The organism is Paenibacillus sp. VMFN-D1 (genome assembly GCF_003386155.1).
Classification (GTDB): domain Bacteria; phylum Bacillota; class Bacilli; order Paenibacillales; family Paenibacillaceae; genus Paenibacillus_AQ; species Paenibacillus_AQ favisporus.
Genome location: NZ_QRDU01000003.1, coordinates 345,297 through 460,639 on the forward strand (window position 1 = coordinate 345,297; position 115,343 = coordinate 460,639).

The 115,343-nt window shown below is 56.1% G+C and carries 77 protein-coding genes and 1 riboswitch (2 of these 78 cut by a window edge); of the genes, 23 read left to right on the forward strand and 54 right to left on the reverse strand.

Features of this window, described 5'->3' with window-relative positions; translation table 11 throughout:
* Window positions 1-1,556, forward strand: the 3' portion of a protein-coding gene (locus tag C7820_RS22635; protein ID WP_181909162.1) for a helix-turn-helix transcriptional regulator. It extends 709 nt beyond the left edge of the window; the window shows 1,556 of its 2,265 coding nt (coding positions 710-2,265); its start codon lies off the left edge, out of view; the stop codon is at window positions 1,554-1,556.
* A gap of 1,494 nt (window positions 1,557-3,050) precedes the next feature.
* Here C7820_RS22635 and nagA read toward each other — a convergent pair.
* The 28 genes from nagA to C7820_RS22775 form a co-directional block, all read right to left on the reverse strand.
* Window positions 3,051-4,298 (reverse strand): N-acetylglucosamine-6-phosphate deacetylase, encoded by a 1,248-nt coding sequence (gene nagA, locus C7820_RS22640; RefSeq protein ID WP_116232948.1) that lies wholly within the window; start codon window positions 4,296-4,298, stop codon window positions 3,051-3,053.
* A 10-nt stretch (window positions 4,299-4,308) separates the two neighbouring features.
* Window positions 4,309-5,082, reverse strand: coding sequence for a glucosamine-6-phosphate deaminase (locus C7820_RS22645; RefSeq protein WP_116232949.1), 774 nt, complete (start codon window positions 5,080-5,082; stop codon window positions 4,309-4,311).
* 38 nt (window positions 5,083-5,120) lie between these two features.
* Window positions 5,121-6,011, reverse strand: coding sequence for a sugar phosphate isomerase/epimerase family protein (locus C7820_RS22650; RefSeq protein ID WP_181909163.1), 891 nt, complete (start codon window positions 6,009-6,011; stop codon window positions 5,121-5,123).
* A 216-nt stretch (window positions 6,012-6,227) separates the two neighbouring features.
* Window positions 6,228-7,166 (reverse strand): Gfo/Idh/MocA family protein, encoded by a 939-nt coding sequence (locus C7820_RS22655; protein WP_116232951.1) that lies wholly within the window; start codon window positions 7,164-7,166, stop codon window positions 6,228-6,230.
* 19 nt (window positions 7,167-7,185) lie between these two features.
* Window positions 7,186-8,211 carry a Gfo/Idh/MocA family protein gene (locus C7820_RS22660; RefSeq protein ID WP_116232952.1) on the reverse strand — a complete coding sequence of 342 codons (1,026 nt, stop codon included), beginning with the start codon at window positions 8,209-8,211 and terminating at the stop codon, window positions 7,186-7,188.
* A 222-nt stretch (window positions 8,212-8,433) separates the two neighbouring features.
* Window positions 8,434-9,294, reverse strand: coding sequence for a MurR/RpiR family transcriptional regulator (locus C7820_RS22665; protein WP_076172985.1), 861 nt, complete (start codon window positions 9,292-9,294; stop codon window positions 8,434-8,436).
* 101 nt (window positions 9,295-9,395) lie between these two features.
* The gene (locus C7820_RS22670; RefSeq protein WP_116232953.1) at window positions 9,396-10,187 is read right to left on the reverse strand and encodes a hypothetical protein; all 792 of its coding nucleotides are present in this window, start codon (window positions 10,185-10,187) and stop codon (window positions 9,396-9,398) included.
* Window positions 10,188-10,246: 59 nt separating this feature from the next.
* Entirely contained in the window at window positions 10,247-12,394 is a 2,148-nt protein-coding gene (locus C7820_RS22675; protein WP_116232954.1) for a hydantoinase/oxoprolinase family protein, read from the reverse strand.
* Between the two features lie 90 nt (window positions 12,395-12,484).
* Entirely contained in the window at window positions 12,485-13,798 is a 1,314-nt protein-coding gene (locus C7820_RS22680; protein ID WP_258875354.1) for a citrate transporter, read from the reverse strand.
* A gap of 58 nt (window positions 13,799-13,856) precedes the next feature.
* Window positions 13,857-15,215 carry an FAD-dependent oxidoreductase gene (locus C7820_RS22685; protein ID WP_240913329.1) on the reverse strand — a complete coding sequence of 453 codons (1,359 nt, stop codon included), beginning with the start codon at window positions 15,213-15,215 and terminating at the stop codon, window positions 13,857-13,859.
* A gap of 350 nt (window positions 15,216-15,565) precedes the next feature.
* The gene (locus tag C7820_RS22690; RefSeq protein WP_116232956.1) at window positions 15,566-16,189 is read right to left on the reverse strand and encodes a flavin reductase family protein; all 624 of its coding nucleotides are present in this window, start codon (window positions 16,187-16,189) and stop codon (window positions 15,566-15,568) included.
* A 356-nt stretch (window positions 16,190-16,545) separates the two neighbouring features.
* Window positions 16,546-18,378, reverse strand: a complete 1,833-nt coding sequence (locus tag C7820_RS22695; RefSeq protein ID WP_116232957.1) for a glycoside hydrolase family 127 protein — start codon at window positions 18,376-18,378, stop codon at window positions 16,546-16,548.
* A 37-nt stretch (window positions 18,379-18,415) separates the two neighbouring features.
* Entirely contained in the window at window positions 18,416-19,246 is an 831-nt protein-coding gene (locus C7820_RS22700; RefSeq protein WP_116232958.1) for a carbohydrate ABC transporter permease, read from the reverse strand.
* Window positions 19,243-20,190, reverse strand: a complete 948-nt coding sequence (locus C7820_RS22705; protein ID WP_373309604.1) for a carbohydrate ABC transporter permease — start codon at window positions 20,188-20,190, stop codon at window positions 19,243-19,245. Before C7820_RS22705 ends, C7820_RS22700 begins: the two co-directional genes overlap by 4 nt.
* 16 nt (window positions 20,191-20,206) lie before the next feature.
* Window positions 20,207-21,622 carry an ABC transporter substrate-binding protein gene (locus C7820_RS22710; RefSeq protein ID WP_220376667.1) on the reverse strand — a complete coding sequence of 472 codons (1,416 nt, stop codon included), beginning with the start codon at window positions 21,620-21,622 and terminating at the stop codon, window positions 20,207-20,209.
* Window positions 21,623-21,717: 95 nt separating this feature from the next.
* The gene (locus tag C7820_RS22715; RefSeq protein ID WP_116232959.1) at window positions 21,718-23,514 is read right to left on the reverse strand and encodes a sensor histidine kinase; all 1,797 of its coding nucleotides are present in this window, start codon (window positions 23,512-23,514) and stop codon (window positions 21,718-21,720) included.
* Complete coding sequence (locus tag C7820_RS22720) at window positions 23,511-25,196, reverse strand: response regulator (RefSeq protein WP_258875374.1); 1,686 nt, start codon at window positions 25,194-25,196, stop codon at window positions 23,511-23,513. The genes C7820_RS22715 and C7820_RS22720 overlap by 4 nt, the downstream gene beginning before the upstream one ends.
* Before the next feature lie 261 nt (window positions 25,197-25,457).
* Entirely contained in the window at window positions 25,458-27,827 is a 2,370-nt protein-coding gene (locus C7820_RS22725) for a FecR domain-containing protein (protein WP_147306299.1), read from the reverse strand.
* Window positions 27,828-27,848: 21 nt separating this feature from the next.
* Window positions 27,849-29,372, reverse strand: a complete 1,524-nt coding sequence (locus C7820_RS22730) for a stalk domain-containing protein (protein WP_116232962.1) — start codon at window positions 29,370-29,372, stop codon at window positions 27,849-27,851.
* A 207-nt stretch (window positions 29,373-29,579) separates the two neighbouring features.
* Window positions 29,580-31,016: an NAD(P)/FAD-dependent oxidoreductase gene (locus C7820_RS22735; RefSeq protein ID WP_116232963.1), complete on the reverse strand. Its 1,437-nt coding sequence runs from the start codon at window positions 31,014-31,016 to the stop codon at window positions 29,580-29,582.
* Window positions 31,017-31,071: 55 nt separating this feature from the next.
* Window positions 31,072-31,171, reverse strand: a riboswitch (purine riboswitch).
* Window positions 31,172-31,369: 198 nt separating this feature from the next.
* Entirely contained in the window at window positions 31,370-31,765 is a 396-nt protein-coding gene (locus tag C7820_RS22740; protein ID WP_116232964.1) for a hypothetical protein, read from the reverse strand.
* A gap of 247 nt (window positions 31,766-32,012) precedes the next feature.
* A complete protein-coding gene (locus C7820_RS22745) occupies window positions 32,013-35,258 on the reverse strand; it encodes a GAP1-N2 domain-containing protein (RefSeq protein WP_116232965.1) in 3,246 nt (1,081 codons plus the stop codon).
* Window positions 35,258-36,517, reverse strand: a complete 1,260-nt coding sequence (locus tag C7820_RS22750; protein ID WP_076172999.1) for a hypothetical protein — start codon at window positions 36,515-36,517, stop codon at window positions 35,258-35,260. The genes C7820_RS22745 and C7820_RS22750 overlap by 1 nt, the downstream gene beginning before the upstream one ends.
* A gap of 1,260 nt (window positions 36,518-37,777) precedes the next feature.
* Entirely contained in the window at window positions 37,778-38,443 is a 666-nt protein-coding gene (locus tag C7820_RS22755) for a beta-mannanase (RefSeq protein ID WP_116232966.1), read from the reverse strand.
* Window positions 38,444-38,462: 19 nt separating this feature from the next.
* Complete coding sequence (locus tag C7820_RS22760) at window positions 38,463-39,743, reverse strand: vWA domain-containing protein (RefSeq protein ID WP_116232967.1); 1,281 nt, start codon at window positions 39,741-39,743, stop codon at window positions 38,463-38,465.
* A gap of 37 nt (window positions 39,744-39,780) precedes the next feature.
* Window positions 39,781-42,267: a transcription initiation factor TFIID gene (locus C7820_RS22765; RefSeq protein WP_116232968.1), complete on the reverse strand. Its 2,487-nt coding sequence runs from the start codon at window positions 42,265-42,267 to the stop codon at window positions 39,781-39,783.
* A 3-nt stretch (window positions 42,268-42,270) separates the two neighbouring features.
* Window positions 42,271-45,660 carry a tubulin-like doman-containing protein gene (locus C7820_RS22770; protein ID WP_116232969.1) on the reverse strand — a complete coding sequence of 1,130 codons (3,390 nt, stop codon included), beginning with the start codon at window positions 45,658-45,660 and terminating at the stop codon, window positions 42,271-42,273.
* A 42-nt stretch (window positions 45,661-45,702) separates the two neighbouring features.
* Window positions 45,703-47,487: a vWA domain-containing protein gene (locus tag C7820_RS22775; RefSeq protein WP_116232970.1), complete on the reverse strand. Its 1,785-nt coding sequence runs from the start codon at window positions 47,485-47,487 to the stop codon at window positions 45,703-45,705.
* A gap of 342 nt (window positions 47,488-47,829) precedes the next feature.
* Between C7820_RS22775 and C7820_RS33540 the strand changes: the two genes are divergently transcribed.
* The 4 genes from C7820_RS33540 to uvrA all read left to right on the forward strand — a co-directional run bounded on the left by C7820_RS33540 (window position 47,830) and on the right by uvrA (window position 53,559).
* A complete protein-coding gene (locus C7820_RS33540; RefSeq protein ID WP_163880163.1) occupies window positions 47,830-47,979 on the forward strand; it encodes a hypothetical protein in 150 nt (49 codons plus the stop codon).
* Window positions 47,972-48,907, forward strand: a complete 936-nt coding sequence (locus C7820_RS22780; protein WP_116232971.1) for a hypothetical protein — start codon at window positions 47,972-47,974, stop codon at window positions 48,905-48,907. Before C7820_RS33540 ends, C7820_RS22780 begins: the two co-directional genes overlap by 8 nt.
* A gap of 15 nt (window positions 48,908-48,922) precedes the next feature.
* A complete protein-coding gene (locus tag C7820_RS22785; RefSeq protein WP_116232972.1) occupies window positions 48,923-50,713 on the forward strand; it encodes a hypothetical protein in 1,791 nt (596 codons plus the stop codon).
* A gap of 302 nt (window positions 50,714-51,015) precedes the next feature.
* Complete coding sequence (gene uvrA, locus C7820_RS22790) at window positions 51,016-53,559, forward strand: excinuclease ABC subunit UvrA (protein ID WP_116232973.1); 2,544 nt, start codon at window positions 51,016-51,018, stop codon at window positions 53,557-53,559.
* A gap of 115 nt (window positions 53,560-53,674) precedes the next feature.
* Here the strand turns inward: uvrA and C7820_RS22795 are convergent, their stop codons facing one another.
* Window positions 53,675-56,059 (reverse strand): Ig-like domain-containing protein, encoded by a 2,385-nt coding sequence (locus C7820_RS22795; protein WP_258875355.1) that lies wholly within the window; start codon window positions 56,057-56,059, stop codon window positions 53,675-53,677.
* A gap of 251 nt (window positions 56,060-56,310) precedes the next feature.
* On the opposite strand from C7820_RS22795, the gene C7820_RS22800 reads away from it, so the two are divergent.
* On the forward strand, window positions 56,311-57,366 hold the full coding sequence (locus C7820_RS22800; RefSeq protein WP_076173009.1) for a serine hydrolase domain-containing protein: 1,056 nt from the start codon (window positions 56,311-56,313) through the stop codon (window positions 57,364-57,366).
* 153 nt (window positions 57,367-57,519) lie between these two features.
* On the opposite strand, the gene C7820_RS22805 is transcribed toward C7820_RS22800, so the two are convergent.
* The 3 genes from C7820_RS22805 to C7820_RS22815 form a co-directional block, all read right to left on the reverse strand.
* A complete protein-coding gene (locus C7820_RS22805; RefSeq protein ID WP_089549267.1) occupies window positions 57,520-58,245 on the reverse strand; it encodes a DsbA family oxidoreductase in 726 nt (241 codons plus the stop codon).
* Window positions 58,246-58,434: 189 nt separating this feature from the next.
* On the reverse strand, window positions 58,435-59,844 hold the full coding sequence (locus C7820_RS22810; protein WP_116232974.1) for an MATE family efflux transporter: 1,410 nt from the start codon (window positions 59,842-59,844) through the stop codon (window positions 58,435-58,437).
* Between the two features lie 149 nt (window positions 59,845-59,993).
* A complete protein-coding gene (locus C7820_RS22815) occupies window positions 59,994-60,941 on the reverse strand; it encodes a helix-turn-helix transcriptional regulator (protein WP_116232975.1) in 948 nt (315 codons plus the stop codon).
* 558 nt (window positions 60,942-61,499) lie between these two features.
* Here C7820_RS22815 and C7820_RS22820 point away from each other — a divergent pair.
* The 6 genes from C7820_RS22820 to C7820_RS22845 all read left to right on the forward strand — a co-directional run bounded on the left by C7820_RS22820 (window position 61,500) and on the right by C7820_RS22845 (window position 68,501).
* A complete protein-coding gene (locus C7820_RS22820) occupies window positions 61,500-62,390 on the forward strand; it encodes a carbohydrate ABC transporter permease (protein ID WP_251677897.1) in 891 nt (296 codons plus the stop codon).
* The gene (locus C7820_RS22825) at window positions 62,391-63,275 is read left to right on the forward strand and encodes a carbohydrate ABC transporter permease (protein ID WP_116232976.1); all 885 of its coding nucleotides are present in this window, start codon (window positions 62,391-62,393) and stop codon (window positions 63,273-63,275) included.
* A gap of 179 nt (window positions 63,276-63,454) precedes the next feature.
* Window positions 63,455-64,840, forward strand: coding sequence for an ABC transporter substrate-binding protein (locus C7820_RS22830; protein WP_116232977.1), 1,386 nt, complete (start codon window positions 63,455-63,457; stop codon window positions 64,838-64,840).
* Window positions 64,841-65,104: 264 nt separating this feature from the next.
* Window positions 65,105-66,103 (forward strand): LacI family DNA-binding transcriptional regulator, encoded by a 999-nt coding sequence (locus tag C7820_RS22835; RefSeq protein ID WP_116232978.1) that lies wholly within the window; start codon window positions 65,105-65,107, stop codon window positions 66,101-66,103.
* Window positions 66,104-66,173: 70 nt separating this feature from the next.
* Window positions 66,174-67,163 carry an N-acetylglucosamine kinase gene (locus C7820_RS22840; protein WP_116232979.1) on the forward strand — a complete coding sequence of 330 codons (990 nt, stop codon included), beginning with the start codon at window positions 66,174-66,176 and terminating at the stop codon, window positions 67,161-67,163.
* A gap of 12 nt (window positions 67,164-67,175) precedes the next feature.
* A complete protein-coding gene (locus tag C7820_RS22845) occupies window positions 67,176-68,501 on the forward strand; it encodes a 6-phospho-beta-glucosidase (protein WP_116232980.1) in 1,326 nt (441 codons plus the stop codon).
* 250 nt (window positions 68,502-68,751) lie between these two features.
* Here C7820_RS22845 and C7820_RS22850 read toward each other — a convergent pair whose 3' ends face one another.
* From C7820_RS22850 to C7820_RS22900, 11 genes are all read right to left on the reverse strand, one after another.
* Window positions 68,752-69,951 carry a multidrug effflux MFS transporter gene (locus tag C7820_RS22850; protein ID WP_258875375.1) on the reverse strand — a complete coding sequence of 400 codons (1,200 nt, stop codon included), beginning with the start codon at window positions 69,949-69,951 and terminating at the stop codon, window positions 68,752-68,754.
* 593 nt (window positions 69,952-70,544) lie between these two features.
* Window positions 70,545-71,378 carry a carbohydrate ABC transporter permease gene (locus tag C7820_RS22855; RefSeq protein WP_076173020.1) on the reverse strand — a complete coding sequence of 278 codons (834 nt, stop codon included), beginning with the start codon at window positions 71,376-71,378 and terminating at the stop codon, window positions 70,545-70,547.
* 26 nt (window positions 71,379-71,404) lie between these two features.
* Entirely contained in the window at window positions 71,405-72,283 is an 879-nt protein-coding gene (locus tag C7820_RS22860) for a carbohydrate ABC transporter permease (RefSeq protein ID WP_076173203.1), read from the reverse strand.
* 194 nt (window positions 72,284-72,477) lie between these two features.
* Window positions 72,478-73,812, reverse strand: a complete 1,335-nt coding sequence (locus C7820_RS22865; protein WP_116232982.1) for an ABC transporter substrate-binding protein — start codon at window positions 73,810-73,812, stop codon at window positions 72,478-72,480.
* A gap of 148 nt (window positions 73,813-73,960) precedes the next feature.
* Window positions 73,961-74,779 carry a response regulator transcription factor gene (locus C7820_RS22870; protein WP_076173022.1) on the reverse strand — a complete coding sequence of 273 codons (819 nt, stop codon included), beginning with the start codon at window positions 74,777-74,779 and terminating at the stop codon, window positions 73,961-73,963.
* Window positions 74,757-76,442, reverse strand: a complete 1,686-nt coding sequence (locus C7820_RS22875; protein WP_309545778.1) for a sensor histidine kinase — start codon at window positions 76,440-76,442, stop codon at window positions 74,757-74,759. The genes C7820_RS22870 and C7820_RS22875 overlap by 23 nt, the downstream gene beginning before the upstream one ends.
* A 343-nt stretch (window positions 76,443-76,785) precedes the next feature.
* A complete protein-coding gene (locus C7820_RS22880; protein ID WP_116233149.1) occupies window positions 76,786-77,247 on the reverse strand; it encodes a pyridoxamine 5'-phosphate oxidase family protein in 462 nt (153 codons plus the stop codon).
* 195 nt (window positions 77,248-77,442) lie between these two features.
* Window positions 77,443-77,856, reverse strand: coding sequence for a YugN-like family protein (locus C7820_RS22885; protein WP_076173024.1), 414 nt, complete (start codon window positions 77,854-77,856; stop codon window positions 77,443-77,445).
* Window positions 77,857-77,947: 91 nt separating this feature from the next.
* Window positions 77,948-78,913 carry a LacI family DNA-binding transcriptional regulator gene (locus C7820_RS22890; protein ID WP_116232984.1) on the reverse strand — a complete coding sequence of 322 codons (966 nt, stop codon included), beginning with the start codon at window positions 78,911-78,913 and terminating at the stop codon, window positions 77,948-77,950.
* A gap of 303 nt (window positions 78,914-79,216) precedes the next feature.
* The gene (locus C7820_RS22895) at window positions 79,217-81,823 is read right to left on the reverse strand and encodes a xyloglucanase (RefSeq protein ID WP_116232985.1); all 2,607 of its coding nucleotides are present in this window, start codon (window positions 81,821-81,823) and stop codon (window positions 79,217-79,219) included.
* 285 nt (window positions 81,824-82,108) lie between these two features.
* Window positions 82,109-85,714, reverse strand: a complete 3,606-nt coding sequence (locus C7820_RS22900) for a copper amine oxidase N-terminal domain-containing protein (protein WP_258875356.1) — start codon at window positions 85,712-85,714, stop codon at window positions 82,109-82,111.
* A gap of 251 nt (window positions 85,715-85,965) precedes the next feature.
* Between C7820_RS22900 and C7820_RS22905 the strand changes: the two genes are divergently transcribed.
* From C7820_RS22905 to C7820_RS22920, 4 genes are all read left to right on the forward strand, one after another.
* Window positions 85,966-86,661 (forward strand): response regulator transcription factor, encoded by a 696-nt coding sequence (locus tag C7820_RS22905; protein ID WP_116232986.1) that lies wholly within the window; start codon window positions 85,966-85,968, stop codon window positions 86,659-86,661.
* Window positions 86,662-86,663: 2 nt separating this feature from the next.
* On the forward strand, window positions 86,664-87,668 hold the full coding sequence (locus C7820_RS22910; RefSeq protein ID WP_181909182.1) for a sensor histidine kinase: 1,005 nt from the start codon (window positions 86,664-86,666) through the stop codon (window positions 87,666-87,668).
* Between the two features lie 265 nt (window positions 87,669-87,933).
* A complete protein-coding gene (locus C7820_RS22915) occupies window positions 87,934-88,707 on the forward strand; it encodes an ABC transporter ATP-binding protein (RefSeq protein WP_116232988.1) in 774 nt (257 codons plus the stop codon).
* Entirely contained in the window at window positions 88,682-90,616 is a 1,935-nt protein-coding gene (locus C7820_RS22920) for an ABC transporter permease (RefSeq protein ID WP_116232989.1), read from the forward strand. Before C7820_RS22915 ends, C7820_RS22920 begins: the two co-directional genes overlap by 26 nt.
* Window positions 90,617-90,702: 86 nt before the next feature.
* Here the strand turns inward: C7820_RS22920 and C7820_RS22925 are convergent, their stop codons facing one another.
* Entirely contained in the window at window positions 90,703-91,752 is a 1,050-nt protein-coding gene (locus tag C7820_RS22925) for a CotH kinase family protein (protein WP_116232990.1), read from the reverse strand.
* Between the two features lie 324 nt (window positions 91,753-92,076).
* Between C7820_RS22925 and C7820_RS22930 the strand changes: the two genes are divergently transcribed.
* The 4 genes from C7820_RS22930 to C7820_RS22945 all read left to right on the forward strand — a co-directional run bounded on the left by C7820_RS22930 (window position 92,077) and on the right by C7820_RS22945 (window position 98,108).
* On the forward strand, window positions 92,077-92,898 hold the full coding sequence (locus tag C7820_RS22930; protein ID WP_147306300.1) for a hypothetical protein: 822 nt from the start codon (window positions 92,077-92,079) through the stop codon (window positions 92,896-92,898).
* Between the two features lie 205 nt (window positions 92,899-93,103).
* Window positions 93,104-94,447, forward strand: a complete 1,344-nt coding sequence (locus C7820_RS22935; RefSeq protein WP_116232992.1) for an arsenic transporter — start codon at window positions 93,104-93,106, stop codon at window positions 94,445-94,447.
* A 13-nt stretch (window positions 94,448-94,460) separates the two neighbouring features.
* Window positions 94,461-95,123, forward strand: a complete 663-nt coding sequence (locus C7820_RS22940; protein WP_116232993.1) for a DUF2642 domain-containing protein — start codon at window positions 94,461-94,463, stop codon at window positions 95,121-95,123.
* 345 nt (window positions 95,124-95,468) lie between these two features.
* Complete coding sequence (locus tag C7820_RS22945; protein ID WP_116232994.1) at window positions 95,469-98,108, forward strand: winged helix-turn-helix domain-containing protein; 2,640 nt, start codon at window positions 95,469-95,471, stop codon at window positions 98,106-98,108.
* Here C7820_RS22945 and C7820_RS22950 read toward each other — a convergent pair.
* The 4 genes from C7820_RS22950 to C7820_RS22965 all read right to left on the reverse strand — a co-directional run bounded on the left by C7820_RS22950 (window position 98,077) and on the right by C7820_RS22965 (window position 101,977).
* Window positions 98,077-99,426: a sensor histidine kinase gene (locus tag C7820_RS22950; protein WP_309545779.1), complete on the reverse strand. Its 1,350-nt coding sequence runs from the start codon at window positions 99,424-99,426 to the stop codon at window positions 98,077-98,079. The two genes, C7820_RS22945 and C7820_RS22950, sit on opposite strands and share 32 nt — an antisense overlap.
* Window positions 99,423-100,097: a response regulator transcription factor gene (locus C7820_RS22955; RefSeq protein WP_076173037.1), complete on the reverse strand. Its 675-nt coding sequence runs from the start codon at window positions 100,095-100,097 to the stop codon at window positions 99,423-99,425. The genes C7820_RS22950 and C7820_RS22955 overlap by 4 nt, the downstream gene beginning before the upstream one ends.
* A 113-nt stretch (window positions 100,098-100,210) precedes the next feature.
* Window positions 100,211-101,008 (reverse strand): ABC transporter permease, encoded by a 798-nt coding sequence (locus tag C7820_RS22960; RefSeq protein WP_116232995.1) that lies wholly within the window; start codon window positions 101,006-101,008, stop codon window positions 100,211-100,213.
* Window positions 101,009-101,977: an ABC transporter ATP-binding protein gene (locus C7820_RS22965; RefSeq protein ID WP_116232996.1), complete on the reverse strand. Its 969-nt coding sequence runs from the start codon at window positions 101,975-101,977 to the stop codon at window positions 101,009-101,011.
* Window positions 101,978-102,422: 445 nt separating this feature from the next.
* Between C7820_RS22965 and C7820_RS22970 the strand changes: the two genes are divergently transcribed.
* Both C7820_RS22970 and C7820_RS22975 read left to right on the forward strand, forming a co-directional pair.
* A complete protein-coding gene (locus C7820_RS22970) occupies window positions 102,423-104,168 on the forward strand; it encodes an ABC transporter ATP-binding protein (RefSeq protein WP_116232997.1) in 1,746 nt (581 codons plus the stop codon).
* Window positions 104,165-105,970 (forward strand): ABC transporter ATP-binding protein, encoded by a 1,806-nt coding sequence (locus tag C7820_RS22975; protein WP_116232998.1) that lies wholly within the window; start codon window positions 104,165-104,167, stop codon window positions 105,968-105,970. Before C7820_RS22970 ends, C7820_RS22975 begins: the two co-directional genes overlap by 4 nt.
* Before the next feature lie 94 nt (window positions 105,971-106,064).
* On the opposite strand, the gene C7820_RS22980 is transcribed toward C7820_RS22975, so the two are convergent.
* The 5 genes from C7820_RS22980 to C7820_RS23000 form a co-directional block, all read right to left on the reverse strand.
* Window positions 106,065-107,294: a family 8 glycosyl hydrolase gene (locus C7820_RS22980; RefSeq protein ID WP_116232999.1), complete on the reverse strand. Its 1,230-nt coding sequence runs from the start codon at window positions 107,292-107,294 to the stop codon at window positions 106,065-106,067.
* Window positions 107,295-107,497: 203 nt separating this feature from the next.
* A complete protein-coding gene (locus tag C7820_RS22985) occupies window positions 107,498-108,406 on the reverse strand; it encodes a phosphotransferase family protein (protein WP_116233000.1) in 909 nt (302 codons plus the stop codon).
* A 101-nt stretch (window positions 108,407-108,507) separates the two neighbouring features.
* Entirely contained in the window at window positions 108,508-109,308 is an 801-nt protein-coding gene (locus C7820_RS22990) for an inositol monophosphatase family protein (protein ID WP_116233001.1), read from the reverse strand.
* A gap of 90 nt (window positions 109,309-109,398) precedes the next feature.
* On the reverse strand, window positions 109,399-110,181 hold the full coding sequence (locus C7820_RS22995) for a TrmB family transcriptional regulator (protein WP_116233002.1): 783 nt from the start codon (window positions 110,179-110,181) through the stop codon (window positions 109,399-109,401).
* A 167-nt stretch (window positions 110,182-110,348) separates the two neighbouring features.
* A complete protein-coding gene (locus C7820_RS23000; RefSeq protein WP_116233003.1) occupies window positions 110,349-111,158 on the reverse strand; it encodes an AraC family transcriptional regulator in 810 nt (269 codons plus the stop codon).
* A gap of 116 nt (window positions 111,159-111,274) precedes the next feature.
* On the opposite strand from C7820_RS23000, the gene C7820_RS23005 reads away from it, so the two are divergent.
* Entirely contained in the window at window positions 111,275-112,525 is a 1,251-nt protein-coding gene (locus C7820_RS23005; protein ID WP_116233004.1) for an MFS transporter, read from the forward strand.
* Between the two features lie 170 nt (window positions 112,526-112,695).
* On the opposite strand, the gene C7820_RS23010 is transcribed toward C7820_RS23005, so the two are convergent.
* Window positions 112,696-115,343, reverse strand: partial view of a discoidin domain-containing protein gene (locus C7820_RS23010; RefSeq protein ID WP_258875357.1) — the 3' portion only. It continues 1,198 nt past the right edge of the window; only the last 2,648 of its 3,846 coding nucleotides appear in the window; the start codon falls outside the window, past its right edge — the gene reads right to left on this strand; it ends in the stop codon at window positions 112,696-112,698.

A 115,343-nucleotide genomic window follows, 5' to 3' on the forward strand; every position in this document is an offset into this window, starting at 1 on the left:
AGACGTCGGCCGACATGAAATCGGGCCTGGTCACCTCGTTTGACCCGGACCGTTCCTTTATGCAAACGAAGGATTACTACTATTTCTACAAAAAGGGAGCCGGTACGGGCTTCACCTACGTCAGCCGGGTTCCGGTCCAGAGCATTTCCGGCCAGCTCCTCAATCTGAACCTGATCCTGCTGTCGCTACTCGCGATCGTCGGCGTCCTGATCGTGCTGACCTTCCTGTTCAGCCGGCGCATGCACCAGCCGATTCGGCTCATCGTCGACGAACTGAAGGGCTACGAAGCCGATGCCGGCAGCGGCACGGATAACGAACCCGTTCGCGAAATCGAGCTGATCACGCGAAAAATGCACCACATGCGCATCTCCCACCAAAGCATTTCCCGCGATCTGGCACGCAAAAATTCCATGCTCCGGCATTACGCCTACACTAACAAGCTGAAGAACATCCATATGAACCTGAAGGAGATCCAGGAGCTGACCGATACGAGCCTGCCTTATGTGGTGGTGGTCTACCAGGTGCTGTTCAAGGATGCCTTCGAGCATTATCAGCAGAAAACGGGTAAAGGCTCTTATTACCTCCGCGTGTACGTCGACAATGTATGGCGTCAGGCTTTTCCCGATGCCGTCACGATTCAGACCGAGCCCCATCAGATCCTGACGCTGCTGTTCCTGCCTGATCCGGAAGCGGATCTCACCCCGTACATGCAGCGGCTGCTGCAGGTGTTCTCCGTGGACCGTGACAGCTATCTCGTCACGATGGCCCATGGAGCCGTTCAGCCGGCGGGGGCGGACTTTACGGCTGCGTATGAGCAGGTTCAGGAGCGGCTGAAGCTGCGCCGCCTGGTGGATGAAACGCAGTGGATTCGGCCGGACGCCCCTGACGGCGGAGTGCGAGGCGAGCGCTACCTCAAAGCAATGTGGGAGCAGGAGTTCCAGACCCGCCTCATGAGCGGCAGCGAGGAAGGCATGCAGGAGTGGGTCCGGCGCAGCCTGGACCAGCTCGAGAAGAAGCAGGCGGTGGCCAGCGACTACCGGCAGTTCGCCAAAGATGTAGCGGGCGAGCTGGATAAAGCGCTGCGCCAGCTTCCCCCGGCCGCATCAGCCGATGCCGGCGGCCGCCCGCCGCTCGAGGAGACCCGGCGCTTCTACTGCCGGGCGCAGTACGAGCGCTGGTTCGCGGACCTGCTGCACCCCGTGCTGCAGGGAATCCGGCGCAAGACGGAGGAGCATGATCCGATCACGTCGTTCGTGACGGAGTATATGTGCACGCATCTGGACGAGGACATCAACCTCGACATGATGGCCGACAAATTGAACATTACGTCCGGCTATCTGTCGACGTATTTTAAGGAGAAGACCGGCGTCAATTTCAGCGACTATCTGAACGACCTCCGCATCCGTACCGCCAAGGAGCTGCTGCAGAACCTGGATCTGCGTATCCAGGACGTGGCGGCCCGGGTCGGCTACCGCAACGTGAACTCGTTCATCCGCATGTTCAAGCGGCATGCGGGGATTACGCCCGGGGAATATCGGCGCAAATATGCGTCGTAGAGGGGAGTGATGGCGGGCAGGCTGGGCGTGAGCAGCGTGGTGCAGGCAGGCGCTAACGCAGGCGTCTTAGTAGGATAAGTAATTTACGGCATAAATTTTAGTCGGAAGACCTCAAGGCGCCTTCGTTGGCATTGATGCTTGTTGGCGGATCGTGGTACTTCGGCGCTCGGGTGGACGCTCCGTTGGCATTGATGATGCATCATGATACTTCGACGCTCGCATGGACGCTCCGTGTACGGATCGTTCTTCCGATCGCTGTTGTCTTTGGATTTCTTGACCGGAAACATACCAAGGGTGAAATCCAAAGACAAAGGCGACCGCTTCGCTTCTCCAGATCGATTCCGCCCACTCCGCTGGGTCGAGGTTGGAGTTACGTTGCATAAAGATTAATGGTATGAACGGCCGCCGAACCTTAGCAGGGCCTGCCGCCATCACATGTGGGTAAAGTAAAAACCCCCACCCGGTCTGCGTATCCGGGTGGGGGTTAATGTTTTGGTTCAGCCCGCGCTAAGCTTGGAGCTGGATAAGACAAAGGCGACCGCTTCGCTTCTCCAGATCGATTCCGCCCACTCCGCTGGGTCGAGGTTGGAGTTACGTTGCATAATGATTAATGGCATGAACGGCCGCCGAACCTTAGCAGGGCCTGCCGCCATCACATGTGGGTAAAGTAAAAACCCCCAACCGGACTGCGTATCCGGGTGGGGGCTATGTTTTGGTCAGCCCGCGCTAAGCTTGGGGCTGGATAAGACAAAGGCGACCGCTTCGCTTCTCCAGATCGATTCCGCCCACTCCGCTGGGTCGAGGTTGGAGTTACGGTGCATAATGATTAATGGCATGAACAGCCGCCGAACCTTAGCAGGGCCTGCCGCCATCACATGTGGGTAAAGTAAAAACCCCCACCCGGTCTGCGTATCCGGGTGGGGGTTCTGTTTTGGTCAGCCCGCGCTAAGCTTGGGGCTGGACAAGACAAAGGCGACCGCTTCGCTTCTCCAGATCGATTCCGCCCACTCCGCTGGGTCGAGGTTGGAGTTACGGTGCATAAAGATTAATGGCATGAACGGCCGCCGAACCTCAGCAGGGCCTGCCGCCATCACATGTGGGTAAAGTAAAAACCCCCACCCGGACTGCGTATCCGGGTGGGGTTATGTTTTGGTCAGCCCGCGCTAAGCTTGGGGCTGAGTATTGGCCTGCGATGCGTGCGTGGTACGTGGACTAGGGGGAGTGTGCGAGGTGAGTACATCATCAGGTGAAGATGGCCATGGTGTGTGGTGCCAATGTCGGTAGAGATGGCCGCAGTGTGTGTGGTGTGGGCATCATCGTGCGGAGCAGTGCATCGCGTATCGCGCGGGTGTCATCAGGTAGAGAGAGCAGCTCGCATCCTGCAGGTGTCATCGGGTTGTGAGAGCAGCGCGCATCCTGCGTTATCGTGTAGAGGCTACGGCGCGTGGTGCTGGTGTGATCGAGTGGCGATGGAGAGCTTGCACCGTGCAGGCGTCATCCCATGGTGCCGGTGTCTTGCTCATCGCGGGCGTCGTACTTCAGCTGCCCGCGCTTGTAGGTGCGAAGGATGCGGATGCCCGCCGCATCCTTCGTGAAGAGCGCCACGTCTGCTGGCGCGCCGGGCACCAGGCCCTGGGCCGCGGGCAGGCCCAGCAGGCCAGCGGGCCGCACCGAGGCCATCGCCCATGCCTCGCCAAGACTGGCGATGCCCCGCTCCGCGAGGTGCGCGATGCCGGCGGTCATGGGCAGCGCCGAGCCCGCAAGCAGCGCGGGCTGCCCGGCCAGGTGCAGCCGCCCTGCCGGCGTCAGCGTGACGCGGCCGCCGATGTGCGTGTCGTACGTGCCGGGCGGCATCCCGCCGAAGCTGACGGCATCGCTGACCAGGATCAGCCGCTCGCCCTTCACCTTGGCGGCAACGCGGAGAAAAGCGTCCGGCAGGTGAAAGCCGTCCGCAATCACGCTCGCCCACAAGGGCTCCTCCGCCAGCTGATCCCATATGTAATTCGGGTGGCGGGGCAGCACCGGGTGGGCGCCGTTGCCCAGATGCGTGGACATGCGCGCCCCGGCTTGAACGGCCGCCTGGATCTGGGCCGAGTTGGCCGCTGTGTGGCCGATCGAGACCAGCACGCCGCTGCCCGTACACCGCTCGATAAAATCCACGGCCTCCGGCCACTCCGGCGATACCGTGACGATTCGGATCCGCCCTCCGGCAGCCTCCTGCCAGGACTGGAACAGTTCCCAGTCCGGCGCCCTGACGTACTGGGCGTCATGGGCGCCTCTCGGCCCGTCCTCCGGGGAGATAAACGGCCCCTCCAGGTGAATTCCCGCCATATTATGATTGGGGTCCGTCTCGCACACTTTGGCAATCGTGCCGAGTCCGCTGCGCAGCGCTTCATCGCTGTTCGTAATCAGCGTAGGCAAATACGAGGTAACGCCCTCCGCCCACAGCCTCTCGTTTAACTGCCGGACGGTGTCCGCCTGCAGCGGATGGGTGTTGAGATCCAGTCCCGCGTACCCGTTAATCTGCAGATCCACCAGTCCCGGTCCGATGAGGGGCAGCTCCTGCCCGCCCGCCTGTGCCCCGGCAGCCTGCCGAATCTCCGCCTCCTCCGGTGTCCCGAGCACTTCGTACCCGGCAATCAGCCCGCCTGCCAGGGTGAGCCGGATATGCTCCCCGGTCAGGGCATGAATGCCCTCCAGCCGGGTCAGGGCGTCATGGCTGCCTGCTGCCGTAGGTTCCATGCCGCGGCGGTCAGCCTCCATACGAATCCCGGTCCAGGTATAACGTACAGTTCGGGTGCTCCCGCAAAATGGAGGCCGGGCAGGCGGTCGTGATCGGTCCCTCCAGCGTCTGCGTCACCGCGTTGCGCTTCGTCGGGCCCGGCACGATGCAGAACAGGCGGCCGCCGGAGAGCAGCGTAGGGATCGTCAGCGTCATCGCCGTTTCGGGCACCTCCCGGAACCGGTCAAAGCAGCCGTCCCGAACCTGCTGTTCCCGGCACATGTCGTCGAGCTCGACGATTTTTACCGTCTTCGGGTCGTTGAAATCGGCCACCGGCGGATCGTTAAAAGCTAAATGGCCGTTCTCCCCGATGCCGAGGCAGACGATATCGATCGGGGCCTCCTGCAGCAGTGCCGCATACCGTTCGCACTCCGCGGCGGGATCGGCGGAGCCGTCGATCAGGTGGACGGTGCCCGGGCGGACCCGGGAGAACAGCCGGTTATTCAGAAAAGTGCTGAACCGCTGGGGAGCATCTTCGTCCAGTCCGATATATTCGTCCATGTGAAACGCGGTCACCTGGCTCCACTCGATATCTTTATCCGCTGCGAGGTAGTCCAGCAGCTCGTTCTGCGACGGAGCCGCGGCAAACACGATCCGCAGGCTGCCCCGGTCCGCCAGGATCGCCTTCATTGCTTGGGAGACATCGGCTGCCGCCGCTCTTCCCATCTCGTCTCTCGACGCGTACTGCCGGACCTGAAGACGGTCCTTCCACCACTTTTTCTCCGCCAAACGGGGACTGGGCATGATCATTCCTCCTCCATTCATTTACGAACCGCTCTTGCTTATTGCTTGCTTATTGAAATGGAGCTTCGCTCCAGCAGCTCAAACAAGGAATTCAGGCAGTCGATCGTCGCCTCTTCCCCTCCCTCGGAGAAAGCATATCCGGCCGGGCGCTTGAGCTGCTCTTCCGTCAGGCTCGATTGAAGCCTGTAGTGGGTTTCGACCACCAAATAGCCGTCATACCCCTCCTGCACCAGGCGGCGCAGCAGGCCGGCGTAATCCACCTGACCTTTTCCGATCGCCACCGCTTCGGTATGATCTCCCTGCTTCACCGCATCCTTCAGGTGGATGTGGCAGATCCGCCCCCGCAAAGCATCGTAGCCGTCAGGGTAAGGGACCTCCTGGTCCGGGTCCCACAGATCGTTACCCGGGTCATACAATCCCTGAACATAAGGAGAATCCACTGCCCGGATCAGAGCTGCGGCTTTGGCTGCATTGGAGGCGTAGACCGCCGGATCCGCTTCTAGCGCATAAATGACGCCATGCTGCTCCAAGATCGAAACCACGCCCTTTAATTCCCGGACAATGTCGTCGAATGCCTCCTCCAGCGGGCCTTCGGCCCAGAAGCTGAAGCCGCGGACATACCTGGTGCCGAGCCGCTGCGCCAACTCCGCATAACGGGTCAAAATCCCCCGGTGTTCGGCTACTTCTTCCGCATTCCGGAGGTTGCATTTAAACACCGGGGCGGATAAGCCGCTGACCTTCAGGCCAGCGGCCCGGATCGCTGCACCGATCTCCTCTATGCGCGAATCGCTCAGCCGGTACAGCTGCTCTCCGTCCACGGAGCGCAGCTCCAGTGCGGCCAGCCCGTATCTGTGGGCAATGCGGATCGCATCGGCGATGTCCTGGGAGATTTCGTCGGTAATGACGCCCAGTTGAAAAGCCGCATTCATGTCGCCCTTTTCCCTCCTTTCATCACCATCATTCATCGTATATGCAAAATCAGATCATTGCACATCTTCTTGCATGTTTCAGATAACCCGTTATAGACTCCCAGGATGCGCTTCGTCCAACCGTCATAGTCGGGATACGGCAGCAGTATCTATGACAACCGAGCCGGGAGCAAACCTGGATGGCTTTTACCGCGCCGCAAGAAGCAAGCGGCAAAATCAGGAGCTGGCAACCGGGCTAATGCCCGTATCCAGTTTCACGGTTCTGCCGGTCTCCCGGCTTTCGTTGGCCGCCTCCAGAAACGCGATGACTTCCAGCGTCTCCGTCATGTCGATCGGAGCGGCGCCCGTTTGGAACATGCGGATCACTTCCTCCAGCATGCTGGCATAATACGGCTTGCCGTCCGCATACACGTCGACATGTTCGGTCCCCTGCTCACGGTGAATCAGCGCTCCGAATCGGCGGTTGCCCTTCCGGTTGCCGCGCAGCGTTCCGACCCTGCCGTCCTCCCATACACCTACGGCTAGATCATGGTCGGTATTCGTGGTGACCGTGACCTCTTTACACCCTTTGCCCATGCTGCGGTACAGCATATCGGCGGCATGAATGCCGTACCAGTAAAAGCCCGGCTGCGTAGACTGCAGCTCCATGGGGCCGTAGGTATCCACCCCGATGATGTTCCCCTGATCGGCTGAGTCCAGCGCCCGGCCCAGGCCTTCCGACCAGCGGACGGAGGAGCAGCTCATAAGCGGAATTCCGTGCTCCTGTGCCAGCCGGTAAATCGCCTTGGCGTCACGGGTCGTGACAGCAAACGGCTTGTCGATAAAAACCGGCTTTCCATAAGGAACGATCTGCCGGAACTGCTCCAGGTGCACGCGCCCGTCCACGGAGAGCAGCAGGATGGCATCGGCGTTTTCGGCTGCCTCCTGGATGCTCTGGACGATGGGGACGCCGCTGTTGTCCCTGACTTCAGCCGTGAATTTGTCCACCCGCCCGATACTCAGCTCAAAATCCGGCGATCCGCCCGGATAGGCGGCCGTCACTTTCCCGCCGCGCACATGGTGCGGGTGATCCGGGTTGTTCAGCAGCTCGGCAAAGAGCGGCGCATGCGACGTATCCAGCCCAATGATTGCGATCTTCAGCTCTTCTGTACTCATTTCCGTTCATCGCCTCTTCCTACAGTTTGATTTCCTTGCCCGTACGCGAGGACTCGTAAATGGCCAGAATCAGGTCCACCGATTTCCTCGCTTCCTCTCCCGAAATGAGCGGCTCACGATCCTCCCGCACCGCCTGAATCAGGTCGTCGATCAGAATGTAGTGCCCGTCGGAAGAAATGGCATTCGGGTCATCCGCGCCTTCGGCGGAGCCTTCCGACACGAGCGGGGCTGTATCACCGTCGACCGTTTTCCATAATTTAAAACCGCTGTCTCCGTAAATGATCGTCCCGTGCTCGCCGTGAATTTCAAAACGCGGCTCCTGGCCGGGATTGACCGACGTCGTTCCCTGGATGACCCCAAACGCCCCATTCTTATATTTCAAAACCGCAACCGCCGTATCCTCCACCTCGATGTCATGAATTAATGGAGCCGTGTAGGCAAAGACGCTGTCTACTTCCCCCATCATCCAGCGGATGATGTCGATGCCGTGCACCCCCTGATTCATGAGGGCGCCGCCTCCATCAATGGCCCATGTTCCGCGCCATCCGGCGCTTTTGTAATATTCCGGGCTGCGGTAGTACTTTAAGTAGGCGTCTCCCAGCACTAACTTGCCCAGCTTGCCTTCGTTAATGGCCTTTTTGGTCAGCAGTGCATGCGGCGTGGTCCGCTTCTGGAATACGGTGGCCAGCTTGACGCCATGGCTCCGGCAGGCTTCGATCATCTCGTCCATGTCCGCCTTGGTAATGCCGAGGGGCTTTTCGCACAGCACATGTTTGCCCGCCTCCGCCGCCGCAACAGTAGCATCCCGGTGGCCTCCGCTGGGCACGCAGATGCAGACGGCGTCCACGTCACACTCCTGAAGCATTTGCCGGGTATCCGTATATACGTGGGCCGCTCCGAATTCCTCTGCTATTTTTGCCGCTTTTTCCGGAACGGCGTCTACGACCGCCGCCAGCTCCGCTTCCGGATGGCTCTCGATGGCTCTCGCGTGCAGAGGGGCGATCACGCCGGCCCCAATAATGGCAAAACGCATTTTTTTGCTCATACCAATCTCCTCCCGGTGGGAACCACCTGTAAGTTTACAACCCCATTCTAGTGGGACCCGTCTCCACGGCCAATCGCCCATTCTGCGGCTTTGCGCACAACTTTGGCGTCATCCGCAGGATCGAAGATGAATCCGTAAAGATGTATATGACAGCGCTCTCCGGGACTTGACCATAAGCCAACAAAAAAAGCGCCCCCTGCCCTCCGGCAGGAAACGCTCTTCTTACAAAAAATAATTCGTGATCGACTGGTCGCTGGCCAGCAGGCCCTCGCTATCCAGCTTCTTTTTCAAATACTTTTTATCCGAGGAAATGAACACGCTCATGATCAGATCGACCACGAACAGGAACGTAATATGATTGGACATAAAGGCGCTGTTATTGACGGATATTTTATCCGGGACAATAATATCGACGGCCGCGTTCTCCGTAATCGGCGAAGCGTCGTAGCAGGTGATCGCGATCACCTTCGCCTGATTGACCCGCGCGATGGATACCGCATCGATAATTTCCCTCGTTGAACCCGAACGGGAGAAAGCGATGACCACATCGTCCGGACCGCACTGGGAAGCGGCGATCTTCATTTCCCTGCTGTCGTTGATGGCTTCTGCCATCATGCCGATAATCGCCAGCCGGTTGCGGAGCGCCATTGCCGCCAAAAACGAATCGAACAATCCGATGACCACGATCCGGCGGGCATTCTTCAGGAGATCCACGACCTGGTTCAGCTGCTCCTCCGTCACGAGCGCGGACGTGTTCACGATCAGCTCATTATAATCCAAAGCGAGCGCATCAATGGGATTGATCTCGCGTCTTTCCTTCTTCTTCGCCTGCATATCCCGGTAGAACGCGTCCTGGGCAAAGGCAATCTTGAAGTCGTTGAAGCCTTTGTAGCCGACCTTTTTGCAGAAGCGGTTAATGCTCGTCTCGGACACGCCGATCTCATTCGCAATCGCCGTGATGGTATTGCGGGTAATAAACTCCGGATTATGAATAACAAAGTTGGCGATTTGATTTTCGCCGTAGGTTAACTTTTGGGTTTGCGATACGATTTTGGCGATGACGGCCGGAACCTGTGAAGACATGTGACCTCCTCCTGACCTACCTGTGGGAAAATAGCTAATCCGGTAACCCCCGCTAGCACACCCCATTATATCATACAAGGGAAGGTATTTAGAAAACGATGTCACAACGCCGCCGCATGGCCGCTCTTCCAAGCCTCGACTTCCCGGTAAAAGTCCTCTTCGCTTAAAGAACCGGTTTGGATCAGGAAGACGTAATCCAGTACATTCGGCAGGAAAGGCAGACCCATCATCTCCTTACAAAAGGCGTGGGCAGCGATTTCGCTGCACTGAACGACGCTCGAGCGCTTCACCAGCCGCCTGCCCAGCCGTAACACCTCGACCGGTTCCAGCAGGTCGTTGGTAAACTGCCCGGCCCGGAATTCCACATAGTGAAAAAATTCATGCGCCAGGTGGATATCGACCAGCCGCTCCAGCTCATCGTCCTGAGGGGCGGGTGGGCGCTCCGAATGTGGATCTGGCGTGCGCCCTGACGGCTGCAGCGCATCGCCTGGGCCTGATTTCGCGTCCGCCGAATGATTTGCCTGTTCTCCCCGGCTCATGACCGCCCGGTATGCATCCGCCATACCACGCAGGGATGCGGCGTAAACGACTACCTCCGGCGGCGTTTGGTTGAAATCGATCTGCGCCCGCAGAGAGAGCTGATGAAACGTACCGGAGCGGTCGGTGATTTCGTAGCGGAGGCCTTCCTTGCGGTACAGCTCGCGGATGGACATGCCCCGGCAGGCCTTGGCCGCTTCCCTGCCCCTTTGAAGCGACCTGGCCACATAATAGGCCAAGCGGTCCTGGGGAATTTTGCGGTACAGCGGGTCCTTGGTGAGCTCCGCATGGGCGAGCACTTCATCGGTCAGTCCAAGATGTTGAACATTCCAACCGAATTCCTGGAACTCCGGCATGCCTGTCACCCCCTCTTCGTGTTCTAACCTTGATCTATCTCTTCATCTCTTTAGCTGTTCTATTGGTACGCAATGACGATCATTTCGTCTTCGGACTTCAGCATCTCCGTTTCAAGCGTGAGAATCGACAGCAGCTGCTCCTTCGTCTGCATGCCGGTCAAATCCAGCATTTTCTCCTTATAAAAGGCAAACACCTTCGGGATCGTCGCGTTGGCGTCGGAGTAAATCGTATTGTCGTCCAGAAATTCGTTAAGCCGGTCATCAGCCGCAGCTTTCGTCACTTTCGTAAATTGGACGCCGCTCTTCTTGAAGCGGACAACCCCTTCGCGGTCCAGTACGGCGACGAAGTTGACCTTCTTCTTCATCAGGCCGAACAGGGATTTCTTTGTCTGCTCCGCTTCGAACAGGCTCCAGCGTCCGCTCTGCGCCGCCAGCCGGGTGTTCTCCGGTGATTGGTCGACCGAGCTGGCCGCGACCGCCGTCATTTCTTCCAGCGGCATCGCCTGCTGGCCGAGGTCTTTGGAGCGCAGCTCGGTCGAGCCGGTCGCAATGGCCCGCAGGATGTTCTTCTGGCTGTCAATTTCAATCGTGACCTCCACCGTCTCTTCGCTGGCTCCCGACTGGACGATCCGCTCCACGATGTCGGCCCGGATCCGCTTGATATCCTCTTCCGTCGGATTGACGACGGTCCGCTCCAGCTGCTCCTTGACCATGGCCAGCGCCACGCCGATCGTGGAGACATAAGGCGCGTTGCTGGCGATCTGACTCTTGAAGCCTTCCCGTTCGGCCATCGCCGGCACCAGCACCGCCCCGCTGCCCCCACCGCCGACGAGCGTAACAAAGGCCCGGTCCAGCTCATAATCCTGAATCATTTCATTTACGGTTTTCATCGTTTTATCGATCGCAATGTCCATCACCTTGCGCGCGGCTTCCTCCACGCTCAGACCAACATGTGCGGCAAGGGCTTCCCACGCTTTTACCGCCGCCTCCTTGTTACCATATGCATAGTCGCCCTCCGGCACGTAGCCGAGGATGTTGGCTGCACCCGCCAGCGTATACGAGAACTCCCGTCCATTTCCGCACTCGCAGATGGCGTATTCGGCCGGATCGCCTTCCCGGGGGCTGACGAATTTCACCTTCGGACTGACGATTTCGTCCGCCTGTGCAAACGCCTCGTACTCCTTGCCGGCGATGTGCGCGCTCCGCGGGCCGACGTCGGTGATTTTGCCGCCGGACACCTTGATCATACTGCCGCCGGCAATGCCGAGCGTGCGGACGTCCAGCGACTGCAGGTACGTGCGGTGACCGCCGACCTGGGCGTTCTGGATCATGACCTTGCCGTTTTTAATGACGGAAATGTCCACGCTCGTTCCGCCGACCTCGAAGAAAATGCCGTCCGAAATTTTCTCATACATCAAAGCGCCCGCCACCCCGGCCGCGAGGCCCGACAGCATCGTCAGGATCGGACGCTTCCTTACCTCGTCAATGCTCATCACGCCGCCGTCGCAGCGCATGATCATCAGCTGGGACTGGATATTGGCGTTTTTGACGGACTTCTCGGTCATGTTGGCCGTTTCCATCATTTTCGGGATGAGGGATGCGTTCACGACCGCCGTCCGCGTCCGCGTCTTCAGCCCGTACAGCTGGGAAATTTCGTGGCCGCCGGTGGCATAGATGCCCTTGCGGTTCGCCAATTCGATGACCCGCAGCTCATTGGTCGGATCGTCGACGCTGTACGCCTCGGAGGCGACGATGACTTCGGCCCCCTGCTGCACCAAGGCGTCGATGGCGGTTTCAATGTCTGCGTCCGTGAGATTTTTGGAGTCGAGGAACGTATGATATGTTTTCAAAAACTTGCCTGGCGCCAGCTCAATATCCCCCGGATTGGACTCGGACCTTGCACTCATGCCGTCGAGCCCCGTGCCCATACCGATGATGCCGACTCTGGCTACATCCCCTTCGAGCAGGGCGTTGGTCGCCTGGGTTGTCCCATGGGCGATAAACGTAACATCCTCCGGGAGAATGCCCTGGCTCTCCAGAATCCGGTTCAATATCTGCACGATCCCTTTTGCCACACCGTCCTCATCGTGGTGGGTCGTCGGGATTTTCATTTTGCCGATGACTTCAAACGTTTCGTTGTCGATGACGGCCGCGTCCGTAAACGTTCCGCCGACGTCGATGCCTACCCTTACTTTTTTTCTCTCCATGTTATCCTCCTGAAGTCAGGACAGGGGAAGGCCCGCATCAAGCCGCGCAGTCCGTTCCCCGTCCGGAATCATCCGTAAAAGCCGTCTTTATCAAAACACCATGAATGCGCCGATGACCATCGAGATCAGGACGGCGACCATCATCCAAGGCAGCGTCTTCTTCAAAATTTCGTTGATATCGGTCTTCGTAAAATCCGAAACCCATACGTTATGCGAGTTCGTCGGGTCGGATACGGCCTGAACGTTGCTGACTACCCGCAGCGCCAGCATGGCGGCGACCGGCGTCATGCCTGCCGTCACGAACAGGGCGGCGATGCCGCTGCCAAGACCCCACACGTTGAGCGGACCGCGGTAAATTGCCAGCGGCGACAGGATGGTGAAGAAGAGAATGTACATGATCGGATTGCCCGGAAGCACTGCCTCAATGAGCGGGGAAATCAGCGCCGAAACCTGCGGTGCCATAACCGAGTTGAGCAGGATGCCGATGCCGATCATGAGCGCCATGGCGCCGGCGACGTCCTGAATGCCCTCGATCAGCGCGCTGGAGAGCACGTGGATCGGGCGCTTCGGCCAGGCCAGCAGGATCGTGACGAGCGCGCCGATGATGACGGCGGGAACGATATCGATTTTAAAAGCGAACACCAGAATAACCGGCACCAGCGGGCTGATCAGCGCATAAGTCGGCACCTTCTTGCCGTCACCGCCGGTAGCTGCGGGCATCGCCCACGCTCTGCGGCCTTTGCCGTCTTTGCGGATATAGAACACGATCATGGCCAGGGACAGCACGATTAACGGCAGCGCGGCCACCATCGTGTAGTCGGCGATTTGGTCGACCGAGAGCCCGAGCACATCAACATACACGGCCCAGTTGGATACGTTGAAAAGCGCGCCCACCCCGACCGCGGACAGCACAACGATCGATGCGACGAACTGCGAAATGCCGGCGGTCAGCATGATCGGAATGACGATCGTACCGACCAGGATCACCATGCCCAGCCCGCCTGCGGCGGAGAAAATAATGGACGCGGTCACGAAAAACAAAATCGCGATCAGCATCGGCTTATCCCCGGCCAGCTCGGCGGCTTTGCGGATAATCGATTTGGTAATGCCGACCTTGTTCAGGATTTGTCCGAACCAGGCGCCGAACACGAGGCCGGCAATCGCCCCGGACAGCCGCATCGAGCCGGACGCCAGGATCGTTTTGGCAATGCTTGTCGTATCGGGATTATTCGAGTTCCACGGTACCCCGGCGATAATCGCAAACAGGATCGCCATCAGCGGAAGCGCCAGAATTGCCGGGATTTTGCGCGTCATCATCAGCCCGACGAACACCAAAAACACAATCAAAATACCGATCGCTTGCACCCACATTACACCAGTCACTTTGGTTACCCCTCTCGTCATGAGATTCCTTCACGTGGTTCATTCCCATGTTTACTTCACATGCTTAATAATTCATGGCCTATATTTCCAAATGGGCTCCTTGCTCCTTAAGCTGTGCCTGCACCGCTTTGATGTCCACATCCTGCACGTTAACGCCATGTTTGGCCGCGTACGCCGCAGCCACGCCCCCCGCATGGCCGATCGCCCCCGTCGTCGGGGTCGTTCGCATGGCCGCCTGCGCTTCAAACGTCGCCGAGATGCAGCGGCCGATGACGATCAGGTTTTTCACGGAATTCGTGATCATGCAGGAGTATGGAATGCTGTACATGCCGCCCCACTCCAGCTTCTGATGCTTCGTCCCTTCCCCGTCCGGGCTGTGAATGTCGATCGGATAACCGGAATGGGCAATGGTATCGTCAAAAAGCTTCTGTTCCAGCAGGTCCTCGGCGGTCAGCGTGTACACCCCTTTGATCTGGCGGGAGCTGCGCACCCCGATGTTCGGACCGGTGGACTCCACGACTGCGTTCTCGAAGCCCGGAATGTATTTGCGGACAAACAGCTCCAGCTCGCGGCACTGCTTCCGTCCTTCCATCTCGGCCAGGCTGAGGCTGAACGCATCGGTCGGATCGTGGCCCAGTATCCGGGTTGTGTTCAGAATGACCTCGCCCGGATTGTTCGTTTCGAAGAACAGCACGTTCTCGCGCTGGATCGAAATTTCGCCGCGCTCCTTCGCCTTCCGGAACAAGCTGTCAAAGCCGCCGACCGACAGGCGCGGCGCCTTCTCGATGATGGAGGTGTCGCCGTTGTATAGCGGAAAATCCTCCGGATGCGCGTGGATGTACTCCTTCACTTTGGGGATGTTCACGTTGTACATTTTCATTTTCAGCGTCATTGGCTGCATTGCCCCGTCGGACTCCCGGCCCTTCGTGAACTCCGCCCCGGCACCTACGGAAAGGTCCCCGTCCCCGGTTCCGTCGATAAACACGGATGCCTCGATGTCGGTCAGGCCCGACTTGTTGCACACCTTGATGCTGACGATGCGTCCGTCTTCCGCCTTCACGCCGGCGAGCATCGTGTGGTACAAAATCTCCCCGCCGCTTTCGGTCACCATCAGCTCCAGTTCATGCTTCATCGCCTCGGCGTCGAACGGGGTTACCGAATACGTAAAGCCGACCGTGTCGAAAATATGCCCCGGCGACTTCCCCTGCCGCTTCAGCCGTTCGATCAGCTGGTCGGTAAAGCCCCGGATCGCCAGCTTATCTCCCGCATGGAAGGTCATCATCGGCCCAACGCCGTTCGCCGTCAGCGTACCGCCGAGAAACCCGTGCGACTCCACGATCAGCGTCTTGGCGCCCGAGCTTGCGGCCGCCACCGCAGCCATCGAGCCGGAAATACCGCCGCCCATAACCACCACATCATACTTCAGCTTGTTCTCCAATTCGTCCTCACTCCTCCGGTAAATGATGTATGATTGCTTCTTGATTCATAGACTATCAAAACCTTCAGTTTATGTAAACGCTTTTAGGAAAATATTTTTCTATATATCCGGATTTTTAGTAAATTATTTTCCGACGGTTCTAATTTACGGTTACACGGCATATAACAATGAGTTTGGAATGGGAATGGGTGGAGGAGTTGCGGACATTGTTGGGACGGGAAAGTGGTCAGAGGAAAGTGATAGGGGAAAGAGTAATAGGGAAGATAGTAAGTGGCAGTGGGTAGAAAAAAGCACCGGAATCCATCCGATGCTCCCTTCAACAGACCTGCTAACGCTGTTTGTTTTCTAGATTACTTCTCATAGTTTTTCGCCATAAACGGCTCCGCCAGTCTCGACGGGTGCAGCTTGCGGCCGAGGCCGAAAAACTCGCAAAAGCTCATGATCAGCGGGTTCCACCGCTCGGGGTTGATGTAGTTTTTCTCCCCCATCAGCAGCTCCTCGTCGATGTGGATCCGCTTGATCTTCATCTCCATCGCCGCGATGGAGCTTGGCTCCTCAAAGGAGTGGATCTGCACCAGCTCCGCCTCCAATTGAACCGGGCACTCCCCGGCCCGCGGCGCTTTTACCAGGTCCGACGGGATTTGTGTAAACCCGGAAAGACCGAATTTATCGGGCTCATACCGGTAGCCCATCTCCGCCTTGTAATCAGGGACGGGGCTCGCCCCTGTCGTCAGCGCCAGACGATCCACTTGACTGACCAGATCGGCCGACGGCAGATTCAGCACGCACTCGCGCTCACGTTTGATGTTCTGGACCGTCTTCGATTTGCCGCTCATGCCGAGCATGCAGGACTGATTCAGCCACCAGGCCGAAGACATCGGGGCTAAATTGGCCGAACCGTCCTCATTCAAAGTGCTGATCAGAACTACAGGCGTACCAAAGTAGAGAATATTAGGTTCAATCGTTGTAAGCATCCTCTTACTTCCCCCTATCCAATTGTAAAAAATCGTTGACCAAGGGATATCCTGCAGGGCTGCAGCCACCTCAAGAAATATCTCGGCTTAAGTATACTGCCGCCGGTGAGAGCTTGGAAGGCTTCCCAAGTATAAGCGCAAGATAACAAAACCGCACAAACAGGCGCAGGTGCTCAGGGTCTATCTGAAGCCGCAAGCCAAAAAGCACCGGGATCTCTCCCGGTGCCTCAATCTATCATATAAAGCTACAGCAAAGCGGATCCTATCTGGCTGCCGGCATATGGTGGCGAACCTTTGACATACGCCACCATAGTGAACCTGCGCTGACCGGACTGCCCTTATACACACGCTTTACCCTACACCGAATACAGCCGTCCGTCTTCCTCTTCCTTCAGCCAGACCTGCATAAATCCCGGCTCCCGGTTGTCCCACAAATGGTACGGAACGAAGCGGTACTGCCGCTGCCCGTCGAACCCGGTGAGCGCAACGATGCCGCCCAGCTCGTCCCGCGGCTCCAGACCAAAGGAAATGCCCGGCCGGACCGCAAACCCGTCATAAGCGAGCGCCGGGTTATCCGCCTGCTCCAGGCAGTACACCAGCGGCCCGCGCTGAACCGCGACACGTCCCCGGTCGGCCTCGACCTCCGGCCGCGCGTGCACCTGCTGAATCGGCATCTCCATCACGTAATCAATCGTGTCGCCCGGCTTCCAGCGGCGGCTGAGCACGAGGAATCCCCGGTCTATGGTCCAATCCGCAGGAGCCACGTTCTCCCCGTTAATGGACAGCTTCGCCCCGCGGCACCATCCCGGCAGGCGCAGCCGCACCGCGAATTCGGCCTCCCGGGCCGGCTCCACCTCGACATGAACATGTCCGTCCCAAGGATAGTGGGTTACGGTCTTCATCACGACCCGGCTGCCGTCCTTCAGCGTCAGGTCAGCCGTACCGGCGACGAACTGCAGCATGACGGGGCCTTCCTCGTTCAGGGCATAATTGTATCCGCCGATCGAAGGCAAAAACCGCACCAAATTCGTCGGGCAGCAGGACGTGTCGAACCATTCGGTCCGGTGATGATCGCCCTGTGACGCCAGCGGATTGACGTAGAAAAAACGGTCGCCGGACAGCGAAATCCCAGCCAAAGCCCCGTTGTACATGGCGCGTTCCACGACGTCGGCGTACTTCGCCTCGCCAAACAGCAGGCTCATCCGGTGGTTCCAGAACACCATCGCGATCGAGGCGCAGGTTTCGCAGTAAGCGCTCTCGTTCGGGAGGTCATAGTCGTGCGTGAACCCTTCGTTATGCTGGGACGGCCCGATGCCTCCGGTAATGTACATGTTCCGCTCGACCGTGTGCGCCCACACTTTGCGCAGGGCGTCTTCATAGGTCCGGTCTCCGGAGGCCAGCACCACATCCGCCATGGCGGTGTACAGATACATCGCACGGACGGCGTGCCCGGTCACCTTCTCGATGTCGCGGACAGGCACGTCGTCCTGGCAGTATGCCGGTCCCCACTCCTCGCGGTCCCATATCGCACCATGGCCATGCCCGTGCCCCCGCTCCTCGAGCAGCCACAGGGAGAGCTTCCAATAACGCTCCTCACCGGTCGCGTGATACAGCTTGATCAGCGCCAGCTCGATCTCCTCATGGCCTTCCACCCAGTGCCGCTTGCCCGGCCCGAACAGGCTGTCGTAATGGTCAGCCAGCTTGCACGCCACGTCCAGCAGCGTGCGCTTGCCGGTAGCCGCGTGGTACGCAACCGCCGCTTCGATCAGGTGGCCGCCGTTATACATTTCGTGCTTTTCCATATCCGTCCACTTCTGGTCCGGGGCTTCGAGCGTGTAATACGTCGTCAGGTATCCGTCCGGCTCCTGCGCCGCTGCGATCAAGCCGATGATCCGGTCGATCTCCGCTTCCAGCTCGGGGTCCCGGTCCGCCATCAGCAGATATGCCGCGCCTTCAAGCACCTTGTACACATCGGAATCGTTAAAATAAATCCCCTCGAATTCCCCTTCCATAAGGCCGGCCGCTTTGGCGAAATTGCTGATCCGCCCGGTCGATTCGCATTTGTCCAGGCAGGTCCGGAGCGTCACCTGCTTGCATACCTCCAGCCTCTGCCTCCACAGTTCATCCTGGATCTTCACTTGAGTAAAAGGCACGCCCTGCCAGCCCTGCTGCGAATGAGTCGTTGTCATCCTGCACCCTCTCCCTTCATGCAATATCTTGCGATGCTTATCCTTTCAACCCCGTCAGGGTAATTCCTTCCAAAAAATAACGCTGTCCCAGCAAAAAAATGACCACGCACGGGAGGATGACCACCGCAGAGGCTGCCATGAGCAAATCCCACTGGGCCGAGTAGCTGCCCTGGAACATCTGCAAGCCAAGCGCCAGCGTGAAGCGGCTGTCGCTCTTCAAGTAAATGAGCGGCCCCATAAAGTCGTTCCAGGTGCCCAGGAAGGTGAACAAAGCGACGACGATCACTGCGGAACGGCTGAGCGGCAGAATGATGCGCCAATAGATTTGAAAGTAACCCGCCCCGTCGGCAAATGCCGCTTCGTCAAAGTCCTTCGGAATCGACATATAGAATTGCCGCAGCAAAAAGATGTTGAAGATCCCGCCTCCAAAAAAGGACGGCACGATGAGCGGATAATACGTATCGTAGAATCCGAGCTCCTTCCAGCCGAGAAAGCTCGGGATGAGCGTCACCGCTCCCGGCAGCATCATGCTCGACAGCAGGACGGCGAACACGGCATCCCGCCCTTTCCAGCGGATCCGTGAAAACCCGAACGCCGAGATCGTGCTCGTCAGCACCGTTCCGATCAGCACGCTCGCCACAATGACCAGCGTATTGACGAAGTACGTGCCAAACGGGAGGGACGTAAGCGCCCTTTTATAATTGTCCCAGTGGAAGGGATGCGGAATCCATTCCGGCGGCATCACGAAGATTTGCGATAAATCCATCAGCGAGCTTCGGATCAGCCAAATAAACGGGATGATAAATAGCAGTGAGATCACTCCAAGCGCCACATAGCCCGCGCCCAGCTTCAGTCTGGACTCCCTCATGACGGACCGCCTCCTTCGTAATGAACCCAGGATTTCGACGATCGGAACACGAGGAACGTAAACGCCAGAATGATGACGAACAGCACCCAGGCCAGCGCCGAGGCATAACCCATTTCCGTATCCCGGAACGCGGTCCGCCACAGGTAGAACACGAAGAACAAACTTTTGTCGTTCGGTCCACCCTGGGTCAAAATATACGCCTCATTAAACACCTGGAAGGAGCTGATGATGGTCATCACCGCATTGAAAAAGATCGTCGGCGTCACCATCGGAATCGTAATATGACGCAGCTTGTGGTACCACCCGCCTCCGTCCACATCAACCGCCTCGTAGTACTGCTTGGGAATGCCGGACAAGCCCGCGAGAAAAATGATGACGGTCCCCCCGATGCCCCACAGCGTCGTCAGCACGATGGAGGGGATAACGCTCTTTTCGGAAAAAATCCAGTCACTCGTCGGCAGATGAAGCCATTTCAGCATCATGTTGATCAGCCCCAGGTCCGGGTTGAGCAGCCACATCCAAATCATCGCCGAGGCCACCGCCGGCACAATGCTCGGCAGATAGATAATCGTCCGGAACAAAGCGCGCGCCTTAATGTTCATGTTCAGCAGCAGGGCGATAATGAAGGAAATGATGATGCAGGCCGGCACCCGCAGCACGACGAAATAAAACGTGACGCCAAGCGAGCGGTAGAAGCTCTCGTCCTGGCCGGAGAAGAGCCGGGCATAATTGCCGAAGCCGATAAAGGACACCGACTCCTTGAATACGTTGTAATCGGTCAAGCTCAGCACAAAGCTCGCGATCATGGGACCGGCGGTAAACAGAATAAACCCGAGTACCGCCGGAGCCGTAAACAGCAGCCCGTAGAACAGAGCTTTGCGTTCCCGTACGCCCGCCTTGCGGCGCACAGGAACCGGAGCGTTCATCGGAATGTTTGTCTGCATGTGTACTTTAAGCCCCCTATTTTACGTCTCGCCGTCCCTGCACCTGTGCCTGAGCTTTGGCCGCAATGCTGTCCATCGCCTCCTTGGCCGTTGTTTTGCCCAGCCATACGTTATCCATGGCAGGATTGACGATATCCATGATCTTGTTGAAGTTCTTAACGTAACCGGTAGGTGTAGCATGGCTATGATTGAGCACGACGTCGATAACCGCATCTTTGTAGCCTGATGGCCGGGAAGGCTGATTCACCGCCCATTTCGACAGCAGGGCATCATCCGTATACCAGTCCTTCAGCGAAGGCATCCATGTGCCGTAAGTCAGCATCTCGATTGACGCATCTGGGTCAATGAGCGCCTTAAGCAGCTCCCAGGACTCTTGGGGATGCTTGGTCGATTTAAAGATGGAAAACATCGCGCAGACTACCGTGGTCGCCGGCTTTTTCATGACAGGAAGCACCCCGACGTTAAAGTGAACCTTCGATTCCGCAAGCGTGCTCGTATTCCACTGTCCGTCAATCACCATCGCCACTTTTCTCGTCTGCAGAGCCACATTGGTTGCTGGAATGTTCTTGGCCTGCAGCGGCGACGGAGCAACGTGGTACTTATTGATCAGATCGGCGATATTTTGCAGCGCCTCGACGGCTTCCGGCTGGTTCAAAGCAAACGTCTTGCCGTCCGGGGAGACAAAGTCGCCGCCGTTTGAAAAAATAAAGCTGCTGTACGCTCCCCACCAGTTGCCGGGGTTCACTCCGTATTGCTTAATGTTTTTCGGATCAAAATTCGGATCGTCCGCATTCCGTCCTTTGTTGTCCAAGGTCAGCTTTTTGGCGGTATCCACGAACTGTTCCCAGGTCCACGCTTCCGATACCTTGGAAGGCGGCGGCGTCAACCCAGCCTCCTTGAAGGCATCTTCGTTATAAAAAAGCGTAAACGATTCCGGGCCGGGGGCTATACCGATAATATTGCCGGGCTCCGAGGAATAGGTGATATTCGGAACCAGCGTATCAGCCTTAATTTCGGAGTCCTTGTCCAGGAATTCCTGAAGATTCAGGAATTTCCCCTGTTCCGCAAGCGGAAAGGCGATCGTCGCCGATTCCATCATCGCCACGTCCGGTTCATCGTTGCCGGCAACCATGGTCGTCAGCTTGGTGTCGTAATCGGTAGGAATCTGCTGCAATTCGACCTTCACGTTGGGATGCTCTGCTTCGAACCGGGCGATGACCTTTTTGTTTACGGCAATTTCATTAGGCGCTCCCCATAAGGTGAGCCGGAGCTTGATCTGTTCGCCGGCCGCCGCCTGGGTTCCCCCCTTGTCCGCGCTTCCGGCTGCAGGCCCGCCGCTTTCCTCCGACCGGGTGCAGGCGCTCAGCAGCAATCCTGCCGTGAGCAGAAATGCAATCGCTGCCGTCAGCGGCTTTCGGTGTTTTTTCATCATGAACTTTAACCCCTCTCCTGCTTTACGAATGATTTCATAGCTGCAGCCTATGTTGCCTTTGATTATAGATTTTAGGCAGCGCTTTCAAAACCGGATTATTTTTGGAATGGTGGACTTTGATTAGAAAAGTGGGGCAGTGTGATGATCACGCGTGTTCCCTGGCCTACAGCGGATTCGATATCGATGCCGTACTCGTCCCCATACGCAAGACAAATGCGGGAAATCGTGTTTTTGATGCCGATCGAGGCGGACTCTGCATACAAAATCCGCTGAATCGTTTCCCGGCTCATGCCGTGCCCGTTATCCGAAACAACCAGCACACGAGTCCCATCCTTGATCTCTCCGGTAACTTCAATGCGTCCCCCTTCTTCCATTTGCTCGAAACCGTGGAGAATGGCATTTTCGACGAACGGCTGGAACAGCAGCCTCGGCACCGGGGTGTCCAGCAGCTCGGGAGCGATGCCAAAATGAACCGTGAACTTCGATTCAAAGCGGGCCTCCATAATGTAAAAATAGTCCTTCATCCACTCGAGCTCCTCGGCAACCGTTACGGCTCCCCAGTCCTTGCGCGAGGTGTAATGCAGCATATTGGACAGGCGGACGAGCATCCGGTTCAGCTCCCTCTGTCCCGATTCGATGGCCATCCAGTTCATGATGTTGAGCGTATTGTAAAGAAAATGCGGGTTCATCTGCATATTGAGCGCCATGATTTCCGCCTCTTTCTCTTTGATCCGGATTTCGTAGTTTTCCTTCACCAGCGTTTCGATGCGCGAATTCATCCGGTTGAACCGCTGCAGCAGCACCCCGAACTCGTCATGGGTTTTGACCTCTACCCGGGTCTGAAAGTCCCCTTCGCCCACCGAGCGCATGGCGGTGAAGAGCTGCCGGATCGGGCCTGTCATTTTGCGGACGATGAAATAAGCGAACAAGTATGCAATCAATGCCAGGAGCGCAGCCAGCAGGATCGTCGATGTGCGGATGGTCGGAATAAAGCCGCGGACGAGCGTGGATTCCGGAATCAAGACCACCGACAGCCAGCCGGTTACGGCGGACCGGTCGAAGCACAGGATTGTCTTTTGGCCGTCCAGGACCAATCGCTGCGTTCCGCTTCCGGCCTTTCGAATGGCGTTCACCCATTGTTCATTGAACACTTGGGTCACCTGAGAGGCGTTCGAGCTGGCCACGACCTTGTTATCCGGATCAATCACCAAATAGCTCGATCCTGTCGGAATGCTCTGCTCGAATTGGGAGTTGAAAAAGTCCGCTTTAAAGCCAATCGTCAGTACCGGCCGCTCCACGTTCGGCCGCAGCCTGGCAATCGTGGAATTATCGACATAGGAAAATTCCATCAGGCGGGTGGCGGAGAACATATACCTGTATTCGATATCGCTGTTTTGCAGCCAGGGCTGATCGAACATTTGGACGAAATCGTAGGTCGGGTACCAGACCATTTTGCCATGTGCCCTCTCCGCCTCCTGATACAGCGCCGTGCGGGTCGGATCCCCCTGCGGAAGATTACGCTGTGAGCCGAAACTGTAGTAGGAGGTCCACAGCTGGTACGTGTACACATCCTCATTTTGCGTAAAATACTTGCTCAGGATGGCCGACACCTGCCTGTCCGCATTCAGCAGTTCCGACGGGACGGAAGGATTCAGCTGGTTGAAGATCCGAAAAAGGTCCCGGTCGACGAACAAGGCCAAGCTGCCCTGGTCTACCTTCCTCAGCTTCGTATCCATGACTTCATTGCTCTTCTTAACGATTTCGAGCACGTTGTTTTGCGCCTGATCCCGCATCGAGCTCAAGCTGTTCCGGTAGTAGATGAAGCTCAGGAGCAGCAGGGGCAGCGCAATGAGAACGACATAGCTGGCCAGAAGCCTGGAGCGGAATTTCATCTGGACCTCCCCTCCCCTGACTTTTGCTGCCCGGCCCAATGACGGTACGCCTCCGGCGTAACGCCAACATGCTTTTTGAAGCTCCGGGAAAAGTATTTCGTATCGCGGAAGCCGCACCTTTCGGCAATCTCATATACCTTTAATCCGCTGCCGTCCCGCAGCAGCTCTTCGGCTTTGCGCATCCGGATCTCAATGAGAACATCCGAGAAAGAACGGCCTGTCGCCTCTTTGAACAAGGTGCTGAAATAAGACGGGTTGAAGCGGAACGATTCCGCCACCGATTCCAGCGATAAATCCTCCATGTACCGTTCGCGCATCAGCTCCAGGCAGCTGTCGATCACGAGCTCGCGTTTGCTTTTTTTCTGCTCCTTCAGCGTGACGCCCATTTGCTCGAGCACCGAATCCAAAATCTCCAGCAGCTCCGCAAACCGCCGACAGGTGCGGATCTGCCGCACGGCTTCTTCCGTCAGCGGGTTCATCCCCCACCCTGATTTGCTGTCCGCCAGCTTCAGCAGGAGCAGGCAGGTTTGGTCCTTGACGGACTGTGGCTCGGCCATGCCGTCAGCCGACATAGCGGTCACGGCTGTACGGCACAATTCCTTTGCACCTTCCGTATCGCCGGCATTCAGGAGATCCAGCAGTTCTGCGGCAGAGCACATTAAAACCGGTTGTACCGGCAGAAGCCCGCCATGAAACAAGATGGCCCCCTGCTGGTCGTAAAACAGATACGGCAGCGCAGCCAGAGCCGTCCGGTAAGACTGAGGGCCCCCCTCCGTTAGATCAACGCATTCTTCTCCGATCGCATGCACCCATCGGCCGGAATACCCTACAGCGGTGAGTTCTGCCTGCAGGCTCATAAGCCCCCTGCGGATGTCTTCCCGCTTTTCACCAAAGCTTGTACCCGTTTGGAGGATCGTGACCCACCTCGGCCGCGTCCAATCCACCGCATCCCAGGCGATCGTCAAGGCCTTGCCGAAGGCAGAGCAGGCGCGCTCCAGCGCTCGGTGCAGCCTATCGGCCGTCAGAGAGGTGGAGCGGGATTCGGTGTAAGTGTCAGGTGATGGGGCGTGGAACCCAGATGACATCCCGCGATCCGAATGTTCCGTGGTAGATCCGCTCCCATCCCCGCTGGCTGGCTCCAGCTCCGAAACGATGACCAGTCCAGGACCATCCACGACTCCGGCCGAAAGCCAGCTCTGTTCCTCCTCCAAGCTCAGGCCGCCGGTCAGCCACTGCTGCATCAAACGCCCTTGATGCGCCAAGGAAGCTGCCGTCATTTGCTGCTCCAGTGCTATCGTTCGAGCCCGTGCCTCACGCTCTTCACGGTAGATGTGTTCCAAACGCTCCAGCACTTCCTCCAGCTTGTCGACATCAACCGGCTTTAACAAATAATCAAAAGCCCCCTGCCGCAATGCCTCCTGGGCGTATTCGAAAAGGTTGTACGCGGACAGCATCACGATCCGCGGCTTGTAAGGCAAGGCTTCGTTTGCCCGCCGCAGGAACGTAAGCCCGTCCATTTGCGGCATCCGGATATCCGTAAATATGACCTCGGGCCGGTCGATGCCGGCCATTTCAAGCGCCTTGGCTCCGTCCCCGGCCGTAAACACTTCGCAGCCGGGCCGGCTCGCCAGCAGCATCCCGGCCATGCCCCGGCGGTGCCGCGGCTCATCGTCTACAATCATGAATTTCAAGCGGTTCACCCCCAGAATATTCATAGCATTAAATTCAACAACATCGTATCAGATGGGAGAAGAGGTAGGTATATAAAAAAACGTCTATCGACGTACCTTCAAAGAAGACAGACCGCGTTTAAAGGAAGTTCTTCTTGCGAGATCCGGAAGCGGAGGCTCCGAATCTTATACTTTCTGATCTCTTAAAAAAACAACCCGGGCAGGAGGGATCCTGTCCGGGTTGGTTGGGTTTATGGTCTCTGTTTGAAATGATCAGAGAGTTGGAGGAACGGTGTAGTGAACCTTGAAAGCCTGCCCAAGCGGGATTAAATGTTCAATGTCACCTGTTTGTCTTACCCACTGCAGTTCTGCAGTGTATTCTCCAGGCAACGGCATTTCAACCTCGTTTAGCGGAAGAATCACTTGTAAGGTAAGTGAAGCCCCCTCTGACGTTGGGTTACCGATTTCGTCAACAAGCCCAAGGGCCCCTGCGGATGGTTCCAATAATAAGTTCATCATACCGGCGTAATTCGTTTCACCCGTAGCAATGTCCTCATCGTTGTGCAATAGTTTGAATTGCGCTCCTGCCACCGGTTCGAATTCCCCATTACTTCCTCTTCTCAAGCTGACCTTCAGTCCTACTGCAGTCTCCGGCAGTAATATTCCCCCGGCCTTTACTTTCAGCGTTCTATCTAAGTCGGTGCCCTCTATCGGGTTAACTTCCGTCGACAGCACATCAAAAACATGGACCTCTTTGGTCACGGTCACGAGTGGATCGCCGGCAACCTCTTCATCCTTCAGCAGCTCAACCTTTACCTTATAGTCGCCGACCTCCGGCAACCTGGTTTCAAAAGTAATCGGCGTGCCGTTCAGTTCGCCCAGGGTATAGGCTTCCCCTTCTTCCCCGTCTGGTCCGGCTTCCTTTGTTAGGACAATGCCATCAGGGCTGAGCTGGCCCTCTTTGATAGCATCTTCCCCATACCAATAGGTGTAATCCGTCTCCGACAAGTTGATGCCCGTTTTAGAGCTGTACGTCACTCGTACCTTTACTTTCGTATCTTGATTCGATTGACCGCTGCTAAATCCAAACGTGAACTTGTGTGAAGAATGAAGCGGCACTTGTTCCGGAAAATCCGGGCTGAAAACAGCTTTAATTTCGACAGGCTTCGGATCGACCGGAGGATCCACTGGCGGTTTCACCGGAGGTGTCATCGACCCACCAGGCAAATTTGGCTGCGTAGGGGCAGTCGGCTGTGTAGGAGCGGCAGGCTGCTGGCCTCCCATTTGAATCCGCTCCTGATTGCGCCGTCGCACTTCTTCTTCAAAACGCTTCATCTCTTCAGTGCTCAGCTGCTGCTGATACTGGATCACGGCCTGCGTAGCTCTTTGCTCTGCTGCCTTTTGGTTGGCCTGCTGCAATTCGGCGATCGTTTTCAGGATATTGTCGATCATAGCCTGTAATTGCTGCTGCATCTGCTGTTGCAGCAATATATCCTGCATCTGTTGCTGCTGCAATACTTCCTGTATCTGCTGCTGCTGTTGCTGAATTTGCTCCTGGATCTTTTTTTGCAGCTCCTGCTGAACCTTCTCCTGCTCTTTGCGTTTAGCCTCCTGTTGCGGGTCCAATCCTACGGTCGGATCAAACGGACGCACATTTCCAAGGTCAATTTTTCCGTTCGGGTCGTCAATCCCACGGTTCACCTGTTCTATCAACGGATCCAATTTACTTTTTTCGATCTTCCCCTGACTACTCGCCTCCTTGGCTACATTGCCGACCAAGGCATTCAAATTTTGCTGGATTTTTTGAAGGTCTTCCAGTTGGCTTACCAAAAAGGGGTCGTTTGACCCGTTTGATGCCGAAGAACCGGAAGGTTTGGACTGACCTTGTTCCAATTGCTTCTTCTGCTGCTCAATCAGCTCCTGGTTCTCCCGGTCGATCTGCGCCTTGTTTTGGATGATGGCTTTAATGATGTCCGGTGAAGCCTGATGAACAAGACCCGAGATATCGACGCCGGTCGGCGTTTGAAGGGAAGGATCCACGCCGGGCGTTAAGCTGATTTGCTGGGCTGGATATAAAGTGACGGGTGACCCGTCCTTCCCGGCAAAGCTTTGAGGGTTCGTACCCGAAACCTTGACCACACCTGCTCCCGCGGCAACATCAGGGATACCTGTCAATGGATTGATAATGACAAAAAACTGCGTTCCTTTGACCTCCAGCTTCTGCCCGGGGACATCCATCTCGAACACGTCCCGGGACTCACGCAGATCATGGACGCTCGTATACGCCTGGCCTGACATCAGCTCCAGCTTGGTCGTCGACTGTACTGCTCCACCCGCCAGCACCTTGATCCGAATTTCGCTGTTCGGAGCCAGCGTGATTTCGTCCCCTTCGTCCTGAATGGACAGCACCGCACCGCCGGATTCGGTAACAAGTGTGTCACCCTCATGCAAAAGCATTCCCGGATACGCCTGAATGCGCAGCGCTCCCCCGCTCTGCTGGATATAAGCCGGTCCATCAATGCGGCTGATGGTCATGCTGCGTGTGCTGTCGGCGGAAGCCTGCGTCGTCCAAGCCGCCGAGCCTGCAAGAAGCAGAATCAGCGTCGAGCTGACCATTTTCCAAGATAGTTTTCCTCGTCTCACGTTGTTTTCAACTCCCTTCCTTTATTTATCACGGATAACCACGGTTTTCTCCGAAGCCAACCATTTCACGTCCTTGTCCAGCAGGTCCGTCAGCGTCCGAATCGGCACATACAGCTTCCCGTCGATGGATTGGGCAGTGCTGCCGGCCTCCAGCTGAATCATGCGGTCTCCCGATTGAACCACGGCAGACTTGGCCGAAGCCGATACCAGCTTCAGTCCAAGCTCGGAAGCGATAGATCGCAGCGGGATGAGCGTCTGGCCGTCCTTGGTCACCCGCGTATCGATCTGCAGCCACTTGGCGTTGTAGGCCACGTAAACGGTACCAGCCGGTTTCATCGGTTTATGATCCGGCTGCCGATACAAGTTCCACTGGCGCAAGCCGTTTCCGGCAATCCAGCCGACACTCCCATCCTGGCTTACAGCAACGCCCTGCGGATATGAAAGCAAGGAGGTGCTCTCGACACCGTCTGCTTTCCCTTCTTCTCCCTCCAAAGAGCCCACAAGCGTATGGACCTGGCCGTCTTTCAACGTTCGCACGACCTGATTGAGCGAATCGGCAATGACCAGCTCATGCTGAGAGGAGGACCAAGCCACATCAACGGGATGATTAAATTTCGCCGAAGCCGCAGCGCCGTCTTGGTAACCTCCGTCCCGGTAGAGTTTCCCTGGTGCCGCCCCTTGGCCATCGCCCGTTACCGACCCGGCCACCGTCGTGACCATGCCGGATTTCAGGTTAATATAGCGAATGACCTGGTTGCCGGAGTCACTGACGTAGAGATTCCCCTCATCGTCCAGCGCCAGCCCCGACGGCTCGTTAAACCGCGCATCCTTCAGCGCCCCGTCCTTGTAGTCGCCAGCGAATGCGGCCACTCCCGAATAGACCTCTACTACACGGTCGGAAGAGCCGGTTAGCGTGTTGACCGTACCGTCTGCGGCGATTTTCCGAATCACATGATTCAGCGTGTCGGCAACGTACACGGATCCGTCCTTCGCCACCGCCACATCCTCTGGCGTATTCAACGCTGCTGCCGAACCGGTGCCATCCTTGAACCCCTGCACTCCGTTTCCTGCCAGCGTGCTGACCTGCCCTGTAGGGGTAACTTTGCGGATCGCATGGTTCCCCGAGTCGGCGACGTACAAATTGCCGGCGGCATCCGTATCCATGCCCATCGGCTGATTAAACAGCGCGGTATTCGCAGCCCCGTCCAGCAATCCGCCCAGCGGCTCGCTGCCCTTGTTATAGCCCGCAAACCGCATTCCCGCAAAAACGGTCCGCTGCGTGCCGCTGACCTTCCATATCACGTGGTTCACCGTGTCGGACACCAGCACGCTGCCGTCCTTTGCGGCCAGCACCCTGCCGTTTCCAACCCATCCCGCGGTGAGCAAATCCCCCTTCGTGCTGGCGGTAGCATCCGGCTGCCAAGTGCTGACGCTAAGCCATGCCGAGTCCTCTCTGACCCCTGCGCCCAAAGCCAGTGAAGGCACACCAAGTGCCATGCACAGCGTCAACGCGGCGGTAACCCACCTTTTACCGTACCCCTGCAAATTTCATTCCTCCTACATATTTATGAATGGATGCAAGCCTCAACGCTGAATTGTTCTGCATCGATCTTATCCTGATTAAAGACATCCGACTAGTAAAATTTTTCTATTTTAGGGCCCGGACAGGCAGGGTATCTTCCTTTTTGAGTGAAAAAAAGATCCCCGCCTAACATTCAGGCAGGAATCTCACCAATTTCTATATGCTATTGTTTACCGGAACAGCGACTCCACGACCCCGCGAGCGATCCACACACCGGCCGCCCCGGCTTGGGCCAGACCGCGTGTGATCCCCGCTCCGTCGCCGCCGCAGTACAGCCCGCGGATTTCCGTCTCCAGCGTCTCCGACAGCTTGGGACGGGCAGAGTAGAACTTGGCTTCGACGCCATAGAAAAGCGTATGCTCCGAAGCGATGCCCGGCGTGACATGGTTCAGCGCCTCGACCATTTCGATCAGGCTTTTCATCGTGTTGTAGGGCAGAACGAGACCCAGGTCCCCCGGTACAGCCTCCTTCAGGGTAGGCTCCAGAAATCCTTCCCGGATCCGCCCTTCGGTCGAGCGCCGTCCGCGCAAAATATCGCCGTACTTCTGGACGATGATCCCGCCATTGGACAAATCGTTGGCCCGTTTGCATATTTCACGCGCATACTCGTTCGGCTTATCAAACGGTTCCGTAAATTTATGTGAGACGAGCAGCGCAAAGTTCGTGTTGGACGAGCCCAGCGCCGGATCCTTGAAAGAATGGCCGTTGGCCGCCATGGCTCCGCTGTGATTCTCGACCACGACATGGCCGGAAGGGTTGCTGCAGAACGTGCGGACCCGAGTGCCTACGGAGGTGTTAAAGACGAATTTCCCCTCGTACAGATGCTGATTGATTTCCGACATCACCACATCGGAGGTTTCGACGCGAACGCCGACGTCGACCTGGTTGTTGTACATTTTGAGCCGGCGCTTCTTCAGGATGCTTGTCAGCCAGGCTGATCCGTCCCGGCCGGGGGCGATGATGACGCGGTCCGCCTCGTAACTGTCCCCGTTCTTCAGGACGATGCCCTGCACCGTGTGGACGCCGTCTTCCTTGACGGTGAGGATGTCTTCCACCTCGGCCTTGCACATCATGTCGATGCGCGTGTTCAGAAACTCGTAGATCGATTTTAAAATTTCCAGGTTCTGTTCGGTGCCAAGATGCCGTACCTGTGCCCGCAGCAGCTTCAGACCCGCCGCATAGCCGCGCTGCTCAATGCCCCGGATGACATCCGTCGTCGGATCGGTAATGTTCGTCGTCGCGCCATGCTGCAGGTTCAGCTCGTCAACATAACGGATGAGCTCAAGCACTTTGGATGGTGGCAGATAGTCCGTCATCCAGCCGCCAAATTCGGTTGTAATATTAAATTTTCCGTCGCTGTAAGCTCCAGCCCCGCCAAAGCCCGCTGTGATCGAGCAGGCGGGCACGCAGCCTGCAAACTCCTTACGGCCGCCGGCGGGCGGACATAACTTGATTTTGTCCTCCAGAATCGGACAGCTGCGGCGGTAAATATCATGCCCTTTATCCACCAGAAGCACCTTCAGATGAGGCGCCTTTAACGCAAATTCATAACAGGCAAAAATACCGGCCGGACCGGCTCCAACGACAATGACATCATATTTACTCATCATGTTCCTCCTGAAATGGGTTAGGTCAACAAAAAAATCCCCGGCATAGAATAGGTATGCGAAGCAGCCTATTCGTAGCCAGGGATTTACGGCCCCTAGTAGAAACCCTCAAACCATATCATTGAGGTTATACGAACATTGTGTCAGTTATTTATCGTTTACAGGAGTTAGTGTAATGGATAAATACGAATGTGTCAACTTTAATATAAAATATAGTTCGTAATTTAACGAATTTCAGGAAATACAATAAGGTTATTGTTAATTATATTCAACAAAAACCGAACATTAACAAACCAATGGTGCCATGCCGCACCGCATTAAGACCAGTTTCCGAAAGGAGTCTGGATTACGGCCTATCTTCTCCCTTTTCTTATCCCTTGGGCGATGGCCCCAACGATCAGTCCCCAGATCGCATTTGTGATGAACACGCTGACGAAAGCAAACGGATTAGTCAGCGGGCCCTGAAGATGCCCGGTAAGGATCGGTGACATCACGCCGCTCACGATAATGGCGAACAATGCGTAGGCCACCCCCGCCAACACCAGCGTGCGAACCGGATCGGTGACCTTTTTCATGATCACGATGATCAGCCAAGCCAAGGATATCAATACGGTCATCAAAATACTGCCAAACTGCTGCCCGATGAGGTCCATCAAACCGGTCATTTTCATGATCGGCCTGATCATCGCGAGCGCTCCCAAGCCAACAATCAAAGGCAGGCTGAGCTTAGCGGCTCCTGCAATGTTCATCTATATTTCATTCCCTTCTGTTCTCATGGTCTGCCTTCCCGGCTTCCCTTACAGCATAACGAACGGATGTTGAGAACTTATGAAGGGACTTTACGCTTTTCGTGATATTTACCGATTCCAAGCAAGAAGAAATCATCACCATGAACAATGGCAAAAAAAGAACCCTCCGCCACCGCTACTGGTGGCAAAGGGCTTGGCTGTAAAACTCCTTATATTTTCGGCTATGGTTAATCCGTATGTCGGCTCTTTATTTCTGAGAAGCCTGATCGGTCGTATCGCCGGTTTCCTGATCCGTGTTTCCTTGCCCAGAATTCGCGGTCAAAACAAACGATCCGCCGGCCGCGTTGACTTTATCAATCAGGCTAACGTCCAGCTTTTTGCCCAGCTTCACGATTACGGTGCTGGTGTATTCGTCCGTCAACGTATTACCGGAACCGGTCGCACCTGTAGTTCCCGTTGTTCCTGAACTGTCCACCGCTCCCCCGGTGTCACCGTTACTGGTGTCTCCGCTGCCTGAAGCTGTACCGTCTTTACCGCCGGCAGTGCCAGTCGATGCATCATCCGATGGATCGGCAGCCTTGTCGGACGACTGACCGGCGTCCGCTCCCTCACCGTTCGAGTCCGTTCCCGCCGTCCCATCCGCAGCGTTCGTCTTCCCGCTGGAAGCCCCGCCGGTATCCGCCTGTCCGTCCTTCGTCGCATCTGTATCGGTCCCGCCAGGCGTTTCGCCGGTCTGGCCGCCTTCCGTCGCATCAGTGCCTGACGTTCCTGCTGAATCGGCGGTCTGCCCGTCGGTTGCCTTGCCGCCTGCCGTATCTCCGGACGTGGAATCCGTTCCCCCGGCCGGATCCGCCGCGCACTGGCTGACCGTCTGCGGATCAATCGCCTCAAACAGGATGTTTCCGTCCTTGTCCAGGACGGTCACTTCACCGGCTTTGAAATTCCGACACGCCTCCGGCTGCTTGAAGTGGAAGGTGAGCTCCGTCAATTCCCCTTGCTCCCCATCCTTGACCTGCTCCGCCGTAAGCAGCGGAATTTCCGTTGCCGTCTCTGTCGCCGGAGGCTGGGAAGCGACCGGCGGTTTCGTAACGTCTACCGGGTCCGCCTTCCGGTCAAAGGCACCATTCGCCTGCAGCGTCAGCATCGTGATGCCTGCCGCGATGACAATGACCAGCAGCACCGAGCTGAGCATGATCGGCTTGCGGTTGTTTCTGAAAAACTTCATCCAGGATGGCGCAAGTTCCGACCGTGCCCGGGCGTAGGCCGGCTGAAGCGCCTGCGGAGCGGAGTCAAAGTATCTTTTCACCCTGTCTTTGTTCCGGAACGCGCCCGGGTCATTTCTTTTCATAAACGACACGATCGCCGCGGCATACGCGGGCACCAGGCCGCGCGGACGCACAAACAGCGGCTGGTCCGCAGACCACTGGATGTACTCATACACCGTCTCCGGGCTGTCTCCGTATTTATACACGAAATCCAGCAGGGATCCGTAATCCACCGCGCCGGTCTCCACGTCCTGACAGAAGGCCAGAGTAATCCACTCGAACACCTCCGGTTTCACTTCCCGCTGCAGCCAGCCACGGCCGATATACTGCACCTGATCCCGCTCGGCAAAGGACAATCCGTCCAGCACGTCCTCCCTTTTCGGGTGGTCGGTACCGAACCATTGATAGAGCGCCAGCATGACATTCGCTTTGGAGCGGATGCGGGCATCGAATCGGGATACCCACGATCTTAATTCCTTCGCCTCCCGGAGAAATCCAATATCCAGCAGCTGCTCTCTCGAAAGACGTTCCAAATCCAGATCCTTCAGCAAAAAGAGATTGGCCGCATACACCAGCCGGTCGACAAACCGCGACCCGCCTTCGATTTGGCCCAGTCCGCGGCCCGGATCCCGCTCGAGATCGTCCAACTGGTCCATCACCGCATTCACGGCGCGGACCGGATCGGACTCCCGGCCCAGCTTGTCCATCAGCTGCGTTTCCGCAAGCTTGGTGAACACGGCGTTCTCCAGCACGATCGGGTGATTCTGCACCCAGGCGCCGGCGAGCTCGACCAGATCGCTGGCTGTCGCTGCCTGTTTCAGCCTGTTTTCTATGTAAGGCTCGAACAGCAGGGCGGGCAGCCCCGGGCTGCTCAGCACACGGGCGAAGAAGGTGCGGCTCAAGGCCGGTGTACTCTCCAGCATGCCGTACGCGGCTTGCGCAATATCTTCACGCTGCTGCGACAGCGCATTGTTGATCGTACGGATGAAATACTCCACGATGCGCAGGCCAAAATTTTTGCCGTCGACGGCATAGTAGTCCTTGATGCTTTCGATGATGTCCGTACCTGGCACCTCGCCCAGCTTCACCCGATCCAGCTCTTTGTCAAAACGCGTCAAGAACAGCTGATTCAGCCGGGCTTTGGCATGAACGGCCCCAGGTGTGGACAGATAATCAAGGATGCAGCGCAGCACCGTGCCAGTTTGAGCCGTATACAGCTCTTCCCGCCCCTGATCGATCTGGTACAGCACGCACAGCTCATGGTAGCCCGCAACCGAAATCCTTCGGATCGGCTCCATGCCCTCCATCATTTGGTCGGCAAAAGCATAAAAATCCTCCAACCGTTCCGGACTCCGCAGATTCGCCCAGGCAAAATCCAGGTACGGCTGCTTGGACCAGTCCAGGTCCACGTTGATGACGCGGCCCGCCGCCAGCTCAAACAAATAATCCTTCTCCACGCTGCGGTCACCGAGGCGCAGGCCTCCTTTTTCCACGAAGGTCAGATGGATGCCTTTTTTGCTCTGCGGCTCTTTGGCATACGTCAGAAAACCAAGCTCGCTACGCAGCGCGTAAGGCAGGCTGCCATACAGCACATGCAGCAGTTCGCGCGCCTTGACGGACAACTGCTCCACCGGAACGTCCAGGACGATGTATACCTTCTTTTTGCCCGATACCGACGACATGGCTGCAAACAGCAGCTGTTTGAACACCTTCTCGTCAATATGCAGTTCCTCCAGGAGCGCCATGACCTCGGCCGCCGCCATATTCTGCCCGTCTTTCGCCACCGGCAAATCCCCCAGTTCGGGGAGGTCCGGGCCCAGCTCAATGTCGTAGTGATCGGTAAACTGGGCGTTCAGGAGCCTGCGGTAATCTGTGCCCGTCTGCTCCATCCAGCCCGGTGGGAGTACATAGTTATGGGTAAAAAAGGCACTGCGCAGCCCCGTAAAATCCGCCGGCTGGTACACGCTGCGTCCCAGAACCGTTTCCCCGGTCTCGGTCCGTAACAGATGCAGGGCGTCCGGATAAGCGGCTGCTTCCTTCTCGCTCCGAGCGGTCAGCTCCGCCGGGGCGTCGTATTGGCAGAACGGATGCAGCACCTTTTTAATAAAACCATGTTCCAGCCCCAGCGATCTGGCGATCGTATCAAACCCTTCGGTAGAGCGGAAAATCCCGCGCCGTTCGCGGGTATACATTTGCTGCTGAACCTTTTTGGGAGTGAAATCCGGCACTAGTCTTCTCTCCCCTCAATGTATTTCAGCTTGTACAGCAGCCAGATAAATGGCTCATCCACCCGGATCGGGCTGACCACGCTCTGCAGCTTCTGCCCCACCGGATTGCTGCCCAGCGCAGACACCGCGAAATAAGCCGTATTGGAAAAGTACACGTCCATCGTCCCCTTAAACGGCCGGTCGACCTTTTCGATGAAGCGGCGGATTTCTCCGTCGATATTTTCGAACTCAGTCAGATTCAAATATTTGCGGTGCACCATGTTGTTAAAAATGTTGCTGTTCGGCTTCACGTACTCGCCGTCCTCGTCCTTCAACGAGTGGAGCATGTCGCTCTTGGTCAGCACCACCGCTGTCGGTATGTCGGTTTTGCCCTTGTCCTCGTAGGCGATAAAGTCGCCGAACAGGGTCAGCACCACGTCCCGCGGCTCATCGTACTGCGACACCCATTCGCCCGGCTGGTCGCCTAAATTCAGGCGGATCTTCTCGCGGATCGAGCGGATCTGCAGCGGATCGATCATGAACAGGATGCCCGCGGAGTTTTTGATGTGCTGCCCGTGCAGGCCGAGATAATCCTCGTCGACCATGCCCTCGCCGGCCACATCGAAGAACACCAGCGTGAGCGGGGGCTTGGTCTCGTCCTTGAATACGAATTGGAAAATAAACGGCTCCTGCATCTTCTCCTTCTGCGTGGAAGCGAGCAGGTCCCCACGTTCAAACAGCGGCTCCTCGTACATCGTGCGGAACTTGCGGCTGATCTCCGCATTCAGCGGCATGCAGGCCGCATTGAAATGGTCCGCCGTCATATGCTGAAGCGTATGGATCAGCGAGGTCATATAGACCGACTTGCCGACCTGCGATGCGCCGATGATCGAGATGATATTGCTCGGCACTTTGCCCGCCGTTACCGGAAGTTCGTTATGGCACTTCGGGCACAGCCGTCTGCGCGTGACCACCCCGTAGCGGTCGTTCAGCCCGATCAGTACGTGATCGGAGTAGATCTGATGCTCCTCGGGAATGTCCCGCGGATAGAGGATCGCCTCCATGTCGTACACCGAATCCAGGCCGAAGCGTTCCCGGTAGCGGTTCAGTTCCTCATCCTCGCGGAGCGCGTAATCCTCGTCGTCTTCCCGATGGTGGGCAGCGCGGAACACGACCTCCTCCGGCGAAAATTTGCTGAAGCAGTACGGACATACGATATCGTAAAACAATGGCCGGGGCTCCGGCTCCGGCTTCCTCTTGAACCTGTCAAAAATGCCCATGATGCTCTCGTTCCCCCTTTCCCGTACTTCTATGTTCAATAGCTGGCTCGAAGAGCCGCTAGTAATCTCATTGTGAGCTGGCTCGAAAGAGCCGCTGATGCCTTATCGTAAGCTGGCTCGAAGAGCCGCTGATACTCTTCCATGAGCTGGCTCGAAGAGGCGCTGATGACTTTTCGTGAGCTGACTCGAAGAGGCGCTGATATCTCTCGTTTTGCGGAAGCAAAACATCGAGAATAGCTTCCTCGAACCGTGGCAGAGAAGCTAAAGCCCGCTCCGATGCCGGATCATTCTTCCGATCGCTGTTGCCTCCAAATTTCCTGATTTGATTAACCCTATTAAAGGTTGAAATTCCGAGGCAAAGGCGACCGCTGCCGCTTCTCCAGAATGATTCCGTCCTCTCCGCTGGGTCATCTCCGGAAGCATTTTATCTCTGGGCCTCGCTCTGCTTTAGCCCTATGGAGTACGCTCAACTCTTAAGCTCTAAGCTCTTTCCCTCTAAGCTGTTATTCTCTAAGCACTTCTCTCAAAGCACTGCTCCCTTAATGTATACGTCCTGCTAATCTATTCGTTCTGGTCATCTTTTTTTCTGCTAATCTATTTGTTCTGCAGATCTAACGTTTATCTCGACCGCGAACCCTCAAACTCCATTCTGCAGCTTTACAGGTCGATTCCGCAAGCTTGCGTACTTTTAGACTGTATTATTTCGCCCCTCAAAGCTAGCATTTCGCCTTTGAATCCAATTCCGTTCACTCTAACCCTTAATTTCACTAGTTTAATAGTTCATATGTTTAATCTCTATATTTTATCGCACATTCCTGCCTAAAGGCAGCCGATACGACCTGCCCGGGATTTCTTCTTCGAGCTAACCAGCTTCCGGCCGCTCCTCTGAGTCTGCTCATAGCTTCCTCCTGCCAAGCGGATTATGGAACATCCCGAGTCTGCTCACAAACACCCCATGCAGAGCGGGATTGAAGCACTTAGAATCTGCCCACAATGCTCCCAGCCAAGCGAACATAGAACATCCTGAGTCATCCCACAAACGCTCCCTGCCATGTCGATATGGAGCATCCTGAGTCTACCCTCAAATTGCCCCCTGCCAAGCGGAATATATGGACCGGAGAGTTTACGTGCTTCCTTTGAAATCGTGTTATTCCCTTCTGACCTCATCAAAATAACACGATTTCAACAGAAGCCGGAGGTGCATATATGGAGCGACCCAACAGAAGCCGGAGGTGCATATATGGAGCGACCGGAGCGACCCTAGCGACCCTGCACCAACTCATACAGCTGCCCATACTTTTTCCCGTCCGTAAAAAACAGGCGCACGTAGTCGTTTTTGCCCACCTCGATGGCGGGCAGCACGTTTTTCCCCGCCGCGAAATCCATGACGAACGGATACACCGTTCCGTCTTCCTTGTGGGCGGGGTAGCTTCCCTGCTTCTTGACATAGCAGAGCGCTTCCTTCGGGATCGGGACCTCGGTCGTCACCCGGATCTCCACGGTCTTGAACTTCTGCAGCCATCCGCCCTTCTCGCGGATGGAGACGGTCACGCGGGCTTTGCCTGTGCTGAAGACGGCACGATTGGCCCCGTCAGGCTGGCGGAACAGGACGGCATCGCCTTGTTCCGTTACCGAAGCATAGACGGTGTAGATGACGCGTCCGACGCCCTCGATCCGGTCGTGATAACCGTTGTTCGCTTTGTATTCGTTTCGGGTATACAGCCTCAGCTTGTCGGAAGGCGAATCGGACGGAGCCAAAGCTCCGCCCTCTCCCGCGTCCTCCGCAAGAATGTCAAAAGCCCTGCCGATGTACACGGCCTGAATCCCCTCCGGCCACTGCCAACGAAGGGTGCAGCGATCCTCGTCCAGCTGGTGGGACAAGCCGCGGATGACCGGGTCGCCCGGCTGTGCATCGATAAACCGCATAAGTCATGCGCCTCCCTGCTTAGAATCCTCTGCTCGTGTTGTCTTTCTGGCGCCGGTCGAAGCCGGACTGCGTCCGTCCAGCCTGGCCCGGGCGCTGAAGACCGGCCGCCAGCTTGCCGTTCTCCTTCACCGGAATGACGCCGGTGAACAAGGCGAGCACGCCGGCCAGGATCAGGCACGACAGCAGGCGGACCATCTCGTCGCCAACGGTGTGGCCCGACAGGCCGAATTCGAGCACGGCTCCGGCGATCAGGCCGGACACCACGCCGCCAATACCAAAGCTGCGGGCCAGATACCGGTTGTCGAAGATCAGGCCGAGGGACAAGCCGATCGTCCCGCCGATGATGGCGATGAAAGCGATGTGCAGCATCCGGTAATAGACGCTGTCCTGCGTCGGACCGGTCCGTTCGGTCAGAAGCGTCCGGTCGCCTACGTCTTCATAGATTTGCTGGAAGACCGGCGACAGGTCGCCCGCATTGGACACGTCGTAATACTGCCCGCCCGTCTCCCGGGCAATGTCCTGCAGCAGCTGAGCCCCATCTGCCTGAACCAGGCTGAGCCCGATCGTGTTGACAGCGATTTGGCGCTGCTTGTACGCCGCGAGGGCGCTGTTCAGGTCGACATCGCTGATGCCATCCGACAGCAGGATAACCATCGTGTTCCGGCTGGCGTCATTCGTTTCCTCGATATGCTTCATCGTATCCGCCAGCGCCAGGCTGATGTTCGTTCCCCCGTCGGTTGCTTCAAGCCCGTCGATTTCGGAGATGACCTTATTTTTCGCATCCTTATTTTTGACCTTCATAAACGGCTGCAGCAGGGTCGTCTGGTCGTTAAAGACCATCACCGCCACCCGGTTGTCACTGTCCATCCGGTTGATCAGGTTTTTGGCTGCCGTGTAGCGGTCATTGTCCGGGTCCGTCTCCCCCATGCTTCCGGAGTTGTCGATGACCAGAGCAATGTCCTTGACCGGCTTCGCATGACCGGGATTGATCTCGTAGACGAACTCCAAAACCAAACCCAGCACGAAGACCAGCACCAGTGTGGCTGGCACGAGCAGTTTCCAGGAAGTCCCCATATACCGCTGCCTCCAGGACGGCCCGTTCAGGCGGGGTGACATCATCTCCGCGATCAGGCACCCGGTGCCGATGCAGAGAGCCAGTATTCCCAAATATAATCCAATAGCCACGATTCGCGGAAGATCGCTGCCCCACACGTGCAACACGACCTCTCCGATGACGTAGCCGGCCGCGCCGCCAATCAGGCTGAGGAGCAGCAGAAGCAGATTGATTTTACGCTGCATGATACCATGCTTCCTTTCTTAAGTGGCGCCCGGGCCCTTACCGCAGCTCCGGCAGCTGCCCGGGGTCCACACCGTGAAATTCGTAGCCGTTCTGGACGTACGTCTCATAATAGGCTTTGCCGTTGCGGTAATACATCAAGTCCTCCAGATGGAATCCGCCCATCAGGTTCAGCTTCTCGACGCCGCTGCTGCGCTTCTCATGCACGACCCCGAGCTTGTAGATGCGCGAGGTCTCGTCTGCCCCTAGGGCATACCGGACGAATTCGCTGCTGGCATCGCCAAAGAAATACTTTTCCTCATAGCGGTGCTCCTGCGTGTAGTCGAACAGCCGCACGTTAATGACCGCATGCTCCTCAAGGGTTCGGTACAGCATCTTGAACAGGTCTTCCTTCGACAGCACCTGCTTGTTGCTGTAATCGATCGTTACGTTGGCCCGGCGCAGCAATTCGTCCTCAAAGGTCTGATCAAACGGCTCCGCCGTCAGCAAATCACGCTCCACGACAGCAATGAGCCTCTCCAGCAGTCTGTCGGTCCCTGAAGCTGACAATGCGGACAGGTTCCCGACATAACGGTCCTCGAAAAAGATATACGCCCCCCGCTTCGCCTCCAGGTCGCGCATGATGTCTTCGGTCACGAGTCCGTAATATTCCATAATGTTCTGCCCGATATAATCGTCGGCAGCCCGAATGCTCTGCTGCGCGGAGGCATGCAGCTCGCCCTCCAGCTGCTCCAGCCGCTGCGCCTGCCGTTTGTAGTGGCCGTGCAGACGCTCCAGCTCCGCCTCGTAGCGGCGGTACAGCTTCAGCTCGGTCTCCAGGAGCAGCAATTCCAGCTTGCGCTGATAGATGGTCTCCAGAAAATAGCGGATAAAGCTCCGCACATTATGCTTGTCCATCAGCGGCCGTTTCGGAAAAGGCAGGTTCCCCACCTGCTCGCTGTAATACCGGTCGAGCTCGGCCCGGTCAGCCTCCAGCTGGCCGGCCATATCGCGGATCCGGGCCCGCAGCGCCTCCAGCACACCGCCTGCCCCGTCTTTCTCGCCGGTCCATGCCGCAATGTGGAACACGCTGATCTCCGGATGTTCCGCCATCTGCTGCCGGATGACGGAATCCAGCTCTTCCGCCCCGTCCAGGCGGCCCAGCGCTTCGCTTGCCTCCTGCTCGTAGTTGGCATGAAAATACCGCCGGCATCCGTCACCGAACAGCGCCTCCTCCGCTTCGCGTACGGACATGCCTTTGAGCGAAGCGAATCCGACCGGCCGGGTCATCATGCCGTTCATTTCCTCAATCCGGCTGCCGTCCGGCACCACATGGTCCGCACGCGACGAAACCGCCGCCGGATCCAGCCCGAAGAACGTCAGGCGTTCCTTGATGCCGAGTTCCCTTCCGGCCTTCATCCGCAGCAGCAGCTGGCTGTAGAAATGGTACAGCACCGTCAGGGCAATCGGCTGGTTCGGCCGCTTGACCCGGGAGAAACCGGCGGAGACATAGCCCTGCCGGCCGGACTCGGTCATGATGTTGTTTTTGAAGGAGGTATTGTTATAGCTTCCTGCCTGACCGTCGACCTGATGTTCCTTCTGCTTGCGGTTCTTCAGCAGGCCGAGGTGGCAGATGATCTCATAGTTGTCCTGCATGCCGCCAGGATCGGCGATGCCGCGCTCGTTTTTGTCCGACAGCACGTACACCAGATCGAACAGCGGCGAAGCCGGATGTCTCACCGGAATGGACAGTCCGTCCTCCGTTACATGCAGCGGCGCGGAGAACGCGTACTCGGGGCGCTGCATCATGTCGAGCTCCCGCAGAAAAGCCATCCCTGCCGAGCTGGCATATCCGAACGACTCCAGCTGCTCCCGTTCGCTGATCAGCGCGTACAGGTCCATCTGAACCGACTTGAAGGACTGGCTGAAGATCGACTGGGCCAGCAGCGAAATTTCCGGTATGAACACATTAAGCGGGTCGTCGACCCGCGTAATGACAGAGAGATGGATCCGGTCGAACGAGGAATACATCCGGCCGTAGCCCGCAATATGAGACTCTAGCCGGCGGATCGCCTTATTGAGCTCGAACAACTGCTTTTCATTCCGGTAGAACGCCCGGTGCAGCTCTTTGCGTATCGATTTGGGATCACCCGGCACAGCGGAGTCGTCCAACAGAAACCGGCTCAGCAAGGAGCCGCCGTCTTCGGAGCGCACTTCGCCGAACCCGTACCCTTTGGCTTCAAACCGTCCATTCGCATAACTTTCCTGGGAGGCCATGGACGCCAACGTGCCGTGGGTCTCGTCTGAAGCGGCAGCCCCCCGGTCGCTGCCGGACGCCGTGCCGACATGGAAATACGTCACGCCGGCGCTGTTATCCCACTTTTGCCGGTGGATCTTCATGATCGGTCCGATGGCGTCCGCCGTCTTGTCGCCGATAAACAGAAGCACCGCCGGGTAATGGATGCTGCTCTGGTCGTCTCCCTTACCCGTCAGGCTCTCCTGGGCCGCGGCATAGCTGGATGCAAACCGCTCTAAAATGCCGTTCATCGCTTACTTCAGCCTTCTGCGGATATCGTTCAGCTTGGAAGAAATCTGTCTGTAGAACTGATAGCGGTCTTCCCCGTCCGCCAGCTCCACCTTCTCGTATTCGAGACGGTCGCGGGCTTCCAGGAAGGTCGCCGACAGCTCCTCCAGCTTGGTGAGCAGCGGGGTGATATCCTCCGAAGCGGTCAGCTCGGCATCCCGGCGGGACGATTTGCGCAGCAGGGTGCTGCGGCTCTTCTCATCCAGCCCGCGGAAATGCTTAAACACTTCGTATTCGACGTAATTGACGCTTTTCAGCAGATTGGCGAACGGCTGCCACGCTTCTTCTTCCGGGTCGCGGTCGTAGACGTACAGGGCGCCCTTCTTGCAGATCGTGCCGGTGTACATCGCTTCGATAAACTGGTCCAGCCATTTCTCCTCATCCTGATGCTGGCTGATGATGTCCTCCAGTTCCGCCACCTTGGCGGCGATGGCGGTATACTTGGCCAATTCGGCCCGCACCCGGGTGATAAGCTCTGGCGAACGGATCAGGTTCTCCTTGGCCAGATCCTCATTGATCGAGCCGAAGATATCCTTCGATCCTTCCCGCTCCAATCCCTCGCTCAAGTAACGCTTCAGCTCGGTCAGTGCCCGCTTCACTTCGCCAAGATTCGGCTTGGCGGCGTTCAGCTGCATGTCGTACGCGTGCAGCGCAGACTCCACGTCAAACGGCTTCGTAAACACCACCGCATAGCGGTTGCTGGTGTTCTGGTCGGCATCCTTCAGCTGCACCACCTTCAGCTGCAGCGCCTGGTCGAATTCGGTGCGGACACGGGTGTTGTAGCTCTGCACCCGCGGGTTTACGTAGGTCTCGCCCCACGATTTTTCCGGAATCGGCGATGGCAGGTACGTCCAGTTCACACGGTCGGTCTGCACCAGGTGGCGACCGATGCCTTCTTTGTCCAGAATCGTGCGTTCGTAGCTTTCTTCGTACACCTTAAGCGGCGTATACACAAACAGCGGCACGCCATTTTTCGTGTTCAGCCAGAAGATCCGGTTCTTCACTTCGCTCTCTTTGACGGTAAAATGCGATTTGCCCACCGAATTGTTCTGATAATTGCGGATCCCCTTCAGGATGCTCGGCGCCTGCACCGGCACGGAGACAAAGCCCCACGACGGGAAGTACAGATTGCCTGCGCTGTTACTCAAGTGGAAGACCGGCACGGCCTCTTCGTCCAGCTTGCTGGCGATGTTCCGCTCCACAAACTTCTCGATCGACTCCTCCTGCCCGAACTTCATGATCAGGAAGTCTTCCATCGAGCGGGTAATGAGGTCGCCGAACTTGTCGGTCAGAAACTCCGAAATGGAGCTGACCACGTCGATCTCCTGCTCGCGAATCCAGCGATTGGAATGGTCCAGCAGCTCCTGCGCAAAGTCGCGGATCAGATCGTCAACATCCTTCTGCTCCATCATGCGGTTAATGACCTTCGAGATGTCGGGCACGCTGACCAGATTCCAATAGTAGGTTTTGTTGCCCTTGTGATCCTGCTGCTCCTCCCCATTCAAGAGAATGTCTCCGTTTTTGGCGAAAATGGAGTTCAGCGCGTTCAAAATTTCGGTGTATACGTTATAAATGCGGTTGTTTTCCTTGTTCAGCAGATCGTACAGATCCTCGTAGAACTCGATCATCTGCTCGGTACGCTCTACATCCGCCATCAGCCAGTATTCGTTGATCTTGGCCTCGATGTAGACGTTTTTCTTCTTTTCTTTGGATACGAAGGCGCTCTTTGCATCGCCCAGACGCTCATCCGCCTGCTCCCGGGCCACCTCGATGTCCCGCGGAATGCGGGTCAGGTTCTCGCGCAGCGTCTCAATATAGGAGAGCAGCATTTTGAGCAAGCTGAATCCCTTCTCCGTGTAGATCAGGCGGGACACATAGAACGGCCCTTGCTGCGGGTGCAGGAACATGCGGCGGATCTGGTCGCTGAACTGCGCCACGATTTCGCCTGGCAGCTGCTTCTTCGCCTTGATATATTCCTCCCGTGCCCGCGCCAGGAAATTTTGCTCCAGCTCGGTGTCCATATTGATGACCTGATTTTTAACAACGTTCGTGTAGCTCAAGCGCTCGCTGTTCTGGTAGCCGGGCAGCGGCTCCGGCACGCGTGATTCAAACGTCTTCACCATCGTGTCGAGATCGACGCCGAGCTTGCGGGCGAACTTCTCCACGTCTTCCTGATTCGGCGCTTTTTCGAACATCGTTTCCATTTTGCCGAACAGGCGGTACGCCAGAAATGTCGTCATTTCCTCAATCGGAAGCACGGCCGACGAGGCACCGATGATGTTGTAATCGTAGTTGGCCGGATACGCCTTGTTCATTTGGGCGATGTTCGTGCGGATGTTGCTGATATAGTCGTGAATGGCGAATTCTTCGCCCGATTGCTTTTCCTCGCTCGCCATGAAGTTCGTAATGTTCTCGGCGGTGACGTTCATGCAGTAATCGTAGGCATTTTCCAGCAGCTTGCCTTCCGTGTTGGTCGCCGAAATCAGATGGCACAGGTTAAACGGCGGCAGCGGCGAGTTGACGGTCAAAATGTTGCCGTACTGCTGCTTGAACCGCTCCCCGCGCGCATCCACGTTCATCCAGTAGTCGAGCTCTTTGAGGGCTGCATAACCGTTCTTCTTGATGTACTCACGCGTATGTTCGCTAAGGCTCTTGTTCGCCAGGTTGATATCCGGCGTGAACAGATAACCGAGCGTGTTGACCCGGTCGATCCCGGCGGAGCCATGGTCGCGCTCGATAATGCCGCGGACGATATAGGCGATGTCCAGGAAGCAGCCGCTTCCGGTACCGCCGGAGAGGCCGGTCAGCAGGAACACCATCAGCTTCTTGTTGGTGCCTACGGACAGCGTCTTGATCTTCTTGTCGATGGCCTGCACGACCTGGTTGATCTTCGTGAAGAGCAGCAAACGTCCCGCCTGGCGGACGCCCGCCGCGCCGTTCATGCCGTCGGTGATGCTGAGCTCGGGCGACAGCCAGTCCGTAATGTACGGCTCCAAAATGCTGCGGTTCTGCAGCAGTCCGCCGATCTCGGCGTTCGACAGAAGCACGAATTCGTTGATCGGATCGAGGCCCACGCCTTTGTAGCGCTTGTTCCGGTCCTGCTCGTTCGTTTCAAAAGCCAGGAACTCGACGTTGTCCGGCTTGTCCATCTTCTTCTTGGACAGCGGATCTTCCGGCAGCTTAAAGCGCCGGTTGATCTGGTATTTCAGGCGGAGCAGCGCATCGATGCCGGTGCCTCCGAGGCCGATGATCAGAATCGGGTTGTCAATCGTGTCCACCCGGATTTTTTCGCTGACGATACCGCCTCCCAGCGACACGTCCAGCTGCTGTATATGTTCTCTAACGACCGGTTTCATAGATTCCCCTCCTGGAAAAGGTGCACGGATATGAATAACCCGTTACACCAAATATTCAAATTGTATCGTTTTGTCAATCTGCTGCAGAGACACGCTCAAGCGGTCTCCGCTCTTCAGCTCCACGCCGGCGGAAGCATCCAGCACGCGGCCGGACCGCTCAATCGTGCAAGGCGAGGCATTTTTCAGCACCAGGCGGTCGTTCTTGCCCGGCGTAAACATGATTTTGTCGGTTTCCTTCAGTTCCGGCGCCAGCTGCAGCAGCTGGTGCAGGTTGAACTTGCCCCGGAATGAGGTCAGCTTCTTATATTGCGGGTACGTCTTCTCCCCGGTGTTCTCGTCGCGAATCTCGATGACCATCTGCCCGACAAAGCCCCGATTCGCTTTCTTCACGGCATTTAAAATGAAATACGCCGCGGCAGCGATGATCAGAAGGGCAATAATCCCGATCACGACGAGCATGGTAGGGAACGGTTTATCTTTGGACGCTCCTACGCCGGCCGCCCCGGCCCCTGTACCCGATGACGCCGGCTTTGCGCTGACGGTCACCGGCTGGGTTTCGCGGTAGAAGCTTTGGTCTTCCGCACGCACCTTCAGTTCGTACTGGTGCTTGGCGGGAATTTGGTAAGAACCCTCGAAATGGTCTCCTTGGTTCGTCAGCTTAACTTCCTCGGTCTTGCCCGTATCGAGGTCCTTCACCAGAAGCTTGGCGGCCATGCTGCCGTACAGCGCCTGATCCTGAAGCTTCTGGCCGCTGCTGACCAGATACGCCTTGATCTCTATCGTGTCACCCGGCTTCACCGATTTGGACGGCAGCGGATCCATCGTCAGGTCCAAATCATAGTTAAAGACGAGATTGATGTCGATTTTGTCCTTCGGAACGCCCTTCACCTGAAGCTTCCAGTCGCCCTGCTTAGGCTTCAGCAGCTTGATCAGGGAGTACGTCTTCGACTTGGAGCTCAGCACGTTGGCCGAAGGAATGGTCTGAGCCGTCCCGGCAGGATCGGTCAATTTCACGTCAACCGGGCTTCCGGACATCATCGAAATGTTCGCTTCCAGCACGTTCGCGTTCGGAACGCTGATGGTCACTTCCTGATAGCTGCCGTTCGCGGTGATCGACTGCACCGGAACGATCTTCAGCTTCTGGTGGCTGGCGAAAATTTCGCTCAAAATTTGCGGCAAATCATCCGCCGAGCTGGTGGAAAACGATTTGGCCCCGGTCTGGCTGGCCAGATCCGCCAGGGCGGCCTTGTTCAGCTTGCCGTCGGCATTCAGCCCGATCGTATAGATCGGGATGCCTGCCTGCTTCGCCTCCTGCACCGCGGTACTCAGCTGCTGGTCGGCCTGTTGCTCCGTCTTGCCCGATTTCGGGTCGAGCTCGTTGTTGCCGTCCGCCAGGACGACGATCATCGGCTCGTGGCTCTTGTCCATGCCCTGTTTCAGCACCTTCACCGCTTCATCCACGCCGACCGAAATGTCGGTATAGGCGCCGCGGTCAAGCTGGTCGATGAACTGCTTCAAATCTTCCTTGTCCGCCGCGGACTGGATTTCAAGCAGCGCCTTCTCCCGCTGGATCTTGTCCGTATAGGAGACGATTCCGACCTTGTCCCCTTGGGCGGACAGCATGTCGATGAACATCTTCATCGCCTCGCCGCTGATCCGGTTCGGATCGCTCGCCTTCATCGAATTACTGGCATCCATCACCAGTACAGCGTCAATCTGGGATGACGGCTGCCCGGCAGCCGATACCGGCGGCAGGAAGCCGCACCATGACACGAGCAGCAGTACCCCGGCCAGCAGGCACAGCGTCCATTTATTTTTTAAAAGCATAGCGTTTCTCCTTCATAACATTAGTCTTCGGTTTCCAATATTCGAGGCCAGCATTCCGCAAAATTCGACCTTTCCTAGCCGTAAGAGTGCCATTATTAACTCTAGGCAAAAAGTCTTAAATATTCCTTAAGAAACGATAAAAAAACGTGAAGCGACGTTTCTAGTTTCATTCCATATTCAGTAGAAACTTCCATGCCGAGCGCTAAAATATCCCAATCTATAACATTATGATATAATTATACCTGCCAAAGTTCAATGTTTACAGGAGCTCCGCGGAGTGTAGGCATTAGGACCTAACTATCAACTTGCATAATTATCCATCCGATAGAAAGGAATATTGATATGATTGCTTACGGATGTCTCGCCGTTTTGTTTCTTTTTGTTTTGATCAAATCCGTCAATTATTTCAGACGCCAGAAGACCGCGCCGCTTCCGGAAGAGCTGGACGAAACGCTGCTCACCATCGCCAACCCGGGAGACCGCCATGGTTAAGAAGAAGCCGGTACGTCTGCGCCCTTATTATAGAACGAGATATGCCTATCAAAAGTTAAGAGTTTGCAAACATTGCCATCATTTTACCGTCCTTTGGGAAGACACTTGCGCCAACTGCGGCCGTCACGCGCTGATCCCAGTCATGGACCAGGCGGCGATTAACGCCAAGCGGTCGATGCAGACGGAAAGGCTTGCCGCCCTTCTGCTGACGCTGGTGGCCGTGCTGCTAAGCCAGACATTCCTGCAGATTGCCGTCTGCCTGGGCGGGGGCATCCTGCTGACGGTGCTGCTGTGGCTGCTTCAGCGGCGCATGCTGCCGTCCGAGACGCGCCGCCAGCTGGACAAGCTGCTCCACGGCAGCCAGCGTCTGATCCTGGAAGGCATCTATTTGAACCTGTCCACCGCCTCAGCCGCCATTAAGGATGACGAGCAGATCGGATACGAGATTCTGCGGGAGATTGCCACCATCGTGCATAATGACCGGATCCGGCTGCAGCAAATCGTGCTGCTCCAGTCGTTCGTGCTGCGCAAAGATATGGATCTCGAGCTGGAGCCGCTGCTGATCGAGGACTTCGATTCCGATCTGGCCGCTTATATCGGCGAAATCGCCAAGGTCAAACGCGAGCTGATCAAGGCCAGCGCCATTCGTTATCTGCTCATTCATGAGCGTTACATCCTGCAAATGAAGCAGGGCGCCAGCATTATGACGGCGGCGGCCGGTGCTGCGGTACGGATGAAGAAGTACGTGGATATGTATCCTGATTTCATCCGGCGCTACGCGCGCGGCCTGCCGCGGGAGCGGTTTTTGCGCCTGTACCAGATCGTGCGGCGTAATCCGGACCAGTCCTGGGACGGTCTCCGCGACGAGGTATCCGCCATTTATAATGAAAAATACCGCTGGGACCCCGATTTTCAAAAATGGGAATAAAGAGGCCATAAAGATATGACGATGAAAAACGCGCTAACCCTGCGTAATTTGTATATTTTGCTCTGCGCCGCGGTTTTGGTCCTGATCGGAGTCAAGGGTTATGACATGAACCGGAAGATCGATTGGGTCGCCACAGCGGGTCAGTACTACGACCGGAAAGATCTGATCCATGCAGAGGAATGGTACCAAAAAGCTGCCGCAAACCGGTCCATACGCTATAAGGAAGATCTGATCGCCTCCCGGCTGAAAGAGCTTGAGCCGATCACCTCCATGAGACAGTCGCTGTCCCGTCTGGATCGGCGCGCGGAAACTGCTGCCCGAAACCGGGATTTTGACGGGCTTATGAACATGTACGCCGACTTGGTTGCCGCCAAGAAGGAGTATATGGCTGCGAGCCAGCCGCTGGCCGCCTACTATCCGAAGATCTCCGCCATGTCCGGCATTTCGGACGATCTGACCAAGGACTTCAAGCAGTTCCAATCCCTCTTTTACCAGCAGGCGAAGGATCAGTTGGCCCAGGGGGACGTTAACGACAACGCCTTTAAATGGAATCTGCTGGCCATTCCGGCGGAATTTTACGGCGGTGCGGAAGCCAAAAGCAAGCAGTTAAGCGGAAAATTTCAATCGTATGACGAGGCCCTGATGGCCCGCATGGCGGGTGCCGGGCAGTATCAGAACATGCTGGACTGGTCGCTGTCCATGATGACCGAATACAAGAGCCGCAGCTTTAAGACGAATTGGGTAAAAGAAAAGGCCGACTCCCTCGCCCGCACCCTGCTCACAAAGGATGTGCAGGAAGACCAGGCGGCAAACTTTGCCGCCCACGCCAAGATGTACACCGCCTACATGGCCGGTGCCGGCATGAAGCAGTCCGCTGTCCAGGATTACATCACCCGGCAAATCGGCACCTGGCTGAAGGGCGCAGACCGCAAAGTGAAGAACCATAAGTATGAAGAGGCGATCGCGATTTATCAGGCCTTATCCGGCTACGAGGATACGGAAGACAAGATCAAGGCGGCCCAGCTGGCCTGGACGGTTCACGATCCGGTCCGCCTGCTGCAAAGCGCCGATCCCTCCCCCTCCTACGACTTCGTCAGCGGAGGAGCGGATCGCTTCGGCGGTAAAGCCTATGCCATCGGGACGGACGGCAGCAACACCGTCTATTTCACCCGGATGAACAGCGATGAGACAGTGCAGGGTTACAGCAGCCATGATTTCCCGCAGGGAGCTGCCATCCGGAAAGTCTCCATCGAACCGTCGCTCAGCACGGGCGGCACACCAGTCATTCTCGTCGAGGCGGACTCAACGACCCGGAAGGCGCTGTATGCCGCTTATGAGGTCCGGGAGAACGGCATAGTCCAGCTGTTCCAATTCAGCGCGGACGGCTACAGCGTTCAATCGGACAAGTCGCTCCTGGTGACGAATCCGGAGATCGGCGGAGGCAGTGTAGCCGGCGGGATGGACGCTGTCGGAGGCACGGCACCGGAGGCGATATATGAGCGGCGCGGCGATGCCTATGAGTTTGCGGGCTTCCAGCAGGACTTTACGGATATCGTAGCGACCGATCTGCCGTCGCATCCGGGAGAAAAGGTTCGCTTTACCATCTATATCGTCCAAGGCGGCCAAGGCGAGGCGCTTGCGGAAATGGAAGGCTCGTATATCAAACTGAGGGGCAATTTCCAATTCACCGAGGGCAGCGTGACCGTCATCGGAACTTATAACGAGTCCGAGGAGATGTACCCGGGCGGTGATCAAAACGTCGAGCCTGTGAACGTACCGATCGTAGACGTGGAGCGGCTGGAGTAGATTCGGGAAGTTCGGCTGCTTCCAACTTCCAACTTCCAACTTCCAACAAGGCATAGCCCTGCAAGGTCTTGTCCGATGGAGACGAAAACAGGCCAAAGACCAATTTCGAAAAAAATATCGTGCATGCATCGTTCCTGGCATAGTTATTAGGATCGTTCATGAACATTAAAAGGCTTCCGCTTCGGCGAGAGGCCTTTTTTACAATGCCATCTTTCCAATTACGTCATCTTTTGTCGTATATATGAATTATTCTAAAACCATCCAAGGTACCGTATCGCAAAATGAAAGAGAGGGATGGATTCGTGGATGAATATATTGAAATCGAAGGGGCCCGGGAGCATAACCTGAAGAATATTTCGCTCCGCATTCCCAAACGCAAGCTGGTCGTACTGACGGGCTTGTCCGGGTCGGGCAAATCGTCGCTCGCAATGGATACGCTGCAAAAGGAATGCCAACGGCAGTACATGGAGTCCATGGGGATGGTGACGGATTTCATCAGCAAACCGCGGGTGGATTCCATCCGCGGCCTGTCCCCTTCCATCAGCGTCAGCCAGCATGTGACCAACAGGAACCCCCGGTCCACCGTCGGGACCGTTACGGAGATCTATACGTACCTGCGTGTGCTGTACGCCAAGCTTGGCGTGCGGGTATGTCCATCTTGCGGTCAAAGCATTCACCCCGTCTTCGAAGACAGTCCAGCGGTATCCGAAGAAGTTCTTGAACCATCGGAAGATGCGATTGAGGAGCCTAAGCATATGCCCTGCCCGCACTGCCATGCCTCGATCCCGAAGCTGACGATGGCCCACTTCTCCTTCAACAAACCTGAAGGAGCCTGCCCGATCTGCACAGGAATCGGCATCGTGACCGATATTGCCGTGGACCGGCTTTTGCAGGAAGACCGCAGTATCTTGGAAGGAGGCGTAACGCTCTGGGACGGCTGGGTTCGCGAATACTATGCGGACGTGATGTTAGCGGCATCTAAACATTACGGCTTTCCGTACGAGCCGCACCTGCCCATCCGCGATTATGGCGCGATCGCACGCGACATGCTGCTCTACGGCGCAGCCAGTGAGCAGTTCCAACGCCATTTCCCCGGCGTTAAGCCTCCCAAAACCGTGGGCAAGGGCAATTTTGAAGGCTTGATCACCCATTTGCTGCGCAAGTACAGGGAACATGACGGGGATCCGGAAGAATCGGGCTCTAAAAAATGGGACCCGTACTTTATGAAGCAGACCTGCCCCGATTGCCAGGGATCGCGATTGGGGAGAGAGGGCCGGCTCGTTACCATTAGGGGTACGACTATCATCGAGGCGGCTTCTTACACCCTTCTCCCGCTCTATGCCTGGCTCAAGCAGTTGAAACAGGAGCTGCCAGGCGAAAGCCTGGCCGTATGGAAGCCCATTTTCAACGGGTTGGCGGACCGTATCCAGCGGCTGATCGACGTCGGGCTCGAATATTTGTCGCTGGACCGGAAGGCGAGCACGTTGTCCGGCGGGGAAGCCCAGCGGCTCCGGCTCGCTTCGCTGCTCGGATCGGGCCTCACCGGCGTATTGTACGTACTGGACGAGCCAACGGCCGGGCTCCATCCGCGGGATACCCACAAGCTGATCCATGTGCTGAAGCGGCTCCGCGATTTAGGAAATACTGTGCTGGTCATCGAACATGATACCGAGGTAATGAAGTCCGCGGACCATTTGATCGAGATTGGCCCCGGCTCCGGAAAAGAAGGCGGGACCGTCGTCGGCACCGGAACGCTCGAACAGTTGAAAGCGATCCCCGAATCCGCCACCGGGCGGTATTTGCGGGAGGTGGACATCGCCGGCCCTCCGGTTACGCGGAGAGCGGGCAGCGGCAGCAAGCTTACGATCGAGCAGGCTTCCGCCCATAACCTGAAGCAGCTGACCGTCAGCTTTCCGCTCGGATGCCTGATTACAGTGACGGGGGTTTCAGGTTCGGGCAAATCCACTCTTCTGTTCGATATCCTCGAGCCTGCGGCAAAATCCCATCTTCGTTTGTCCGGCAATATGCCAGGCCCATACGAACGCATCACCGGCCTGGAGCTTATCGACAAGGTCATCGCCGTCGACCAAGCCCCGGTCGGGAAAATTTCGCGATCCAATATCGCGACCTACACCGACCTGTTTACCCCGATCCGCAGCCTATTCGCGGAGCTGCCCGAGGCCCGAAAACAACGGCTGAGTCCCAAGCACTTCTCCTTTAACACACCGGGCGGCCGATGCGAGAAATGCCGCGGCATGGGCACCCTGCAGCTGGATATGCACTTTCTGCCGAATGTGGAGGTACGCTGCCCCGTTTGCCTGGGAAAACGATTCAAAGAGAATGTGCTTGCTGTTCAGTACAAGGGCTTTAACATTTCGGACATTCTGAACCTGACCGTCCTGGAGAATGCCGCCCTCTTTGAGGAGCCGGTAATAGCCGATATGCTGAACCTGCTGGGTGAAGTGGGGCTCGGCTACCTGCAGCTGGGGCAGCCCACGACGACGCTGTCGGGCGGAGAAGCCCAGCGGATCAAGCTGGCGAAGGAGCTAGGTAAAAAAGCCAGAGGGCATACCTTGTACTTGCTGGATGAGCCCACGACCGGGCTTCATCCCAGTGATGTCCGGCATCTGTGTCGTCTGTTGAACCGGCTCGTGGACGCCGGCAACACGGTCATGGTGATCGAGCACCATCTCGATCTGATCGCCGCATCCGACTGGATCGCCGATTTTGGACCCGAAGGCGGGGATGCCGGAGGGAAGTTGGTCGCGCACGGTACGCCGGAAGATGTGGCGGCCGTTCAGGCCTCATATACAGGCCGCTATCTGGCCGAGCATCTGTCTCGCTGATCGTGCTTCCCAATCACCATGGCTCCTGCAGCTTGCGCAGCCAAAAAAAATCACCCTCAGTCACATAGACTGTGGGTGATTCTTCATATTCGGATCGCTTTGATCCGCTTATGTTCTATTGTACCGTCACGACCACCTTGGTCGATTTGCCGCCGAAGCTGACCGTGATCGTCGCTTTCCCTTTGCCGTTAGCGGTGATCTGGCCGTCCTTCACCGTCGCCGTCAAAATTTTGGAGGACTTCCAAAGGGCCGGCTTAGAGACGTCCACATCGGTTCCGTCCATGTAGGTCGCCGTGGCCGCCAGCGTCAGCTTGTCGCCGACATTCAGCGTCACGCTCACCTTGTCAGTCTGCAAATATTTCAGCGTATCCACTTCGACCGGAATTCGGACCGTCTTGTTGCCGTATTTGGCCGTCACGGTCGTTTTGCCGTAAGCAGCAGCGGTAATGACACCGTCGCTGACCGATGCTACTTTATAGTTTCCGGTTTTCCATTCCGCCTTGGACGTCACGTCCTTGGTGCTGCCGTCGCTGAACGTCACTTCCAGCTTGACGGTGGCCGTTTTATCCTTGGCTTTGCCTGCCGTCTTCAGCGATACTGCGGTCTCGCTCGCCTCAATGGCGGAGATGACGTCGACTTCCACCGGGATCGTTACTTTCTGTCCGCCGTACTCAGCGGTAATGTTGGCTTTCCCGCTCTTCAGGCCGGATACCAGGCCATTATTGTCTACCCCGGCAACCGTGGAGCTGCTCGACTTCCAGGACGCTTCCTTGGTCACATCCACCACCGTACCCGTCGCATCCTTCGCGGTCAAGGTCAGCTGCTTCTTATCACCGGCGGACATGATCACGAGCGTATCCGACGTTTTCAGGTCGCTGACCAATCCGACTTCCACGGTCATCGTGTAGGATTTGCCTTCGTACTTGGCCGTAATCGTCGCGGTTCCTGTCGCCACGCCGGTGATGAGTCCATTTTCATCGATGTCGGCAATATCCTTTTTGTTTGTGCTCCATTCTACCTTGTCCTTGGACGAGATCGTCTCGGCCGCCCGGTCCGCACCATAATCCAGCACGATGCTCGCCTGGTAGGTGGCGTCCACCTTCAGGGACAGCTTCTTCACCGGCAGCGAGATGCTGAGCGGCATGTCGACCGCTACCGATGTCGTTACCGTCACTCCGCCGTAGGTGGCACTGACTTTGGATTCCCCTTTTTTGAAAGCCGTCAAATTCCCGCCGCTGACAAAAACGACGTCCTCATTGCTGGATTTCCACACGGCTTTGCTCTGAACCTTCTCGGTTTCCCCGTTCGCATAGGTAGCGATCAGGTCCAGCTGTTTCGTCTTCTCACCCGTCAGGCTCAGTGCAACCTTCTCGACCAGATCGAGGTGGCGCGGCACGTCGACGTCGACATTAATGGCCACGCTCTTGTCCCCGTATTTGGCGGTAATAATCACTGCACCCGGCGCGATGGCCGTAATAACGCCTTTGTTCACATAAGCGACCTTCTCGTCGCTGGAAGACCATACAGCATCTCCTGTAATGTCCACCGGATCCTTGTCCGGATACACCGCTTCAACCTTGATCGGCTGTGTGGTGGAGTCCCCTGCATGAAGGAAAATATCCTGCTTGTCCGCCTTCAGGCGGATCGTCTTGTCGACATCGACCTGAATCGTTGCCGTTTTCGTGCCGTACTTCGCCGTAATCGTCGCGGTTCCCGGACCGTAAGGAGTAATCTGCCCCTTGATGACATCCGCCACGCCTTCGTTGCTCGACGTCCATTCCGCGTCGGCCGCAACGTTATCCTTGGTTGTGCCGTCCGGATAGGTCGCTTTCAGCGTCACTTGAACCGGCGTCTTCTCGCTCAGCAGCATGGACACCTGCGCAGGGTCCGCATCAAGCCGCTTCACGACTTCTACGCTCACCGGAATCGTTACGGTCTGCTTGCCGTACACCGCCGTCAGCGTAGCCGTACCCGGACCCACCGGCGTCACCGTTCCGTTCACGACCGTCGCCACGCTGGCGTTATCCGTCGACCAGTCCGCTTTGCCGGAAACTTCCTCCGTATTGTTGTCTGTATAGGTTGCGGTCAGCTTGATCTGGGGCTTGTCCCCCAGCTTCAGATCCAGACTCTGCACATCTTTCGTAAGCGCCTTGACCTTCTTCGTTACGGTCACCGACACCGATTCGGACACGTCCCCGAATACAGCTGTTACCGTTGTCGTACCTTCGCTCTTCGCGGTTACGGTACCGTTATATATGGTGGCAACTACGTTGTTCGAGCTGCTCCAGCTCGCCTTTACCGTCAAATCTGCCGTTGAATTATCCGAATATACACCCGTCGCGGTTACTTTCGCCGTATCGCCGATTTCAAGGGTAAGCTCATTTTTGGACAAAACCAGCTTGGTCAATTCCGCCGTGGCGGCCCAGGTCGTTCCGGCATAGGCCATGCACAGCACCATAACCAGGGACATGACCAGTACCCTTTTTAATCTGATTCGCAATGTAAATTCCCTCCAATTCCCTTATTTTGAGTAGAAACAAAAAAAGACCCTACCTCCCATATCGGTCAGTCCAGCCAAAAATGTTAGTTTTTTGGAGATTTTCTGCAATTTTTTGATAAAAACCGCCGTTTGATTCTGAAATTTGTGCGTCACGCACGCTAAAAAGGGGTAATCCTCTAATTGGTAAACCTTATAGCGAAACCTGTACGGGGGTTATGGCGTCTAATTAAGATAGGAGGTGCCATAAGCGCATGATCATTCCTGACCATGAAATCATTGAAGAAGCCAACTACCTGGTGCAGGAGCATTACGGGGAAAGAAACCCGCTGAGCGTCACCATCGGCATTCTGGAGAACGGGGACCATTTTTACACCGGCTGGGGACAACCTCCGGGCTTCGATTACGCATCAGCCATCTATGAAATCGCATCCGTAACGAAAGTTTTTACGACCTCACTTCTGTGTATCCTGCAGCGTCAGGGCAAACTGCAGCTGAAGGATACCGTAGGCCAATACATACCTGAAATTGCCTCTAACGCCAAAGTCGGCGCCATCACGCTGGAACAGCTCGCCACGCATACCTCCGGACTCCCCCGGCTGCCGGCCGGTCTCAAGCAGACCGTGACCGACAAACTGAACCCGTACCAAAACTATACCGAGCAGCATCTGCTGCAGGACCTGCTGAAAACCAGACCTTCGTCGAGCGGAAGCTTCGAGTATTCCAATTTGGGCGTAGGCCTGCTTGGGCTTATCTTGAGCCGCTGCACCGGCCGGAGTCTGGAACAGCTTATGCGGGAAGAGATCTGCGGTCCGTTATTTATGGAGGACACGCTCTTTGAACTGAACGATGAGCAGCAATCCCGTCTCCTCCCGGTGTATACGGCCAACGGCAAGCCGGTTCCCCATTGGGATCTGGGCGTTCTCGCCGGCGCGGGAGGCTTGCGTTCCACGGCGCATGATCTGCTCCAATTTGCCAAAGCGAACGTCGGCATGGGCTCCGCCCCAATCACGGCCGCGCTTCGCGACGGGCAGAAACCCCGCCACCGGGTGCGCCGCGGCGAGGACGTCAGTCTCGGATGGATGGTCAAAACCGGCATCTATCACGACCGTATTCACTGGCATAACGGCGGTACGTACGGCTCAAGCAGCTTCCTGGGCTTTCACATGGAAAAAAACACGGCGGTCGTCGTGCTGTCCAACAACGGCAGCTTTGCGATGAAAATGCTGTCCATGATGAGGCCGCAGAAACGGCATGTGGACGAGATCGGCTTCCAGCTGTTCAAGCAGCTGACCAAAACGGTCTATTAACCGGTCAAACCGCATCCTCATGTAAAACATCCTTATAAAATATACAGCCAAAAAGGCTGCCTCCCGGATTGCTCGTAAGCCCCGGTTGTAGGCAGCCTTTCTTCTGCTAACAGCCTTTATTCAATTCCAGGCGCCTTGCGGCGAGCGCAGCGTTTACGCCTTTTTATCCGTCGGCACCTGGCAGGACCCGTCCGTGCAGGAGAGGTCATCTCCGTCAGCGCTGTTCCCCAGCAGCGTCAGCGGATGCTCCTCTTTCCAGATATTGTCCAGCGCTTCGGCAAACACCTGAGTCGGCTGAGCGCCGGAAATGCCGTATTTCTGGTTGATGACGAAGAACGGCACGCCGTTGATGCCGAGTCGTCCCGCATCTCCCTCGTCCTTGCGGACATCGTTCGTGTAAGCATCGCTCTCCAGCATGGAGGCTGCCGCAGAGGCGTCCAGCCCGATTTCGCCGGCCAAGCGCGCCAATACCGCACGGTCTCCCAAATGTTCCGAATCGGTGAAGTACGCCTTGAACAGCCGTTCCGTCATCTCATACTTCTTGCCGAACTCCCCGGCCCACTGCGTCAGACGATGCGCGTCAAACGTATTGGTCGGGACCAGCGTATCGAAATTGTACGTGAGTCCCACCGTCTTGGCCTGCTCGGTCATATTGTCGTTAGCCGCCTTGGCCTGCTCCCAGCTCATGCCGTACTTGGAGGCCAGGATGCTGTGAATGTCCTTGTCGTTGTCTTTCGGTGCACCCGGGTCCAGCTCGAAGCTGCGGAACACAACCTCGACTTCATCCTTGTGCGCGAACGGCTCGAGGGCCGCCTCAAAACGGCGCTTTCCGATATAGCAGAACGGACAGGCAAAGTCCGACCATACTTCGATTTTCATATGCAAACCTCTCCTTTTCGGGTGATGTTCTTTGCTTGGTAAACTGATACTTTTTCCATCACAGTAAGAGTCAAAAGAAAAGCAGTCACTCAGCTGTAACTGCATCAGGTACATTATATCGTGATTACCGGGAGCGCGCAACCTGCCTGCGCCGATCTCCCGTATATCCAGCCGGGTTAACTTCTCGTGTTAACCCGTCGTCGGCACTGTTGCCGGCACGGCCTCCGGTCCGTCCTGCGGTTCGATCAGCGCGTGCTTCTCCCACGCCCGGCTCCGCCAGCGGAAATACATGATGACGGCACGAGCCCATTCGTCCGCGGCAATGGCGAGCCACACGCCGGCAAGGCCCATGTGAAGCTTGAATATGAGGAAGTATCCCAGCGGCAGAGACATGCATACCATAGACAACAGCCCCATGTAGACCGGGAACTTGGCGTCTCCCGAAGCCCGCAGCGAGTTGATGATGACGATGTTGACGGTGCGGCCGGTCTCCAGCACGATGCTGAGCAGGATGACCTGCGCCCCCATTTTGATAATGAGTGCATCGTCCGTAAACAAGCCCATCAGCGGAACGCGGAACAGGATAATGATCAAGTCGATGACGATCGTGGCGGCCAGCGCCCACTTCACGCTCTGGAACACCCGGGTGTAGGCGTCCTGGTTGCGTCTTTCACCGACGTAATGGCCGACCATAATGGCCGTGCCCATGCCGATCGCCATGCTGAACAAATAGATGTACATCGAGATGTTCACGGCATACTGCCGGGTGGCCATCGCTTCTGCCCCAAGGTAGGTGACGTACAGCGTGAAGGTCAGCTGGCACATTTGGTATACGATGCTTTCCAGAGCCGACGGAATGCCGACATTCAAAATTTTAAGCACAAATTTCTTCGACAGACGGATGTAATAACGCCATTCCACGTGCACTTCCATGACCCGGTACAGCAGCCAAAAGAAGATCAGCAGGCAGACCAAGCGGCTGAATACCGTCGAGATCGCCGCCCCCTGTACGCCCAGCGCCGGCAGGCCGAAATGCCCGAAGATCAGAGCGTAGTTCCCTGCCACGTGAATGATGTTCATCAGAAGCGACACGACCATCGTTTCTTTGGTGAACCCGTGGGTCCGGATCGTTGCGGCAAGGGCGTTAATGAGCGCCTGCAGAAAAATGCCGCCTCCGACGATCTGGATGTAAGACTGGGCGTACCCGTAAATTTCCCCGGTGACGTTAAGCAGGCGCAGCATCATTCCGCCGAAGGCGAGAAAAATAACGCTTAGGAGCACCCCTACGGCCAGGTTCAGCGTGATTGCATTTCCGGTCACCTGCGCCGCGTCGCTGAGCTTCTTGGAGCCCAGGTACTGGGCCACCACGATCGCCGCCCCGCTGCCGATCACCTCCAGCACGAGGATGGCGATGGAAATAATTTGGTTGGCGGCGCCGACGCCGGAGACGGCATTGTCGGAAACCGAACTGAGCATCAATGTATCGACACTGCCCATCAGCATGAACAGGAACAATTCGAGAAATATAGGCCAGGTGAGGCGGACAAGACTGAGCCGTTTTTCTGACCGTGCAGAAGGCTCTTCAACAGTTGCGGTCATGAGTCAGAATTCACCTTTCTTTCAATCGTATTCTTTGAAACAAAGGTATGTTAGCACAGTTTTCATGAAAATACATGACATTTAACAGAAAAACACTGAAAATTTAATATTCTTTTTTTGGTAAGCCCTTACTTCCCTAAAAATGACCATTATTCGTACCGGGACAGCAGTTCAGCGAGTTTTTCGCGGATCAGACCGACCAGTGCCTGAGGCTCTTTCACGGTCACATTCGTTCCCAAGCCGATAAAAAATTGGGCGTAAAACGAAAGGTCATGCTCCGGAATCATTCCGTCCACCCAGCCGGTCCCATCCTCGCGGATATGCAGCTTGGACTCCAGCCACAATTCTCCCTCACACCGTTCCACGCCTTCCGGGGTCAGTTCCGCATAGCAGCGAAGCTCCGCCGCGTCCTCCCCGTGAAATGACTTCCGGTTCCCAAGATGCACATGGCTGAGGTCGACCGCTTCAAGGCCGGTTGTATCCTCGGCAGCGTCCGTAATCCGGTCGCAGCGGAACAGGCGGAAGTCCTCACGCTGGAAGCAGTACGCCGGGCAGTACCACAGTCCCTGGCTGGCATAGATGCCGATCGGCTGGATTTGCCGAACCGAGCTGCTGCCGCGGGATTCATAAACGATGCGCAGCACCTTCTGGTTCACGGCGCCGTCCAGCAGCACGGACAAATGGGGCGCACCCGCCCGCCGGGACGGGGTAATAAAGTCGACCCGGTTCTTCATCCGGTCGATCCGGTCGCGCACATCCCCAGGCATGTAGTGGTAGAATTTCTGGAGCGCGGACGAGCTCTCCGTCTCAAACGGGATATGGACATAATGCCGGAGACCGTGCACCGCGAAAAAAATCGCCACCGCCTCTTCCTCCGTAAAGGCGATCGGGGGCAGGATCCGTTCCTTCAGCACCTGGTAGCCGCCATGTGGCCCCACTTCCGAATATAAAGGGACGCCGAGCTCGCTCAGCTCCTGCAGGTCCCTTAGGATCGTCCGGGTGGACACCCCGAATTCGTCGGCCAGCTCCTTGACTTTGAAGCGGCGCATCCGGTTAATCGTCATCATCAGGTCGAGCAGTCTTTTGGATTTGGACATGTCGGCACTCCCGTTACTGGATTTGGCGATACACACTATCGAAAACAAATATGGTCGGTGACAAACCTTGTCATTATTATAAACGACTATAGGAATCTGCCCAAAACATCGGCGCATCCCCGATTCCTCGTACCCCGCCAGGATCATATAAAGGCTGCCCATGTTTTCGTTATATTAATGTTATATTTCATAACACATTACTTCGCAACAATGGAGACTGTGGTCTTGGGCAGGGCTAATAAAGTGAAACATGTCTTTTCTCAATCCGAAAGTCACGTCGCTAACCGGCATAAACCCGATTTTTTGCTTGAAATCATGAAGATTTCCATGTCGAATGTAACCTTTTATAACAGGTAACGCTTACAAGTCTGAAATTTAGTATTGATTATTTGCAGACCATCCACTATGATAATGGCAACAGGCAGAAGACAAAAGTTAAAGCACTTTAACTTTCGAAATTATACCCCGCTATTATTTATAAATATTTAGGGTTTAATTTGTCCCATAAGTTAAAGCGTTTAAACTTTTATAAACTTTGTGAGAAAGGTTGATGCACCCGTGACCCATCGCGAAAGCAGGCGGCAGACGCTGTACATGTATCTGTTTATTTCCCCCTGGCTCATCGGCTTTCTGGTTTTTGCCCTGTATCCCATCTTGTCCTCGCTTTATTACAGCTTCACGGACTACGACATCATTCACCCGCCCCAATTTATCGGCCTGGCCAATTATGCGGAGATGTTCGGCAATGATCTGTTCTGGAAATCCGTCACTGTGACGCTGAGGTATACGCTCATCAGTGTGCCGATCCAGCTGCTGCTGGCCCTTGGATTCGCCCTGCTGCTGAACCAGAAAATCCCGCTGCGCGGATTTTTCCGGACCGCGATGTATTTCCCGAGCATGGTATCCGGCGTGGCGATGTCGCTGCTCTGGTACTGGATTTTCAACCCGCAGATCGGGCTGTTCAACTACATGCTCTCCTGGTTCGGCATCAAAGGTCCGTCCTGGCTCATGAACCCGGACACGGCTCTATACGCCTTGATGATCATGTCCTTCTGGACGGCGGGCTCGGGCATGATCCTCTTTCTGGCGGGACTGCAGGGCGTTCCGGCGAGCCTCGTGGAAGCCGCCAAGCTGGACGGGGCGGGACGCTTCAAAGTTTTTCTCCATGTCACCCTGCCGATGATCTCGCCTGTACTGCTGTTCCAGCTGATTATGGGCATGATCGATTCCTTCCAGGTGTTTACCCAAGCTTTTGTCATGACCCAGGGCGGCCCGAACTACTCCACCTGGTTCTATGTCTACAACCTGTACACCAGCGCCTTTAAAGAGTACCGCGCCGGCTATTCCTCCGCCTTGGCCTGGGTGCTGCTCGTCGTCGTCATGCTTTTTACCGCGCTCGTGATGAAGCTGTCGAACCGATACGTTCACTACGAAGGAGGCAAACGCTAGATGAGTACCTTTCCGGCCGCCGGACCGCACGCGGACAACGCCGTCCCCAAGCGGCGGCGCAGCACTGATCCCGTAGGCATTGTCAGCTTTATTGCGCTGGTCGTTACTACCTTTCTGATGCTGCTGCCTCTGTTCTTCATGGTATCGACGTCGCTGAAGTCGAAGAAGGAAATGCTGAAGTTCCCGCCGACCTTCCTGCCGGAAAGCTGGCAGTGGAGCAATTACAAGGAGATTTTCGATACCCTCTCCTTCGGCACGATGTACATGAACAGCCTGATTATCGGCGTTCTTACCGTCATCGGAACGCTGCTCTCCTCGGCGCTCGCGGCCTACGGCTTTGCCAGATACCGCGGCAAGGGGAGCAACACGTGGTTCCTGCTCATGCTGAGCACGATGATGCTGCCCTACCCGGCCATCATGATTCCCCAGTTCATCCTCTTCTCGAAGCTGAACTGGATCGACACGTTCCTGCCGCTGATCGTCCCGGCGTTCTTCGGCTCAGCGTACAACATCTTCCTGCTGCGCCAATTCTTCTCGACGCTCCCTGAAGAGCTGTTCGACGCCGGGCGCATCGACGGCTGCAGCGAGTTTCGCATGTGGCGCCAAATCGCCCTCCCGCTTTCGGGTCCGGCGCTCGCCACTGTGGCGATCTTCGCCTTCATCTACAGCTGGAACGATCTGCTGACGCCGGTGCTGTACCTGAGCTCCACCGAGAAATTCACGCTGCCGGTCGGTATGGCATCCCTGACGTCATCCCGCTTCCGGATTCCGCCGTGGCACCTGCTGATGGTCGCCTCCGTGCTGGCCATGCTGCCGATCGTGACGCTGTTCGCCATAGCCCAGAAGCGGTTCGTCGAGGGCATCGTGCTCACCGGGATCAAGTAATGGCACGGATCTATTGGAAGACCCGTCGTCCCGGCGGTTATCCTCAAGTGCCATCCGGGATGACGTCGAGGCCGGCATGCTGCAAGAACCTTCCCCACAGACTAGCAAGCCGGCTTTTACTTCAACAAGTTCAGACAGCAGCAGCACCCATTACATGAAGGCAATGGAGGTATCGGTTCATGAACAAGAACAGGAAAAGATCAGGTTTTGCCCTTCTTTTGACGACGCTAATGCTGGTTGCCGCCGCGCTGTCCGGCTGCAGCGGCGGCAAATCGGCGGGCGATGTGGTTTCCGGAGGCGAGAGCTCCGCAGGGGGCGATAAAGGCGGAACAGTGACGATTACCCACTACACGATCGACTCGGAGGACCGCACGTTCGTCGAGAAACTGATTCCCGACTTTGAAGCGAAGCACCCGAATATTAAGGTCAAGGTCGAAAAGGCGCCTTACGAGCAGTTTGACAGCAAGCTGCAGACGCTGATCGCCGGCGGCAAGTCCCCGGACGTCACCAGCCATTACGGCTACGGCGGATTTGCCGAATATTACAACAAGGATATGCTGCTGGATCTGACGGACATCATCCAGGAGGACGGCTTCAAGGCGGGGGATTACGGCATTCCGGACAACCTGATGAGCATCTACAAGGTAAAGGACCGTACTTACGGCATTCCGGTCAATATGTATGTCACGCTGATGCTCTACAACAAGGATATGTTCGACGCGGCGAAGGTGCCTTATCCGCCAAGCGATTATGAGGACAAGAGCTGGACGTTCGATAAAATGGTCGAAGACGCCAAGAAGATGACCGTTATTTCGGACGACATCGCCAAAACCCAGTACGGCGTGGACTTTACCTGGGCTGAGCGCGATAACCGCCCTCTCTACTTCGGGGCCGAGCCTTATTCGGAAGACACCTGGACCAACGGCGGCGTTCCTTCCGCTACCCATTTCGATTCGCCTGAAGTGATGGCGGCGTATAACAAGCTGTTCGGTTTGATTTTCAAAGAGAAGGTCTCCCCGACGACCGAGTGGAGCAAGAGTGTCGCCGGTCAGAACGGTGATCCCTTCGTCGCCGGCAAAATCGGCATGTCCGTCGGTGGTTCGTGGAACCTGGCCGGGGCCAACGATTTTCCGTTCAAAGTGGGCGTAGCGGCCGTGCCTTGGGGCGGTAACGACAAGGTTCGCAGCACGCTGTACGTCGATCCGCTCATGATCCTGAAAGGTTCCAAGCATCCGAAGGAAGCTTTTGAATGGATCAAGTATCTGGTCACCGCCGATGTGCAGGAGAAATCCATCGAGCTCAGCGGAGGCAATCCGCCGGTCAACACGCAGGCAGCAGAAGCTTATTACCAACATTTTGAGGGCGTCGACCCGCAGGATATTAAGAACGTATACGAAGGCGCCATTAAATACGGCTTTGAGTCCTATAACCACCTGATCACGAACTACTCGCAAATCAACGACATGTTCATTAACGAGATGCAGCCGATCGAGAGCGGGCACAAGACGGTGGAAGAGGTCATGCCGACGATCCAGAAGAAGCTGCAGGAGATCATCAAGCGGTAAACGGAACGTTTGTGGAACATGAATAGAGAAATTTCCCCTTCCATCGTAAAAATGTCCTCCTCGGTGGAGCGGGCCATAACTTTATAATGTAGATATTCGATTCAATTCGGTATACCTTTTTACGGCGTATCGGCGATCGGATGCCGTCCTCTGCGGGGCGGTATCCGGTTTATGCCATCCCATGCTTCGCGGACAGACTTCCGTCCATGTATACTAGGGATAAGTTTATAGGTTCGGAAAAATCTGCCCGAGGAGAAATGAGAGATGAAAGTAAGTATTTTTGACGTTGCCAAAAAATCAGGACTGTCCGTCGTAACGGTATCCCGTGTGTTGAACGGGGCCGAAACCGTCCGGGAAAAAAACCGGCAGAAAGTGCTCGATGCGATCAAAGAGCTGGGATACCACCCGAACGCCGCTGCCCGGAGCCTTGCCCGCGGAAAAACCGGCATCATCGGCCTTATTGTAACGACCTTGCAGGATTCCTTCTTCGATGCCGTTGTCAAAGAGCTGAACGAAGTGTTCGCGCTTCACGGCTACTATCTGGCCATTTCGGTATCGACGGGCATCGGTTCAGACGAGAGCCATTACCTGATTCAGGAAGACCGGGTGGACGGGCTCATTCTGCTCTCCCCCATGGAAGAAGACAACTATATTGTGGAATTAAAAAAACGCGGTATTCCATACGTACTGATCGACAATCAGAAGCCGGAAAACGACAATTTCTCGGTGACAATCGACAACTTCAAGGGCGGCTATGCGGCAGCAAGCCATCTGCTCGATAACGGATATACGTCTATCGCCCACTTGTGCGGACAGGAGATGTTCCGAAGTACCCGGGAGAGACGCGACGGATTTATGCAGGCGCTGTCAGAGCGGGGGCTTGCCCCCTTTGAAATCGTAAATGGAGACTTTGAAATCGGGTTCGGCTATGAAACGGCCGTACGGTGGCTGAAGGAAGGGCAGCTTCCGCAAGCGGTCTTCGCCGGCGACGACAATATCGCCCTCGGCGTGGTGAACGCGCTGATGGAAGCGGGCGTTCAGGTGCCCGGCCAGGTAGCCGTCGTTGGCTATGACGACCAGACAATATCCTCCCAGCTTCATCCGTATCTGACGACGGTACGCCAGCCGGCAGACCGGATCGGCATCGCCGCAGCCGACATGCTGCTGAAGCGGATCGACGGTACGATGAAGCGCGGAGCCAACTTGAAAATCGATCCGGAGCTCATCGTCCGGGAGTCGTCCGTTCCTGGGCGTCGAGCCTGACTTTAATTACCCGGCTCCGGATCATCATGTAATGCAAAAGCATGAATTGATCATATAGGAGTGACGACTATTGGCTTATTATTTGGGAATCGACGGGGGAGGCACCAAAACCTATGCCCTGCTCACCGACGAACAGGGGCAAGTGCTCGGCAAAGGCCAGAGCGGCAACGGAAATCACCAAATTGACGCCACCGTTGCCGCCGAGAGCATCCGGAGCGCCGCTTTCGGTGCCATCACCGACGCCGGGCTGCAGCTTGCGGACATCCGCCACACCTTCTTCGGCCTGGCGGGAGCCGACCGTGAGCCGGATTACCGGATCCTGCATCCCATGATCCGAAATATGGGCTTCACGGATTATTCGGTCGATTGTGATACCGTCATCGGCCTCCGGGCCGGGACGAAGCGGCCGTACGGGGTCGCCCTCATCTGCGGCACGGGCACCAATGCTGCCGGCCGGAATCCGCAAGGCGAGCATGTGCAGTGCGGCGGCTTCGATTACATGTACGGCGATTTTGGCGGAGGCGGAGCTTTGAACATCGAGGTGTTCCGCTCCGTCATCCGCGCCTGGGACGGACGCGAGCAGCCGACGCAGCTGACGGAACTGCTGTTGTCCCTGCTGGGCTACGATACCGTCGGTGAGATGTTCGACGATTTCTACGACAACCAGCGCAGCGTGCCCGTAGACGCCGCACGCCTGCTGTTTGCAGCAGCTGCCGGCCAAGATGCGGTGGCGCTGGAAATTTTGAACCGCCAGGGCGTGGAGCTCGGCAAATCGGCCGCTGCCGTCATCCGCAGGCTCGGTATGGAGAACGAGACATTTGATGTGGTGCTTGCCGGCAGCCTGCTGACGCGGGGTGACCGCGGTTGGATCCGCGGCCCGATAGAGCAAGCCGTTCGAGCCGTTGCACCAGCGGCCTCGGTCGTGACGCTCGCGACGGAGCCGGTCGTCGGCGCCGTGTGGGCGGCCATGGAGGCGGACGGTCTAACGATTCCGGAACAGGTCTATGAGCAGATGCGGCTGTTTCGCGATTTTGAACATATTCACCAAACTACCCGATAGGAGTGAAGGATCATGACTTCAAAACAGGGGTTGAAAATAGCAGTGATCGGCGGGGGCTCCTCATATACGCCGGAGCTGGTGGAAGGGTTTATCCTGCATCACCGTGAGCTTCCGGTCCGCGAGCTGTGGCTCGTCGATATCGAGCCAGGTCTCCGGAAGCTGAACATCGTCGGCAGCCTGGCGAAGCGGATGGTCGAGAAGTCCGGACTGCCGATCGAAGTGCATCTGACCACCGACCGCCGCAAAGCGATCGAAGGCGCCGACTTCGTCAGCACCCAAATGCGCGTAGGCATGCTGGACGCCCGGGGACGCGACGAATCGATCCCGCTCAAGTACGGGGTCATCGGTCAGGAAACGACCGGCCCCGGCGGCATGATGAAGGCGCTGCGCACGATCCCGGTCCTGCTCGATATTTGCCGGGATATGGAGGAGCTGGCGCCAAACGCCTGGCTGCTTAACTTTACCAATCCGGCCGGCATGGTCACCGAAGCCATCTTGAAGTATTCCAACGTCCGCAGCATCGGGTTATGCAACGCGCCCATCGGCCTGATCAAGCAAACTTCCGCCAAATACCAGGTCGCTCCTGACCGGGTCTACGCTGAGTTTGTGGGTCTGAATCATCTTCACTGGGCCACCCGCGTCGATGTCGAGGGCGAAGACAAACTCGATGAACTGCTCGCCGATACCGCTGGCTACAGCGCTTCGAACGTACCGGCCCGCGAATGGAACCCTGAGTTCCTGCAGTCGCTGCGTGCCCTGCCCTCCTATTATTTAAAATATTTTTACATGACGGACGCGATGCTGGAGGAGCAGCTCGAGTCCTTCCATCAGGGCATCAACCGCGCCGAGGTCGTGAAGCGGGTCGAAGAGGAGCTGTTCGAGCTCTACAGCGACCCGGATCTGAAAGAGAAGCCGAAGCAGCTGGAACAGCGCGGCGGCGCCTTCTACTCCGAAGCCGCCGTCAACCTGATGCGGTCGCTCTATAACGGCACCAATGACATCCAGACGCTGAACGTGGCCAACCGCGGGACGCTGCCGTTCCTGCCCGAGGATGCCAGCATTGAGGTCAACTGCGTCGTAACGAAGAACGGGCCGCTCCCGCTGCCTGTGACGCGCATCCCGCGGATGGCCGTCGGCCTGATCCAGGCCGTCAAAACCTATGAGCAGCTCGCCATCGACGCTGCGGTCACCGGTGACCGCGGGCTGGCGATCCAGGCGCTGGCCCATCACCCGCTTGTACCGTCGGTCGAAGTAGCCATCAAGATGCTGGATGAGATGCTGGAGGCCAACAAAGAATACTTGCCGCAGTTTTTCGGGAAAACACCGGCTCATCCCTGAGGCAAAGGGATGGTCTCAAGGGTGAGCGGATGTTCGTGACGCCTTGTCTAAGAACCCCCCCCTTTTCCCCGAAAATAAATGCAATTGGCAGTACTGCCGCTGCAAAGCACACAAAAAAACCTTGAACGGTACGTTCCCGTTCAAGGTTTTTTCAGTTCGCGCCCGCGTCAGCCGCCTCTACGCTGCGCAGGCTGCAGGCCCAGCGGCCTGGTGGCCGCCTTCCGGCCGGGCCACCCGCGGCTCCCTGGCGTCACACCCCTGCCGAAGCGTCCGTCGAGCCGGCTTGGCTGGCACGCGTGTGCCGGCGCACCAGCAGCACGTAGCACAGCACGGCTCCGACGTCCGCGCAGGCGATGACGATGCCCATCGGCAGGGCCGAGGTACTGCCGCCGATGCCTACGAGCGGGCTGACGATCCCGCCGAAGATGTAGGAGAGCAGCCCGAGCAGCGCCGAGGCGCTGCCTGCCGAGCGGCCGTAATCCTGCAGAGCCAGCGAGGAACCTGCGGTTCCGACGATGCCGACGCAGGATACGACCACAAACAGCGGCGGCAGGATCGCCGCAAGGCCCACCCCCGCGGCGAGCAGGATCAGCAGCAGCACGCCGCCGATCGTCGCCAAGGTAATGCCGGTCACGAGCAGCTTTTTCTCGCTGACGCGTCCGGCCAACCGCCCGGTGATCTGCCCCGCGATAATGATGCCGAGCCCGTTCGTGGCGAAGATCACGCTGAACATTTGCGGAGATACCCCGTAGATTTCCTGCAGCACGAACGGCGAGCCGGAAATGTAAGCAAACATCGCGGCCGATATGAAGCCCGAGCTGAGCGCCAGGCCCATGAACTTGCCGTCGCGCAGCAGCTTGCCGAACGTCTTCACCGTGCCCAGCGTCCCGCCGCCGGAGCGGTTGCCGGGCGCCAGCGTTTCCGGCAGCCCGAGCATGACGGCCAGCAGCATGGCGACCCCGATGGCGGTCAGCACGATAAATACGCCGCGCCACGAGGTCACCTGAAGCAGCTGCCCGCCCAGGATCGGCGACAGAATCGGCGCCGCCCCGTTCACCAGCATCAGCATGGAGAAAAACTTGGTCAGCTCGCTCCCGGAATACATGTCCCGGACGATCGCTCTTGAAATGACAATGCCCGCCGAGCCGGCAATGCCCTGGATAAACCGCAGCAGAATCAGCAGCTCAATCGACGGGCTGAAGGCGCACAGCAGCGACGAAACTCCGTACACTACCATCCCGATCATCAGCGGCGTGCGGCGTCCCCTCACATCGCTGATTGGCCCCGCCAGCAGCTGGCCTACCGCAAGCCCGATGAGGCAGGACGTCAAGCTGAGCTGGGTCAGCGAGGCCGTCGTGTGCATCGACTTGGCCATTTCCGGCAAAGAAGGCAAATACATATCAAGCGAAAACGGACCGAAGGCCGACAGCGCCCCCAGCACAATAATCATCCAGACCCGGTTCGCGCCCGGTCCGGAAGCAGCTGCGCCCGCAGAGCCGCCCTCCTTCGCATCCGTATGTGAACGTTTATTCATAAGTTCTATCTTGTTCCCCCTCTGTTTTCCCTGCTCCGATGCATGGCCTTTATAAAGTGAATTCTCTTCACTAGATAGATTGAACTAAAGTTAGAGTATCATATTTCCCCCGCAAAATGAGCAGCTTGCCTATATTTCCAAGAAGCATCGTTCTCCCCATACCGCTATCCCCATTTCCTTGGCGCTCGGTCACCCCGCCTTTTTGGCAGCTTGCGTCTACAAAGAAAAACAGCCTGGCCAAAGAAATTTGGCCACGCTGCGGCGACTTGCTTATAAGAAAAACGTTTATCGACGTACTTTCTAGAAGACAGACCGCGTTTAGCAGAAGTTTTTCTTGCGAATAAGGAAGCCTGAGGTTCCTTACTTATGCTTTCTTATTCTAAAGAAAAGCGTTTATCGACGTACTTTCCAAGAAGACAGACCGCGTTTAGCGGAAGTTTTTCTTGCGAGATAAGGATGTTTGCCTGGGAAGTGAATGCTTTCTTATCTCCAAACATGGACACAACCCGTTAACCCTTAATCCCGGACAGCGTTACGCCCTCGATGATATACCGTTGACCGATAATATACACAATCAGCACCGGAATCAGCGCAATCGAGGCGCCGGCCATCATGAGCGTCCAGTCCGTAGAGTACATGCCGCGGTACAGGTTCAGCATCATCGGGACGGTGAATTTTTCGGGAGTGTTCAGGAAAATGAGCGGATAGAAGAAGCTGTTCCACATGCCGAGGAACGTGAAAATGCCGAGCGCCGACAAAGCCGGCTTCACCAGGGGCAGCATGATCCGCGCATAAATCGTCCAGCGGTTGGCGCCGTCCACGATGGCGGCCTCCTCCATCTCCTTCGGAATGCCTCTGAAAAACTGGCGCAGCAGAAACACGCCGAAGGCGTTAAACAGCGCGGCAGGCACAATGATCGACAAATGCGAGTCGAGCCAGCCGATGCTTTTCATCATCAAATACAGGGGAATGATCGTGACTTGCCCCGGCACCATCATCGTCGCCAGAAACAGGACGAAGAGGGGCTCCCGGAAGGGGAAGCGGATCTTGGCAAACGCGTAAGCCGCCATCGAGCAGGTAAACAGCTGCGAAGCAACGACGATGATGTTGATATAGAAGCTGTTGAAATACGCCCTTCCGAAGGGCAAAGCCGTTAACGAGGTTTTGAAGTTGGACCACACGAACGGATCGGGGATCCATTTGGGCGGCACGATAAAAACTTGGGACAGATCCTTGAGCGAGCTGAGCAGCATCCATACAAACGGCAGTGCCATAATGCACGCGCCGATCAGCAATATAATATGAAGCAGGACGGTGGACAAACGTAGTCCTCTGGTCTGCATGCGTTCTCCTCCTTATCCGGTCGATTCTAGTCCTCGTAATGGACCCAGCGTTTGGACATTTTCATTTGGAACAGCGTCAGCGCCAAGATCATGATGAACAAAATGACTGCGGTCGCCGTGCTTTTCCCGAACGTAAAGTCCACGAACGCCGAATCGTAAATGTGAAACACGATCGTATAGCTCGCTTTCGCGGGCCCGCCGGAGGTCATGACGAACGACTGGTCGAACACCTGAAACGAACCGATGATCGTCATAATCGTCACGAAAAAGGTCGTCGGAGACAGCAGCGGAACGGTTATATTGACAAACTGCTGCCATTTGCTGGCGCCGTCAATCTGTGCGGCTTCGTAATAGCTGGCGGATATGCCCTGCAGCCCGGCCAGGAACAAGACCATATTCCCGCCAAGCCCCATCCAGACGCTGAGCATGGCAATCGACGGCATTACAAACCGCGTGTCGGTCAGCCAGCGGGGACCGTCGATCCCGAACCACTCCTTCAAATAAAGGTTGATCAACCCGAAATCGGCGTTAAACAGCCACATAAAGACGACGGCGACCGCCACGGACATCGTAATATTCGGCATAAAATAAATGAGTCTGTAGATCAGCTTGCCTTGTACCCGGTTCAGGCCCACCGCGATGAGCATCGCCAGAATAATGCCCGTAGGCACGGTTAACACCGTATAATACAGCGTGTTGACCACGGCGATCCGGAAATCCTCATCCTTGAACGTGTTGATGAAGTTATCCAGTCCGACAAACTGCTTCTCGCCCATCCCGTCCCATTTCATCATGCTGAGCACGAAAGCCGAAATCAGGGGAATTAAGGAGAACAGCAGCAGTCCGACCAATTGGGGGAAAATAAAGACATAGCCCCATATGCCATCCGATGTCTTGCTCGTCATAGCGGTCTTCCGTTTGTTGTCCGGCTGCAAGGCCGGCGCAGAAGCCGTTCGATCGGCCGTCTGATTGTGCATAAACATCCACCTTTCTCTTGCAAATTACGCCTTATGAAGCGCTGGCCGCCAGCCGCCGGCCGGCATGGAAAGAGGGAAGGAACGCTGCGCTGTGCCCTGCGCTCCTTCCCTCCGGACTTTCGTTATTTGCCGTTTTTATAATCGTCGATTTTTTTGTTGGCCATGTCCTGGATGTCTTTGAGCGATGCGTCCAACTCGCCGTTCTTGAGCCACAATGCCTCGAACTTGGAAGTAATGTCCGTACTCAATCCTGGGATGCCTGCTTCGAACGGCGTCAGCGAATAACCTACCTCACGGGCATCGAGGAACAGCTGGGCATGCTCCGGCAGATTGCCTTCCAGAACGACGTCATCCACGCCTTGAACGGACGGAACGGCGTTACCCCCGCCTTGCAGACGGAACTTCTGGCCATCCGAGCTCAGGAATTCGGAGTAGAAGGTATAGGCGGCGTCTTTATGCTTCGATGCGCTGTTCATGACCAGGAATGCCGTCGGAATTCCGGCCGGTTCGATCTTGTTCCCGGTGTTCGTCGGCCAGGTCACGACATCGTACTCCAGGCTGGAGTTTTTCTTGAACAGCGGCAGATACCAGCGTCCGGCCCCGACAAAGCCGACTTGGTTGGACATAAACATGGCGTCACCGCCCTGCCCCTTCGGCAGCGTACCGGCAAATGTAATATTTTTCTCCTTCACGTTGTCGTACAGGAACTGGAACGCTTCCTTCGACTTTGGATCGTCATAGCCGATGAACTTGCCATTGTCGTCGTAAACCTTGCCGCCGTTGGACGTTACCCAGCTGTAATAGCTGTTCCAGGAGTTATCCAGCACGTACCCGTACTTTTTCGAGTCGCGGATTTTCTCCACCATGCCTTTGAACGCGTCCCAGGTCCATTGACCTTTCGCCTGAAGGTCAGCCGGCATCTCCGTAATTCCCGCGTCATTCAGCACTTTCTTGTTGTACCACAGCACCATCGGATTGCAGTCGACCGGCACGCCGTAGATTTTGCCGTCACGCTTGGCCGCACCCCACAGCCCTTCGAAGTAGTCGTCCGGTTTGATTTTGCTGTCTGCCGCCGTCATTCTCGGCGTCATTTCCTCAATGCTTTTGTTCTCAATCAGTTTCACAACGAAGCCATCGCCGGCATAAAACACGTCAGGAGCGGTTCCTCCCGTCAGCTGTGTCAAAATTTTCTGGTCGTATTCCCCCGGAATCGGAATCAGCTCCGCCTCAATGTCGGGATGCCTCTTGTTGAAATCCTTCGTAAACTCCTGGAAGCGGGTCAGCTCTCCGGGATTCCCCCAGGTCGCCCATTTAATCTTGACCTTCTCCCCGCTGCCTTTGCCGTCTTCCGCCACCGCTCCCTGGTTATCACCGCTGCCGCCACCCGATCCGCATGCCTGCAGCACAACCGACGCCAACAATACCACCGCTAGCAAGGACTTTCTGAGCTTCTTCATTTCTTTACTCCCCCATTCAAAAGAGTAGTCATCGGATTAGCACCTTGGTGTGAAAACGCTTACGTGATTATTATAAAACGGCGCCCTTCGCCTTTTGAACGGCACATATTTCCGAAATCGTGTCATGTTTTCCTATGTTTTGGACACCTCACCTGCGCGGCATGCCCTGGAATTCCGCCGGTGTCAGTCCGACGACCTTTTTGAACTGCTTGCTGAAATGCTTGGTATCATTGAAGCCGGACATCTCCGCGACCTCATATACTTTCAGCGTTGGATTTTGCAGAAGCTCCTTGGCCCGGTTCACCCGCAGCGTAATCAAGTAATCGATGAAATTGTGTCCGGTGACCCGCTTGAACATTTCACTGAAGTAGTTGCGGCTGACGCACACCTTGTCGGCAACCTGCTGCAGAGAGATCGACTCTGTAAAATGCTCCGAAATATACTCGACCGCCTGCTGGACGATCCGTTGGTGCAGCGATTTATCCGGAGGCGGACAATCCGCAGGGAGGGGCAGCGGCATCACGGCAACCGCCGGATCTGCGCTGTTTTTTTCCTTGTACTGCTCCAGAATACGGTGATCCTCCTTCTCCTTCTGCAGGCTGTGGCGCATTTCATACAGCACCGTTTTCAGCGATTCCGCACTCAGCATCGGCTTTAAAATATAGTCAAAGGCACCCAGCCGGATCCCCTCACGGACGTACTCGAAGTCGCTGTGGCAGCTGAGCAGAAGCACCTTGACCCAAGGACAGATTTCCCTCGTCCTGCGCGCCAGCTCAAGCCCATCCATGACCGGCATGGCAATATCGGTAATCAGAATGTCGATCTCCTTGCTCTCGACCCATTTCATCGCCCGCTGGCCGTTGGAGGCTTCTCCCACCAGCTCGAATCCGTTGACTTCCCATTCAAAAGTAGACCGAATCCCCATTCTTGCGATGGCTTCATCATCAACCAACAGCACTTTGTACATCCTGATCCCCCTTTAAATTTGAAAAAGTAATCGTGACCTCCGTCCCTTTCATGAGCTCGCTGGTCACGCTGACCCCGTATCCGCTGCCGTAATACAGCCGAATCGTTTGGTGCACATGGCGCAGCCCGATGTTGGTCATCCCCCGGTGATGATGGGCACGCTCGTCGGCGAAGATGTGGGCCAGCCGCTCTTCGCTCATACCTACGCCGTCGTCGGCGATGCTGACGATGATCTCCTCCCCCTCTTGCCGCGCGCGGATCTCAATCGTGCCCGGTTCGTCTTTGGGCGCGATGCCGTGGAAGACCGCGTTCTCCACGATCGGCTGCAGCAGCATGCGCGGAATCGGAATTTGCTTCAGCTCATCGGGACAATCGATAAGCAGGGTGATGGCATTGTCATACCGGTACCCTTGAATGACCATGTATTTCTGCAGCAGGTCCAGCTCCTCGCCTAACTGGATAAAGACGCCGCTGCGCCCCATACTGACCTCGAGCAGCTGGACGAGCGAGGTGACGGCCTGGTCGACATCGTTCGTACGGTTCAGCTTGGCCAGCCAGCGGATCGAATTCAGCGTGTTATACAGAAAATGCGGATTGATCTGGTATCGAAGCGCCCGGATTTCGGCCTTCTTCTTCTCGGATTCCTCCTTGCCAATCCGCTCGATGAGCAGCTCGATCTGTTCGATCATCTTGTTGAAGCTCCGTCCAAGCTGGCCGATTTCGTTGCGTCCGACGCTGCGGCTGCGAATGGTCAGGTCGCCAGCTTCCCCTTTGCGCATCAAGCGGCTCAAGTTGACGAGCGGATTTCCGATTCTGCGTGTAACGTAGTAGCCCATGCCGATCGCCAGCACGATCGAGCAGAGGGTAATCAACACCGTCAGGTTGCGGATACTGGCCGAATCGGCTGTCATCTCCTCCAGCGGCACGACGCCGACGACGCGCCAGTCGTTGTCGAGCAGCTCGGGAATCATCAGCGTATTCCGCCGTCCTTCGCGCAGCTGCGTCTTCCGGGTCGGCAGCGGCAGCTTCGACGTTTGTCCGTACTCATCCGGGTCGGGATGGTAGAAATACTGATTCCGGTCGTTGACGATGTAGACGTATCCGGTATCGCCGAATTGAACGCGGTTCAGCTCATCGATCAGCACGTTCCCCATCACCTCGACAAACATGACCCCGATAATTTCGCCGGTCTCCCAGCTGCGGATGGCCCTGCCGAGACCAAACACCGGGAAGCCCATCCCGGTCTTTTTCAGGTATGAGGTTTCGGAGAGCCCAAACCATACGGTATTGCCGTTCGCCTTCAAAATGGCTTTGTACCAATCAGAATCCCATTGATTCGGAATCGACATGAGGGAGTCTGCGCTGAGCACCGAGTTTTTGCCTTTGACATCAAAAATATAAATATCGAGAATTTCCGGTGAATTGATCATAATCGAGGTCAGCATATCTTTGCCGTCCTTCACCTTGAGCGTCGTTTCATAGGCGTTGTCGCCCTGCCTTTGCTCCAAAATGTTGTGGACGATTTTGCTGTTTAATACCATCATCGAGGAGTCATCCAGTTTCTTGAAAAACATGTTCAGCTTGTCGCTGACCTGCACGATCGTTAGCGCGGCCACCTTGCTGACCTGCTGTTCAACGATCAAGGACGATTTGTGGTAGGACAAAAAACCTCCTATAAGGACAGGAAGAGTCATCCCGAAGAAAAAGAAGAGGAAGAGCTGCACGACAATCGAATGTAGCGGGGGAAAGCGCGTGAGGAGCCAGGATCTCATATGCGAATCACCCTCTTTTTCCAAGTGTGAATTTCGTAATGTTATTGTATATATGAATGATTGCGCTTTCAAAGTCTTGTTGCATAAATTCCGAACAAAGCACGAAAGATCAGAAGAAAAGCCCTATCGACGTAAACTCATGATAGCTGAACCGCGTTTAGCGGCATCCTCAGACCAGGCAGCTGCCCAGTCCGGGGATGGCCGAAGCGCCTTTTATCGGCATCCGGCTGCCTTTCTACAACCTCAGCTCGGCCAACGTTTCATACCAGCGGGTGAGGACGGCTTCGGGCTCCTTAAAGTCGACCTGGATGCCCGACCTAATGTCCGCATACGCGGCCACGTCCGCTCGTACGGATAGGATGTCCGCCTCAAAACGCTCCCGTGGATGCTTGGCTGCGGGAAGCACCGGCAGAAGTCTCAGCGCAAGCTTTACGTAATAGGCCTTACCGGAGTAGACCAGAACGAGCGTCGCTTTTCCCGTACGAATCATGTTTCGGGTCGTCGCGGTTCCGTTCCACATGGCCAGCCGGACCTGCACCCGGTCCAGGGCGACAATCTCGCCTACACTGATCATGGCCGTATGCGGCCAGCCCTCCTCCGTTACGGTCATCAGCATCATCGCCTCATGCTGCTTCGTGATCAGCTCCCTGCCGTCCAGCAGCTCGTACAGCTCGTCCGGAAGTTCCGCCGTCTCCATGTATTTCATTGACTGACACCTCCTTTCTTCCCTGTAGTTCTCCTATTGTACTCTATGAAACAAACGATGGCTGTATAAAAAGAAACAACGTAAGCTCAGGTGATCCCGATGTTTTGGCCCCGCTTTCCTGTACAAAACAAAAAGCAGCCCGGCCAAACGAATTTGACCAAGCTGCTCTAATTTACGGCGAAATCCTTAGGGTAGGTACCCCAGCTCCACTTCCTGCAGAACGCTTCTTGCGCGCTGTACCCACTCGTCCTCCAGATGTGCGTCAGGATCGAGCGGTGCCTGAAACTGGTCGAATAAGGCGCCGAGCAGATGGGGCATGGCATGCTTGTCAGTTCCCGTGTTGTATACGTATTTGAATACGAAAGGACGTCCCAGCTTAACGGTCGCCCGGCAGCCGCCGCATTCGCCGTCCAGGTTGCCTTTGGTTACATGAAAAGGGATCCGCAGCCACACCATTCTTTCCTGGTCAAGGCGCTTATCCAGATAGCCGTGCTTGTAATCCCAGTTGCCAGCCAGCGAAAAATCATGTTTGCATAGGTAGCTGTCAATATTGACGAATTCGTCTTCCACGTTTTCGAGTCTGGACTCCAAATTGATCATTCCTGCATCCTCCCTGTCGGTTTACCTTCAGGATGAGCAGGAATATCTTTCTTTATACTTCAGCGGCCGCCGCCCGGCGGGATTGGACTCATTAGAGCGGCTTAACCGATTCCGCCTTGACCAAAGTCACATAAATCCGCTCATTTTCAACCGGCTTGCCTTCAATGATTTTGATCAGCTGCTCGGATGCGAGCGAACCCCACTTTTTCTTGGAATAATCGATCGTCGCAAGCCTTGGGCGGATGTACTCGGACAGCTCAATATTATCGAAACCGATGATGTGGATGTCCTTGCCCATCTCCAACTCCGTTTCGGATATATAGTCATACATGCCGATCGCCATCTCATCATTCAGGCAAAAGACCGCCACCGGACCTTCGAATTCCGCGGCAATCTGTTTGCCGGCCCGCTCTCCGCCCGTGCGGTTAAAGTCACCGGGAATTTCAATGCATTCCACGTCGCTGCTTCGTTCGACCGTTTGTCTGACCGCAGCCATACGCTGCTTCGAGTCGTAAGAGCCCTCGGGACCGGTAACCACGTAAATTTTCCGGTGCCCCAGGTCGATCAGATACTCCATCGCCAGGCTGGCCCCGGCTTTATTATCAAGAAGAACGTGATTGATATTCGGATGCTTCAGCTCCCGGTCCAGCACCACCAGCCGGTGCCCGAGCTCGGCAAAGTTCAGCAGCTGCTCGTCCGAGAACGTGTGGTCGAGGATCAGCGCCCCGTCAAACAGCTTCTCGGCCAGCAGCCGGTGCGACTGGGGGCCGCTGCATACCACCAGATCGTATCCTTTTTGAATCAGCGTGCCCTTCATTCCCTGAAGCAGATCTCCGTAGAAACCGCCGCTAAAATCCGGCAGAAAGGCCCCGATAATTCTCGACTCCTTTTTCTTCAGGCTTCGTGCCGCCGCATTGGGTACATAATTCAGTTCTTTGGCGATGGCCAAAATCCGGGCGCAGGTCTCATCCGTCACCTTCGGGCTTCCGTTCAGCGCGTAGGATACCGTTGATATGGATACGCCGGCTTTTTTGGCGATATCTTTAATGCTGGCCACGGCTTCTCACTCCAATCGTTTGGCTTATCATTTCATTTTATCATTCTGTTTGAATCGTTTCGACACCGGTGCCCCGTTCCCCTGCACAACAGCGCTTTCATACAGCCTGAAATTCATTTCTACCAAAGGCGCTGATCTGTTCTTGAAAAAGAAAAGGACCGCCCGGGCAGCGGATTTGCTGTCCCGGGCCGGCCCCTCATTTATACCGCTTCACAAAGGCAGAATGCCGATCGTGGGCAGTCCTCACCACATGGAAGGCAGCAGGTCCCTCTTTTGAGATGGATCCCTGCGTCCTTTTTCAAATTACTTCTTGGCGTTGTACTCGACCGTAACCTCAAGGCTTGCCTTGTTCCCTGCCAGGTCGGCTGCTTCCAGTACAATCCGGTTTTTCCCGCTGGCCAAGGTCAGCTTATGGTTGAACTTGCCGTTCACGACTTTTATGGTAAAAGGCTTTCCGCCATTTAAGGAAACGCTGATCGTGGAATCCTGCAGAGCCTCGTTAACGCGGCCGGAGAGCACATAGTTCCGGTTATTTTGCGGTTTGCCTTTGTCGTCCACCGTGATGACCGGTGCTGCCGTATCCGTGCTGCCGGCGATATCGCCAAGAACAATGCCGAGGCCGTTGGTCGCCAAATATACGCGGCCGTAAACCCTTGGATCCCCGGTGATCGCCGCGTTGGCCGAACCGAACTGGTGCTGGTCGTCATTGATGCGTGTCCACGTCTTGCCTGCGTCATCGGAGCGGTAAATGCCGTCCACATTGTTGATAATGGCATGGGCATACAGCGCCATGTATTTCTGGCCGGGAGCGGCTTTGCCGAAACCGATGGCCGCCGCTTCCTGGATCTGTCCCAGCTTCGTAAACGTCCGTCCCGAATCCGTGGAATGCCATAATCCAAAAAGGCTGTCCTGGTTCTTGTTATCCGCGGCAGCGGCCACCCAGATGTCTCCTTCCACGCCAGGTACGGCTTTGAAGTTGCTTGTCAGGTTGGTCGGCAGGCCCGAGGCTGCCTTGGTGAAGGAGGCGCCTCCGTCCTGGCTGACATAGAACGTGCCGTCTGCAATCGCGTAAAACTTATTCGGATTCACCCGGTCCGAGGCTACTCTCGCGCCGCTTGGAACCCCGGACGAGGCCGTCCATGTGGCGCCCAGGTCGCGCGAATAGCTCACTGGCTTCGGAGCGGCCGAGTTGGACGGGCTCCAGACGATGGAAGATCCGTCTGCACCGACCGCGACATAGCCGCCCTGCGTAGCATCGTCGGATGCCGATGTCCAGGCGTTGGCCGCCGGCTTCCACGTCTTGCCGTTATCCGTGGACACACCCATCCTCGGGTTCGCCCCGTCGCTGTTGCCGACCCGGACGACGATGTCCGGGTTCAGTTCGGCATAGTCGATATCCGTGCTTGTCCCGATATACGGATTCGTAATCATGGACGGGGCCTTGGTCAAATCGTCGTGGCGGAAGCCGCCGATATCCCCCATGGCGCTCAGCAGATGGGCTCCGCTCGGCGGGCTGATCAAGCCGAGAATCGCCGTCTCTTCGATCCCGTCAGCCATGACGGAGATATTGACGTTTTCTCCTTTGTCCAGGGCAGTCACGTTCTCCGACCCGTACAGCGTCGCGCCCGTACCATACATGATCCGATCCGGATTAAACGGATCGATCTCCAGGTCGCCGATCATCCAGCCGAGCTTCGGATTCTGTTCAGGCAGATTCTTTTTCTCACCCCAATCCAGCCACGGAGACAGGGAGTAGTCGATGGTGTAGTTGTTTGTCCTTACCGGGTCTTTGGCGTAATCCAGCGTCCAGAACGGCTTCCACGTCTTGCCGCCGTCCGTGCTCCGGTAAATAAACTCATCCGGCCACCATTTGTTCATCGTGGCGACCATGATCGTATCCGGGTGCTGCGCATCGACGGCAAGGCCGCCGTACGGGCTGTCCGTAGAACCTGCACCGGTCGGGCTGATATCGGTCCACTGTCCGGTTAACGTATCGTATTTCCACACCGAGCCTTCACCGCCGTTATACGGACCCACTTCCTTCGTGTAGGTCACGTAGAGGCTGCCGTTCTTCGAAAGCACGCCATGGTGCGGGAGGAATCCTTGGTCCGGCTGTCCCGGCACCGGTTCCCAGGTTTGACCGCCGTCGGTGCTCCGATAGATGCTGTGCTCGGTATCGGCGACTCCTACGTAAATGGTCTGGGTGGTTTTCCCTTGGCTTCCCGTCGACGGGTCAAACGTCACCCACACGACGCCGACGAGATCGTTGTAAGGGTCCTTCACGTTGCCGGCTGCAGTGAAGCTCTCAACCTTTTTCCAAGTGACTCCATAATCGGTGCTGCGCCACAGCCCGTTGCCGCTGCGGGTACCCATGTAGAGGATACGGTTATTGTTCGGATCGATCGCCAACCGCTCGCCCATCGACCGTCCCGGCATATTTCCCCCGAGTTTAAAAGGAAGCTCCGTGCGCTGCCACGTCTCCCCTTTATCCGTAGAGCGGAGCAGCACGCCGTTCATGTCGGTCCAGTCGTTGGTATAGGTTCCGGCCGCTACGTACAAACGGTTCGTTTCCACCGGATCCGTCGCCAGGGTGTCTACGCCGAGCATGTTCCATTCTTTTGCACTGACAAAATCCAGGAGCTGCTTCCAGGTCTTCGTGGCCGGGTCCCAGCGGTAGGCTCCTCCGATATCCGTCCGTGCGTAGATCAGATCCTTTTCGCTCGGGTTGTAGACAATCCCCGGAACAAAACCTCCGCCAACGACTTTGACCCGGTCCCAGCTGTACGTTTGGACAGGTGCCTTGGGTCCTTTACCATTGTTCGCCTTGTCAGCGGACACCGGGCCCACCGCACCGGCCAGCGGCAGCGCGATGGAAGCGGCGAGAACCAAGCTTAACGTCTTCTTGAACATCATTGACCTCCTCAATCATAAATGGTTTGGTTTTTCGAAATCGTTTTCGGTAAAATCGATGGTGACTGACATGCGGAGTGCTGCAGCTGCAGTAATTTATGTAAGCGGTTACCAATGATGAGTAAATTTATTGTACGGGCAAAGAATCCCGTAAGAATACCCTAATAATTGGATGATTTTTCATATGAAAATTAGACATGTGCAATAAAAACAGCCCCTGGAATCAACCATCCAGGAGCTGTGATTTGCGGGCCGATGATCGGCAAGTTAATACCAATTCCGTTATCAGCCCTTTGTTTTGCTGGAGACGGTTGCCTTGGCTTCCGCCTTCTTCAGTAGTTTATAGTCGTCAGACTTGCCTGGTGTTCCCTGCGGCGAGTCCTTTAACACTTGATAAATGCTGCCCTGATCACTCACCAGCTGGTTTTTGGTGTAACCTTTCGTGTCCTTCTCATCAAAAGCCGTTACGAACATAAAACCTGTTTCGGAAGAAAGCACGCTTTTGGATGCCTGCTCCCCTTTCAGCACGGACAAGACGTACACCAGATAGCTGGCATTTGTATTCAGCTCTTGGCCGTAAATATCTTTGTCGCCTTTTTCGAAAGCCGTCTCATAAGAACCTTTGTTGGCCTTATCGACTTTCTTGAAGCTGTCCGGTACCTCCTTGACGGATTTCGCCGTCATGAACGTGGTCGATCCAACCGGCACGGCGAACACCTTGTAATAATCGATGGTGCTTTCATCCGCCGCTTTCGCAAAGGTAACTTTCACCTCTTCATCCTTTAGCTCCGAGGCTGTGACACGAGTCACCAGCGTCGGGTTGGACTGTAGTTTGATTTCATCGGAAGGGGTCGACAGAACATTGCCCTTGCCGTCCGGACTCATCACCGACAGGACGAAAACTCTATAGGAGACCCCATTCGCAATAAATTCGCCATTAATATCCTTGGCATCGGAGCTTAGGGCATGCTTATAGTTGCTGCCCTTCGATGCTTTCGTGAAATAGTTAATATCTGATGCCTCCGCCACATTCAGTACTTTGGCTTTATCGGCAGGCACGACTAAAATGCGGTATTCGTACAAATTGCGCTCATCCGCCGCTTTGGTAAAGGAAACCTCCAGGTCGCTGCCGTTGTTGTTGTCCCCTACGTCCGACACGCTGACATCCGTTACGGGACTTGCAGACTTCGTGGACAGTGTGATCGGCGCGGACGGTTCAGACAGCGCATTGGTACCGTTCGCCCCTACGGACAAAACGAACACTTTGTAGCTGACGTCATTTTTGATGACATTATTATCGACGGACCGGGCTCCAGTGTTCAGCTTAACACTCAAATTAGAGCCAGTCGTGCTAACGGGCGTGTAGAGCGAACTTGGCACTTTTTCAGCATCGGATAGATCAAAAAATTGTGCCTGAGATTCCTGTACAACGAGAATCCGGTAGCCTTTAATGCTGCTTTCGTCCTTGGCACGATTGAAAGTCACTTGCAGATCGCTCGCATCGCCGTTATCGCCAATATCCGCGGCCTTCACACTCGTTGCAGGGTCGACCTTCACGTTGCCCGACAGTGTGATGGATGGCGAATAGGAGGAGAGCGCGTTCGTTCCGGCGTAGCTGCCCGTTCCTACAGACAGAATGAATACCCGATAGGCAACGCCATTCCGGATGGCGTCCCCATCCACATCCCGCGCTCCCGAAGCGAGAGCCTTGCTAATGTTGGCACCATTCGGCGTGACTGCTGTGTAGTTCGAGCTGCGCACCGCGTTGGCGTCATTCAGGTCAAAACGTCCGGCATCTCCATTTTTCACGACGAGAATGCGGTACTGGCTGATATATCTTTCGTCGTCGGCACGCTTAAAGTTCACGAGAAGGTCCCGGCCGTCGCCGTAGTCTGAAACGTCAGATACGCTCACGTTGCTTGCCGATCCTACGTAGCCGTTGCTGCCCAGCGTAATCGCCGGGGAATAGGAAGACAGCGCGTTGCTGCCGTAGTAGCCGCCGGAACCGATCGACAGCACGAACACCCGGTAGCTGGTGCCATTGCGGATATAATCGCCGTCCACGTCCCTTGCTCCGGAAGACAGCACCTTCGTAATGTTATATCCGGTTTTATCTACCGTCGTGTAATTCGAGCTGGACACCGAGTTCGCCCAGGACAGATTGAAGCTTCCTGCCTGGTTCGACTTCACGACCATGATCCGGTAGCCGGAAATGCGGCTCTCGTCGGATGCCCGGTTAAAAGTAACCCGCAGATCGCGGCCATCGCCGTAATCGCTAATGTCGCTGACATTCACATTGCTTGCGGCATCAACGTTACCATTGCCGTATAGCACGATAGAAGAAGACGCCGAGGACAGCGCATTGCTGCCGGAATAGCTTCCCGTTCCCACGGCCATGACGAACACACGGTATACAACGCCGTTCGCGATTAACGATCCGTCGACGTCACGCGCTCCGGAAGACAGCACCTGACTGATGTTATAACCTGTTTTGCCCACCTGCGTGTAATAAGAACTCGGAACATTGTTCGCTGCCGAGAGGCTAAAGCTGCCTGCCTTGCTGTCCTTCACGACGAAAATCCGGTAAGAACCGATGCGGGATTCGTCGGACACCCTATTGAAGTTCACGCGCAAATCCCGACCGTCGCCATAATTGCTGATGTCATCCACGCGGGTAATGACCGGTGCAGATACCGCATTGGCAGCCAGCGTAATGGACGATGAAGCGGCGGACAGCTGCGACGTGTAGCTGCCGGTATTGCTGACGGACATCACAAACACCGTGTAAGGTACCCCATTCCGGATCAGTTCGCCGGAGGTATCCCTTGCCGAAGAAGAAAGATTGCCGGACAAGGTCGTTCCAGCCTTGTTCACCACTGTGAAGTTTGAGGACGACACCTTGTTCGCAGCCGCCAGGTCAAAGCTGTTCTTATCCTTGGTTTTGACCACATAGATGCGGTAATTCGTAATATTGTTTTCGGTTTGGGCCTTGGTAAAGCTGACGGACAGGTCCCGGCCGTCCCCGTAGTCGCTCGCATCGGATACTTTGAGGTTGGAAACCGCTCCAACGGATGGAAGGGTCGGAGCCTGAGACAGCGTGATGGTCTGGGATACGCCGGACAGAGCGCTGTTCCCGCGTTTGCCCACGGTCAGAACAAATGCCGCATACGACTGCCCCGACCGGAGCAAATCGCCGTTCACATCCCGGGTTTGGGACGACAAGGTAATCGACACGTCATCCCCGTCCGGGCGGATCGAGGTGTAGCTGCTGGTCGAAAGCGCCTGAGCAAGATTGAAATTGTAAGCATTTCCCGATTTGACCATCAGCACCCGGTATTCGCTTACGCCAGACTCCGGCGAAACTTTCGGGAAGCTGACCTCCACATCGCGTCCATCGCCGTTTTTGGAAATGGTCCGGGCCGAAACATAGGCCACGGAATTAACCGGTCCGCCGGATGTCGTGATCGTTACCGTCTTGTTAGAAGCATTCCAGTCTACCTTTTCACCCAGCGCCTCGCTGACGAACCGGACAGGCACCATCGTGCTGCCCTTGTAGATCTGACCGGGTACATCCAGGGACAATGTCCGGTTGTTGACGATTGCAGACTTAGAGCCGATCTTCAGTACAATCGTCGTTTGATCCCGTTTCGCGGTGACGGTTTTCGTCTTCGCGTTCCAGTCGATCGTGGCGTCCAGCGCCTCAAAAATGGCTCGCATCGGGAGCATGGCCCTGCCTTTCACCATAATGGGAGCCTGAGGGGAGTACAGCTTCTGGCCGTCAATATAAATCGAGATTTGACTGGCTGCGGCCGCTGCCTGCCCCTGATTGGCGCCGAAGGCGACCGTGAAGATCATCACGGCGGCCAAAAGCGTTAACCAAATTTTTTTCACAAACGCGCCTCCTTTTGCTTTTCCTGATATAGAAATTATTGACTGTGTAATATCTGACGGAGGAAGCCGGCAAAAAGTTATCTGCACCGAAAAATATTTTTTTCAATGGGATCTCCGGACCCTTATTCGATGTCCCCCGTTTCCCGACCAGAACCTGTGCGGCCTGAATCCCGCAGCGGTTTACGTGTATAATGATACTGAGTTAACGATTATAGGAACACGAGTACTGCTCTCATAAGGAGAATTCGGATATGTATAAAATATTGATCGTCGAGGACGATCCGAAGATCGCCGGTCTGCTTCAGTCCCATATCCAAAAATACGGAGACGAGGCCATCGTGATTCACGATTTCGACCGTGTGCTGGATGAGTTTACGGCGGCCGCCCCCCATATCGTGCTGCTGGATGTTAACCTGCCGAGCTTCGACGGCTACTACTGGTGCCGGCAGATCCGTCAGGTGTCGACCTGTCCGATCATTTTTATTTCGGCCCGCAACGAGAAAATGGACCAGGTTATGGCCCTCGAGAACGGCGGCGACGACTATATCACCAAGCCGTTTCATTACGAAATCGTGATGGCCAAAATCCGCAGCCAGCTCCGGCGGGTCTACGGGGATTACGCTGCCGGCGGCGAGCGGACGGTCGAACAAGCCGGGCTCGTCCTGTATCCCGAACGAATGGAGCTGAAGCTGGGGGACAAGCGGATCTCCCTGACCCGGAAGGAAACGATCCTGATCGAAACCCTGCTGGAACGCAGCCCGCGGCTGGTCTCCCGGGAGACGATCCTCGAGAAGCTGTGGGACGACACGTTCGTGGACGACAACACCTTGAGCGTGAATATTACCCGTGTCCGCAAAAGGCTGGCGGAGCTGGGCATCGGGGAGGCGCTGGAAACGGTGCGCGGCTCGGGCTACCGTCTCAATATGGCATGGAAGGATGAGGCATGACGTTGAAGCTCTTCATTCGCGACCATATTCCGCTGCTGATCTTCACGATGCTGGAACTGCTGGCCGTTGTGGCTGTGTTCTGGTTTGACGGATACGACCATCCGCTCACGGCGCTCTATGGCATTTTTCTCGGCCTGTTTATTTTGGCCGGATATCTCATCTTTCGTTTCTTCAGCCAGCGGCTGCTGTACATGCGCTTATCCCGTCCATTTGAAGCCTTGAACGAGTCGATCGCCGCAGGCGGTACCGCACCGGTGTCCCAAGCCTTCAACCACCTGCTGGAGACGCAGTACCGGCATTACCAGAACCTGCTTCAGACCTGGGAACGCAAGCAGCAGGAGCACCTGACCTTCATGAACCAGTGGGTGCATCAGATGAAGACGCCGGTATCCGTCATCGAAATGATTACGCAGGGTGAAGACGATGAGCGTCTGCTCAGCATATCGGAAGAAACCGACCGCATCCGGCGCGGTCTGGAGATGGTGCTGTACGTGTCCCGTCTCGAAACCTTCGAGCAGGACTTCAGCGTGGAGCCCGTCGGGCTCCGACAGGCCGTAAACGAGACGGTGCATGAGCTGAAGCGGTATTTTATCCGCAGTCATGTGTATCCGGAAGTTCAGGTGGACGACGGGGTTATGGTGCAAACCGATGCCAAATGGATGCGGTTCATGCTCGAGCAGCTGTTGTCCAACGCCATCAAATATGCCGCCGGCACCGGCAGCAAAATTACGGTTTCGGCCAGGACAGAAGACGACCGTTCCTTGACCCTGGAAATCCGGGACCGGGGCGTCGGCATCCCGAAGGCGGATCTCGGACGGGTCTTCCGTCCCTTCTACACGGGCGAGAACGGCCGCAGGTTCAAGGAATCGACGGGTATGGGGCTGTATCTCGTAAAAGAGGTCGCGGACAAGCTGGGCCACGGCATTCGCATTGAATCGGTGCCCGGGGAAGGGACGGCGGTCCGTCTCCATTTTGAGCGCTCGCAGGTACAGGTGCGGAATCGTTGATTTCGGCGCCTTTTTGCCGCGCGTCCGGACAAGACAAGCCTGCAGGCGGTGACGCAAGCTTACATCCGTGTAAGATTGCTGAAAGGTCCATCCATAGGAGATTTGGGCTCCATCGCTTACACTGGACCTAGATGAACCCCGCAAATCATCTCTTTACATCGATGCGCCATCACTGATCTTGTGGGGTCTGAAATTGAACGGACCGCCGGTTCCGCCGCTCTCCCGCGCGGGCAGGTGTCCGGGTTGAAGAGAAGGAGTGCTTCGAATGACGGACATTTTATCCGCCAAAAATATAGGCAAAATTTATAAAGGCATGGTTTCCTACGAGGCTCTGTCCAATATCGATTTAACAATTCAGGAAGGCGAGTTTGTCGGCATCATGGGGCCGTCCGGCAGCGGGAAAACGACCCTGCTGAACATCGTGTCGACCATCGACCGCCCGACCTCGGGCGAAATCCGCATCGGCGGGGAAGACCCGTACCGCCTGTCCCAAGATCAGCTGGCACTGTTCCGCCGCCGGGAGCTGGGCTTCGTCTTTCAGTCGTTCAATCTGCTTCATACGCTGACGGTGAAGGAGAACATTATACTGCCGTTAACGCTGGATGGTGTCGGCGTGCAGGAAATGAACGAGCGGGTCGCCTTGCTGGCCGAGAAACTTGGCATTACCCCGATCCTGGATAAGCGAACCTACGAGATATCCGGAGGGCAGGCGCAGCGAACCGCGATCGCGCGGGCGCTGATCCACCGGCCGAAGCTGCTGCTGGCCGACGAGCCGACAGGCAACCTGGACTCCAAGGCGGCGCGCGACGTGATGGAAATTCTGGAGAAGCGCAATCAGGAGGACGGGGCCACGATGCTGCTCGTCACCCACGATCCGGTGGCGGCGAGCTACTGTCACCGCGTTATTTTTATCAAAGACGGCCAGCTGTACAACGAAATCCATGACGGGGATAACCGCGCGGCGTTCTACCAAAAGATCATTAACGTGCTGTCGCTGCTGGGAGGGAACGGACATGAATTTTCGCCAGTTCGCCTTTAATAACGTCTTCCGGAACAAGCGGGCGTACGTCGCCCATTTTCTGAGCAGCGCCTTTTCGGTCATGATTTTCTTCATCTATGCCCTGCTGCTCTTTCATCCCGACCTGAAGGGAAACATCGTGTCTTCCAGCGGAACGCTGAGCATACTCGGCACGATGGGGCTGCGGGTGTCCCAATGTATCGTGTTCATTTTCTCGTTCTTTTTCCTGCTGTACTCAGCGTCTTCGTTTATCAAGCTGCGTAAAAAGGAATTCGGCATTCTGCTCCTGCTCGGCATGTCCCGCAAACAGCTGAACCGGATGCTTTTTATTGAAAATATCGCGATCGGCGCCGCCGCCATTATCGCCGGGATCATCGTCGGGGCCGTGTTCTCGAAGCTGATCCTGCTCATCTCCGCTTCAATGCTGGCGATCGTCGACGGGCTGCCCTTTTACCTGCCGGGAAAAGCGATCCTGCTGACTGCCGGGGCTTACCTGCTACTGTTTCTGCTGGTCGCTTCCTTCACCTCGGTGATGACCCGGAAAGGCACGCTCATCGAGCTGATCAAAGCGGAGGATAAACCCAAGCCCGAACCGAAGGCATCGGTCCTGCTGTCCGTCCTATCCGCCCTGCTCATCCTGCTCGGCTACGCCTGCGTGTTTCTGTTCGCGCTGCGCCGGATGTTCTCATTCCCTCTGCTGCTTGGCGGCGTGGCCCTGGTCATCGTCGGCACGTACTTTCTGTTCACCCAGCTCAGCGTGTACGTAATGAGAGCGATGAAGAAGCGGCCCCGTATCTTCCTCAAGCGGACGAACCTGCTGACGATTTCCGAGCTGATCTACCGGTTGCGGGACAATGCCGTCATGTTCTTCATGGTTGCGGTCATTTCCGCTACCGCTTTTACCGGGATCGGAACCGCGCTGGCCATTGGCGACCCCGGGCTCGCCGCGATGAAGAATCCGTATGCGTTCACGTACGATTCATACAATGATTCGGACCATAAAAATTCGTTGGAGCAGAAGCATGTCCGCCTCATTGAAGACACGCTGCGGAGAGAGGGTTTTGACTACCGCAAAGTATCTTATATCCCGACTTATTCGGATAACGGGTTCATGCTGATCAAGCTGGACGATTATAACCGTCTGGCTGCGGCCCTCGGTTACGAGCAGGAGACGCTTCGTGAAGGGGAAGCACTCGCAACGCCCTCGACGGTCACGCAAACCGGCGAGTTCAAGCTGGACGGATTAACCCAGGACAGCCTGACCCTGACGAAGGAAGGCTCGGAAATGACCCTGCCTCTGCTCAAAGCGCTGCCGCATATCGTCGTACCCAATACCACCAACGTGTATGTCGTGTCCGATGCAGACTATGCGAAGGTGAACGCCGGCAATCTGCTCAAGATCGTCTCTGTGCAGTTTGTCGTCCCGGACTGGCATCACACGCTGCGCATCGCGCAGGAGCTCCGCGACACCATTAATAATGACGTCGATGAGTCGGGAAATATGAATTACAACTTCCAGGCGCTTGTCATCGACTGGGTCGAGTCCCGGCAGTTAAACGGCCTGCTGCTGATCGTCAGCGGGCTCGTCGGGATCGTGTTCTTCACCTTTGCCGCCAGTTTCATCTACTTCCGGCTCTATGCCGACCTGGCCCGGGACGAAGAGCAGTATAGGATGATCTCCAAGGTAGGCTTAAGCCGGAGGGAATTGGGGCGAACCGTCTCGAGACAGCTGCTGCTGATGTTCTTCCTGCCGATGCTGGTGGCGGTCATCCACAGCAGCGTCGCCTTTCTGGCCCTGCAGCAGCTGGTCGACTTCTCCGTCGCTTCGCATACGCTGGCCATCTTCGCCACGTTCCTGGCGATCCAGGTCGTTTATTATTGGATCACGCGCTGGCGTTATTTAAATCATTTACATCAGAAAATGATCTGAAGCGGGGTCAATCCCTGGGAAGCAAGCCCTGGTACGTGCAAGCGTGCCAGGGCTTCTGTTATGTAGCCGGGGGAGCCACGGCTCGCTCAAAGCTGCTCCATTTCATTCTTGATATCCCGGCGCCGGTCTTCAATATATTCCCTGATGACATCCGGTTCCGTATCAAAGATACCGACATCCCACTTATATTTAGGGTCATCATAGATATCCTGAGCAATGGCGCTGTGCATTTTCCTGACCACAGGCATCAGGCGGGATACGGTAAAGGTAGATTCCAGTGCCCGCTCAAGGATTCGCTTATACTTCTGTCTGTTCGCCTTGTAAGCCAGCACTTTTCCAGTCAGCACGTTGTATCCCTTAATTCTGACCAGGTCGGATTTTACAGCTTTACCATAGCAGTTTCTGCCCCATGTGCCCTCATAATCCCAAGGGATCATTCCATACTTACTGCGTTTGCCATATTCGAATATTGTATAGTTCTGGAGGAACCCGTCGTAATTTCCCGTCAGCACCGCCCCGCATAACCAGCGTAAATAATTGTCCATATCCAGTCGCTGCCGAAGATAGTCGCTTAGCTCAGTCCCTTTTTTCCGGTTAATGCTGCGGATGAAGTCGCTGAGGCGGTTCCTGTCCGTTTCGCCGCCTTTAATGAAAGCGTATCCTGACAGCAATCTGCTCGACCTCGCATTTTTTTCCGGCATTGCAAAGTCAGCATTATCATTGACCGCATAGATGATGCTTCGTGCATGGAGCCCCCTTTTGCGGAAAAAAGCGGACTTCACCGCCTCGATTCTTAAATACACCCCTTCCTTCTTTCCATTTATATAAAGTACGCAGTGTTTCGTCGAGGGGCTGGGGACGCCAAGCACATTAAAATAATGAAATGAAAGGGCGTTTCTCATCAGGGACGGATCATCGTGTTCCGCGTTAAAGTGGTACGTCACCTTGGCCGTCCGAATCTCATAGGATTTTTTCGGATATTCACGGGTATGGCCCCCGCGGTAACGAATACGAATCGGCGTCCTCCGGCCATCCATACTCATCGTTCCACTGACAAACGAATCGGACCATATGTTGCTCTCCAGCTTTTTCATCGCCGAATCCTTTAACTCGATCCGGTATACAGGCAGACCCATGCCGTAACCGCCCTTCTAGATTGAATCGCCTGATCTACGGCCTGCCCGGCCCACTGGGGCGGAACACGGCGTGATCATTTGCCCTATTTAGGCTTTGTTCAACCTATGCGGCGCCGGCAGTTCACGTAAGGGCTGACGCCTTTCTAGTGTAAAATCTATTCGGCAGACATAGAAAGATAGACTCCGGTTTGATTTTGGATAATCTAGTATTTTCGGCTAGTCCCCTTTTTTCCAAGACACATATAAATAGATTACAGATAGACTCGAAGGACAAATAAAGCCCTTCATGAGACTATCCAAACTATCTTGGAAGGGGTAATTGGTATGTCGTTAGCAGGTCTTAACACAATGAACTCCATCGGGAGCGAGGTGAAAATCAATCGCGGCGGGCCGGACTCGATCGTAGGTGTTCTGGTGGGGATACAAAACGGTTACCTGGCCGTTGCGACGAAAGAGGGCATCGTCTATGTCAACAGCACCCATATCAAAAGCATCAGCAGCACAGGCAAATCCGGAGGGGCAAAAGCCATGACGGTGGACCCGATTATGGCAGGAAACTTCGCCGGATTGCTGCACGCGCTCCGCTACCAACGCGTACAGATTAACCGCGGCGGACCCGAAAAAGTCGAAGGTGTGGTTGCGGATGTGAACCAATCCACATTGACGGTGGTAGCCAAAAAAGATGAAGTCATCAGTATTCCGATATTCCATGTAAAATCCGTTATGGTAATCGGCTCGAACACCAGTGGAGGAAACAAGAACAAGAGCGGCGGTAACAAAAACCAATCTAAAGGCAATCAGTCTGGAGGCAACCAAAGCAAAGGTAACCAAACCCGCGGTAATCAAACCAAAGGCAACCAAACCCGGGGCAATCAAACTAGAGGTAACAAAACTCGCGGCAACCAAACTCGTGGTAATCAAACCCGCGGCAACCAAACTCGTGGCAACCAAACTCGTGGTAATCAAACCCGCGGCAACCAAACTCGTGGCAACCAAACTCGTGGCAACAAAACCCGCGGCAACCAAACTCGTGGCAACCATACCAAAGGTAATCTGACAAGAGGGGCCATGGAATGGGCTAACAGATCCTGGAGAAAGACCAAAACGATTAAACGTACGGTGCGCAAGCGCAAAATCGGCAAATAAGCCATGACTGCATTCAACCAAATAAACCTTTCGCGTTGAATCCAATCCACAAAGGGGGGAATAAACCATGTATGTATTTATTGCAGTTTTAATTGCCGGAATCCCGTTGTACTGGATGATTCGTCCAGGAAAAGCTACACGGACCGCAGATCCAGTCATTCAGCCAGTATCCAGTGTTCTCCCCCTGGGAGGTGAGTCAAAGTAAATGTCTGACTACCAAATGTGGCTAACAGTCGGCGTATTTGCCATCACCGTCATTTTCTTAATGTGGCGCCCCCGCGGAATCAACGAATCCATTTCAACCACCGCCGGAGCATTTATTCTGCTCGCCGCCGGGGTCGTCCCTTTAACGGACCTGATCACCATTTTCAACATCGTTTCCGGAGCCGCTGTGACGATTCTGTCTACAATCGTGATGTCCCTGGTGCTGGACAGCGTCGGTGTTTTTCGCTGGGTTGCTCTCAACCTGATTGAACGGGTAAACGGTTCCGGCCGAAAACTGTTCTGGTACGTGATCCTGCTCTGCTTCCTAATGACGATTTTCTTTAATAACGATGGCAGTATCCTGATCACAACGCCCATCATTATTCAAATCTGCTCGATGCTGAAATTAAAGCCGCATCAAAAAATACCGTATCTCCTTTCCGGCGCACTCATCGCAACGGCATCCAGCGCACCGATCGGCGTGAGCAACCTCGCGAATCTCATTGCGCTTAATATCGTAGGCCTGGACCTGAACAGCTATACCCTAATTATGTTCGTCCCCTCTATGATCGGGATCGCAACGATCGCCATGCTGCTCTACCTTTATTTCCGCAAACAGATACCCGTTACCATCTCCCGTAACCCCGCCCGTGATTATTCATTAGTTAACATCCACCCGCTTCAACAGCCAACCGAATCCAGAACCCAAATCGACTGGTGGCTGTTTCGTGTCAGCATCTGCATCGTAGTCCTCTTCCGGGCAGGTTTTTTTCTAGCAGCAAGCTTGGGTATACCGCTCGAGTATGTCGCAATCACCGGGGCTGCCCTCATCGTTTTCGTCCGCTGGTTTCGGACCAAAACAGGGGTCAAGGACATCGTCACGAAGACGCCTTGGCATATCCTGCTGTTCGCCTTCAGCATCTATATTATCGTCAAAAGCCTGGATAACGCCGGGTTAACCGCCGCTTTAATCAACGGATTACAACCTTTTGCCGGCATGGGTGAAGCCAGTCTGATCGCCGCATTCGGACTTTTGCTGACCCTGTTGTCCAATATCGTGAATAACCTGCCGTCCGTCATGATCGGAACCTTAGCGGTGCTCGGCATGGGACTTGATCCGCAGCATGTCCATCTCGCTTATATGGCAACGATTATCGGAAGCGACATCGGTTCGCTGTTGACGCCCGTCGGAACCCTCGCTACCTTGATATGGATGTTCTTGTTAAGAAGCAGCAAAATTCATATCACATGGAAGCAGTATATGCGCGTTACGTTCATTGTGATACCTGTCGGTCTAATCGTCAGCCTCGCCAGCCTTTATCTCTGGACTCAATATGTCATATGAAAGGAGGCAAGCTATGGAGTCCATCCGTTCTCTACTTGGAAAAACAATAGAATTAAAGATCTCGGGCTATAAAATCCCGATCATCGGTGAACTCATTGATGTCGGCAGTGATATTTTGGTCCTCTACTCGGAAAACAAATATATTTACACTCCGGTACACCATCTTCAGCACATGAAGGTCATGGAGGAGGCCGAGGATTCGTCTCAAGCCAACAAAGAGCCCGTTCTTGACCATGCCCATATTTCTTTTCGCAAGATGCTGATGAATGCAAGAGGCATATTTACGGAAATCCATCTTGGCGGTGCCAGCTCGATTCATGGGTATGTAACCAGCATTATGAATGATTATTTCCTTTTCTACTCCCCTGTTCACCATACCGTCTATATCCCGCTGCACCATGTAAAATATTTGTCTCCGTACCCTCCGAATATGACCCCCTATGATTTGAGCGATTCGCATTTTCCCGTGCAGCCGGGAACACCGGCCCTATCGCGGAACTTGGAACAGCAGCTTGAAAAATTCCAGAATGGTCTGGTCGTGTTCGATTTGGGTGAATCCCCCCTCAAAGCCGGGCTCCTCAAAAAAGTAGACAGTCATATTATAGAGCTGATCGAGGCGGGAGGCCAAACCATCCTTCTTCACACGGATCATATCAAATCCATTCATCTTCCCTAACCAAAAACAGCCAATGCAGAGCATGCTCTGATTGGCTGTTTTTGCATTTTTGCATAACGCCGGAATCTGGCAGGGGGGCCATTTCCGGTTTCCGGGGAGCTTCGCGGCAGAGTTGTGGGGGAGGGGGATCTAGGACCCAGGAGCAGGGACCCTGCGTGGGGAGAATGGTGTTGTTTGGTTAACTGGGGTGACCGGCTCACCGTCTTACTTTCCGATCTGCGCATATTTTAACCGAAGAACAGGCCTTTGGCGATTAACGAAAGTTAACGGATCGGCCGTTTTTTTATATAATGAGAGAAAAAGTACGGAAAAGGCATCCATTTTGTCGGAAATTTGGAGGATACAATGATCACGCGGACCGATGCAATCATCTTAAAAACAAAAATCACCCTGCCCTTTCCGAAGGATGGCCTGGTCGAGAGGGAACGCCTGCTTCAATCTCTGTCGGGTGGTGTGCATGGCAGACTCACCTTGATTTACGCCCCTGCCGGCTCAGGCAAAACCACCCTGTTGACGCAGTGGGCCCGAAGCGAAGGCGTCAACTGCGCCTGGCTGGCGCTGGACGGCCGTGACAACGATCCGGTCCGGTTCTGGCGCTATGCAGCGTTTGCATTGGCGGAAGTCCTGCCGGCCCCGGCAGCCCTGCGAATGCTTGAACTGGCCAATGCCCTGCCTTCCCTGTCGGCAGACGCCTTCCTGGATGCGTTAATGAATGAGCTTTATGGACTGTCCGAGCCTGTAAAGCTCGTATTGGACGATTATCATTGGATAGAGGATGACCGCATCCATAACGGCTTGTCTTACCTGATCGACTATATGCCTCCCACCCTCCATGTGACGATCGCGAGCCGCAAGGAAGTACCTTTTCCTGCATCCAAATGGCTCTCCAAGCGGGAATGCATCGTCATTGGCGCCGACAGGCTCCAGTTTACCCGGGACGAGTCCGAGCAGTTTTACCACAAGTCCGGCATCATGCGGCTGACCCCGCGGCAGATCGACCGGATTGCGGAACGGACCGAGGGATGGGCGGCCGGTCTGCAGCTGGCCTTGCTCTCTTTAAGAGCGGCGGAAGACGTGGACCGATGGATCGAAGGGTTCTATGGGGACCACCGGGATGTGGCCGATTACCTTTTTCAGGAGGTACTTGCGCAGCTTCCTGCCGACTTGAGATCGTTCGTGCTGACGACGGCCGTTCTCGACCGGATGGATGCAGGCATATGCAGCCTGCTCACAGGCGACCCTGCCAGCGGGGACAAGCTTGACGCGGCCCGCCGGTTCAATTTATTTCTCATCCCGCTGGACCTGAAGCATGAATGGTTCCGCTACCACCATTTATTCGCCGGATTTGTCCGGGAACACCTCAAGCGGCATCAGCCCGATGAATGGTTGCGTCTGAACCGGCTGGCAAGCCGGGGCTTTGCGTCCCGCGGATTGCTGGACGAAGCCGTAGACCACGCGATGGCTGCCGGAGACTACGCCGAGGCGGGCCGCCTGCTCGAGCAGCATATTCCAGCCGTGCTGGAGCGCGGGGAAGTTTCCGTCCTGCTGCGCTGGTTCGAGGGATTCCCGCCAGCCTATGAGCTGTCTATGGAGCTGTCGCTCCTGTACGCGTTCGTATTGGTGCTCACCGGGCACTTCGGCCAGGCGGAAGCCAGACTCGGATCACTGGAGGCGTCGACCCGGATGCTGAAGGAACCGGAGCGGCTGAAGCAGCTGCAGAGCGGCATCCTGTTCGTCCGTTCCAATCTGATGTTCGCCAGCGGAGACTTCACGAATTGGTTTGCCTTCATCGGTACCATGCTGGACGATATCCTCCCGGCTAACCCGACTTATTATATGTTTAACTACAACAAAACGGAGCCTCTTGTGAGACGGACCGCTCTGGGGTTGAAAGGAGTTCTGTCGGCGGACACGGAAAAAATCGGCACGCTGTTTATGGGTGTGCTCGCCGCCCATGGCTGGCAGGGGTCGCTCATTCATCTCTATGTGAAGCAATCGCTCGTTGAAGGATATTATGAATGGAACCACCTTGGCGAGTGCCGCCAAATGCTCCAGGAGATGACGGCTCTGACCGAAAAATTAAACGTACCGGGATTGCTCGTCCCCATGCTGCTCATGAAGGCACGCTTGCTCATTGCGGACGACCGGACCGCTCTGGCTCATGACGTCATCGACGAGGTGCTGGATGCCCCGCTCTCAGCTTCTGCCGGTTGGGGTGCGCCCTGGGTCCATCTGCTGACGGCATTCAAAATCCGCATGCATCTTGCGGACGGGCAGATGCCGGCCGCCAAGAAGCTGATGGCCCGGCTGGGGCTGTCCGCCAAGGACAAGCCGACATTTCAGCGGGAGTATGAAATGATGACGCTTGTGCGCCTGCTTGGCAAGCAGCGGAAGGAGAACGAGGCGCTGCGGATTCTGGAGCATCTGCTGCCCCAATCGGAGCGCGAGCAGCTCGTTTCCGGCATCGTGGAGAACCATATCCTGCAGGCGCTGCTGAAGGAACAGCTGGGGCAAAAAACGGCCGCCCTCCGCCACCTCCATATCGCCCTGTTCCTGGGAGAACAGAACGGGTATATCCGGAGTTTCGTGGATGAGGGCAAGCCGATGATGTCGCTGCTTGGCCGGTATGAGGCGGCCGTCATTCGCGGAGAGTACGGTGGAAGCCATGAGGACTTTGGGGCCGGGCTCCCGGGGGAAGTATCCGGAGATTATGTCCTCACGCTTCTGAGGCTATTCCCCATGGCCATGCAGGAGACGGCGGCTGCGGCTGCCGCTCCGGCTGCTTCGGCCGAGCCGCTGAGCCGCAGCGAATCCGAGCTGCTCCGGCTGATCGGCCAAGGGGCGAGCAATAAGGAGATGGCCGCCGAGCTGGCGCTGTCGGAAGGGACCATTAAGGTCTACTTATCCCGCCTGTATGAAAAGCTAGGCGTATCCTCGCGAACCCAGGCGCTCGTTACGGCCCGGCAGCTCGGTCTGCTGTCTTAGGCAGCCGGACCGTCATCTCCGTGCCTTCTCCCGGAGCGCTTTGGACCGAGACGCTGCCGCCGTGCATCTGCACGATTTTCTGAATAATCGACAGTCCCAGCCCGCTTCCCCCGCCGGAGCGGGTTCTTGATTTATCCGCTTTAAAGAATCTTTCAAAAATATGCTCGAGGTCTTCGGCCGAAATGCCAATGCCCGAGTCCCTGACGCGTACGACGGCTTCCTGCCCGCTCTCCTCGAGAAAAACCTGGACCGTTCCGCCCTCCGGCGTAAACTTAATCGCATTATGGAGCAGATTCACCCAGACCTGGCTGAGCAAATCCCGATCCGCATCGATCGTCACGGGTTCAAACTCTACGGACATATCGAGGTCCTTGCCCTGCCACTGGGGCTCACAGGCGAGAACGAGCATCTGCAGCTGTTTGTCCAGCCGGACGGGTTCAGCGTGAAACGGATGTTTGTCGGAATCCAGCGACGCCAGGCGCAGCATGTTCTCCGACAGCCGGGAGAGCCGTACGCTCTCCTCCTCAATAATGTTCAAGTAATGGTCCCGCTGGCCGGGGCTCAGGTTCTCCTCTCGCAGGACGCGGGCAAAGCCGCTGATCGAAGTCAGCGGGGATTGAATCTCGTGGGACACGTTCGATATAAACTCCTGGCGCATATGCTCCAAGTTGTTCAGGTCGGCGGCCATGTTGTTGATCCCCTTCACAATTCCGCCCCAGTGGCCGTTTTCACCGAACACCGGAATTTCCACCTTGAAATCACCTTTGGAGATTCGCTTCAGCGCATCGATGACCAATTGGTAAAACTCCGACTGCCTCCGCTTCGCAAAACGCGAAATAATCGAGATGGAAACACCGAAAATGACGAATCCCAGCACGGAATTCAGCAGCTGCCTCACGAGGGGGGAGATGTGCCAGCGAAGGCCGTGAGTTAAATAGAACGCGGCGGTCCAGCAAACGATGAGCGCTGACAGCACAAGGATCATGAAAAAGATGATCCGGACGCGCAGCCAAAAGTTCGGCGGCTCACCGTCCATGCCCCGAATCTCATCCTCCCTCCGCTTCGCAATTTCCTCCCGCTTTCTTCTCCGCTCTTCCTTCTTGAGCCGGTGGGCCTCCTGCCGGTCCTCCGGCTTCGTCCCCCTCGCGTGATTCATGCGCTGCCACGTTTCGTTCTGCTCCCGATCCAGACGGCGGCGCTGAATCCGTTCCCGCTGTGTGCTGTAACGATCCGGCCCGCTTCGCTCCAGGTTCCCGGAACGGGCATCGGTAACGTCAGCCTGGAACGCATCAACCGGCCCCTGCTCCCGCTCCTTCATGACAGCACCTCGAGCCGGTAGCCGAGGCCGCGGATCGTGCGGATCTGAAAGCGGTCCTGCTGGTCGGCAAACCGTTCCCGCAGCCGCTTGATATGCACATCGACGGTCCGTTCGTCACCTTCATAGTCATAGCCCCAAATATGTTCAATGATTTGATCCCGGGAAAACGTCTTGCCCGGGTAGCTGCCGAGCAAAAACAGCAGCTCAAATTCCTTCAGCGGGAGCGTCAGCGCAGCCGATCCTGCGTAGCATTCGTACGTTTTGCGGTTCAGACGCACGTCGCCAAACTGGATTTCCTGCGAGGCCGATATTTTATAACGTTTGAGCAGCGCCTTCACCCGGACGGTCAGCTCGAGCGGGTCAAACGGTTTGACGAGATAGTCGTCGGTCCCGAGCTCAAACCCTTTGACCTTTTGCGAAGTCTCACCTTTGGCCGTCAGCATCAGCAGCGGGATGTCATAGGCCGCATCCAGCTCACGGCACAGCTCCCAGCCGTCCATGCCCGGCATCATAATATCGAGGATGACCAGATCGGCCTTGAACGACTCCATTGCCTCCAAGGCTTCATTTCCGTTCGCCGCCTCCGCTATCGTATAGCCCTCATTCTTCAGCAGATGGCTGACGAGCTCCCGGATATGAGGATCGTCGTCGACAACCAGTATATGAGCCAAGTCGCCCCACTCCTTTCTATAATAATAAATATGAAATGAACGCGAACGTTCGCGTTTATGCGTTCCGTGCATCCATGCCCCAACCGAGGGGCCATTTTCGTCCTACCTGCATTTTACCGATTCCGTTCCGATCTCGTAAACATCAATGTGCCGACGATTGTGAAGACCAGGAAGAATCCGGCCATCACGAGCAGATCCGTCACCGGATGGTACAACACGACCTGCGAGTACACCGGCGTCCCGGAATAAAATACTGCCCGGGCCAAATCAATGCAGTACGTCATCGGCATAATATGGGCTAGAAAGCCGAGAATGCCAGTGGAATGCTGGATCGGAATCATCGCTCCCGACAGGAACATCTGCGGCATGACGAGCAGCATCGAACCGATATCCGCCGTCTTACTGTCTTGGACAAACCCGATGAAGAAAATACCCAGCGATCCGCCGATCAGGCAGAACAGCGGCGTAATGAGAAACAGCCATACAATATGCATCCCGCCTATTGGAATTTGCATCAGGAGCGCGACGATCAGAATGCCGATCAGTCCCACGATGCTGGTGAAGCTGGAACCGATCATTTTACCGAGGATAATGGAATACCTGGAGATCGGGGACACATACAGCTCCTGCGTCAAATTCTGGTTCCTTTCCTCGATCAGGGAGCTCATCCCCGTGATGAGGCCCGTGAACACGCTGTTCACGATCATGCCGATCATCATGAACTGCAAATAATTGTAGCCGAGATTGCCGGCCATGTTCTGCGACAGGCTTCCGCCGAAGATGCCGATGAAAATGATCGGAAAGACGATGCTCACGATCATCAGCACCGGATTTTTAATCCCTTTCGTAATTTCCCGTGCGGCGATCGCCACAACCGCGTTGCTTTCTTTTTGCGCTTTGGTCATGAGCATTTAGACCGCCCCCTTTCTCGATTCGTCGTTCTGACTCTGCTGCACCAGGCTCAGATAGGCTTCCTCCAGCGTCTGCTGGTGCACTTCCATCCGGCTTAATGGCGTTTGCAGACGGGCTACGAGGGACTGCGGCGTTTTATCCTGAAAACGGACCCGGAAGCACTGTTCCTCTTCGGTAAAGGAAACCTGAAGCTCCTCCAGCTCCGCCCGCAGCGCCTTCCGGTCACCGGCATCGATCAGCATGCTTTTGTCGCCCAGCAGCTTGTGCTTGATCTCTTCCGGCGTACCGAGCACCGCCACTTTGCCGTGCGTGATCATGCATACCCGGTCGGCTTCCTCCGCCTCTTCCAAATAGTGTGTCGTCAGGAAAATCGTAATGTTCTCCTCCTTGCGGATCTTCTGTAGATAAGCCCACAGCGATTGGCGGGCAGAGGCGTCCAGCCCCTGCGTCGGCTCATCCAAAAATAAAATTTGCGGCTTGTGCATCAAGCTGCGCATGATTTCCAGCTTGCGCTTCATCCCGCCGGAGAAGCCTTTGACCTTCTTGAACAAGTTATCGTGAATGCCGACGATGGCGGCCAGCTCCTCGATCCGCTGCTTGTATTCCTTTGGCATCATGCCATAGAACGGCCGGTAGGCATAAACGCCATAGATGCTGACATGGAGGCGGATGTTCTCTTCTGCCGTCAAATCGAGGTCCAAGCTCGAGTTTTGAAAAATAATGCCGACATTCCGGCGCACCTTTGCCGCTTCCTTCTCCACGTCATAGCCGGCGATCATGACCGTGCCTTCGGTTTTGGACAGCGTGGTGGTCAGGATCGAAATTGTGGTCGTTTTCCCCGCCCCGTTCGGGCCCAGGAAGGCGAAAAATTCGCCCCGCCCCACCTCGAAACTGATCCCGTCCACGGCCGGACGTTTGCTGCTTTTATATTGTTTTCGCAATTGTTCTACGCGAATAATGGGTTCCATCTTCATACCTCCCTTGATTCTGGGTCACCAGCCGGGCCTGCATCAAGCAGTGCCGAGCTTGTGAACGGTACTAAGATTAAACCTACATTATGAACTGAATATGAACTGAAGAGGCTCCGCATGCGGATCATGCTTCCGATCCCTGTTATTCCCAGATTTCCATGGATCGGGTAGAAGGTTGAAATCCGGGAATAAAGGGGACCACTTCGTTTCTTCAGCATGAATCCGCCTGCTACGCCTGAAGGCAAGGGGGATGGCACGCACTGCAAGCCTTGCAGCCACCCTGAGATAAAACGCCGATAAAGTTTGGATTTAGTCAAACTTTATCTTGAAACACTTCCAAATTATTGTATGATGGATATTATTTGCATCCGGTCAATTATGAAAGCCGGGCGAAAGCAAGTCACCATACATAAGGTTTCGTTTGGAATTGGGGGGTTTTACCATGCAACAATCCGCAAAGCCGTCGATGTCCTGGCTGCTGAAGTATTTGAAGCCGGTCCGGGGGCGGCTGCTCCTGCTGCTTATTCTGCTGCTCGCCTCAACCGGGGCGCAGCTGGTCAATCCGCAGATCGTGCAGCGCTTTATCGATACGGCCGCCGCGAACGGCATCGTCTCCAGCCTGCTCGTGCTGGCGGGAATTTACCTGGTCTTTGCCGTGCTGAACCAGGTCCTGACCGTGGCGATCAGCTATCTCGGCAACGACGTGTCCTGGCGCGCCACCAACCAGCTGCGCGGCGACCTGCTGAAGCACTGCCTGCGGCTCGACATGCGGTTTCACAACTTGAAAACGCCGGGCGAAATGATTGAGCGGATCGACGGGGACGTCACCAACATGTCGAACTTTTTCGCCATGTTTATCATTAAAGTCATCGGCAGCTTCGTGCTTCTTGCCGGCATTCTCGGCTATATGTTTACGATCAATTGGCCGATTGCCTCGGTCATGACCCTGTTCACTTTGGCATCTATTGGGGCCATGGTGTTCATCCGCAATCTGGGCGTCACCTCCTCCAAAGATGAACGCGGTGCCAGCGCGGCACTGTTCGGCCTGATCGAGGAGCGGATCGCCGGCATTGAGGACGTTCAGGCGAACGGCAACGTGCCGTACGTCATGAACCGCTTCTACCGTTCCATGCGAAATGTGTTTCTCAAAGGCCGCAAAGCCTGGATGCTGCGCGTCATTCCCTGGAATACGACGGTCGTGCTGTTCGCCATCGCCGTGACGGCGGTGCTGATGCTCGGTGTTCATTATTTTCTGACCGACCAAATATCGCTCGGAACGCTATTCCTGATCTATCAATACACCCAAATGCTGAACGATCCGATCGAGCAGCTCGGGGATCAGGTTCAGGAATTCCAAAAGGCCAAATCCGGCATGCTGCGCTCCCAGGATCTGCTGGCGAGCCGCACCGAAATCATGGAAGGGTCGCAAACGGCGCTGCCTGACGGAGCGCTTGGTCTGGAATTCGACCATGTCCATTTCAGCTATAACCCGGATAAGCCAGTACTCCACGATATTACGTTCACCGTCCGGCCCGGCGAGCGTCTGGGCATCATCGGACGTACCGGAAGCGGCAAGTCGAGCCTCAGCCGGGTCCTGCTGCGCCTGTACAATATCAATAGCGGCACCGTCCGGGTGGGGGGCGTAGACATCCGCGACCTGAAGCTCGAGGCGCTGTACCGCCGGGTCGGCATGGTCACGCAGGACGTGCAGCTGTTTGACGGCACGCTCCGGGACAATCTGACGCTGTTTGACGGCAGCATATCGGACGACTATATACTGGGCACGACCGAAAGGCTCGGACTCAAGCAGTGGATCGACTCGCAGCCGGAAGGTCTGGATACGCACCTGAAGGCCGGCGGCGCCTCGCTGTCCGCCGGGGAAGCGCAGCTTTTCGCCCTGACACGGGTCTTTCTGACCCAGCCGAGCCTGGTGATTCTGGATGAGCCGTCGTCCCGGCTGGATGCCGCTACCGAAGCGATGCTGCAGTCAGCCGTGGATCAGCTCTTGCAGAACTGCACGGGCATCGTGATCGCACACCGGCTCTCCACGCTGGAGCAGGTCGACCACATTATGGTGCTGGGCGACGGCCGGATTCTTGAATTCGGGGAACGGGAGGTATTGGCGAAAGACCCAACCTCACACTACGCCCAGCTGCTGATTACCGGACGAGAGGAGGACTTGGCATGACCGTAACCCGGTTTATCCAGCGCCTGTTTACGTATAACATCTCGCTGTTTATTGTGAACGGCCTCTTGTGGGGGCTGTTCCATTCCATGCCGCTGCTGCTGGGCCTTGGCATGCAGTGGTTTTTCGACAGGGCGACCGGCCAGTCGCATAACTATTTGTGGCTCGTCGCCCCGCTCATTTTTATCGCTATTGTCCGCATATCCCGGACCGGCGTCTTTTTCTGGGCCTTTTTTAAATGGGTCACCTATATTTACGACATCCAGGCGATTCTCCGCACGAATATGCTGAAAGGCATCATGCGCTGGCCCGGACGCAACCTCCCCGCTTCTCCGGGCGAAGCCGTGAGCCGGTTCCGCGAAGACGTGGATGAAGTGGTCGAATACGTGGAGTCCTGGGTCGACTTCTGGGGACGGTTTGCGTTTGCGATCATCTCCCTGGTCATCATGGCCCGCATCAACTGGCAGATCACCCTGGTCGCGATTCTGCCGCTGGTTGCGGTGACGCTGCTGAACAATCTGTCCGGCAACCGGGCGAGACGCTACGGCCAGCAGAACCGCGAAGCCACCGGGCGCATCACCAGCTTCATTGCCGAGTCTTTCGGCGCGGTGCAGGCGCTGAAGCTGGGGCAGGCTGAGGAGCATGTCCATCGGCGCTTTGTGGAGCTGAATGAATCGCGGAGGCAGGCAGCGCTAAAGGATAACCTGTTCAAGCAGTGGATGCGCTCGCTCAATCAGCATGTGCTCAGCATTTGTACCGGGATCATCCTGCTGATGTGCGCCTCGGCAATGAAGGCCGGGCAGTTTACCGTCGGCGATTTCGCCCTGTTTACCTCATACATGACCAATATTGCGTTCAGTATTTCCCTGTTCGGGTATATGGTTTTTCAGCATAAAAGACTTAAGGTGTCCCTCGACCGTATGAGTGTTCTCTTCCGGCCAGGGGAACAGGAGCGGATCATGGATTTCAGCGAAACGTATCTTTACGGCGAGCCGCCAGAGCTGCCGGTGGTCGAGCGCAGCTCGGATGACCGGCTGCAAACGCTGGAAATCCGGAACCTTTCCCACACCTATCCGGGCTCGGAGAACGGGATTGCCGATGTGAACTTTGCGGTGACAAGAGGTCAGTTCGTCGTAATTACCGGACGGATCGGTTCCGGCAAATCGACCCTCGTCCGCACGCTGCTCGGCCTGCTGCCCAAATCGGGCGGTGATGTGCGCTGGAACGGCCGCGATATCGATCCGGCGGCGTTCCTGGTTCCGCCGCGCTCCGCTTATACGCCGCAGGTTCCGCGGCTGTTCAGCGACACGCTGCAGGAGAACATCGTCCAGGGCAGCCCGCCCGAGGCGGATGCGCTCGCTAGGGCGATCCGGCTGGCCGTCATGGAGAAGGATATCGAGGACTTGGAGAAAGGTCTCGATACCTTCGTCGGCCCGAGAGGCGTCATGCTGTCCGGCGGCCAGATCCAGCGCGCCGCCACAGCGCGCATGATGATGACCGAGTCGGACCTGTTTATCTTCGACGATCTGTCGAGCGCGCTCGACGTCGAGACGGAGAAGAAGCTGTGGGAGCGCCTGTTTCAGGAACGCGACGTCACCTGCATCGCCGTATCCCATCGCCGGGCAGCGTTGGCGCAGGCCGACCATATCATCGTGATGAAGGACGGCCGCATCGAAGCGGAAGGCAGCCTTGCCGAACTGCTGGTGTCCAGCACGGAAATGCAGCTGCTGTGGCAGGGGGAACTGACGGATTCATCGGAGTCGGGTGAGCAAACTGACAGCAACAACGAGACGGTGAAGGTCTGAACCACTTCATCACTTGGGGATAGCCAAACAGCCCCGGCCCAATTGCGGCCGGGGCTGTTCATGTTATTTACCCATAGACGGGTTTCCCCAGAAACTAATACGTCCACCAATTGCCGGACATCACGAGGAGCGAGAACAGCTTGATGCTGTCTTCGTAGTATCCTTCGCTTGAGCTTCCGGCCGTATACGTCCACACGGAGTTCAGCCAGGTTTGGTTCGACGAGGAAGTCATGGCGCTGACACCAAACGGGGCGAAAAAGGCGCCGCTGTTATACGAACCGATGACGCTTCCGTTCAGCTTGTATCCGTCCTTGACGGCGCCCGGGTTGCTGTTCACCTTGCCTTTGATCCAGCTGTTCATCTGGTTCAGCTGATTCAGGGCCCGGTTGTCGCCGGTCATCAGGTAATCGGTCGTAATCCGCCAAGGCGTACGGCAGGAATTATAGGCGTAGGAGCCGTCGGTCGTATCTTCAAGGAAGTCGGCCGGCGCCGGCTTGTACGCGCCTCCCGAGTAGACGACAAAGTCGGGTAGCAATCCCGTCGATGCACTGTAATTTGTATAAATCGAATTGATAATGGAGTAGGTTTTATCAATGACCTTGGTCCACCGGGTATCACCGGTAGCCTGCTGGAACGCCTTCAGATGGTTCAGCATGAAGTCTGAAGGACGGGTCGCCGTAGCGTAGGAACCGTCGGTAGCCCAATCGCCAAGCCGGAGGGTCCATTGCGTCTGGTTCACGTCGTTTTGCATAATCGCGTTGATGATATTTTTGGCTGCCTGCAAGTAGTTCACTGTGCCGCTGCTGCCCCACTGCTTGTCCGCCAACAGGAGCGAATAAGCGATGTCCATATCGCCGTCGGTGGCGGAATCGGCCCCTTCAACATTCTGAAAGCTGCTGTTCTGTTTCCATGCCATCAAGTACGGATTATTGTCGCTGGGATGCTCGGTGTAGTACTTATACAGTCCGTTAAAATAGGTCTGCGCGCTGCTGTCGTATCCAGCCATCAGCACGGTCAGCAGCATGCCGTAGCCATGCGCTTCGGACACTGTAGCACCGCTTGAATCGTACTTCACATAATATTTGCCGGTCCCGGCCGGCTTCAGGTAAGCTGATTTCCAGCTGTCCCATTTGGATTTGACTGCATCGTCCATCGTGGTCTGGGTTACATGACTCGGCTTGATCGAGCCGCTGGTGTAAGTCGTATGCTGAGGAAAAGGCTTGTTCGGCGCCGCCAGCGCAAATCCGGCGGGAACCATCAGAAAAGCGAGACAACAAATCAGGACGGCTTTGCCGCTTAATGAAAATCTCTTATTTCTTTTCATCACCCATTACGCTCCTTTAATTTCATAGATTAGGAAACAGGTTATGCCTCGGTTCATCTCAGCTGTAACCGCCCGGGATGCCATTGGTACGGGCAGCAGATCACAGGATTAACGCAGTCCCACCCCCCTCCGAAAGTTAAAGCGCTTTAATATTTGTTTCTCTATTAGTCTACCTCATTTCCAATTATTTGTAAAATATATTTTTATATGTAATCCAACAGCTGCACGGCATTACGCCTCATATCCTCCGTGCGCTGCCTAAAAGCGCAGTAGGCGATATGGTCCAAGCCAATGTGGAGCAAACAGCAGCGGAGACGCTCCTCCATCTGTGAAGGAAAGCCTCCCTGCCGTTCCCAAACCTCATTCAGAACCTGCTGCAGATCGATCTCCTGCCACTGCGGATACCATGGCCACCAGTATAAAAGCCAGGCCATGTCATACAAGGGATCACCGTAAATGGCATTCCCCCAATCGATGATGCCGGTCAACCCGCCGCGGTCCACCAATACGTTCCGGTTCAAAAGGTCGCAGTGAGCGATACCTCTGTACTCGGGAAGACGGGGGGCGAGCCGCCGTAAAGCCGAGACACCGCTATCAAATATTTTGGACTCCGCAGGGAATAAATCCAGCCGCTCCCGCCAGCCGGGAAGCCGGTCCCTCGGTCCGGTCACGGACAGCAGCTCCTCACTCCAGCTTGCGCGACGACCCCCAATACGCCACTCTCCACCATGGCTTATACTTCCTGTATCTGCCTGCTGAAGTCCTGAGAGCGCATTCATCAGCACCGGAAGGATCAGCCGCATTTCCCCAGCCTCAAGCTCATCCAGATGTCCGCCACGAACCCGCCTCGATACGGCATAAAAACCTTCGGATGTCTCTCCGATCAAGGTAACCTCAGGAACGGGTACCATTGGCGGGGCGAGTGAACCCATGACCTGATCTTTTTGAAAATCTTCCACATGAGCGCCGAAACGGATCACCATTTCCTGGCCGTCCAGCGTGAATCCATAAGCCGTTGACCAGTCTCCGGCACCCACCGGAGCAATATCCTTTGCCCGGCTGCCGAAACGGCTGCTTAAAAACCGGACTGCACCAAGAAGATCAATAGTCATGAGGCTTCCTCCTTTAATTACCAGATTACAAGCAGTCTACCAGCCATGATCCCCCGCTTCAAGTACTAAAAAGGTATGCATAGCCTCATAGCCCCATAGCATTAATAGCCCAGCACCCCCGTAATGCCACTGCATAGTTCCCGGCTTCCCGCAATTACGCCGGAGGCACCCCATCCAAACGGCTTGCCGTCCATATCGGTTGCGATTCCGCCTGCCTCCTCAATCAGAAGAGCACCGGCCATCCAGTCGTAAACTTCCTGCCCGTGTTCCCAATAAGCATCCATCCGCCCACAGGCCACATAAGCCATCTGGAGCGCAACCGAACCGAGCATACGGATGGCAGTCGTCTCCGGCAGGAGCTTCCCGGTACTCCAGGCGGTCAGCCGCACGTTCTCGGGCTCCTTCTCCACCTTGTTTGGCGGGGCGGTAACCAGCAGGGCGTCGGCAAGTTTGGTTTTCCGTGCCACGGCAATCCGTTCCCCGTTCAGATAAGCACCCTGTCCCCGCATCGCATGAAAAAATTCCCGCCGGTTCGCATCATACACTGCCGCAAAAACCGGCTGCCCCTCCTCGATCAGGCACAGCGAGGTCGACCAGAAGGCAAAGCCCTGATGCAGGTGCACCGCGCCATCCACTGGATCTAGCACCCAATAAGTCCCGCCAAACTCCGGCTCACGCTGCTGATACGCATCCAATTCGGCCTCCGACCATGGAATAACCGGGTAACGGGATTCGAGTATGCGCCGGATGTTCTTCTCTGCCCACGAGTTCGCCTCCACAAAACGGGCGATCATCGCCTCCCGGTCCGCCGGAGCGGGCCCCTGGCCGTATTTGACCAGCAGCTGTCCGCCGGTCCCTTCAAGAACAGTGCGAATTTCTTCAACATTCAGATTCGTTTTCATCTTTCATCCATCTCCTTTTGATATGTGAATCGCTCTTTAATAGTATTCTTGAATACTACTAATGAATCTCCAAAAAAGGGGGGACGCCTCTTATTCCAGCATCCCGCGATACGGATCGATAATCCGCTCGTAGTGACGTCCGTATTTCTCTTCCAGCTCCCGGCCGAAGTCCTGCTCAATCCGGTCGGCGATGACATCGTGGAAGAACGCATTGTTCAGCAGCTCGATCACCGACGGGTGGTCCGTCTCCAGCGCAGACAGCTTCAGTGATCTGCCGAAGCTGCCGATCAGGGCTGCCCGGCCGTCGCACAGAACGGAAAATTTGCGCGAGATCACCTGCGCCCACTCCTCGCTCCGCTGATGCACGATGACGTTCGAAAGCCCGGTGCCCGCCTCGCCGATCGTGATCAGAATGACGCTAACCCCGCGCTGCTGGGCTTCCATCAGTGCTTCTTCCACCCAGTGGACATCCTCCGACCAAATGTCAACGACAATGCTCCTGTCCGCATTGGCAATCAGCCGGCGGATGGCGGTCTGCAGCGCTTGTTCCCCTTTCCAAGTGTAAAAGGCAGGTACCGTCTTCGGCGGCGCATCCAGCTCCTCCTCAAGCGCCTTCGCCGTCTGCTCAAACTGCGACTTGAGCATGCGGATGAGCTGCCCGATCGGAACGGCATCGTACAGTACCGGATCCGCTTCGATGGAGCGGCAGAAGCCCTTGTCGGTCAGCACCCGAAGCGCCGCATAGACGTTGGTCCGCGATACCGATACCCTTTTCGCCACTTCATAACCGGACAAATGCGGCTCTTCGTGCAGCACGAGGTAGATGCGCGCTTCCAGATCCGACAGACCGAGGCTTCGCAGTTGTTCGATCATTTTTAGCTCCTCCTTTCGTTAAAGTCTGTAGTGTTATTTTATAATACTACTTAGATATCTTGTCAAGCGTGTATCTACATATTACGGAGAATCCGTTTCGATGATAAGGACAAAAAACCGCATCCCTATCGGATACGGTTCGATTTCACAGCTCTAATTTAAGTTTTTTAGATCAAGCGGCGTCCTTCCGATTTCCGGTACTGCTCCGGCGTCATGCCGGTCATTTTGGCAAAGGCCCGGAAAAATTGGCTCGTGCTCGAGAACCCGAGGTTGAAACTGATATCGGTGACAGTGTCCGCGGACTTCTTCAGCTGTTCCATCGCTTCCCTCACCCGGAGCTGCAGCACATACTGATAAGGCGGCACGCCCGTCATGGACTTGAACGACCGGATAAAATGGTACCGGCTCTGCATCGCCATCGCTGCGAGGCTGCTGACGCTCAGCTGTTCCGTGAAATGCGCATGCACATATTCGAGCACCTGTGCCAGATGCCGGTCGGCGGCAGCATGGGCCATCTTGGGGCTGGCCGGAACGGTCCCCTCCCAAATCAGTTCCCGCAGATCGCAGATCATCCGGGCTTCCAGTTCCTCCTCCACGAGCGGATCAGCCATGTCGAGAGCCATCATGTCCGCTGTCCATTGCCGAAACACCCTCGATACCCGGCCCACGTCAAACTGCTTTCTGTGCCGGGGTTCACTGTAAACCGAGGAATCACCCGGGTACAGGCTCTCGGGTCGGATCCGGATCACCACGACGCCCGTGCCGTCGCCGATGTAGAAGGAATGCCGGTCGCTAGGCTGCAGCACAATTCCTTCGCCGGGAGGGAGCGCCAGCTGTTTATGCTCATGCGTAAAATGGCAGGTCCCTTGAAGCGGAATCGTGATCTGGTATTGATCGTCGTGCGTATGCGGTGTATTTTCGAACGGGCTGGAGAAACGGTGAACCTCCAGCTGCGGCATTACGATCTGCATTCTCATGTACCCTCACCCCGCTTTAGTATAGCATATCGTGCTCTGTCCAAAAGGCAATTTTCGCTGCGACAGCAGCGTGTTCGATCCGCTATGATGGGTAGAAAAAAAGAGGATGTGGAGAAATGTCACACACTGAAATGACTGTGGATACGGTGAAAAATACGGCTCTGGCCGTTCTGCTCGGCGTCAGCTGCGCCCACCTGCTGAACGATGCGATGCAGTCGGTTGTTCCCGCGGTGTTCCCGCTCTTTCAGCAGCAGATGCACCTGAGCTATACCGAGATCGGCTGGGTTGCCTTCACGCTCAATATTACGGCTTCCATTCTGCAGCCGGCCATTGGGTACTATACCGACCGCCGCCCGCTGCCGCTGCTCCTTCCGCTTGGCATGTTGTTTACCCTGCTCGGTATGGCAGGTTTAGCCCTGGCACCATCGTTTTGGTACCTGCTGCTGTCGGCGGCCCTGATCGGAATCGGTTCCTCGGTGCTCCATCCCGAGTCGTCCCGGGTCGCCCACCTGGCCATGAACCGGCGGAAAGGACTGGCGCAGTCCGTATTCCAGGTCGGGGGCAACACCGGCCAGGCGTTTGCTCCGCTGATGGCCGCGTTCATCATCAGCCCGCAGGGGCAGCTCGGTTTTCTATGGTTTATCGTTCTGGCCGGACTCGGCATCGCGCTGCAGCTCGGCGTCAGCCGCTGGTACAGCCGGCAGACCCGTCCCGCCCGGACCGCAAACCATACCCATCACCAGGAGCCCAGCCGGTTCAGCAAGCGGTTTATTGTGTATGTGCTCGCGATCTTGATCCTCATGCTGTTTTCCAAGTTCGTATATCTCGCCAGCATGACCGGTTATTACGCCTTCTATTACATGGATCAATACCACCTTCCGCTAACCAGCGCGCAGCTGAGCATTTTTGCCCTGCAGTTCGCCGGCATGGCCGGTACGTTCCTGGGCGGTCCGCTGGCAGACCGGTTCGGGCGTCAAAAAATCATCTGGTTCTCCATCCTCGGCACGTCCCCGTTCTCCCTCCTGCTGCCCTATGCCGGGCCAATCGGGTCGGTGATCCTGTGTGCGGCCATCGGACTGATCCTGATGTCCGGCTTCTCAGTCATTATCGTGTACGCACAGGAGATGCTGCCGGGACACGTGGGAACCGTTGCCGGGTTGTTCTTCGGACTGGCCTTCGGCATGGGCGGCCTGGGTTCGGTCATCATGGGCTGGCTGATGGACTCACACGGGGTTGCGCTGATGACGCAAGTATGCGCTTTTCTCCCGCTGCTCGGCCTGTTCGCGCTGCTACTGCCTAAAGACTCCGTGATCATGGGCGCAGCCGGTAAGGCCGGCAGCAGCTCGTCTTCGGCTGAAGCGCTATAAGAAAAACGTCTATCGACGTACATTCTAAGAAGCCAGACCGCACTTAACGGAAGTTTTAGAAGCTTATATTTTCTTATATCTAAACAAAAGCAGCAAAAGACGTACCGCCTCTCCCGATGGAAAGGGACAAAGGCGGTACGTCTTTTTTTAACTTTACATAACGTTTGATATCAAGGATTCACGTTGATGGTAAAGGTCGACGTATTGTTTTTGATCGGCGTGGCCGTGTTCACAATTTTCAGATTGTTGAAGGTCACCGATCCGACCGCCGGCCCCTGATTTTGCTCAGGCATTTCGTTGGCCCAGATGCCAAAGCCGGACTTGGCGTCAAATGCGTCACCGCTCTTCTGTGCTCCGGAAATCGTAACGTTCGTGAAAATGGTGTCCTTGATTGGATTTTGCGGCTGTCCGTTAAAATAGTTGGTCTGGAACATGATGCCGTGATAGGTCGGGTCCACGATATCCAAGTCGCTTACCCGAATGCCCTGGAACACTTTCGATGCCGAGAACAGCCACATCGCCGGGAAGGTCTGCTGGCCCCAGAAGTGCCCGCCGGCCCGGACAATCGATATATTCTCGAAATTGGTCGTCGGTGATGCGCCGAAGCCGTTCATCGGGTAGCCGAAGTCCAGCGAGCTGATCGTTACGCCCGAGTAGCACAGCGTATCGGCAATGTAAATGTTCCGGAAGGTGTTGGCGTATCCGCCGTAGACGGCGAGGCCTGCGGCACGCCAGGTCAAGAGCGACGTCAGGTTCTCATAAACGTTGTCCTTTTCGTCCGCCCCGCCTGCATCGATCGCCGAGAACAGTGCGAAGCTGTCGTCGCCGGTAGCCCGCGCTTCGACGTTGCGCACCAGATTGTTTGTGCTGCCGTTGGTCATGTTGATGCCGTCAGCAAACGTGTTGCGGATGCGCGAATTGGTAATCGTCATGTAATCGGTGTTGGCTCCCCAGTACATACACACCTGGTGCTCGGTCCAGATGTTGTCGATCGTCATGTTCGCCACGTTCGAGAAGTCGAACACCTTGCCCGGACCGTCGATACGTGAGGTATAGTTGCCAAAGTAGGCAAAGTTCGCAAACGTGGAGCCGTTAGCCGTCGAATTGGCCGTAAATCCGATATCCGTGTTGGATTGGTTCGCCGGTGCCACGAAGCGGGTGTACCATGGGCCGGCGCCGACGATTTTAATTGGCTTGCCGTAGACCTGGAATTTGTTCGAGGTCTGATACGTTCCCGGCGGCAGGTATACTCCGACCAGATTGCCTGTCGTATCCATTCGCACTTTATCCAACGCATTCTGCACGTCCTGATGCGTGAAGCCGGCCGGCACCGCGTATTTGGCCGGATCCGGATTCGGAATCGGCGCAACCTGCTCCAGGCTGATGAAATCGATCGCGTAGTTCGTCGTATTGGCCGCATCCTTTTGGAGCCGGATCGTGCTGCCTTTCGGGATGGTGCTGTCGAACATGATATTGGCCTCGTCATAAATATGCCTTGGCGCACCGGCTCCCGGGCTGTTGCTCGGGTTCGCTTCGTCGCCATACAGCCAGGCGTAGCGCGACGTCAGATTGATCGTCTTGGCGAAAGTACCGTTAACGTACACATTCAGCGTCGCATCGATACCGCCGCCCCCGGGTGCATCCGGGATGGAGAACCGGGTCACCAGCGTGTTCGTATTGGCTTTGGTCGTGAACTCAACGTAGCTGCCCGTGCTGTTTAACGTCACGGCTTTACGTCCCGAAGCCTCGCCAGCGAGGTCGCCGATGTTCCGGTTCGGACCGACGATTGCCGCGCCGCCTCCAACGACGCCGTCTTCGGCCTCGTACATATCGTACGGCATGTTCGCGCCGCGGCCAACAAAGAAGGACTGCGTTGTGACGTTGTTGCCCTGCTTCACGGGCAGTTCGTTGCCGTCAACGGCGATTTCCGTCTTGACGTTATACTTCCCATTCGCCGCTGTCCAGCTGCCTAAGCTGACCGGTGCAGCCGAAGCCCCGCTGGCGATGACGCCGCTGACCGAGCCGGTCAAGGTCTTGATCACCGCACCGGTCGTCGCATCGGTTAACGTCAGCTTGATATTATGAGCGCCTCCCGCCGAGGCGGCCATCCCTTGATTTTTGACCGTCACCGTAAAGTTCACCGTGTTGCCGGCCGAAGGGTTGCCCGGCGTCCAGGTCACCGAAGAAGCTACCAGATCGGAGCTCGATACCGGTGCAATCACCAGTGGGGATGGATTGGTGAAGGCGTTATTGTCTTCGTTTTGCTCAATGACCGACTTTTCTTCATCCACCTTGGAGGTCAATTGGTAGCTCCCGGCGTCTTTGGCGCCAATGGACAGGGTTACGTTCGTGGAAGCTCCTGCCGCCAAAGCGCCCACCGATGCGGAACCGACTTTGGTTGTGCCGAGGTAAAAGTTCACCGTTGTTGCTCCGGAGGAAGCCGTCCCCACGTTTTTGACCGTGGACGTCAGCGTGACCGCATCTGTCTCTACCGGAGATGCCGGCGTCCAGGACATGCCCGTGATCGTCAGGTCCGGATTCGGAGCAGGCGTTCCGATGACCTGCAGCTCCGCCACTTGGCCGCCGGTCGAACCCGAGTTGGCGGTGAATTTCAGCTGGATGTCGCTGGCTGTAGCCGTCACCGGAATCGTCACGGTGTTGCCGGACGCCGGGCTGAAGCTGTACTGCGCAGAGGAGACCAAATTCGTGAAGCTGGTCGAATTCTGGTCATGGCCCAGCACCTGAATCGTTTGGGTGCGTGGTCCCCAAGCGCTGTCCGGATTCAGCTTCAGCACGATGGACGAAATATTAGCATTCG

Bases quoted from the DNA above. Each gene is read 5' to 3' on its own strand.
- C7820_RS22700 (WP_116232958.1), bottom strand. From the start codon at position 19,246: ATGAGGGAGTCCAGACTGAAGCTGGGCGCGGGCTATGTGGCGCTTGGA.
- C7820_RS22740 (WP_116232964.1), bottom strand. From the start codon at position 31,765: ATGAACATTGCAGGAGCCGCTAAGCTCAGCCTGCCTTTGATTGTTGGC.
- C7820_RS22990 (WP_116233001.1), bottom strand. From the start codon at position 109,308: ATGAAAACGAATCTGAATGTTGAAGAAATTCGCACTGTTCTTGAAGGG.
- C7820_RS22695 (WP_116232957.1), bottom strand. From the start codon at position 18,378: ATGACAACGACTCATTCGCAGCAGGGCTGGCAGGGCGTGCCTTTTACT.
- C7820_RS22650 (WP_181909163.1), bottom strand. From the start codon at position 6,011: ATGAATGCGGCTTTTCAACTGGGCGTCATTACCGACGAAATCTCCCAG.
- C7820_RS22895 (WP_116232985.1), bottom strand. From the start codon at position 81,823: ATGTTCAAGAAGACGTTAAGCTTGGTTCTCGCCGCTTCCATCGCGCTG.
- C7820_RS22675 (WP_116232954.1), bottom strand. From the start codon at position 12,394: ATGGAGAGAAAAAAAGTAAGGGTAGGCATCGACGTCGGCGGAACGTTT.
- C7820_RS22680 (WP_258875354.1), bottom strand. From the start codon at position 13,798: ATGACGAGAGGGGTAACCAAAGTGACTGGTGTAATGTGGGTGCAAGCG.
- C7820_RS22935 (WP_116232992.1), top strand. From the start codon at position 93,104: ATGTCTGACTACCAAATGTGGCTAACAGTCGGCGTATTTGCCATCACC.
- C7820_RS22905 (WP_116232986.1), top strand. From the start codon at position 85,966: ATGTATAAAATATTGATCGTCGAGGACGATCCGAAGATCGCCGGTCTG.
- C7820_RS22845 (WP_116232980.1), top strand. From the start codon at position 67,176: ATGACTTCAAAACAGGGGTTGAAAATAGCAGTGATCGGCGGGGGCTCC.
- C7820_RS22950 (WP_309545779.1), bottom strand. From the start codon at position 99,426: ATGAAGGAGCGGGAGCAGGGGCCGGTTGATGCGTTCCAGGCTGACGTT.
- C7820_RS23000 (WP_116233003.1), bottom strand. From the start codon at position 111,158: ATGAGAATGCAGATCGTAATGCCGCAGCTGGAGGTTCACCGTTTCTCC.
- C7820_RS22765 (WP_116232968.1), bottom strand. From the start codon at position 42,267: ATGAACGGCATTTTAGAGCGGTTTGCATCCAGCTATGCCGCGGCCCAG.
- C7820_RS22750 (WP_076172999.1), bottom strand. From the start codon at position 36,517: ATGGGCATTTTTGACAGGTTCAAGAGGAAGCCGGAGCCGGAGCCCCGG.
- C7820_RS22660 (WP_116232952.1), bottom strand. From the start codon at position 8,211: ATGAGCAAAAAAATGCGTTTTGCCATTATTGGGGCCGGCGTGATCGCC.
- C7820_RS22645 (WP_116232949.1), bottom strand. From the start codon at position 5,082: ATGCCCAGTCCCCGTTTGGCGGAGAAAAAGTGGTGGAAGGACCGTCTT.
- C7820_RS22775 (WP_116232970.1), bottom strand. From the start codon at position 47,487: ATGCTTTTAAAAAATAAATGGACGCTGTGCCTGCTGGCCGGGGTACTG.
- C7820_RS22735 (WP_116232963.1), bottom strand. From the start codon at position 31,016: ATGAGTAAATATGATGTCATTGTCGTTGGAGCCGGTCCGGCCGGTATT.
- C7820_RS22940 (WP_116232993.1), top strand. From the start codon at position 94,461: ATGGAGTCCATCCGTTCTCTACTTGGAAAAACAATAGAATTAAAGATC.
- C7820_RS22975 (WP_116232998.1), top strand. From the start codon at position 104,165: ATGACCGTAACCCGGTTTATCCAGCGCCTGTTTACGTATAACATCTCG.
- C7820_RS22780 (WP_116232971.1), top strand. From the start codon at position 47,972: ATGGTTAAGAAGAAGCCGGTACGTCTGCGCCCTTATTATAGAACGAGA.
- C7820_RS22810 (WP_116232974.1), bottom strand. From the start codon at position 59,844: ATGACCGCAACTGTTGAAGAGCCTTCTGCACGGTCAGAAAAACGGCTC.
- C7820_RS22985 (WP_116233000.1), bottom strand. From the start codon at position 108,406: ATGACTATTGATCTTCTTGGTGCAGTCCGGTTTTTAAGCAGCCGTTTC.
- C7820_RS22915 (WP_116232988.1), top strand. From the start codon at position 87,934: ATGACGGACATTTTATCCGCCAAAAATATAGGCAAAATTTATAAAGGC.
- C7820_RS22665 (WP_076172985.1), bottom strand. From the start codon at position 9,294: ATGTCTTCACAGGTTCCGGCCGTCATCGCCAAAATCGTATCGCAAACC.
- C7820_RS22960 (WP_116232995.1), bottom strand. From the start codon at position 101,008: ATGCTCATGACCAAAGCGCAAAAAGAAAGCAACGCGGTTGTGGCGATC.
- C7820_RS22865 (WP_116232982.1), bottom strand. From the start codon at position 73,812: ATGAAGAAGCTCAGAAAGTCCTTGCTAGCGGTGGTATTGTTGGCGTCG.
- C7820_RS22835 (WP_116232978.1), top strand. From the start codon at position 65,105: ATGAAAGTAAGTATTTTTGACGTTGCCAAAAAATCAGGACTGTCCGTC.
- C7820_RS22690 (WP_116232956.1), bottom strand. From the start codon at position 16,189: ATGCTTACAACGATTGAACCTAATATTCTCTACTTTGGTACGCCTGTA.
- C7820_RS22930 (WP_147306300.1), top strand. From the start codon at position 92,077: ATGTCGTTAGCAGGTCTTAACACAATGAACTCCATCGGGAGCGAGGTG.
- C7820_RS22755 (WP_116232966.1), bottom strand. From the start codon at position 38,443: ATGCGGTTTATCGATGCACAGCCGGGCGACCCGGTCATCCGCGGCTTG.
- C7820_RS22830 (WP_116232977.1), top strand. From the start codon at position 63,455: ATGAACAAGAACAGGAAAAGATCAGGTTTTGCCCTTCTTTTGACGACG.
- C7820_RS22720 (WP_258875374.1), bottom strand. From the start codon at position 25,196: ATGATTGTAGACGATGAGCCGCGGCACCGCCGGGGCATGGCCGGGATG.
- C7820_RS22970 (WP_116232997.1), top strand. From the start codon at position 102,423: ATGCAACAATCCGCAAAGCCGTCGATGTCCTGGCTGCTGAAGTATTTG.
- C7820_RS22965 (WP_116232996.1), bottom strand. From the start codon at position 101,977: ATGGAACCCATTATTCGCGTAGAACAATTGCGAAAACAATATAAAAGC.
- C7820_RS22785 (WP_116232972.1), top strand. From the start codon at position 48,923: ATGACGATGAAAAACGCGCTAACCCTGCGTAATTTGTATATTTTGCTC.
- C7820_RS22880 (WP_116233149.1), bottom strand. From the start codon at position 77,247: ATGGAGACGGCGGAACTTCCGGACGAGCTGTACGAGCTGCTGGACGGC.
- C7820_RS22760 (WP_116232967.1), bottom strand. From the start codon at position 39,743: ATGCAGCGTAAAATCAATCTGCTTCTGCTGCTCCTCAGCCTGATTGGC.
- nagA (WP_116232948.1), bottom strand. From the start codon at position 4,298: ATGGAACCTACGGCAGCAGGCAGCCATGACGCCCTGACCCGGCTGGAG.
- C7820_RS22710 (WP_220376667.1), bottom strand. From the start codon at position 21,622: ATGATGAAAAAACACCGAAAGCCGCTGACGGCAGCGATTGCATTTCTG.
- C7820_RS22670 (WP_116232953.1), bottom strand. From the start codon at position 10,187: ATGCCGGAGTTCCAGGAATTCGGTTGGAATGTTCAACATCTTGGACTG.
- C7820_RS22885 (WP_076173024.1), bottom strand. From the start codon at position 77,856: ATGATCAATTTGGAGTCCAGACTCGAAAACGTGGAAGACGAATTCGTC.
- C7820_RS22655 (WP_116232951.1), bottom strand. From the start codon at position 7,166: ATGAGTACAGAAGAGCTGAAGATCGCAATCATTGGGCTGGATACGTCG.
- C7820_RS23005 (WP_116233004.1), top strand. From the start codon at position 111,275: ATGTCACACACTGAAATGACTGTGGATACGGTGAAAAATACGGCTCTG.
- C7820_RS22850 (WP_258875375.1), bottom strand. From the start codon at position 69,951: ATGATTATTGTGCTGGGGGCGCTGTCGGCCTTCGGTCCGTTTTCGCTT.
- C7820_RS22800 (WP_076173009.1), top strand. From the start codon at position 56,311: ATGATCATTCCTGACCATGAAATCATTGAAGAAGCCAACTACCTGGTG.
- C7820_RS22920 (WP_116232989.1), top strand. From the start codon at position 88,682: ATGAATTTTCGCCAGTTCGCCTTTAATAACGTCTTCCGGAACAAGCGG.
- C7820_RS22715 (WP_116232959.1), bottom strand. From the start codon at position 23,514: ATGAAATTCCGCTCCAGGCTTCTGGCCAGCTATGTCGTTCTCATTGCG.
- C7820_RS22945 (WP_116232994.1), top strand. From the start codon at position 95,469: ATGATCACGCGGACCGATGCAATCATCTTAAAAACAAAAATCACCCTG.
- C7820_RS33540 (WP_163880163.1), top strand. From the start codon at position 47,830: ATGATTGCTTACGGATGTCTCGCCGTTTTGTTTCTTTTTGTTTTGATC.
- C7820_RS22825 (WP_116232976.1), top strand. From the start codon at position 62,391: ATGAGTACCTTTCCGGCCGCCGGACCGCACGCGGACAACGCCGTCCCC.
- C7820_RS22705 (WP_373309604.1), bottom strand. From the start codon at position 20,190: ATGCAGACAAACATTCCGATGAACGCTCCGGTTCCTGTGCGCCGCAAG.
- C7820_RS22995 (WP_116233002.1), bottom strand. From the start codon at position 110,181: ATGATCGAACAACTGCGAAGCCTCGGTCTGTCGGATCTGGAAGCGCGC.
- C7820_RS22855 (WP_076173020.1), bottom strand. From the start codon at position 71,378: ATGCAGACCAGAGGACTACGTTTGTCCACCGTCCTGCTTCATATTATA.
- C7820_RS22770 (WP_116232969.1), bottom strand. From the start codon at position 45,660: ATGAAACCGGTCGTTAGAGAACATATACAGCAGCTGGACGTGTCGCTG.
- C7820_RS22815 (WP_116232975.1), bottom strand. From the start codon at position 60,941: ATGTCCAAATCCAAAAGACTGCTCGACCTGATGATGACGATTAACCGG.
- C7820_RS22925 (WP_116232990.1), bottom strand. From the start codon at position 91,752: ATGGGTCTGCCTGTATACCGGATCGAGTTAAAGGATTCGGCGATGAAA.
- C7820_RS22860 (WP_076173203.1), bottom strand. From the start codon at position 72,283: ATGACGAGCAAGACATCGGATGGCATATGGGGCTATGTCTTTATTTTC.
- C7820_RS22980 (WP_116232999.1), bottom strand. From the start codon at position 107,294: ATGAAAAGAAATAAGAGATTTTCATTAAGCGGCAAAGCCGTCCTGATT.
- C7820_RS22805 (WP_089549267.1), bottom strand. From the start codon at position 58,245: ATGAAAATCGAAGTATGGTCGGACTTTGCCTGTCCGTTCTGCTATATC.
- C7820_RS22870 (WP_076173022.1), bottom strand. From the start codon at position 74,779: ATGTACAAAGTGCTGTTGGTTGATGATGAAGCCATCGCAAGAATGGGG.